Origin of the sequence: Burkholderia sp. MSMB1459WGS (genome assembly GCF_001534535.1) — a bacterium.
Taxonomy (GTDB): domain Bacteria; phylum Pseudomonadota; class Gammaproteobacteria; order Burkholderiales; family Burkholderiaceae; genus Burkholderia.
The window spans coordinates 57,672-172,603 of sequence record NZ_LPMU01000059.1; the positions used below are offsets into that span (position 1 = coordinate 57,672).

Here is a 114,932-nt window from a genome sequence, read left to right on the forward strand (position 1 = left end):
ACCGGATCGTCGAGCGGCCGATGATCCGCGACGGCGCGGTCGTCGCGCGCAAGATGATGAACCTGTCGTCGTCGTTCGATCATCGCGTCGTCGACGGCGCGGACGCGGCCGCATTCATCCAGGCGGTGCGCGCGGTGCTCGAACGCCCGGCACTGCTGTTCGTGGAGTGAGCCGATGAAGAACGAACACACCACACTGCTCGTCATCGGCGGCGGCCCGGGCGGTTACGTCGCCGCGATCCGCGCCGGCCAGCTCGGCATTCCGACCATGCTCGTCGAACGCGAGCGGCTCGGCGGCACCTGCCTGAACATCGGCTGCATTCCGTCGAAGGCATTGATCCACGTGGCCGACGCGTTCGAACAGGCGTGCGGTCATGCCGGCGAGGGCGCGCTGGGGATCCGCGTGCGCACGCCCGAGATCGACATCGCGAAAAGCGTCGCGTGGAAGGACGGCATCGTCGACCGGCTGACGCGCGGCGTCGGCGCGCTGCTCAAGAAGAACGGCGTGCGCGTGCTGCACGGCGAAGCGCGCGTGATCGACGGCAAGACCGTCGAAGTCGTCGGCGGCGGTCATGCAGTGCGGATCGGTTGCGAACACCTGCTGCTCGCGACCGGTTCGGAGCCGGTCGAACTGCCGTCGATGCCGTTCGGCGGGCATGTCGTGTCGTCCACCGAAGCGCTGTCGCCCGCGACGCTGCCGAAGCGGCTGGTCGTCGTCGGGGCCGGCTATATCGGGCTCGAACTCGGGATCGTCTATCGCAAGCTCGGCGTCGACGTCAGCGTCGTCGAGGCGGCCGAGCGCGTGCTGCCTGCGTACGATGCCGAACTCGTGCGGCCGGTCGCCGATTCGCTCGCGCGCCTCGGCGTGCGGCTGTGGCTCGGCCACACGGTGCTCGGGCTGGACGCGCACGGCGCGGTGCGCGTGCGGGCGGCCGACGGCGCCGAGCACACGCTGCCGGCCGATCGCGTGCTGGTCGCCGTCGGCCGCCGGCCGCGCGTCGACGGGTTCGGGCTCGAGTCGTTGCTGCTCGATCGCAACGGCCGCGCGCTGCGGATCGACGACGCATGCCGGACCTCGATGCGCAACGTGTGGGCGATCGGCGACGTCGCGGGCGAACCGATGCTCGCGCATCGCGCGATGGCGCAAGGCGAGATGGTGGCCGAGCTGATCGCCGGTCGGCGTCGTCGGTTCACGCCCGCGTCGATTCCGGCCGTGTGCTTCACCGACCCCGAGATCGTGACGGCCGGCTGGTCGCCGGACGACGCGCACGCGGCTGGCGCCGATTGTCTGAGCGCATCGTTCCCGTTCGCGGCGAACGGGCGCGCGATGACGTTGCAGGCGACCGACGGGTTCGTGCGCGTCGTCGCGCGCCGCGACGATCACGTGATCGTCGGCTGGCAGGCGGTCGGGCGCGGGGTGTCGGAGCTGGCCGCGGCGTTCTCGCAGTCGCTGGAGATGGGGGCACGGCTCGAAGACATCGGCGGCACGATTCACGCGCATCCGACGCTCGGCGAGGCGCTTCAGGAAGCGGCGCTGCGCGCGCTCGGGCACGCGCTGCACGTGTGACGCGTTCGCCGAACGCAGGCGCCCGAGCCGGAGCGCCGCGCGCGCCTCGGCGTGCATCGGGGCCTGCATCGGGCATGCGCGGCCGGCCGCCGTGTCGGAACCGCTCCGAAACGGCTGGCCGCGTATGCGCCGGGTGTCAGGCAAGCGCGCTCCGATCGGCGTGCCGCGTCGTCACGTCACGATAGAACGCGTCGATCGCTTCGATCATCTGCGACAGCCCCGGCTGCTCGAGCGGATAGTGACCGGCGTTCTCCAGCATCTCGACCTTGACCGGCACGTGGCGGACCCGCGCGAGGAACGGCTCGCTCAGATGCAGCGGCGTCCAGCGGTCCGCGGCCGGCTGCGTGAGCAGGATCGGGCACACGGAGAAATCCTCCGGCTCGACCACCGGCCGGTACGACATGTAGGAATCGAGGAACGCCATCGTCATCGCGTTGCCGGCCGAGGTCCGGTCGGACATCCATACCTTCAGCGCATCGTCGCGGTTCACGAGCGCGTGCATCTTGCTCGCGAGCGACATCGGGATGCGCATGGCGCGCAGCGGCGTCTTCGCGGCGAAGTGCGTCATCGGGCCGCCGACGCGGCTCATGAACAGATTGCGTGCGGTTTCGTCGCGCACCTGCTGCAGGCGCTGGTCGAGAAAGGTCATGCCGACGATGCCGTCGACTTTCCCGTTCAGCGCGGCGACGTGGTACGTCAGCATGCCGCCCGCGCTCAATCCGTACAGCACGATCGGCCGATCGTCCTTCGCGCGCTCCGCGTCGATCAGGTCGCTGCCGGCGCGCACCCAGTCGTCGTAGCGCACCAGCGCGCCGCGCGCCACTTCGGTCATCCCGTATTCGGGCATGTCGACCGCGATCGTCTCGTAGCCGCGGCGTGCCAGTTGCTCGCCGACGATCATCGACATTTGCCGTCCGTTCGTGCCGACGCCATGGAACAGGATCACCTTCACCTGCGCGCGGGGATTGCGATACGTATCGAGATGGAGGCGATGGCCCCGCCAGTGCCACCATTGCTCGTCGGGCTGGCGATCGGCCGCCCACTGGAAGTCGGGCGGCAGGAACGCCTGCATGGCGCGCCAGACGGGCTGATCTGCATAGGTTCTGGACATGGCATCGGACTCCGGTCGGTCGAGTGAAAGGGCGGTTGCGATGGCACCCATCATCGCGCGGCACGCGGCTCGCGCCCATGCTGGCGCGGGCCAACCGCTTTAGAATCTAGGCCAACCCACGTCACGAGGCGCCCGATGAACGTCTGGAACTTTGTCCGCAGCCCGGCTTCCGTCCTGCTGATGGTCGCGTTCGGGCGAGACCGCGGGATCGCGCCGGCGGCCCTGCTGAAGGGCTCGCAACTCACGCTGAAGCAGCTCGCCGATCCGGATTTCACGGTGCTGGCCGCGCAGGAGCGGGCCGTCGCGTCGAACCTGCTTGCACTGGCCGGCGACGAGCCGGGGGTGGGCTTGACGGTCGGCCTGTCGTACCAGCTTTCCGCCTACGGATTGCTCGGATACGGGCTGCTGAGCAGCGCGACCGGGATGGATGCGGTCGCGCTCGCGGGCCGCTATCTCGCCTTGACGTATACGTTCGTCGGGATGACGTACCGTCGCACCGGGCGGCACGGCACGATCGTGTTCGACGCGGCGCCGGAATTGTCCGCGCCGCTGCAGCGCTTCTTCGTCGAGCGCGCGATGGGCGCCGCGTGCCGCGTGCTGCGCGACGTGATCGGCAGCGCGTTCACCCTCGCGACGTTCGACCTCGCGTACGACGCCGAACCCGGTGGCCGGCACGTGCTCGGCACGCCGGTCCGCTACCGGCGGCCGGCCAATGCGATCACGTTCGAGCATGCGCACCTCGAACGGCCGTTGCCGCAGGCCAATGCCGCGACGGCCGCGATGTGCGAGCGCATGTGCGCGGAGCTGATCGCGCGCCGGCGCACGCGGGTCGACCTCGTGTCGTTCCTGAACGAATACCTGTCCACGCGGCCGTTCGACCGGCCGCCGCAACTGAAGGACATCGCGACGCTGCTGAACACGAGCGAGCGCACGCTCAAGCGCCGGCTGCGGGAGGAGGGCGCGAGTTTCCGCGACATCTCGAATGCGGTGCGCAAGGCGCGCGCGCAGGCGCTGATCGCCGAAGGGCGGCTGTCGATCAAGGAAATCGCGGACGAACTGGGGTTCAGCGACATCTCGTCGTTCTCGCAGGCGTACAAGCGCTGGACGGGCGTGGCGCCGAGCGTGTCGCGGCAGGCGGCGCCCGGTTCATAGCGGAGGCGAGGGCGGGGCGGCGGTCGCGGTTGACCGTCCCGCGCGAACCGTTCATCGTGTCGCTATCCCGCCTGATTGATTGGCCGCGCATCGGCGGGTTCGCCGCGGTGCGGCATGGCGAAACGCCGCGTGCACGCGGCTTTTTCTGCCGATTGGTGCACACGTGCGCCTCACGGAACGACCGGACATGAAACTGTTGCTCATCGGCGCGACCGGGCTCGTCGGGCGCCACGTCCTCGAAGTCGCGCTCGCCGACGCGCGGGTGGACCAGGTCGTCGTGCTCGCGCGCCGGCCGTTGTCGCCGCATCCGAAGATGCGCGCGTTGGAGGTCGACTTCGATCGACTGCCGGACGCGGCCGACTGGTGGCGGGCCGACGCGGTGATCTGCACGCTCGGCACCACGATGCGCGTCGCGGGCACGCAGGCCGCATTCCGCCGCGTCGATCACGACTATCCGCTCGCGGTCGCGCGTCTTGCGCACCGGCACGGCACGCCGACCTACGTGCTGAATTCCGCACTCGGCGCGGACGCTGCATCGCGCATCTTCTACAACCGCGTGAAGGGCGAGGTCGAACAGGCGCTCGCCGGCGTCGGGTTCGATTCGCTCACGTACGTGCGACCGGGCCTGATCGGCGGCAGCCGCGACGAGTTCAGGTTCGTCGAGCGGCTGTTCGTGTTCGCGTTGGGCGCCGTCGGGCCGGTGCTGCCGGCGAAGTGGCGCGTGAATCCCGCGTCGCGGATTGCGCGCGCGATGCTCGACGCGGCGATCGACGCACGGCCGGGTGTGCAGGTCATCCCATCGGATCGGCTCGTCTGATGCGGCGCGGGCGACGCGCCCGCCCGGCTATCCATCTGCGTTCGCATCGAGCGCGCCGAACTGCTCGGCGAGCGCCGCCGTGAACGCATCCAGCGCTTCACTGCCGTCGGAATTCCTCGGTGTCGCGAGCTGAAATTCGACCGCGTGGCTCAGCTTGCTCGCCAGCAGCCGGCGCATCTTCCCGGCGGCGACCCACGGCGCCGCGACGTGGTCGGGCAGGAAGCCGACATGCGCGCCCGACAGGATGAAGATCACGTCGGCGTCGACGTTTTCCGAAAACGCGGTCGGCTGCGTATTGCGCAGCGCTGCCCCCGACGTGTTCGTCTTGTAGAGCCGCGCGACGTTGCTCGCGCGGGCGATGTCGTTGATCGACACGGTTTTCTTCGCGAACAGCGGATGGCGGGCGCCGCAATGCAGCGACTGATGCTCGACGAACAGCGGCGAGTAGTGCAGGCCGGCCTGATGGCCGGAGAAATAGCCGATCGCGAGGTGCAGTTCGCCTTTCAGCAGTCGGCGTTCCAGCTCGTCGGGCGGCACCGCGATCATTTCGATCAGCACGTCCGGCGCGCGCTCGCGAAAGCGCCCGACGGCCGCCGCGATCGATTCGACGACGTCGGGCGAGAGCCGCTCGGACAGGCCGATGCGCAATTCGCCGAGCAACGTGCCCGATACGTGCTGCGTGTCGCGCGTGAACACGTCCATCGCGTGCAGGAGCCGGCGCGTCGACTGCAGCACGCGTTCGCCCTTCGGCGTCAGCCGGAAGCCGCTTTTGCCGCGATCGCAGAGCCGGAACCCGAGCCGCGTCTCGAGCTTGGCCATCTGCGTGCTGATCGTCGACGGCGCCATGCCGAGCGTACCCTGCGCGGCGCTGAAGCCGCCGCTTTCGACGATCGTCAGAAAGAGCCGCAGCAACTGCAAATCCATGTCTCTGAGTCGGGTCAGCATGGCGATACATCGTATTTTGTGAAGTCGGCTTATGTTAGTTCATATTTTTCGATGCATCCGGCGCAGGCAGAATCGGGCACGAGGTCGCCAACCGTGCGACCGAGCCCCCTTCAGACACGAATCCGACGATGAGCCAGAACGATTTCGCGTTCACGCGCGACAGCCTCTACGGCACCCAGGCCGAACCGAGTTTTGCGGGCGCGACGAGCTTCATGCGCCGGCGTTTCAGCCGCGATCTCGACGGCGTCGATCTCGCGATCACCGGCGTGCCGTTCGATTCCGCCGCCTCGCACCGTCCCGGCACGCGGTTCGGCCCGCGCGGGTTGCGGATCGCGTCGACGGGCATCGCGTGGGAGCGCCCGTGGCCGTGGTCGTTCGATCCGTTCGACGTGCTGGCCGCGGTCGATTACGGTGATTGCGCGTTCGATCTCGGGCAGCCCGAATCGGTGCCGGGCGCGATCGAGCGGCATGCCGAGGCGATTCTCGCGCGTGGCTGCGCGATGCTGACGCTCGGCGGCGATCACTTCATCACGTATCCGCTGCTCAAGGCGCATGCGAAGGTGCACGGGCCGCTGTCGCTCGTGCATTTCGACGAGCACACCGACACGTGGCCCGATCGCGGCGTGAAGCGCATCGATCACGGGACGATGTTCTATCACGCGGCGCGGGAAGGGTGGGTCGTGCCCGAACGGTCGGCCCAGATCGGCATCCGCACGACCAACGACGAACCGATGGGGTTCGACATCCAGGATGCGCGCCACGTGCATGGGTCGACGCCCGCCGCGGTCGCCGCACGCATTCGCGAGCGCGTCGGCGATCATCCGGTGTACCTGACGTTCGACATCGACTGTCTCGATCCGGCGTTCGCGCCGGGCACCGGGACGCCGGTCTCGGGCGGCCTGTCGAGCCATCAGGCGCTCGAGACCCTGCGTCACCTCGACGGCATCAACCTGGTCGGCATGGACGTGGTCGAAGTGTCGCCGCCGTATGATCATGCGGAAATCACGTCGCTGGCCGGTGCGACGATCGCGCTGGAGCTGATCTGCCTGTATGCGTCGCGCCGGCGGCAGAAAAAGGACGCGTCGATCGATGGATGACCTCACCTGGCGCAAGGCCGTTCCCGGCGACGCCGCCGAATGCATCGCGCTGCGGGCGCGCACCCGCGAGAACGCGTTCACTGAAGCGCAGTTGCGCGCGCTCGGCATCACCGTCGAAAGCTGGGACGACGGTATCCGCGACGGGCTGTTCTCGGGCCACGTGTGCTGCGCGCGCGGATGCATGGTCGGCTACTGCTTCGGCGACACGGTCTCGGGCGAGATCGTCGTGCTCGCGATGCTGCCCGAGTACGAAGGAGCGGGGATCGGCAAGCAGTTGCTGCGGCATGTGATCGACGATTTCGCGGCGAACGGCTTCACGTCGCTGTTTCTCGGCTGCTCGACCGATCCCGCGTCGCGCGCGTACGGGTTTTATCGCCACCTCGGCTGGACGCCGACCGGCGAGCTGGACGACGCGGGGGACGAGATCCTCACGTTTCAGGTCGGGCAACGCGGCTGATCGGACGCGTTGTTCGGATCTCGGCGTTTGCCCGGTTCGAACAACTGCTTGGTCAGACCGGGCAATCGGGTCATTGCCGCATGCGCGCGCCGACCGCGACGGCGTGGCGCTGCGCCGCCACGACGCCAACGCGTGGCGGCGCGCGACATCGACGCCGCACGACACCTGCCGAACCTCCTTCCGCCGCCGCCATGGCAGCCACGCCCGAGCGGCTACCCCCAATCGAGCTTTCATTTTCCCGACGCCCGGCTTGTGGCAAAACCTGCGCAGATATACCGCGATTGCTCGGACAATTTCGAAAGTCGATCGATACCGGGTAATCACCGATATCTCGCAAGTTGTATATACAAGATCATCCGCTGGCAATGTCGGCACACGTCGTGCCGCTTGCGCGCCAGCGTGCAGACCCTGCGCGCGTGGCGCATGCCGGCGATCCACGGCGCCCCGCATTCGCCGAGCCGAAAGGGCGGCTCGCAGCTTCCTGTCTCGTTCAAACCATGTGTGGTCCTGAGTATTTTGGAGATTGACCCGTGTCAACGAATTCCAGTGGAAAAGCCGGCGGCCTGATCGAGGTTCGCTCGATCGACTTCATTCCCGATGCCGAGCGCCACGGCGGCCTGCTGAGCCAGTTCACGCTGTGGCTGTCGGCCAACATGCAGATCACGGCCATCGTCACGGGCGCGCTCGCGGTCGTGCTCGGCGGCGACGTGTTCTGGTCGCTGGTCGCGCTGCTGCTCGGCCAGCTCGTCGGCGGCGCGGTGATGGCGCTGCACGGCGCGCAGGGGCCGCAGCTCGGCCTGCCGCAGATGATCTCGAGCCGCGTGCAGTTCGGCGTGTACGGCGCGATGATCCCGATCGTGCTCGTGTGCCTGATGTACATCGGCTTTTCCGCGAGCGGCTCGGTGCTGGCCGGGCAGGCCGTCGCGCAGCTGCTGCACGTCGACGACGCGGCCGGCATCCTGCTGTTCGCGGCCGTGATCGTGGTGCTGACCGTGTTCGGCTATCGTGCGATCCACTTCGTCGGCCGGATCGCGAGCGTGGTCGGCATCGTCGCGTTCGTCTACATGTTCGCCCAACTGTTCGCGAACCACGACATCGGCGCGCTGCTCGCGAACCGGCATTTCTCGCTGCCGAGCTTCCTGCTCGCGATGTCGCTGTCCGCGTCGTGGCAGATCGCGTTCGGCCCGTACGTCGCCGACTATTCGCGCTATCTGCCGCGCTCGACGTCGTCGGTCGCGACGTTTCTCGCGGTCGGCCTGGGCTCGGTGATCGGCGCACAGGCGGCGATGGTGTTCGGCGTGTTCGCAGCCGCGCTCGCCGGCAGCCAGTTCGCGCACCACGAAGTGTCGTACATCGTCGGCCTGGGCTCGACGGGCGCCGTGGCCGCGCTGCTGTATCTCAGCATCGCGTTCGGCAAGGTGACGGTCACGGCGCTCAACGCGTACGGCAGCTTCATGTCGATGGCCACGATCGTCAGCGGCTTTCGCGGCAAGCATGCGGTATCGTCGAAGAGCCGTCTCGTCTACATCTTCGGGATGATCTGCGTGTCGACGCTGATCGCGCTCGCGGGCCGTCATTCGTTCCTGAAGGAGTTCACCGCGTTCATCCTGTTCCTGCTCGCGTTCTTCACGCCGTGGAGCGCGATCAACCTCGTCGACTACTACTGCTTCACGCGGTCGCGCTACGACGTGCCGGCGCTGTCCGATCCCGATGGCCGCTACGGCCGCTGGAACGCGATGGCCATCACGATCTATGTGGTCGGCATCCTGGTGCAGTTGCCGTTCATGTCGACGCACATCTACACGGGGCCGCTCGTCGATGCGCTCGGCGGCACCGACATCTCGTGGATCCTCGGCCTCGTCGTGCCGGCCGTGCTGTATTACGTCGGCGCCCGCGCGTCGCGACGCAGCATTCCCGAACGCCTGATCCTGCCGCTCGAACGCGGCGAAGTTCCCCACTGACGACACGTCCCGTGCATCGGGCCGGCAAGCCGCCGGCCCGGGCGCGGAGCCAGGTGCGGCCAGCGCCGGGCGCTGTCGACGCAATCCCATATCCCGCGATGGCGGTGCGGCATTCACGCCGCGCCAAGCATCGTTTCAATCTCGATCCATTGAATAGTATGACTAAGTATATTGAAGCGCGCGGCATCGATTGCCGCGCGCGGCCGGTGCACGCCGGTGTTCGCGTCGCGGTGGCGATCGCCTGCGTCGCCGGTTCGGGCGCTGCGCTCGCGCAGGACGGCGTCACGCTGTACGGCGTGATCGACGAATTCGCGCAGTACGTGAATACGGGCAACGGCTATACGGCCGCGATCAATTCGGGCGGCCAGTGGGGCAGCCGATTCGGATTGAAGGGCGGTGAGGATATCGGCGGCGGCCAGAAGATCGAGTTCGCGCTGGAAAACGGCTTCAATCCGAACGACGGCTCGCTCGCGAGCGCCGGCAGCATGTTCAACCGGCAGGCATGGGTCGGCATCGCGGGACAGTGGGGCAAGGTGCGCGCGGGCCGGCAGAATTCGCCGCTATTCAACGACCAGGGCGGACAGGATGCGTTCGGCGGCGTCACGCAGGCATCCGGCATGGACAACCTGACCGTGTTCGCGTTCCGCACGAGCAACACGCTGTCGTACCAGAGCCCGCAGATCGCCGGTTTCCAGGGCGGGCTGTACTTCGGGTTCGGCGATGCGGGCGGCGTGCGCTCGGCCGGTTCCAGCCAGCAGTTCGATCTGACCTACGAACACGGCCCGTTCGGCGCATTCGTCGCGGGCCAGTGGTTGAAGAGCGCCGCGGCAACCACGACCGATCGCACGCTCATGGCCGGTGCGTCTTACGCGATCGGCAAGGCGACCGTGTACGGCGGTTTTTCCGCAGTGAAGTGGGCCGACCTCGGCATCGATTCGCGCGTGTACGGCGTGTCGGTCAAATACCAGTTCAATCCTGCCAACTACGTCGCGCTCGGTTACGCGTACCTGCACGATCAGTCGTCGCAAGGCAACAATGCGGATCAGCTCGGGCTGATGTACGAGTACGATCTGTCGAAGCGCACGAGCTTCTACGGTGCGCTGTCGTACCTGCGCAACCGCAATCAGGCCGGCTACACGCTCGCCGGTGCGGCGAACCCCGGCCTGCCGCTCGCGTACCCGGGCGCGAATGCGCGCGGCGTGCAACTCGGTATCGTGCATCGCTTCTGACGCATGACGTGACGCGCCGGGGCATGGGCGCCCGGCGCGTGCTCCGGGCGCATGCGCGCCGTCATTTCCCGAGCCGCTCCGCGAGCGAGTAGCGCTGCATGCAGCGCTCCATCGCGTCGAGAAACGCGTGCTCGGCCGCATTCATCTTGCGGTCGCGATGCCATAGCAGGAACACGTCGACATCGACGAGCCCGTCGTCGGGCGGTAGTCGCCACAGCCGTTGCTGCGCGATGTCGTCGCGCACGATGTGCTCGGGCAGGCAGCCGATCCCGTAGCCCGCGAAGATCAGCCGCCGCACTTCCTCGAGGCTCGGCGACGACGCGACGATGCGTCCCGTGAAGCCTCTCTGGTCGCGGAACACGGTGAGCGGCGACAGGCTGTCGCCGATCTGGTCGCTCGTGAACGACACGAAATTCTCCGCGAGCAGGTCGTCCATCCGCAACTGCGTCTGCCCGAACAGCCGGTGATGGCGGCCGCAGTAGATTGCATAACGCTGGCGCAGGAAGCAGCGCATCTCCAGCTTGTCGTGCGGCGTGCGGCACAGGCCGAGCCCGGCCGTGGCCGTTTTCTGCAGCAGCGACGACAGGATGTCCGACGAGCGCATCACTTCGATCTGCAGATCGATACGCGGATACGCGCGATGGAAATCCGCGAGGAACTCGTCGTAGACGGGCGATTCGATGCGGCTCACCGTCAGCAGCCGGATCGAGCCGGTCAGGTCGGCCGTGCTGTCGTCGATTTCGGTCTCGAGGCGCGAGATGCCGCCGTAGATGTCGCTCGCGATCCGGTACACGGCTTCGCCGGCCGGTGTCGGCGCGAAGTGCGCGCCGCGCCGCTCGATCAGCCGGCGCTCGAGCGTCTCCTCGAGCCGCCGCAGCGCCTGGCTGACGGCCGGCTGCGTGACGTGCAGGCGGGCGGCCGCGCGGCTCACGCTGCGCTCCTGCATGATCACCAGATAGGTGCGCAACAGGTTCCAGTCGAGGCGGTCGTTCAGGAACGGGGCGAGATCGGGGCGCATCGGGTCTCCGGAGGCGGGCATTAGTTCGATTTATATCGCGAATAATAACTTGAAATTTGACTAATGATTTGCGGTCGCCGATAAAGGAGGGGCGCCGCAGCGTGCGGCGCGAGGCCGCGACAGACGGCCGTCGTCACGATATTGCGCGTCGCCCCGCCGCGGCGTGCGTCAGGAGCCCGCATGACCCAGTCCCTTCCTTCCGCCCGCCAGCCGGGGCGCGCCGCGACGGCCGCGTTCATCGGCACGATGATCGAGTGGTACGACTTCTACATCTACGCGACCGCTGCCGCGCTCGTGTTCGGCGAACTCTATTTCCCGTCGCACGACCCGTTCGTCAGCACGATGGCGTCGTTCGCGACGTTCGCGGTCGGCTTCTTCGCGCGTCCGCTCGGCGGCGTGATCTTCGGCCATCTCGGCGACCGCATCGGCCGCAAGAAGGCGTTGATGACGACGCTGATGATGATGGGCATCGCGACCGTCTGCGTCGGGCTGCTGCCCGATTATTCGAAGGTCGGCATCCTTGCGCCGGTGCTGCTCGTCGCGCTGCGCATCGTGCAGGGGATCGCGGTCGGCGGCGAATGGGGCGGCGCGGTGCTGATGGCGGGCGAGCATGCGCCGCAGGGGCGTCGCACGTTCTTCGCGTCGTTCGCGCAGCTCGGCAGCCCGGCCGGGCTGATCCTGTCGCTGATCGCGTTCCGCGCGGTCACGTCGATGGACAAGGCCGATTTCCTCGCATGGGGCTGGCGCCTGCCGTTTCTCGCGAGTTCGGTGCTGCTCGTGGTCGGCATCCTGATCCGGCTCGGCGTGAACGAGTCGCCGGAATTCGCGCGGGTCAAGGAAGCCAACCGCACGGTGAAGCTACCGGTCGCGGAAGTGTTCCGCTCCGCGTCGGGGCTCGTGCTGCTCTGTATCGGCGCGAACACGATCGGTATCGCGGGCGTCTATTTCACGAACACGTTCATGATCGCGTACACGACCCAGTACGTCGGCGTATCGCGCTCGCTGATCCTCGACAGCCTGTTCGCGGTCGCGATCATCCAGTTCTTCGCGCAGCCGCTCGCCGCTTGGATCGCCGAGCGCATCGGCGGGGCGCGCTTCCTGAAACTCGCGGCGCTGCTCGCGATGCTGTCGCCTTATCCGATGTTCATGCTCGTGCAGGGCGGCACGTCCGCGTCGCTGATCGCGGGCATCGCGCTCGCCGTCGTCTGCATGGCCGGCTTCTACTCGGTGATCGCGGGCTTCGTCAGCGACGTGTTTCCCGCACACGTGCGTTATTCGGCGATCTCGCTCGCTTACCAGATTTGCGGCGCGATCGCGGGCGGCCTGACGCCGCTCGCCGGCACGTGGCTCGCGCATCGCTTCACGGGCCAGTGGTGGCCGCTCGCGGTGTTCTACACGTGTCTCGCCGGTATTTCGCTGCTCTGCATCGTCGCGCTCGATGCGCGCCGCGCCGCGCGGCCGGCCGCCGCCGAAGCGCTCGGCTCGCATTGAACTTCCACGAACGAATCGATCCGGAATGCATATGAACAACCTGCTGGAAATCGACGGCGCCCGCCTGTGGCGCAGCCTGGCCGACATGGCGCGCGTCGGCGCGACACCGCGCGGCGGCGTGCGGCGCCTCGCGCTCACGGATGACGACCGGCGCGGGCGCGACCTGTTCGCGCAATGGTGCCGCGACGCGGGGCTGACGGTGAGCGTCGATGCCGTTGGCAACCTGTTCGCCCGGCGCGACGGCGCCGATGCGCACGCCGCGCCGGTGCTGATCGGCAGCCATCTCGACACGCAGCCCGAAGGCGGCCGCTTCGACGGCGTCTACGGCGTGCTCGCCGCGCTCGAACTCGTGCGCACGCTGAACGACGCGGGCATCGCGACCGACAAGCCGCTCGAGATCGTGTCGTGGACCAACGAGGAAGGCGCGCGTTTCGCGCCGGCGATGCTTGGCTCGGCCGTGTTCACGGGCGCGTTGCCGCTCGACGACGCGCTCGCGAAGCAGGATGCCGACGGCGTCACGCTCGGCGCGGCGCTCGACGCGTGCGGTTATCGCGGCACGCGCGCAATGGGCGGCGCGGTCGACGCGTATTTCGAGGCGCACATCGAACAGGGGCCGGTGCTCGAGGCGAACGGCACGACGATCGGCGTCGTCACGGGCGGCCAGGCGATCCGCTGGCTCGACGTGACGGTGACGGGCGTGGCCGCGCATGCGGGCACGACGCCGATGCCGTATCGCAAGGATGCGTATTTCGCGAGCGCGCAGATCGCGCTCGAACTCGAACGGATCGTCGCCGCCTACGCGCCGCGCGGGCTCGCGACGATCGGGCAGGTCGGGATTCGCCACGCATCGCGCAACACGATTGCCGGCGACCTGACGTTCACGGTCGACCTGCGTCATCACGACGATGCCGAAGTCGATGCGATGGAGCGCGACCTGCGCGACGCATGCGCCCGCGTCGCCGCCGCGCGCGGCGTGCAGGTGGCGATCGATACCTGCTGGCGCAGCCCGGCGACGCCGTTCGACCGCAATTGCGTCGGGCTGGTCGCGCAGGCGGCTGCCGCATTCGGCTACACGCACGAGCGCATCGTGAGCGGCGCCGGCCACGACGCGATCCTGCTCGCACGCCGCTTCCCGACCGCGATGGTGTTCATTCCGTGCGTCGACGGCCTGTCGCACAACGAAGCCGAGGATGCGTTGCCCGACGACGTGACGCGCGGCACGAACGTGCTGCTCCATGCGGTGCTGGCGCGCGCGGGCATCGCGACGCGCGTCGAAGCGCCGGCCGCGACGCACGGCGCCTGATACGGCGAATCGACGAGGACCACCATGAAAACCTATTTCCATCCCGAACAACTGCTGCACCATCCGCGCAGCTACCTGTCGCGCGGCCAGATGCGCGAGCCGCAGGAAGTGCCCGAACGCGCGGCGCGGCTCGTTGCGGCCGTCCGGTCGCTCGACTTCGACGTGCGCGAGCCGGCCGACCGCGGCGCCGCGCCGATCGCGGCCGTGCACGACATGAACTACCTGCGCTTTCTCGAGGATGCGCACCGCGACTGGAAGCGGATGCCCGACGACTGGGGCGACGAAGTGATGTCGAACGTGTTCGTGCGCGATCCGAACCCGCTGCGCGGCGTGCTCGCGAAAGCCGCGCGCTATCTCGCCGACGGCAGTTGCCCGGTGGGCGCGAATACGTGGCGCTCGGCGTACTGGTCGGCGCAGGACGCGCTGGCCGCGGCCGCCGACGTCAACGACGGCGCACGCGAGGCCTACGCGCTGTGCCGGCCGCCCGGTCATCATGCGCGCCGCGACGCGGCCGGCGGCTTCTGCTACCTGAACAACGCGGCGATCGCTGCGCAGGCGCTGCTCGGCCGGCATCGCCGCGTCGCGATTCTCGATACCGACATGCATCACGGGCAGGGCGTGCAGGAGATTTTCTACGGTCGCGACGACGTGCTGTACGTGTCGATCCACGGCGACCCGACCAACTTCTACCCGCTCGTCGCGGGCTACGAGGAAGAGACGGGGGCGGGCGCCGGCGCCGGCTTCAACCTCAACCTGCCGATGCCGCACGGCGCGCCGGAGTCGGCGTTCTTCGAGCGGCTCGACGACGCGCTGCGCGCGCTCGCGCGGTTCGAGCCCGACGCGCTCGTGCTCGCGCTCGGCTTCGACATCTACAAGGACGACCCGCAATCGCAGGTCGCGGTCACGACCGACGGGTTCGGGCGGCTCGGCGGCGCGCTCGGCGCGCTCGGATTGCCGACGGTGATCGTGCAGGAGGGCGGCTATCACCTCGAGAGTCTCGATGCGAACGCGCGCGCGTTCTTCGGCGGGTTTGCCACGAGGCGCTGACCGGGCCGGCGGAATCGGACCGTACGCCGACAGTGAAAACGGCCGCATGTGAACTGCACCCCAAAGGTTGGACAACCCACCTTTGGGGTGTTTTTCATGATTGAACCGCTTGGATTTCCTGGACAGTGCCGAGCGTTAGTGTTCGGTCTTTCCGAACAGCCTGGACGTCAACCGTCCGGCTTCATGGGCCGGTTCAATGGCGCGGCCGTGAAAATGCGTGCGGACAGGGGGCAGGCGGGGCGCGCTCGCGCTCACGAATTCGCGGCGGCCGGCGTGCGGCGGCGCTGCGTGACCTGCAGCATGACGAGCGCGAGTCCGGCGGCGGCGATCAGCGCGCCGACGAGCGGCACTGCCGCGTAGCCGAACCCGGCCGAGATCGCCGCACCGCCAGCGGCGGCGCCCAGCGCGTTGCCGAGGTTGAACGCGCCGATGTTGACGGCCGACGCGAGGCCCGGCGCTTCGTGGGCCGCGCGCATCACGCGCATCTGCAGCGGCGGCACGACCGCGAACGTCGCGATTCCCCAGACCAGCAGCGTGACGCCGGCGCCCGCATGCGTGGCGGCGAGCAGCGGGAACGCCGCCATCGTCGCGATCAGCAGTACCAGGAAGCCGATCAGCGTGCCGTCGAGCGAGCGGTCGGCCAGCCGGCCGCCCGCGACGTTGCCGATCGAGAAGCCGACGCCGATCAGCACGAGCATCGCGGTCACGAAGCCGGGCGTTGCGCCCGTCAGGTGTTCGAGCGTCGGTGCGACGTACGTATAGAGCGTGAACATCGCGCCGGCGCCGAGCACGGTCGTCCCGAGCGCGCCGAGCACGACGGGCCGCGTCAGCACGGACAGTTCGGCGCGCAGGTCGGGCATCGTGCCGGCTTCGCCCTTCGGCAGCGCGGCGAACAGGCCGGCGATCGCGATCACGCCGAGGCCGGCCGTCGCCGCGAACGACATGCGCCAGCCGATGATGTGGCCGAGCCAGGTCGCGGCCGGCACGCCGCCGACGTTCGCGATCGTCAGGCCCATGAACATCGTCGCGACCGCGCTGGCCTGCTTGTCGCGCGGCACGAGGCTTGCCGCGACCACCGAGCCGAGCCCGAAGAACGCGCCGTGGTTGAGACTCGTCACGAGGCGCGCGAGCAGCAGCGTCGTGTAGTCGGGTGCGACCGCCGACAGCAGGTTGCCGATCGTGAAGATCGACATCAGCGCGATCAGCGCGGCGCGGCGCGACCAGCGCGCGAGCAGCAGCGTCATCAGCGGCGCGCCGACCATCACGCCGATCGCATACGCGCTGATCAGCATGCCGGCTTGCGGTATCGACACGTGCACGCCGTCGGCGATCACGGGCAGCAGACCCATCGGCGAGAACTCGGTCGTGCCGATGCCGAACGCGCCGGCGGCGAGTGCGAGCAGCGGCAGTGCGGCGCCGCCGCGGGACGGGGAGGAAGTCGTGGGGTTCACGCGGTGAGCTCCTGTAAGCGGGGAACGACGGCATGAGGCCGTTGAGGACAGCGTGAAGTGTGCCTGCATTACTTTTGCGGAAAAAGCCGCATTCGGGCGAAATTATCTTGATTTCATGTCAACAATGCAGCGTGCGGGCAACGTGCATGGCGTGGCCCGGCAGCCGTGCTTCGGCGGGAGAGGCGATCGCCGATGGCCGGCGTCGCGCAATGGCCGGAACGCCTTTCGCCGCCGGGCTCGACGGCAAAAAAGCCCCGACCACAGGGGGACCGTGGCCGGGGCGGAAACGCATCCTCTCTTTGGCACGAGGGGTGGGATGCGCGCGCAGTATATTTCGGGCCATGACGATTCGAATCGGCGTTAAACGACTGTTTTTGGTGTCAATTTGAAAATTGCGGTGTCGTGGCGTCGTCCGTCGGCGTTCCGAAAGATTTTTCGATGACGCGATGGTGTCGTTTAGTCCACAAAAACCGCTGAAACGCCGGGATCGCGGAAATGGGCATTCCGTCCGTCGGGGCGGCAACGTGCACCGTCCGACCGCGCGCCGATGCATCCGCATCCGCATTCGTTCAGCCCGATTCGCCGGCCGCCGCGCGGACCGCCGCCAGGAAACGCGCGACGACGGGCGACGGCGCCGCCGCCGCGCCGTCGAACACGAACTCGATGTCGAAGCGGCTCGCGAGTTCGTCGAGCGCGACGAGCCGGACCGTGCGCGGGCAGGTCGGCGACGCGCTTTCCGGCACGAACGCGCAGCCCATCCCGGCCGCGACGAGACCGATCAGCGTCGGGATGTCGCTGCCGACCTGCGCGATGCGCGGCGTGAAGCCGGCCTGCTGGCACTGGGTCATCAGGAACCGGTGGTGCGCGGCGGAGCGCTGCGCATCGAACCAGACGAACGGCTCGTTCGCGACGTCGGCCAGCGTGCGCGGCGCGACGAAGCGGCCGCCCGGCGGCGCGGGCATCGCCAGCACGAAGCGATCGCTCAACAGCCGTACGCCCGTCAGATGCGGCGCTTCGTCGCGACGCCACGCCATGATCCCGGCATCGAGCTGGCCGCGCATCAGCGCGTTCGCCTGCTCGGCCGACAGCATCGGCGCGATCGACAGTTTCACGTCCGGGCACGCATCGCGAAACGCCTTCAGGACGTTCGCGACGACCGGCAACGGCAGGCAGTTCGGCAGCGCGCCGAGCCGCAGTTCGCCGAGCTGGCCGGCCGCGCTGCGCAACGCGCGCTCGCGGCTGTCCTGCAGCATGGCGAGCAGGCCGGTCGCATCGTGCAGGAAGCTCGTGCCGGCCGCGGTGAGCGTGACGCCCGTCGCGCGACGGATCAGCAGCGGCGTGCCGATCGCGTCCTCGAGCTCGCGGATCTGCCGCGACAGCGCGGGCTGTACGATACCGGCCGCACGGGCGCCGGCCATCACGCTGCCGGCCTCGGCGACGGCGACGAAGTAGCGCAGGTGACGCAGCTCGATCTGGCGCATGCGGTGTCCGGTCGGTGAGTGGATATGCCTGTGAAGCATAGCAAACGCCATTCGATGGTATTGGAAAGCATGACGAGCGTGCCGTACGATGGCCGTCGTTGCCGCCTTCGCTCGTCGCGCGTCGCGTGCGTTTTCCTCCGTCCTCATTGCGTTCCGTCCCATGCCGCTTCATATCCCGACTCCCTATATCCGCTCGCCCATCGCGTCCCGTCGGCTCGGCAAGGCCATCCGGCTGAAGCTCGATGCGCTGCAGCCGTCAGGCTCGTTCAAGCTGCGCGGCATCGGCGCCGTCTGCGAAGCGCGCCATGCAGACGGGGCCCGGCGGTTCGTGTCGTCGTCGGGCGGCAACGCGGGCATCGCGGTCGCGTATTGCGGCCGCGAGCTTGGCGTGCCGGTGCGCGTCGTCGTGCCGGAAAGCACGTCGGCCCGGGCGCGCGAGCTGATCCGCGTCGAAGGCGCGGAACTCGTGGTGCACGGCGCGAGCTGGGCGGAGGCGAATGCGTTCGCGCAGTCGGCGCTCGGCGAGCACGACGCGTTCGTGCATCCGTTCGACGATCGCGTGCTGTGGCAGGGCCACGCGACGATGATCGACGAGATGGCGGCGGTTGGCCCGAAGCCCGACGCGATCGTGCTCGCGGTCGGCGGCGGCGGTTTGCTGTGCGGCGTGCTCGAAGGGCTGGCGCGCAACGGCTGGCACGACGTGCCGGTCGTCGCGGCCGAGACGGAAGGCGCCGACTGCTACGCGCGCTCGCTCGCGCAGGGGCATCCGGTCGAACTGGCGGCCATCGCGAGCATCGCGACGACGCTCGGCGCGAAGCGGCCGTGCGACGCCGCAGTCGAATGGGCGACACGCCACGCGATCCATCCGGTCGTCGTGTCCGATGCCGACGCGGTGGCCGCGTCGCTGCGGTTTCTCGACGAACACAGGATCGTCGTCGAGCCTGCGTGCGGCGCTGCGCTGGCCGCGCTGGAGCGGCCGGTGCCGGTGCTCGCGTCGGCAGCGGAGATCGCGGTGATCGTCTGCGGCGGCGTGACCACGACCGTCGAGCATTTGCAGACGCTGCGCGCGACGTTGCGGTAGGCGAGGGCGCCGGCAGACAGCGCAGTCGCGAGACGACGGGCCGCCTGCGATCGTCGTGTGTGGTGCACTGCGGGCTTGGACCGCGTGCAGCCAGCGGCGATGCGTCGGCGTTGTCCTTGTCATCCCTTCAATCCCGCGCGGCCATGCGCGGCCGGCATACGGCCGCATGGGCATGAACGGTTTCGGGGATGACGCGGAAGGGAGGCGTACCGTCGCGCTACGGTGCATCCGCGCGGGCGCGACGATACGGGAGCGCGATCAGTGCGCGGTTGGCGCGCTCGCGCCGGACGACGCGGACGATGCGACCGGATCGGCGGCAGCCGGCGCAGGCGATGCGCTCGACGGCGCCGATGCCGACGCGGGTGCCGATGCTGCCGACGAAGGCGCGGGCGCGGCCGACGACGGAGCGGCGGCGGTCGGCGCTGCCGGACGTGGAGCAGACGCGGGCGCGGAAGCCGGTGCGGCCGTCGAACCGGAAGTCGACGAAGGGGCCGGCGCGGTTGCCGGACCGGAAGCCGGCACAGGCGCCGACGCGGGAGCAGGCACCGACGCAGGCGCCGGACCGGCCGCCGAAGCGGGCGCAGGTGCGGACGCCGCTGCGGGCGCCGTTCCCGAAGCCGGCACCGACCCGGACGCCGCCGCCGGCGCGGCAGCGCGCGTTGCAGGCGCCGCGACGGCCGATGCCGCCGACGGCACGGCATTTGCGCCCGACCCCGGCGCGACGCCCGGCGCCGAAAGCGGCACGGGCGCCGCGGGCGGCGTCGGCACGACCGGCGTCGTCATCTTCATCGGCTCGCCTTGCGGTGTCGGCGCGGGCTCGGGCAGCGGCGCGACGGGCTCCTTCTCGGCGGCCTTCACGGTCGCGCGGTCGCGGCGCGCCGGGTCGATCTTCAGGAAATGGTCGACGAGATTGAAGAAGCGCTCGTAGAACACGCCGGCGGGAATCGTCTCGCTCGCGGTCTTGACGAGCGCATCGTCGCTCGACCCGATCGGCAGCGACAGCGAACCGAACACGCTGAGGCCGACGCTGGCCGACGTATTCGATTTCTTCAGCGTATAGCGGTCCTGCACCGCGTTCACGTACGCGATGCTCGACGAGCCGTCCGCATTCGCATCCGCGCACACGACGTGAAACTCGATCACGACGTGCATGTCGTTGCTCGGCTGGAAATTCTTGCTGCCGTCGACGGCGTCGTTGCGCGACGACGACACCACGTAGCCCTGGCTCAGCAGTGCGCGCCGCGCGGCCTCGCAGGCCGCGTCGGATTTCGAGTGGAACGTATGCGCATACGGGCTGCTGGTCGCGTCGAACTGTTCCTGCTGGTAGATCGGCTTGGGCGGCGACGAGCATGCCGCCAGCACGGTCGCGGCCGCGAGCGCGCACGAAACGGAAAACAGGCGAAATCGGTTGTGCATGGCGTCTTTCAGAAGGCTCGGCGAGAGGCGGCGCAAGGGTGGTGCCCGGATGGGCGTGCACACACGTCTCGTGTGGCCGGGGCGACATTATAGTTTCGTTTGATGTCGCGCTCGCTTCAGACGGCCGGCGCGCCGTGCGCCGCGGCCAGCAATCGCGACGTCAGCGGGTGATGTTCACCGCGCCGCGAGCGGATCGCGTGGATTTCCTCGGTCACGTCGCCCGCCCGGCCGAGCCGCCTGAGCCCGCGCAACAGCGACGCATCGTTCGCGCCGAGTTCGCTCAGCGGAAACACGCCGAGGCCGCGCGCCGCGAACACGGCCATCAGCGCGCTGTCCTCGAATTCCCCGGCCACCCGCGGCACGATCCGCTCGCTTTCCAGCCACAGGTCGAGACGCGCGCGCAATGCCGAATGCGCGGTCGGCAGCAGCATCGGCAGGCCGGTCAGGCACTGCGGAAAGCGCTGCCGGGCGGCCGGCGTGACGAGCACCGCAGGCCCGTACCAGTCGACCGGCGACGCGACGAGGCGCTCGCTCGTCACGCGCAGGTTCGACCCGGACGGCGCGCCTTGACCGGCCAGCACGAGATCCAGATGATGCAGCGCGAGTTCCGCGAGCAGCGCGTCGTGCTCGCCCTCGTGGCACAGCAGCCGCAGTGTGGGCGTGTCGAGCACCGGGGCCAGGATCGCGTGCGCGGCGAGCTTGGAGATGCCGTCCGCGAGGCCGACCGCGAGCCGCACGGTCGGCTGGCTGGCCGCCGCGCGCACGTCGTCGGGAATCAGCCGGCCCATCTCGAAGATGACCTCCGCGCGCGCGAAGGCGGCTTGCCCCGCGTCGGTCATCGCGACGCCGCGCCCGGCCGGCCGCAGCAACTGGTGCCCGAGCGATTTCTCCAGTTCGCGCACCTGCGCGCTGATCGTCTGCACGGCCATGTCCAGTCGGGCGGCCGCACGCGCGAAGCCGCCTTCCTTCACGACGACCCAGAAATAGTACAGATGTCGAAAATTCAGCATCGGAGCAGGATATATCGTAAAAACCGAACCTAAGATCAGATTCTCTCTGATTTTTACGAAGTGTGGGGCGGCATATCATCGGGTTTTCCACTTTCGTATCGGCCCATCCCATGGACTACCTGCTGACGCTTGCCACCGACCCCGCCGTCTGGGCCGCGCTCCTGACGCTCGTCGTGATGGAAGTCGTGCTCGGCATCGACAACCTGATCTTCATCTCGATCCTCAGCAACAAGCTGCCCGAGGCGCAGCGCGCGCGTACCCAGCGCCTCGGCATCGCGCTCGCGCTGGTGATGCGCCTCGCGTTGCTCGGCAGCGTCGCGTGGATCGCGAGCCTCACCGAACCCGTGTTCACGCTGTTCGACCATGCGTTCTCGTGGCGCGACATGATCCTGCTGTCGGGCGGCCTGTTCCTCGTGTGGAAGGCGACCACCGAGATCCATCACCACGTGTCGCACGACGGTAACGGCGCGGGCGGGGCCGTCGGTGCGGCCGGCCTGACGGTGTGGGCCGCGATCGGCCAGATCGTGATGCTCGACATCGTGTTCTCGATCGACAGCATCGTGACCGCGATCGGCATGACCGAGCACGTCCCGATCATGTTCGTCGCCGTGATCGTCGCCGTGACCGTGATGCTGTTCGCCGCGCAGCCGCTCGCCCGCTTCATCGACCGCAACCCGACGATCGTGATGCTCGCGCTGTCGTTCCTGGTCGTGATCGGCATGACGCTGATCGCCGAAGGATTCGGTTCGCACGTGCCGAAGGGGTACATCTATGCGGCGATGGCGTTCTCGGCGTTCGTCGAGGGCATGAACATGCTGGCGCGGCGCGCGAAGGCGAAGCGGGCGGCGCACGTGGCGCGCGACTGACGCGGCACGCGTGACGCCGGCCGCCGCGGCGGCCGGCTCGCGCACCTCATACGGAATCCGAATGAGATTCGAACGGAAAGGAGAAATGCGATGAAATGTCCTGTCTGCAAGACGCCCGACCTGCTGATGGCCGAGCGCCAGTCGATCGAGATCGACTACTGCCCGACTTGCCGCGGCGTGTGGCTCGATCGCGGCGAACTCGACAAGCTGATCGCCCGCGAAACCGGTGACGCGCCGGCTCGCCGCGACGCCGCGCCGGCGCAACGCGATGCGCACGCGCAGCACGGCCGCGACGACGGCTGGGGGCGCGACGGCCGCTCGCACGACGAGCGATACCGGCACGACGGCCGGCGTCGCAAGAAGTCCGTGTTCGACCTGTTCGATTTCGATTGAATCTGCCGTCCGCGCGCCTGAATGCGCGCGGCCCGATGCAATGAAGCCCCGCCCGGCATCGCGCCGGTGCGGGGCTTTTTCACGCGCGTCGCGTCAAGACACGCATCGACCTTTACGCATTGCCGGCCGTCACGTCGATGCGGCGCGGACGCGTTTCCTCGCGGCGCGGAATCGTCAGCGTCAGCACGCCGTCGCGCAGGTTCGCGTCGATCCGCGACGTGTCGAGATCGGCGCTCAGCACGAAGGATCGCGCATAGCGCGTCGCGCGCATTTCCGCGTGCCGTACGCGCAGGTCGGACGGCGCATCGATGTGCGTCGCGGCTTCGATCGTCAGCGTGTTGTCGTGCACCTTCACGTCGAGGTTCTCGCGCGGCACGCCGGGCAGGTCGGCCCGCAGCGTGACGCCGCGCGGATCCTCGGCGATGTCGACGGATGGGGCGATCGCGGGCCGGCGGGCGGCTTCGGCGGCGGCAGCGTGAACGGTGCCCGGGTGGCGTTCGGCCAGAGTCGGATTCGTATTCATGTCGGTATCCTGAAGGTTACTGAATGGTGATCGCACGCGGCTTCGATGCTTCGCGCCGGCCGACGCGAATCAGCAGGCAGCCGTTTTCGTAGCGGGCGCTGACCTGGTCGGGGTCCGCATCGCGCGGCAGTTCGACCACGCGGCGGAACGCGCCGTGAAAGCGCTCCTGCGCATACGTGCGCACGTCGTCGCCTTCGGTGCGCGGCGCCGGTTTGCGCTCGCCGCTGATCGTCAGCAGATCCTTGTCGATCGATACGTCGAAGTCGGCCGCGGCCATGCCGGGCGCGAATGCGACGATCTCGATCGCATCGTCGGTGGCGCCGACGTTGAGTGCGGGAAAGGCGCCGGGGCGCACCGCGCGGATGCCGGACGGGCGCTCGCCGAGCAGGCTCGCCATCTGCCGTTGCACACGGGCGAATTCGTCGAACAGGTCGTTGCCGAAATGGATACCGCTCATGTTGGTCCTCCTGAACAGGGAACGCGGGAGACGTGACGGCGCGACGCCTGCGGCGGGCGCGACGGGTGGCTCCACTGGATCGATACGGGGGCGGTGCGTTGCATGAGGCACTGCCCGACGACGCCTAATTAGTGGCCGCCGTCGCGCATTTCAAGAGGGATTGCGCGATCTGCGCCGACGCGTGCGCGCGGGATTCGATGCGACAATCGGCGCGGCATATCCGCAGACCAACCACACGGGACAACCATGGACATTCGACGTATCGCGATCGTCGGCGCCGGCGTGATCGGCGCGAGCTGGGCCGCTTTCTACCTGACGCAGGGTTTCGACGTCGTCGCGACCGACCCGGCCCCGCAGGCCGATGCGCGGCTGCGCGACGCGCTGGCCGCGTTTCTCGGCGAGCGGGCCGCCGAACTTGCCGCGCGGCTGTCGTTCGACGCGGATCTCGTGCGTGCGCTGGACGGCGTCGACTTCGTGCAGGAGAGCGGCCCCGAGCGACTCGACCTGAAGCGCGCGCTCTATCGTCAGATGGACGACGTGCTGCCCGCGCACGTGCCGATCGCGTCGAGCTCATCGGGCCTGAAGATGTCCGATATCCAGACCGCGTGCGCGAAGCACCCGGAACGCTGCCTGATCGCGCATCCGTTCAATCCGCCGCACCTGATCCCGCTCGTCGAGCTGGTCGGCGGCGATGCGACCGGCCAGGACGTGATCGCGCGCGTGAAGCATTTCTACGACGGGCTCGGCAAGCAGACGATCGTCCTGAACAAGGAGATGACCGGCCACGTCGCGAATCGGCTCGCGGCCGCGCTGTTTCGCGAGGTGTATCACCTCGTCGGCGAAGGCGTCGTGAGCGTCGCCGACGCGGACAAGGCTGTCGCGTGGGGCCCCGGCCTGCGCTGGGGGCTGATGGGGCAGTGCCTGACCTATCACCTCGGCGGCGGCGCGGGCGGGATCGCGCACTTTCTCGAACACCTGTCGGGGCCGATCGCGAGCTGGTGGGACGACCTCGGCACGCCTTCGTTCGATCCGGAAGTCGATCGCAAACTGAACGACGCGCTGCGCGCGATCCAGGGCGAGCGCTCGATGCAGGAGCTGGCGGCGGAGCGCGACCGGTTGCTCGTCGAGCTGATCGACGCGCGGCGCCGCAGCTTCCTGCCCTGATCCCGATTGAATTGCGCGCGGCGGCGGCGCCGGTCACTGCTGCGACGCCGCCTGAGGCGCGGGCGGCACATGGGCCAGCCACGCGGGGCTCGCGGCCTGCACGAGTTCGCGGTTGCGCGCGCGGGTCGCGGCGTCCGGCGGGTAGTTGCCGTCGTTCGTCGGCAGTTCGCCGTCGAGATAGGCCTGCTTGAGCTGGTCGACGACTTCCGCGCGCGTCAGGCCCGGAGCGGGAGCCGACGCGTCGGTCTGGGCAAAGGCGGGGGACAGCAGCGCGGCTGCGGCGGTCGCGACGGCGAATCGCAGGACGGTCTTCATGGCGGGCTCCGATCAAGGGGACGGGGTACCGGAGGCGCGCGGCGATGCGCGGTGCGCCTCCGATGGGTCCCATTGTCGCGAGCGGGTGCTGCGCGGACGATGACGCGTGCCGGGCAAAGCTGTCAGGTGCGGGCGCGACCGCGCACGGCGCCGTTACAGTTCGGCCGCCGCCGCGATCAGCGTGGCTTCCAGCGCGAGCGTCGAGCGCGACGCGGCCGCCGGGCGATCGATCACGTATTCGAGTTCGCCGAGTTCCGGCAGTCCCGCCTCGAGCCGCGCGAGCCCGGCCGGGATCACGTAGCCGGCGAACGCACTGACGCCGAGCCCCGCGCTCGCGGCCGCCCGCAACACCGCGATGCTGCTGCTCACGACGGCGATCCGGTACGGGCGCCCGACGGCTTCGAGCGATTCGAGCACGCGGCGGCGCGACACGCTCGGCTCCGGATGCATCGCGAGCGGCAGCACGGCTTCGTGGCCGGTGATCCGCGAATCGGGGCCGGTGCACCAGTACAGCGGTTCGCTGCGGATCACGCGGCCGCGCCGGCTGCCGGCGATGCGTTTCGCGAACACGAGATCGTGCCGGCCTTCGTCGAGCGCGTCGAACAGGTCGCCCGACAGCCCGGTCGAAATCGCGAGTTCGACGTCCGGGTTGCGCTGCACGAAGCTCGCGAGCGCGGCCGTCAGGTGCGCCGACGCGAAATCCTCCGACATCGCGAGCCGCACCTTGCCCGACAGCGGCGGCCCGCATACCGACGTGACGGCCTCGTCCATCAGTTCGAGGATGCGCACCGCGTAGCGGAACAGCGCGTCGCCGTGCTGCGACAGGTGCACGTTGCGCGTGTCGCGCTCGAACAGCGGCCGGTCGAGCAGCTCCTCGAGGCGGCGGATATGCTGGCTGACGGTCGACTGCGACAGGTTCACGCGCTCGGACGCGGCGGTGAAGCTGCCGGACTGGGCGACGGCGACGAAGCTGCGCAGCAACTCGGGCGGTAACGGACGCATTGCTAAATCCACTGAATCGGTTTCGACAACTTCATAAATGGCCGGATTTTGCGGCGCTAGTATCGGATCACGCGCCAGTGCGGCCTCTGCGAAGGGGGCACCGGACGCGTAGCCCGTGTCGCGCCGCCGGCTGCATCGGTCAGTCTAAGCCATCCGGCGTCCGGCCCGAACCCGCATCATCCCATCGACCCCGAGAACGCGCTCGCACGACGAGCCGCCGGGCCGCGGCGCCCCGCCGCAGGAGACAAACAGTCCGCCCGGGATCGGCGTGCGGGCCTGGCTCCCGCACGCGTCAGGCGCCCGTCACGAAGAGACTGGAGACGACTCATGATCATCTACGGAACCGCGCTGCTGGCGTTCTGCCACCTGGCCGGACTGTTTCTCGGCGACCTGCTCGGCGCAGCCATCGGCGTGAAGACCAACGTCGGCGGCGTCGGCATCGCGATGCTGCTGCTGATCTGCCTGCGCCTGTGGCTGCACCGGCGCGGCTGGCTGCCGAAGGAGACCGAGGCCGGCGTCGGTTTCTGGGGCGCGATGTACATCCCGGTCGTCGTCGCGATGGCCGCGAACCAGAACGTCGTCGCCGCGCTCAAGGGCGGCCCGGTCGCGCTGCTGGCCGCCGTCGGCGCGGTCGCGATCTGCGCATGCTGCATCGCGGTACTCGCGCGCATGGGGCGCGACGACACGGCCTTCGCGGGCGTGCCGCAATTCGAAGAACAGTAACGGAGGCCGCCATGCTGCAGATGCTCGAAAAAACCGTCGCCCACAACGGGCTCGTCGCGTCGTTCGCGCTGGTCGGCCTGATCATGTGGCTGTCGTCGATCGCGTCGCGCAAGCTCACGTTCGGCCGCGTGCACGGCTCGGCGATCGCGATCGTCATCGGTCTCGTGCTCGCGTACGTCGGCGGCGCATTCACCGGCGGCGAGAAGGGATTGGCCGACGTCAAGCTGTTCGCCGGCATCGGCCTGATGGGCGGCGCGATGCTGCGCGATTTCGCGATCGTCGCGACCGCGTTCGAAGTGCAGCCGGCCGAGGCGCGCAAGGCCGGGCTCGTCGGCGTCGTGTCGCTGCTGCTCGGCACCGTGCTGCCGTTCATCGTCGGCGCGTGCGTTGCGCGCGCGTTCGGCTATACCGATGCGGTCAGCATGACGACCATCGGCGCGGGCGCCGTCACCTACATCGTCGGGCCCGTCACGGGTGCGGCGATCGGCGCGAGCTCCGACGTGATCGCGCTCAGCATCGCGACGGGGCTCGTCAAGGCGATCATCGTGATGGTCGGCACGCCGGTTGCGGCCAACTTCATGGGCCTGAAGACGCCGCGCTCCGCGATGATCTTCGGCGGGCTGGCCGGCACCGTCAGCGGCGTGAGCGCGGGGCTCGCCGCGACCGACCGCCGGCTCGTTCCGTACGGCGCGCTGGTCGCGACGTTCCATACCGGCGTCGGCTGCCTGCTCGGGCCTTCGCTGCTGTTCTTCACGACGCGCGCGCTGGTCGGTGCCTAGGGCCTGTTCACGCTAATAACGGGCTTGCGCTGGCTCCCAGAAGGGCCGAGCGCAAGGATTGCGACGAAGCGAATACTCGACGTATTCGCGAGGAGCATGACGCGGCGCTCGGCCCTTCTGGGGGCCAGCCCCACGAACGAATTTTTTCCAAACAGGGGAACGTGCCTTTCCGCCCGCATGGCGGCGTCGTTCGTCGTTGCAATAGCTACGGCTATTGCGCCTCCTTTCTCCTTGCCCTGCGGGCGGAAAGGCACGTTCGCAAGCCCGTTATTAGCGTGAACAGGCCCTAGGGCGATGGATGCGACCCGCGCGCGGGCCGCATCCATCGCGGCGCCCTCTGAGTCGCATTCTGCATCATCATCAATCGGCGGCGGCGCCAGGCTTAGAATGCCGCTGAACCATCGAAGCGGAGAACTGTTCATGACGGGATGGAATCACGCGCGGCAGGCGCGCGATGCACGCCTCGCGGCCGGCGCGGCCTACGCGCAGGGCAAGCGGGTCGATGCGCGCGACACCGTCGCGTTGCTCGAAGCGGTGCTGCGGCCCGGCGACCGCGTCTGCCTCGAAGGCGACAACCAGAAGCAGGCCGATCTGCTCGCCACCGCGCTCGCTGACGTCGACAGCGCGAAGATCCACGACCTGCACATGGTGCAGTCGGGCGTCGTGCTGCCCGAGCATCTCGACGTGTTCGAGCGCGGGATCGCGAAGCGTCTCGACTTCGCGTATTCGGGCCCGCAGTCGCAGCGCATTGCGAAGCTGCTGTTCGGCGGCAAGATCGCGCTCGGCGCGGTGCATACGTATCTCGAACTGTTCGCCCGCTACTTCATCGACCTCACGCCGCAGGTCGCGCTGATCGCGGCCGTGAGCGCCGACGCCGACGGTAACCTGTACACCGGCCCGAACACGGAGGACACGCCGACCGTCGTCGAGGCCACCGCGTTCAAGGACGGCATCGTGATCGCGCAGGTCGACCGCATCGTCGACAAGGTGCCGCGCGTCGACATCCCGGGCGATCGCGTGCATTTCGTCGTCGAGGCCGGCCGGCCGTTCTACGTCGAGCCGCTGTTTACGCGCGATCCGGCCGCGATCACCGAAACGCAGATCCTGACCGCGATGCTCGCGATCAAGGGCATCTACGAGCCCTACGGCATTCGCCGCCTGAATCACGGGATCGGCTTCAACACGGCCGCGATCGAGCTGCTGCTGCCGACCTACGGCGAGAAGCTCGGGCTGAAGGGCAAGGTCTGCACGCACTGGGCGCTCAATCCGCACCCGACGCTGATTCCCGCGATCGAATCGGGTTGGGTCGAGCAGATCCACTGCTTCGGCTCCGAAGTCGGGATGGACGACTACATCCGTGCGCGCTCCGACGTGTGGTTCACGGGCCCCGACGGTTCGCTGCGCTCGAACCGCGCGTTCTGCCAGACGGCCGGCCTCTATGCATGCGACATGTTCATCGGCTCGACGTTGCAGATCGACCTGGCGGGCCATTCGTCGACGGTCACGGCCGAGCGGATCGCCGGCTTCGGCGGCGCGCCGAACATGGGCAGCGACGCGCGCGGCCGCCGCCATCCGAGCGAGCCGTGGCTGAAGGCCGGCGCGCAAGCCGACCCCGATACGCCGGCGGCGCTGCGGCGTGGCCGCAAGCTGGTCGTGCAGATCGGCGAGACGTTCGGCGACAAGAACGTGCCGATGTTCGTCGAGAAGCTCGACGCGCTGAAGCTCGCCGACAAGCTGCAGCTCGACCTCGCGCCGATCATGGTGTATGGCGACGACGTCACGCACATCGTCACCGAGGAAGGGATCGCGAACCTGCTGATGTGCCGCGACAAGGACGAACGCGAGCACGCGATCCGCGGCGTCGCCGGCTATACGGACGTGGGCCGCGGCCGCGACCGGAAGCTGGTCGAGCGGCTGCGCGAGCGCGGCGTGATCCGCCGCCCGGAAGATCTCGGCATCGATCCGCTCGACGCCGACCGCCGTTGGCTTGCCGCGCGTTCGATCAAGGATCTCGTGCACTGGTCGGGCGGGCTCTATGCGCCGCCGGCCCGGTTCCGCAACTGGTGAGGAAGAGGGCATGGAACAGTTGAACTATCGCTTCACCGCGCGCGAACGCGCGAAGGGCGAGCAGGCCGCGGCGCTCGTCGGCGTGGTCGCGTCCGGCAACCTCGAGGTGCTGGTCGAGCGCGTGCTGCCCGGCAACGAATGCGAGATCGACATCCGCACCGCGGCCGTCGGTTTCGGCGCGGTCTGGCAGGCGGTCGTGTCGGATTTCGTCGAACGGCGCACGCCGGGCGGCCTGAGGCTGTCGATCAACGACGGCGGCGCGCGCCCCGACATGGTGTCGCTGCGGCTCGCGCAGGCCGTGCGCGCGATCGAGGGAGACGCATGATGAGCGACGTGATTCACGACGCGCCGGCGTTCGTCGCGAACGCGGCGAGCTGGTACGAAGCGTCGGCGCGGCAGCGTATCGACGGGCTGCTCGACGCAGGCAGCTTCGGCGAATTCCTGGGGCCGGCCGAGCGCGTGACGAGCCCGCACCTGCCGCTGTTCGATCTGCCGCAGCAGTTCGACGACGGGATGGTGGTCGGCCACGGCCGGCTCGACGGCCGGCCGGTGTTGGTCGCCGCGCAGGAGGGCCGCTTCATGGGCGGTGCGTTCGGCGAAGTGCACGGCGCGAAGCTCGTCGGGTTGCTGCGCGCCGCGCGCGAAGTCGGCAAGCCGGTGCTGATCCTGTTCGATACGGGCGGCGTGCGGCTGCAGGAAGCGAACGCGGGCGAGCTCGCGATCGCCGAGATCATGCGCGCGCTCGTCGAAGCGCGTGCGGCCGGCGTGCCGGTGATCGGGCTGATCGGCGGGCGGGCGGGCTGCTACGGCGGCGGCGGGTTGCTCGCCGCGTGCTGTTCGGCGCTCGCGGTGTCCGAGCAGGGGCGCATCAGCGTGTCGGGCCCCGAAGTGATCGAGACCAATCGCGGCGTCGAGGAATTCGACTCGAAGGATCGCGCGCTGATCTGGCGCACGATGGGCGGCAAGCACCGGCGGCTGATCGGCGGCGCCGATCGTTACGTGGCCGATACGCCGGACGCGTTCCGCGCGGCCGCGCTCGAGCTGATCGACCGTGCGCCGGCGTTCGATGCGGCGATGCTGCGCGCGGAGCAGGCGCGCCTCGAAGCGCGGGTCGAGCGGTTCGGCGCCTGCCAGGATGCGCTCGACGTGTGGCGCATGCTCGGCGCGGATCGGCCGGAAGCGATTCCCGGCATGCCCGACGACGAATTCGCCACGCTCGCCGACCAGTTACAGGAGCAGAAATGAAACGACCCTCACGCTCACTTCGTTCGCTGCGCCCCGAGGGGGCGCCTGCCTCCGTTGGCGCGGTCCGGCGGGAGGCAGCATGACGCTCGATGAAATACTGAACGCGCTGTTTCCCGCGGGCCATGCGATTGCGCGCGACGGCGGCTTGCTGACGGGCCACGCGGAACTGGCCGGCGTGCGCGTCGACGTGATCGGCGTTGCCGAGCGCTTGCCGTTCGGCATCGACGAGGCGCTGACGCTCGCGTCGCACGTGCTCGATACGGTCGCGCGCGGCGGCGACACGCCGATTCTCGTGCTGGTCGACAGCGACAGCCAGCGGATGAGCAAGCGCGACGAATTGCTCGGCCTGAACGAAGGGCTGTCGCATCTCGCGAAGTGCCTGATGCACGCGGATCTCGCCGGGCACCGGACGATCGGCGTGCTGTACGGCCACACGGCCGCCGGCGCGTTCATCGCGACCGCGCTCGCGACGCGCACGCTGCTCGCCGTGCCGGGCGCCGAGCCGGAGGTGATGGATCTGCCGTCGATGTCGCGCGTGACCAAGCTGCCGATCGACGTGCTGAAGGAGATGGCGCGTTCGACACCGGTGTTCGCGCCGGGGCTCGACAATCTCGTGAAGATGGGCGCCGTCGACGCCGTGCTCGATCCGTCCCGCGCGCTCGACGCGCAGGTCGGCGAATGGCTCGGCAAGCCGGCCGAGCGCATCGACCGGCGCGCGGCGCGCGGCCGGCCGGTCGCGACCGACGTCGCCGCCCGCGTCGAGGCACTCGCGCGTGCCGCCCGCTGAGCTGCCGCTGCGCCGCCACACGCTGGTCACGCTGACGGCGGCCGGGTGGGGCGCGGCATTTGCCCGCGACCCCGCGCTCGCGGGCGACCCGCTCGTACGCGCATGGGCCGCACGCGGCTGGCCGCTGATCGTGCGTCGCGCGTCGCCGGATGAAGCCGATGCCGGCCGCGTGCCGCTCGGTCTGCCGCTGCCGCCGTCGGCGGGCAAGCGGCGCATCGCGCTGAACGTGGCCGCCGATGCGCTCGCGACGGTCGGTCCGCTGCCGACGTTGACGGACGTGCGCGCCGCCGCGCCCGCCGCATGGCAGGCGCCGTTGCGCGATCTCGATGCGCTCGGCGCGCGCTGCGGCGTGCAGGGCCGCGTGTTCGGCAGCCTCGCATGGCAGGCGCTGACGGGGGAGCCTTACCTGAGCGCCTCATCCGATCTCGACATCGTATTCCCGCTGCCCGATCCCGCATCGCTCGCGCCGTTGCTCGACGGTCTCGCGGCGATCGACGCGCGCGCGCCGATGCGCATCGACGGCGAACTGCTGCGCGACGACGGCGCGGGCGTCAACTGGCGCGAACTGCACGCGCGGTTGCCCGAAGTCGCGGTGAAGACCGCGCTGGCCGTCGAGCTGATGCGCGCCGATGCATTTGCCGGAGGTACGCGATGAGCGCACGGGGTGCCTGCCGCCTGGCGGCGCCGTCCGATGCCGAGCGCATCGCCGCGCTGGCCGAGCGCAGCCTCGTGCTCGAGATCGAGACCTATCCGAAGCCGGGCCTCGTCAGTCACGTCGACACCGGCAGTCACGCGGACATGGACGCGGCGACGTTCGCGCGCAGCGCGGCCGTGCTGCGGCCGTATTTCGCGGAACTCGCCGACGCGGGCGCGCGCGACGCGGACATCGCCGTGCTGCGCAAGATCGGCCTGCGTGCCGAACACGCGATGCTCGCCGTGACCGGCGGCGTCAACACGCATCGCGGCGCGATCTTCGGGCTCGGGCTGCTGTGCGCGGCCGCCGGCCGGCGTGCGCGGCCGGACGCGATGCCGGATGGCACCACGCTCGGTGCGTTCGTGGCCGGTCGCTGGGGCGCCGAGATCCTCGGCGGCCCGCGTTTGCCGGACAGCCATGGCGAGCGCGCCAGCCGCCGCTACGGTGTCGGCGGAGCGCGTCGCGAGGCGGCCGAGGGCTTCCCGTCCGTGTACGCGGTCGGGCTGCCCGCGCTGCGCCGCGCACGGCGCGACCTGCCGGACGATCCGGAAGCCGCGCGGGTCGCCGCGTGCTTCGCGCTGATCGCCGTGCTCGACGACACGAATCTTCTGCATCGGGGCGGGCAGGGCGGCCTCGATTTCGCCCGCGCGACCGCCCGCGCGTTCGTCGCGCGCGGCGGTGTGCGGGCGTGCGACTGGCGGCTGCGCGCGGCGGCCGCGCATCGTGCGTTCGTCGCGCGCCGGCTGAGCCCGGGCGGCGCGGCCGACCTGCTCGCGATGAGCGTATTCGTCGATGCGCTCGAAGCCGAAGGGGACGCGCGATGACGCTGGCCATCCTGTGCTCGGGGCAGGGCGCGCAACGCGCCGACATGTTCGACCTGACCGGTTCGGCGCCGCAGGCCGACGCACTGTTCGTGCATGCGGGCCGCCTGCTCGGCGACGATCCACGTGCGTGGGTCCGGCACGCCGGGCCCGACGCGCTGTCGGAAAACCGCGCTGCTCAGATTCTCTGCACGGTCCAGGCGCTCGCGGCGGCGGCGCTGCTCGATGCGGTGTGGCCGCGCCGGCGCTGCGTCGCGGGCTACAGCGTCGGCGAGGTCGGCTCGTGGAGCGTCGCGGGGATGATCGACCCGCGCGATGCGCTCGATCTGGCCGCCGCGCGGGCCCGCGAGATGGATGCCGCGAGCGGCGGCGACGAGCGGATGGTGTTCGTGCGCGGTCTGACGCGCCCGCAACTCGCGCAGCTATGCGACGGTCGCGACGCGGCCATCGCGATCGCGAATCCCGGCGATGCGTTCGTGGTCGCGGGGCGACGCGCCGACGTCGATGCCGTGGCCGACGACGCGACGCGCGCCGGCGCGCTACGCGTCGCGCCCGTCTGCGTGCGGATCGCGTCGCACACACGCCGGCTCGCGGCGGCCGTACCCGCATTCCGCGCGACGCTGGCCGCGACGCCCGTGCGCCGGCCGGTGCCCGGCACGCGGCTGTTTTCGGGGATCGACGGCGCGTCGGTGCTCGATGTCGACACGGGCCTCGACAAGCTCGCGCGGCAGATCGCCGAGCCGGTCGAGTGGGCGGCCTGTCTCGCCGCGTGCGTGGAGGCCGGCGCAACCGCGTTTCTCGAACTCGGCCCCGGACGCGCGCTGGCCGAGATGGCCGCCGGCGCGTATCCCGCGCTGCCGGCACGCAGCCTCGCGGATTTCCGTTCCGTCGAAGGCGTGACGAGCTGGCTCGCGCGCGTCGCGGCCGGCTGATCGGCGGGTTGAAACCCGGCTGAAACCCGCCGCCGGGCACCTGTTTCGCACCGTGTGTTGCGCCGGCGCAGCAGCGTCGCAGCCGCCCCTTGCCACGCGAATTGGCGTCGCTACAATGGCGCCCGCCATGAGACCAGCCGCCTTCTTTCTCGCCGCGTTCTGCTGCGCGACGAGCGTCCACGCCAGCCACATTCCGTCCGACGCCGCATCGGTCGGCACGTACTTTTCGTATGACAGCGCGGCGGCCGACGCGACCGTCGATCTGATCGAACAGGCGCAGCGCCGCGTGCTGCTGGCCGGCTATACGCAGGTGCCGCCGGCTGTCGCGAGCGCGCTGCGCTCGGCCCGCGCGCGCGGGATCGAAGTGCGCGTCGTGCTGGTGCGCCCGCCGCGTGCAGGCCGGTACAGCGGCGCCGGCTATCTGAAATTCGCGGGCATCGACGTCGCGATCGATTCCCGGCACGGCGGCCCCGCGTCGCGCTTCGCGATCGTCGACGACAGCGTCGCGTTGACGACCCTGTCCGACGGTGCGGCCGAGCACGCCGACACGGTGAACGTGTTCCGGCGCGCGCCAGAGCTCGCACAGTCCTACGCGCAGTCGTTCTGGCGGCTGTACCGGCAGGCCGGCGGCCTCTGACCCTTTCCGCGGCGCATCGCGCGCCGGTATGACCCTGCTTGCATCGGCGCGAGCGATGAACCATCCTCGTTGACAGGCGCCGGCGCGGGTTGTGCGCACCCGGCGCAACGGCAGGGAGTCGATCGTGACCGAAAGCAGTTTTGCCGATCGCGCCGATGCCGGCCGCCAACTGGCGGACGCGTTGCGCGAATACGCGGGGCGAAGCGATGTGGTCGTGCTCGCGTTACCGCGCGGCGGCGTGCCCGTCGCGTATCCGGTCGCGTGCGCGCTGCACGCGCCGCTCGACGTGCTGGTCGTGCGCAAGCTCGGCGTGCCGTCCGACCCCGAGTTCGCGATGGGCGCGATCGCGACGGGCGGCGCGACCCATCTGCAACGTTCGGTGATCCGCGCGATGGACGTATCCGATACGCAACTCGCCGACGTGATCGCGCGCGAGACGGCCGAACTGCAGCGCCGCGAAGCGCTGTATCGCGGCGCGGTGCCGCCGCAGGCGGTGGACGGACGCATCGCGATCGTCGTCGACGACGGCGTCGCGACCGGCGCGTCGATGCGCGTCGCGCTGCAGGCGCTGCGCGAGCGCCACCCGGCGCGCATCGTCGCGGCGGTGCCGGTCGCGCCGGCGGGTGCGGCGCACGCGTTCGACGGCCTGGCCGACGCGTTCGTCACGGTGTCGCAGCCGCTGCGGTTCTTCGGGATCAGCCAGTTCTACGTGCGCTTCGAGCAGACGAGCGACGACGAGGTGCGCGCGCTGCTCGACGCGGCGCGCCCCTGACGCGGCGTCATGTCCGACGGCTCCGGCGCGGGCGCGCTCGGCCGGCTTCCGCCAGCGCGAACACGCGCTGCAGCGCCGGATGGACGTTGCCGTGCCAGCGTGGCCCCGTAAACAGCCCGTAGTGATCGCAATCGTCGATGTCGACGCGATGACGCTCGTCGGCCGACAGGCCGCTGCACAGGCCGAGCGCCGCATGCGTCTGCCCGGCGCCCGTGACCGCGTCGCGGGCGCCTTCGACGGTCAGCAGCACGACGTCGCGCAGCGCGGCGGGTTCGACGCGCCGGCCGCGCACGCGCCACGCGCCGGTCGCGAGCAGCATGCGCTGGAACACGACGTCGATCGTGTCGAGAAAATAGTCGGCCGGCATGTCGAGCAGCGCCGTGTATTCGTGCAGCGCCCGCCGGGCGTCGGCAAGCCCGTTCATGTCGAAACGCGACGCCGCCAGCGCGTAGGCTTCGATCAGCGTCAGAAAGCGTTGCGGATACAGGAGCGCGATCTCGCCCTGTTGCAGATAGGTCGGGAACACGGCGCGGCCGTGCCCCGCGAAGCCGGGCGGCACGATGTCGATCAGGTGGCGCCGGCACCAGTCGAGCGAATGGGCGGCGGCTGCGGCGCCAAGCGCACTGGGGTTCAGCCGCGCGTCGAGCGGGCCGCCGATCAGCGTGATACTGGCGGGCGCCGCGAGGCCGCGCGCGGCACGCAGCGCGAGTGCGCCGAGCGCCGGGACGGTCGCCTGGCACACGGCGACGACGTGCAGCGGCCGATCGTCGCGCTGGAGAGTGCCGACGAAGCCGTCGAGCATCGCGACGTACTCGTCGAGCCCGAAACGGCCTGCCGCGAGCGGCACGTCGCGCGCATTGCGCCAGTCGGTCACGCAGACGTCGCCATCGGCGAGCAGCGTTTCGGCGGTTTCCCGCATCATCACGGCCGCGTGCCCGACGAGCGGCGCGCACAGCAATACCGTGCGGCGCGCATCGGCGTGCGCGAAGCGCCGCAAATCGCAAAACGGCGTGTGCGCGACGACTTGCTCGCCGACGTCCGGCCACGCGAGGTCGAAGCCCGGCGGCGCGGCCTGCGGCCCGAGCAGCGGTTCGAACAGGTCGTCGTAGCACGACGACGCGGCATGCGGCAGCGACGCCGCGGGCCACGCATCGAACGCGTATCGCGTCGCCGCGCGCCATGCGCGCATCCATTCCCGCTGCTGCTCGACGACGGCATACCACATGGCGGACCCTGGGGCGGAAGGAGCGTGAACCTGCATTATGGTCACTGTGGACGGGCAGTGCGAGCCCGATGCGCGGCCGGCCGATGCGTATCGAGCGAACGGCACGCTAGGCACTGCCGCGCGACGCTGCTACAGTCGTCGGTCCCATTTCCTCGAAGCGGAGCGTTTGCGATGAAGCTGATCGGCATGCTGGATTCCCCGTTCGTGCGCCGTGTCGCCATATCGGCGAAGCTGCTCGACCTGCCGTTCGAACACGAGTCGATCTCGGTGTTTCGTCATGTCGAGCAATTCAGGACGATCAACCCGGTCGTCAAGGCGCCGACGCTCGTGACCGACGGCGGCGCGACGCTGATCGATTCGTCGCTGATCGTCGACTATCTCGACCACCTGGCCGCGCCGGAGCGGCGCCTGCTGCCCGACGCCGTCGATGCCCGGCTGCGCGCGCTGGTGCCGATCGGGTTCGCGCTGGCCGCCGCCGAGAAAACCGTGCAGGTCGTCTACGAGCAGGCGCTGCGGCCGTCGGACAAGCAGCACGAACCGTGGGTCGAGCGCGTGCTGAGCCAGCTCGAAGCCGCATACGGCGCACTGGAGCCGCTGGTCGCGGCCACCAACGGCTGGTTCGGCGGCGCGCGGCTGCTGCAGTCCGACGTGACGGTCGCGGTGGCGTGGCGTTTCACGCAATTCATGGCCGCCGATTACCCGGTGCTCGCGCGGATCGATCCGGCCCGTTATCCGGCGCTCGCCGAGCATTCCGCGCGGGCGGAAGCGCTGCCGGCCTTCGTCGAAACGCCGCTCGTCTAGGATTCGCGCGCCGGGCCGTCGCATAACGACGTTGAACGCCGCCGGCCCTTGTCCGGCCAGTCGCGGCCGATTGTTCTCGGCGGCTGACAAGTGACTTCGCATTCGCGCTGTTTATCCGGAGGCGACCGATCCCTAGAATCCACTCCATCGAATTACGCGTTGCCAGATGGAGCCGATGATGAAAGCCCTGATCGAATCGAGTCTGTACCACCCGTCCGTCGTGTTGCCGCTTGCCGCGCTGGCGCAACTGATGGTCGAGCGCGATTTCAATCTTGGCCAGGTCGGGCTGATCGTCGCGGCGCGCGGCGCGCAGGCGGCCGTGTCGCGCTCGCGCGCGCTGATCTTCTGCCGTCACTGCGAAGCGCACGCATGAGCACGTTCGCGGCGCGCGAATGAAAAAAGCCCGGCCGGCGCAAGCCGGTCGGGCGGATCGGGTTCGATCGGGCCCCGGCTTCGGCCGGGGCTTTTTCATTGGGTGACGCTCATGCGCGTGCGGGCGTCGCGATGCCGTAGATGTCCGCCTCGTCGTTCTCCTCGCGCAACTGGCGCGCGAGCTGGTGCGCTTCGTGGCGCGTCGCGACGGCCGGCGGCGAGCCCTTCAGCGGCTGGCGCGCGGTTTCGGCGAGCGCGACGACCGACACGACGCCGATCAGCGCGGCGCCCATCAGGTAGTACGCGGGCATCATCAGGTTGTGCGTCACGTCGACGAGCCACGCAGTGACGAGCGGCGTCGTGCCGCCGAACAGCGACACCGACACGTTGAAGCCGATCGCGAGCGCGCCGTAACGGATCTCGGTCGGGAACAGCGCGGGCAGCGCCGACGGCATCACGCCGGTGAAGCACGACAGCAGCACGCCGAGGATCAGCAGGCCGCCGAACACCGACGCCGTGGTGCCCGCATGGATCAGCATCAGCGACGGGATCGACAGCACCAGCAGGCCGACGCAGCCGGCGAGCATCACCGGCTTGCGGCCGATCTTGTCCGACAGGCGGCCGGCGTACAGCGTCATCGGCATCATCAGCACCATCACGATCAGCACCAGCACGAGGCTGTGCGATTCGTCCAAATGCAGCGTCGACGACATGAAGCTCGGCAAGTACGACAGCACCATGTAGTCGGTCACGTTGAAGATCAGCACGAGGCCGACGCACAGCAGCAGCGCACGCCAGTTGCGCAGCAGCGTTTCGCGAAAGCGCGCCTTCGGCACGGCCTTGTCCTGCGCTTCGCGCTCTTCGGCCTGGCGCTTGAACGCGGGCGTTTCCTCGAGCTTCATCCGGATGTAGAGACCGATCAGGCCGAGCGGGCCGGCGATCAGGAACGGCACGCGCCAGCCCCACGACAGCAGCGCCTCCTGCGACAGCGACGCGGTGAGCAGCGCGACGACGCCGGCGCCCAGCACATAGCCGATCAGCGTGCCGAATTCGAGGAAGCTGCCCATGAAGCCGCGGCGCTTGTCGGTCGAGAACTCGGCGATGAAGGTGGCGGCGCCGCCGTACTCGCCGCCGGTCGAGAAGCCTTGCACCAGGCGGGCGACGAGCAGCAGCACGGGCGCCATGATGCCGATGGACGCATAGCTCGGGATCAGGCCGATCGCGAAGGTGCCCACGGCCATCATGATCATCGTGGCGGCGAGCACGCGCTGGCGGCCGATGCGGTCGCCGAGCGGGCCGAAGACCATGCCGCCGAGCGGGCGCACGAGGAACGCGGCCGCGAACGTGCCGAAGGTGGCGAGCAACTGCGCGGACGGGCTGCTGGACGGGAAGAACACCTTGCCGAGCGTGACGGCGATATAGCTGTAGACGCCGAAGTCGAACCATTCCATCGCATTGCCGATGGCCATCGCGCTGACGGCGCGCTTGAGCAGGCTCTGGTCGACGACGGTGATGTCGTCCACGGCGAGCGGGGCTTCGGCGGACGACGAAGCGGGGGAAGAGACAGCGGTCGGGCTGACGTGTGTTGCGGTCAAGGTCATGCACTCCTTTGACAGCGCCGGAACGGGCAGGCCGTCCGACACGGTTTGCCGGCGAGCGCGGGGTCGTGTGCTGCGCGTCGGGGCAGACCATCAAGCACTGACTGCGCAAGGCGCAGCAAAGGGCCAAGGGGCTGCTTCGACGCGGGCCCGATGGGCCGTCGCGACAGTGCGCTCATGAAGAAAGGGCCGCGTGATGCAGGCGGCAGATGCCGGTGCGGACGATGGTCCGGCGTTCCGGCAACGCCCCGGAGGGGCAGCGAAACGAGAAAAGCGGGCCTGTCGGGCGGGCTTTCCTGTGGATGCAATTTCGATCGAGGCACCGGCCCGCAGCGGGCGGACGGACTTCTCTCAAAATCGAAAAGACAGAGATTGAATGTTGAAACAGGCAACATGATAGCACGATGACGGACGATCGTGCAAATTGACCGGAGTCGCCCGTCTGGCGGGGGATCCGGCGCGGCCCGCTCGGGTATGATCGGCGGCGCGCGGCGCGGCCGCGCCGCCCGTCGCGACGGGGCTGAATTCGCGAGGAACCGGATGACCGAACTGATGAGGATCGCGGCGCTGTTCGCCGCTACTGCGCTGGCCGAAATCGTCGGCTGCTATCTGCCGTGGCTCGTGCTGAAGGCCGGGCGCCCGGCGTGGCTGCTGGTGCCGGCCGCCCTGTCGCTCGCGCTGTTCGCGTGGCTGCTGACGCTGCACCCGAGCGCGGCGGGGCGCACTTATGCCGCGTACGGCGGCGTGTATATCGCGGTGGCGCTGATCTGGCTGCGGGTGGTCGACGGCGTCGCGCTGACCCGCTGGGACGTGGCCGGCGCGGTGCTCGCGCTCGGCGGGATGGCGGTGATCGCGCTGCAGCCGCGCGCGTAGGCGCGGCCGCACGCGCGGCGGGGTGGGTGCCGCGTCAGGCGGCCTGGGCGGCGTCCGCTGCTTCCGTGTCGGCGGACTGGCGCCACACGCAGGCGCCCTTGACCGACTTGTCGAGTTCGTCGAGCTGCGTCTGGTGCGCGGCCAACTCGTCGTCGCTTGCCGCGATGACCGGCAGGTCGAGCGCGGCGAGCGACACGCGCTGGCCGTTCGCGGTGCCGCCGTCGGTGCCCGTGTCGTCGAGCATGTCGATCACGAGGCTGTCCTGGCCGCGCGTCATCGCGAGATACACCTCGGCGAGCAGCTCCGAGTCGAGCAGTGCGCCGTGCAGCGTGCGGTGCGCGTTGCTGATGCCGAAGCGGTCGCACAGCGCGTCGAGCGAATTGCGCTTGCCGGGGAACATCTGCTTGGCCTGCACCAGCGTGTCGATCACGCCGCCGCAATGCTCGGTGAACGGCGGCAGGCCGAGCCGCGCGAATTCGGCGTCGAGGAAGCCAAGGTCGAACGGCGCGTTGTGGATGATCAGCTCGGCGCCCTTCACGAAGTCGCGGATCTGGTCGACGACTTCCGCGAACTTCGGCTTGTCGCTGAGGAACTCGGTCGTGAGGCCGTGCACGGCCAGTGCGCCCGGATCGCTGTCGCGCTCGGGGTTCACATAGATGTGGAGATTGTTGCCGGTGAGCCGTCGGTTCAGCAGCTCGACGCAGCCGATTTCGATCAGGCGGTCGCCCGTGCGGGCGTTCAGGCCGGTGGTTTCGGTATCGAGAATGATCTGGCGCATGTCGGATAAATCGGCGGATAAATCGGGAAAGAGAGGGGGTGGCCCGGATTCAGGCCGCGAGCGATTCGACGCCGCGATTCGCGAGCGCGTCGGCGCGTTCGTTTTCGGGGTGGCCCGCGTGGCCCTTCACCCAACGCCATTCGACGTCGTGCTGCACGACGAGCGCGTCGAGCCGCTTCCACAGGTCGGCGTTCTTCACGGGCGTCTTCGCCGCGGTCACCCAGCCTTTCTTCTTCCACCCGTGGATCCACTCGCTGATGCCTTTCTGCACGTATTGCGAGTCGGTATGCACGATCACCCGGCACGGCCGCTTGAGCGCCTCGAGCGCGGCGATCACGCCCATCAGCTCCATGCGGTTGTTGGTCGTGTTCGGCTCGCCGCCGAACAGTTCCTTTTCTTGGGCGCCGTAGCGCAGCAGCGCGCCCCAGCCGCCGGGGCCGGGGTTGCCCTTGCAGGCGCCGTCGGTATAGATGTCGATGGTGTCGGTTGTCATGAACGTTCTTGATGGGTGGTCGGGGAGGCCGCCGGCGTCAGGCCCGGTGCGAGCACGGGCTTCTTCATCCTGATCGGGCCGACGAGACGCATGCCACGCACGCGCTTGACGGCCGTCACCATGTAGACGGCGCCGAAGATCGGCCACCAGCGGTCGCCGGCGGCCTCCATGAAGCCGTAGCGGGCCAGCCACTGGTCGGTGGCGAGCGGCGGCCGGTAGCAGCCGAAGCGGCCGCGTTCGAGGTCGAAGCCGAGCAGCTTGATCCAGTCCTTGAGCCGGATGAACGCGATCTGGTCGCGCGTGGCCGGCACGAACGGGCGGTTCGCCATGCGCCCGAACGACTGCCGCATGCCCCACAGGCTGAGCGAGTTGAAGCCGGTGATCACGAGCTGGCCTTCCGGCATCAGCACACGCTCGGCCTCGCGCAGCAGGCGGTGCGGATCGGACGTGAATTCGAGCGTGTGCGGCATCACGATCAGGTCGACGCTCTGCGACTCGAACGGCAGGTCGAGCAGGTCGCACCAGATCGTGCTGCGATCGGCAGGTGCGTGGGCCGCCGTGTGCGCTTCGCGCGCCCGCGGATACTGATACGGCGCGCTCGCGCCGCTCGCCGGGTCGAGCACCAGGCCGCGACACGGCATGCGGTTCTCGCGCAGCGCGTCGAGCTGCGGCAAGCCGAGCTGCAGCGCGTGGAAGCCGAAGACGTCGGACACGATCCGGTCGAGCTGCGCCTGTTCCCAGCCCAGCACGTAGCGGCCGGGCGGCGAGTCGGTCCAGGCGGGCCAGTCTATAATTTGACGGTCAGACATAACGATGATTGCGCGCCCATGAACGAGCTGGAATACGTGCCGGTTCCGGCATTCGAAGACAACTATATCTGGCTCGTCTCGGACGGCCGCGATGCGATCGCCGTCGACCCGGGTGAAGCCGCGCCCGTACGCCGGGTTCTTGCCGAACGAGGCTGGCGGTTGTCCGCTATTTTACTCACGCACCACCACGCCGACCACGTCGGCGGTGTCGAGGCGCTGCGCAACAGCCAACCGGCCGATGCTCCGCTCGCCGTTTACGGCCCCGCGGCCGAGGCGATCGACGTGGTCACGCGGCCGCTCTCGGGCGGCGATCGCGTGACGCTCGACGCACCGGCCGTCGCATTCGACGTGCTCGACGTGCCGGGTCATACGCGCGGCCATATTGCGTATTTCCAGCGGGCCGGGCAGGGCAATGCGGTGCCGCACGTGTTTTGCGGCGACACGCTGTTCTCGTGCGGCTGCGGCCGCCTGTTCGAAGGCACGCCCGCGCAGATGCTCGCGTCGCTCGACGCGCTTGCGGCACTACCGGGCGACACCCGCGTGCATTGTGCACACGAATACACGCTGTCGAACATCCGCTTCGCGCTCGCGTGCGAGCCCGGCAATGCGGCACTCGCCGCGTGGCGCGACGACGCGCAGGCGCTGCGTGCGCGCGGCGTGCCCACGCTGCCCACTACGATCGCTCACGAGCGTGCCGTTAACCCGTTCATGCGGGCGGACAGCGCGGCGATCCGTGCGACGCTCGAGGCCGAGCTGCACGAAACGGTGACGGATCGTCTGGCGGCGTTCACGCTGATGCGCGAATGGAAAAACCGGTTTCGATGACGTTTTCCGGAGGACTCCAAAGCTCAAGCGGTGTCTGTAAAAATTGCTCCAAATGTAGGATTTCGCTGAGTTTTCGGTGTTTTTATTGACGTGAAGCACGCACTTCCGTAGTATCGCCTGCAATTTCCAGCCGTCGGAAGCCGAGATTTTCATGCGACTTATATTGAGTGCGATGGTGGTGCTACTACTCGCCGCGTGTGCGAGCCAGCCCCCTGTCGCCAACAACGCCGCCGATTCGCAGGCGACGTCCAACTACCTCCGTAAATCAGCCACCGCCAAAGAAACTGTCGACGTCGACAAGCAATCCGTCGGCGACTTGACCAGTGCAGACTCCGATCTCTGGGCGCGCATCCGCCGCGGCTTCCAGATGCCCGACCTGCAGAGCGATCTCGTCGACATGCAGACGACCTGGTACACGCAGCGGCCCGATTACGTGCAACGCATGACCGAGCGCTCGCAGAAGTACCTGTATCACATCGTCGAGGAGCTCGAGGCGCGTCACATGCCGACCGAGCTCGCGCTGCTGCCGTTCATCGAGTCCGCGTACAACCCGCAGGCGCTGTCGGTCGCGAAAGCGGCCGGCATGTGGCAGTTCATGCCCGGCACCGGCCGCACGTACAACCTGAAGCGCAACATGTGGCAGGACGAGCGCCGTGACGTGCTCGCCTCGACGAGCGCCGCGCTCGACTACCTGTCCCGCCTGCACGACATGTTCGGCGACTGGTATCTGGCGCTGGCCGCGTACAACTGGGGCGAAGGCAACGTGCAGCGCGCGATCGCTCGCAACCAGGCGGCCGGCCTGCCGACCGACTACCAGAGCCTGCGGATGCCGAACGAGACGCGTAACTACGTGCCGAAGCTGCAGGCGGTGAAGAACATCATCGCGAGCCCGCAGCAGTACGGCCTGACGCTGCCCGACATCCCGAACCACCCGTATTTCGTGACGGTCACGACGTCGCGCGACATCGACGTGGCGGTGGCCGCGAAGCTCGCGAACCTGCCGCTCGACGAGTTCCGCTCGCTGAACCCGTCGTTCTCGAAGCCGGTGATCCTCGGCGCGACCGAGCCGCAGATCCTGCTGCCGTTCGACAACGCGTCCGCGTTCGAGAAGAGCCTGAAGGCCTACAGCGGCCAGCTGTCGTCGTGGACCACCTACACGGTCAGCGAGCGTGCACGCCCGGCCGCGATCGCCGAGAAGATCGGCGTCGACGCCGATACGCTGATGTCGGTCAACAAGATTCCAGCCGGCATGCGCCTGAAGCCGGGCTCGACGATCGTCGTGCCGCGCGGCGACGACGACGACGAGGACATCAGCGCCGACGTCGCCGAAAACGGCGCGCTCGCAATGGAGCCGGACGTACCCGATACGCGCAAGATGCTGATCCGCGTGCGCCGCAAGCAGTCGATGGCGGCGATCGCCGGCCGCTACGGCGTGTCGGTCGGTCAGTTGAAGGCGTGGAACCGTACGCACCGCGATCTCGCGATGCCGGGCCAGACGCTCGTGCTGCACGTGCCGGTCGGCCGTGCGGTGCCGGCGGAACCCGGCCCGGAGCGGATCGCGACGTCGACGGGTGGTGCGCACATCGAGCGCGCGAGCTTGGCGGTGGGCGGCAAGTCGCACGGCAAGCGCGGCGGCGCCAAGTCGTCGGCGAAGCCGGCGAAGGCCGCTCCCGCGAAAGCCGCTGCCGCGAAAGCCGCGCCGGCCAAGACCACCGCGCACAAGGGCAAGAAGAAGTAAGCGCGGCGGGTGCGCGCAGCGTGGCGGCCGGTAAGGCCCGCACGATTGCGTTATCATCCGACGAATTCGACGAAACGCCGTCACCGAGGTGACGGCGTTTTCGTTTGTGCGCGGCGCGGCAGCGTGGCGTCGTGCGTCTTCATATGACAAGGGGAAGCGATGTCGTCGGTGCAGGTGAGGGTGCTCGCGCTGTTTTCGGTCGGGTATTTCGTGTCGTACGTGTTTCGCGGCGTCAACCTGGGCTTCGCGCCGTTCGTCACGCATGAGCTCGGGCTGTCGGCCGCCGATCTCGGCCTGCTCACCAGCCTCTATTTCCTCGGCTTCGCCGGCGCGCAGATCCCGGCCGGCGTGATGCTCGATCACTTCGGCCCGCGCCGCGTGACGGCCGGCATGCTGCTGTTCGCGGCGGCCGGCGCGGCCGTGTTCGGCGCGGCGCACGGCATCGGCACGATGATGGTCGGCCGCCTGCTGATCGGCGTCGGCGTATCGGTGTGTCTCGGCGCGGCGTTCAAGGCGCTCGCGCAGCATTTTCCGGTCGGCCGGCTGCCGCTCGTCAACGGCCTCGTGATGGCCGTGGGCGGCCTCGGCGGCGTAATGGTCGGCTCGCCGCTGACCTGGCTGCTCGGCTGGACGAGCTGGCGCACGATCTGTTTCGGCCTCGCGGCGCTGACGGTGGTCGTGGCGGCGTCTATCGGCTTCGGCGCGCCCGACGCGCAGCAAGCACGCCATCAGGGCGGGCTCGTCAGCCAGTTCAAGGGCACGTGGCACATCCTGAGCAGCCGCGCGTTCTGGAAGATCGCGTCGTTTTCCGTCGTCACGCAGGGCGTGTTCTATGCGATGCAATCGCTGTGGGTCGGCCCGTATCTGCGCGATGTCGGCGGGTTCGATGCGCCGCATGCCGCGCGCCTCGTGTCGGTGCTCGGCTTCGCGATGATGGCCGGCTGCGTCGGCTTCGGCGCGGCGGCGCGCGTGCTCGAGCGGCGCGGCGTGTCGGTCTACGCCACTTGCGGTATCGGCATGGCGCTGTTCGTCGCGACGCAACTCGCGATCGTCGCGCGCGTGCCGTTGCCGCCGGCCGGGCTGTGGGCCGCCTATGGCATGTTCGGCGGCGTGGGCATCCTGACCTACGCGGTGATGGCCGGCCATTTCCCCGCTCATCTGATCGGCCGCGCGAACACGACGCTCACGCTCGTGATCTTCCTGCTGATCTTCGCATTCCAGATCGGCGTCGGCGCCGTGCTGTCGCACTGGCCGGCGGTCGACGGCCGTTATCCGGCGGCTGCGCACTTCACCGCCTGGGGCGTGCTGCTCGCGCTGCAGCTCGCGAGTGCGGTCTGGTACGCGTGGCCCGCGCGCGGCACTGGCCAAGCGCACTGATCCGGCGGTACGCTGGCGGGTAGGGCAGCAGCCCCGGAAACGGGGCCGCAGCACGTCGCGCGGCGCCGCGGGGCGCGGCGCAACCTCGATCGGACGGCCATATCAATTGAAGATAGGCCCATTTTCAGGCTATAATTTGAAAGTTTGTGCTGATCAACCTCGCACCCTAGCGCCTACCTCATACATCCCGTTCATCCGCCGCACGCCGCCTGTCGGGCGATGCCGCGAAGCCTCGTGCGCCATGCGCCGGGTTCGCGTCTCGACAACGCAGGCCGCGTTCAGCTAGCGACCGCGCGCGCCCACGCAGCGCGGCGCTCGCGCGGCAGGGTAAACAGGTCGGCAGCAGGGTGTTCCCCAAGGAGCCTCCCGTGTTGCCGTCTTTTTCTCCCGCCTTGCTTGCACTCGCCGACGGCACGGTCTTTCGTGGTTATTCGATCGGGGCCGAAGGCCATACGATCGGCGAAGTCGTGTTCAATACCGCGATCACCGGCTATCAGGAAATCCTGACTGATCCGAGCTACTCGCGCCAGATCGTCACGCTCACCTATCCGCATATCGGCAACGTCGGCGTGAACGCCGAAGACGTCGAAGCCACGAAAGTCCATGCCGCCGGCCTGATCATCCGCGATCTGCCGACGCTCGCATCGAACTTCCGCATGGACCGCACGCTCGGCGACTACCTGCGTGACGAAGGCGTCGTCGCGATCGCCGGCATCGACACCCGCAAGCTGACCCGCATTCTGCGCGACAAGGGCGCGCAGAGCGGCTGCATCCTGACGGGTTCCGACGACGCAGCGAAGGCGATCGAGCTCGCGCGCTCGTTCGAGGGCCTCGCCGGCATGGATCTCGCGAAGGTCGTGTCGACCGCGAAGCCGTTCGAGTGGAAGCAGACGGAGTGGCGTCTCGAAGGCGGCTACGGCATGCAGGAAGCGCCGAAGTATCGCGTCGTCGCGTACGACTTCGGCGTCAAGTACAACATTCTGCGCATGCTCGCGGAGCGCGGCTGCCACGTGACGGTGCTGCCGGCCCAGGCGAGCGCGGCCGATGCGCTCGCGCTGAATCCGGACGGTGTGTTCCTGTCGAACGGCCCCGGCGATCCGGAGCCGTGCGATTACGCGATCGCGGCCACGAAGGAATTCATCGAGCGCGGCGTGCCGACCTTCGGCATCTGCCTCGGCCACCAGATCATGGGTCTCGCGGTGGGCGCGAAGACGCTCAAGATGAAAACGGGCCACCACGGCGCGAACCATCCGGTGAAGGATCTCGGCGACGGCCGTGTCGTGATCACGTCGCAGAACCACGGCTTCGCGGTCGACGCCGATTCGCTGCCGGCCAACGCGCGCGTGACGCACGTATCGCTGTTCGACGGCACGCTGCAGGGCTTCGAGCTGACCGACAAGCCGGCGTTCTGCTTCCAGGGCCACCCGGAAGCGTCGCCCGGCCCGCACGACATCGGCTACCTGTTCGACCGTTTCACCGCGCTGATGGACGCGGCGAAGCAGCGCAACGCCTAACGTCATCGACGCAACCGAAGGACGGGAGATTCGCATCATGTTCGGCCACGCACTCGGCATCACGGATATCTGGACCTACGTGTTCGGCGTGATCTTCATCATCCTGCTGCCGGGACCGAACTCGATGTACGTGCTGTCGCTCGCCGCGCAGCGCGGCGTGAAGGCCGGCTATCGCGCGGCCTGCGGCGTGTTCGTCGGCGATACCGTGCTGATGGTGCTGTCCGCCGCGGGCGTCGCGTCGCTGCTGAAGGCGAACCCGCTGCTGTTCTCTGTCGTCAAGTACGGCGGCGCCGCGTACCTGCTGTACATCGGCACCGGGATGCTGCGCAGCGCATGGAGCAAGCTGCGCGCGCGCGGCGACGCGCCGGTCGAGGCGCCGCAGGCGAACGACGGCGAGCGGTCTTTCGACAGGCCGTTGCGCAAGGCGCTGATCGTGAGCCTGCTGAATCCGAAGGCGATCCTGTTCTTCATCTCGTTCTTCATCCAGTTCGTCGACCCGGCATTCCCGCATCCCGCGCTGTCGTTCGTCGTGCTCGGGGCGATCGCGCAATGCGCGAGCTTCCTGTACCTGAGCACGCTGATCTTCGCGGGGGCGCGGCTCGCCGAGCACTTCCGTCGCCGCCGCAAGCTCGCGGCAGGCGCGGCGAGCAGCGTGGGCGGCCTGTTCATCGGTTTCTCGGTGAAGCTTGCGCTCGCGACCATGAGCTGAGCGCCGCCGGCCGACCCACGACAACGATTACTTATTGAATTCACAAGCCATGCCAAAACGCACAGACATCAAGAGCATCCTCATCATCGGCGCCGGCCCGATCATCATCGGCCAGGCGTGCGAGTTCGACTATTCGGGCGCGCAGGCGTGCAAGGCGTTGCGTGAGGAGGGCTACAAGGTCGTTCTCGTCAACAGCAACCCGGCGACGATCATGACCGACCCGAACACGGCCGACGTGACCTACATCGAGCCGATCACGTGGGAAGTCGTCGCGCGCATCATCGAGAAGGAGCGCCCGGACGCGATCCTGCCGACGATGGGCGGCCAGACCGCGTTGAACTGCGCGCTCGACCTGCACCACCACGGCGTGCTCGAGAAGTTCGGCGTCGAGTTGATCGGCGCGTCGCCGGAAGCGATCGACAAGGCGGAAGACCGCCAGAAGTTCAAGGAAGCGATGACCAAGATCGGTCTCGGCTCCGCGAAGTCGGGTATCGCGCATTCGATGGAAGAAGCGTCCAAGGTGCACGCCGAGATCATGGCGGAGACGGGCGGCAGCGGCTACCCGGTCGTGATCCGCCCGTCGTTCACGCTCGGCGGCTCGGGCGGCGGCATCGCGTACAACCGCGAAGAGTTCGAAGAGATCTGCAAGCGCGGTCTCGACCTGTCGCCCACGCGCGAGCTGCTGATCGAAGAGTCGCTGCTCGGCTGGAAGGAATACGAGATGGAAGTCGTGCGCGACCGCGCCGACAACTGCATCATCGTCTGCTCGATCGAAAACCTCGACCCGATGGGCGTGCACACCGGCGACTCGATCACGGTCGCGCCCGCGCAGACGCTCACCGACAAGGAGTACCAGATCCTGCGTAACGCATCGCTCGCGGTGCTGCGCGAGATCGGCGTCGACACGGGCGGCTCGAACGTGCAGTTCTCGATCAACCCGAGGGACGGCCGCATGGTCGTCATCGAGATGAACCCGCGCGTGTCGCGTTCGTCGGCGCTCGCGTCGAAGGCCACCGGCTTCCCGATCGCGAAGGTCGCCGCGAAGCTGGCGGTCGGCTACACGCTCGACGAGCTGAAGAACGAAATCACCGGCGGCCAGACGCCGGCGTCGTTCGAGCCGACGATCGACTACGTCGTCACGAAGATTCCGCGTTTCGCGTTCGAGAAGTTCCGCGAAGCCGATTCGCGCCTGACCACGCAGATGAAGTCGGTCGGCGAAGTGATGGCGATCGGCCGCACGTTCCAGGAATCGTTCCAGAAGGCGCTGCGCGGCCTCGAAGTCGGGGTCGACGGCCTCGACGAGAAGTCGACCAACCGCGACGAGATCGCGATCGAGATCCACGAGCCGGGCCCGGATCGCATCTGGTACGTCGGCGATGCGTTCCGCATCGGCATGACGGCCGAGGAAATCTTCGCGGAAACCGCGATCGACCCGTGGTTCCTCGAGCAGATCGAGCAGATCATCCTGAAGGAAAAGGCGCTCGGGGGCCGCACGCTCGCGTCGCTGACGTTCGACGAGCTGCGCTACCTGAAGCAGAGCGGCTTCTCCGACCGCCGCCTCGCGAAGTTGCTTGGCGCGACGCCGGAAGACGTCCGCAAGCGCCGCGTGGAACTGAACGTGCGCCCGGTCTACAAGCGCGTCGACACGTGCGCGGCCGAGTTCGCGACGAAGACGGCCTACATGTACTCGACCTACGAGGAAGAGTGCGAGGCGCAGCCGACCACGAACAAGAAGATCATGGTGCTGGGCGGCGGCCCGAACCGGATCGGCCAGGGCATCGAGTTCGACTACTGCTGCGTGCACGCGGCGCTCGCGATGCGCGAGGACGGCTATGAAACGATCATGGTCAACTGCAACCCGGAAACGGTGTCGACCGACTACGACACGTCCGATCGCCTGTACTTCGAGCCGCTGACGCTCGAGGACGTGCTCGAGATCGTCGACAAGGAAAAGCCGGTCGGCGTGATCGTCCAGTACGGCGGCCAGACGCCGCTGAAGCTCGCGCTCGACCTCGAGGCGCACGGCGTGCCGATCGTCGGCACGTCGCCGGACATGATCGACGCGGCCGAAGACCGCGAACGCTTCCAGAAGCTGCTGCAGGACCTCGGCCTGCGCCAGCCGCCGAACCGCACCGCCCGCGCCGAAGACGAAGCGCTCGCGCTGGCCGACGAAATCGGCTATCCGCTGGTCGTGCGTCCGTCGTACGTGCTCGGCGGCCGCGCGATGGAAATCGTCCACGAGCCGCGCGATCTCGAGCGCTACATGCGCGAGGCCGTGAAGGTGTCGAACGATTCGCCGGTGCTGCTCGACCGCTTCCTGAACGACGCGATCGAGTGCGACGTCGACTGCATCTGCGACGGCGACGCCGTGTTCATCGGCGGCGTGATGGAGCACATCGAGCAGGCGGGCGTTCACTCGGGCGACTCGGCGTGCTCGCTGCCGCCGTATTCGCTGTCGAAGGAGACCGTGGCCGAGCTGAAGCGCCAGACGGGCGCGATGGCGAAGGCGCTGAACGTGGTCGGCCTGATGAACGTGCAGTTCGCGATCCAGCAGGTGCCGCAGGCGGATGGTTCGAAGCAGGACATCATCTACGTGCTGGAAGTGAACCCGCGCGCGTCGCGCACGGTGCCGTACGTGTCGAAGGCGACCAGCCTGCCGCTCGCGAAGATCGCGGCGCGCGCGATGGTCGGCCAGAAGCTCGCGCAGCAGGGCGTGACGAAGGAAGTCGAGCCGCCGTACTTCAGCGTGAAGGAAGCGGTGTTCCCGTTCGTCAAGTTCCCGACCGTCGATCCGGTCCTCGGGCCCGAAATGCGTTCGACCGGCGAAGTGATGGGCGTCGGCCGGACGTTCGGCGAAGCGCTGTTCAAGTCGCAGCTCGCGGCCGGTTCGCGCCTGCCGGAGTCGGGCACGGTGCTGCTGACCGTGATGGATGCCGACAAGCCGAAGGCCGTCGAAGTCGCGCGCATGCTGCACGACCTCGGCTACCCGATCGTCGCGACCAAGGGCACGGCTGCCGCGATCGAAGCGGCCGGCGTGCCGGTGAAGGTCGTGAACAAGGTGAAGGACGGCCGTCCGCACATCGTCGACATGATCAAGAACGGCGAGATCGCACTCGTGTTCACGACGGTCGACGAGACGCGCCAGGCGATCGCCGATTCGCGTTCGATCCGCATGAGCGCGCAGGCGCACAAGGTCACGTACTACACGACGATGTCGGGCGCGCGCGCGGCCGTCGAGGGCTTGCGCTACCTGAAGGATCTGGAAGTCTATGATTTACAAGGTCTTCACGCTCGCCTAAACTAAGCGGTCAGTTACCTGTCGAAGCAACACGTGCCGCGATTAGGCGGTGTTTCCAGTGCATCGGAAGCGCGCTTAATCGCGGTGATTTTTTTTATAGCCGTTTTTAGCGATTGAGCCGTTTATGAGCACCATTCCGTTGACAAAGCGTGGCGCGGAGCAACTGCGCGATGAATTGCAGCGCCTCAAGTCCGTCGAGCGGCCGGCCGTGATCAACGCGATCGCGGAGGCCCGCGCACAGGGCGACCTGTCCGAAAACGCCGAATACGATGCCGCGAAGGAAAAACAGGGCTTCATCGAGGGGCGCATCGCCGAACTCGAATCGAAGCTGTCCGCCGCGCAGGTCATCGATCCCACGGTGCTCGACGCCGATGGCCGCGTGGTGTTCGCCGCGACGGTCGAGCTCGAGGATCTCGAGTCGGGCGATACCGTCAAGTACCAGATCGTCGGCGACGACGAAGCCGATATCGATCACGGCCTGATCTCGGTCAGCTCGCCGATCGCGCGCGCGCTGATCGGCAAGTCCGAAGGCGACGTCGCCGCCGTGCAGGCGCCGAGCGGCGTGCGCGAGTACGAAATCATCTCGGTCAGCTACATCTGAAGCGGGGCGACGTGATGCCGCATCGCGTGTTCCGTCTGCTGTCGGCCGTGTGGGTCGGCAGCCTGCTGACGATCGGGTATGCGGTCGCGCCCGTGTTGTTCAAGACGCTGGAGCGGATGACGGCCGGTTCGGTCGCCGCCCAGCTGTTCCGCATCGAGGCGATCCTCGGCGTCGTGTGCGGCGTGCTGCTGCTCGCGTTGTCGAACCAGCAGGTGCGGCGCGGCAGCAGCGAATATCGCCGCGTGCGCTGGATCGTCGCCGCGATGGTCGTGTGCGTGCTGGTCGGGTATTTCGCGTTGCAGCCGTTCATGAACGCGCTGCGGGTGGCCGCGATGGACGCGGGCACCGATATCGCGAATTCGCCGTATGCGAGCCGCTTCGGGATGCTGCACGGCGTCTCGAGCGTGTTCTATCTCGTCGAGAGCGTGCTGGGGCTGATGCTGATCTGGCGTCTGCCGGCGCGCGACGCCTGAGCGGCGCGCCGGGGCAGGGCGGCACGGGAATCCGTGCCGCACCGGCGTGTTACTTGTCCTGGAACGGCCGCTTGGTGCTGGCCTGGCGCTTTTTCGCACGCTTCACGGTGCCGCCTGCGGTCACGCGTTCGTTGCCGCGCACGGTGACCTTGACCGGGCGCGGACGGCGCACGGGGCTCGCGTTCGGCGACACCTTGACGACCTTGACGGTGCGCGGCGCACGCCCCTTGCGGTCGTCGGCGGCTTCGGCCGCGCTCGGCAGCGCGCCGGCACGGCGGCCGCGGGTCGGGGCCGCAACCGCCGCCTCGGGCTTCCAGATCACCAGCAGCTTGCCGATGTGCTGGATCGGCGCCGCGTTCAGGCGGTCGCAGATCTCGTCGTAGATCGAGACGCGCGTGTCGCGTTCGTCGCCGAACACGCGGATCTTGATCAGTTGGTGCGCGTCGAGGTGCACCTTGATTTCCTTCAGTACGGCGTCGGTCAGCCCTTCGGCGCCGATCAGCACGACGGGCTTGAGCGCATGGGCCTGGGAGCGCAGCGCGGAGCGCTCGGCGGGAGAAAGCGAAAGGGCGGGCATGGAAATGTCGAAATCTTAATAAGGGCGCGCCGACTGGATAGCGATCGCGGAACGTTACCGCGTCAGCCGTGCGCCGAAACCACGTAAAATCGCGGCTTGGGCCTGAAAAGGGGCCGCAGCCGCGCGAAGAAGACGCGTATTATCCGCTAAAAGCGCGGCTTCACGAAGCAATTGGCAGCAATCTCTCTCTCGAATGGCAAAAAACCGCTTCAACCAGCACTGGCTGCACGACCACATCAACGACCCGTACGTCAAAATGGCGCAGCGGGAGGGCTATCGCGCGCGCGCCGCGTACAAGCTGAAGGAAATCGACGAGCAGGACAAGCTGATCCGTCCGGGCCAGGTGATCGTCGATCTCGGCGCCACGCCGGGCAGCTGGAGCCAGTATGCCCGCAACAAGCTCGCGCAGGGCAAGAAGCGTGACGCGGAGCGCGAAGGCGGCATCGACGGCACGATCGTTGCGCTCGACATCCTGCCGATGGAGCCGATCGCCGACGTCCACTTCCTGCAGGGCGACTTCCGCGAGGACGATGTCCTCCATCAGCTCGAGGAGGTGCTCGAAGGCCGCGCGGTGGACCTTGTTATTTCCGACATGGCCCCCAACCTGTCCGGGGTGGCCTCGGCGGACGCGGCGCGCATCGAGCATCTCTGCGATCTGGCGCTCGAATTCGCGCAGAATCATCTGAAGCCGGACGGTGCGCTGCTCGTGAAGTGTTTTCACGGCAGCGGCTACAGCCAGATCGTCGAGAAGTTCAAACAGCAGTTTAAGGTCGTCGCGCCGCGCAAGCCCAAGGCATCCCGCGACAAATCGTCCGAAACGTTCATTTTGGGTCGGCAACTGAAGCACCCGCGCTGATGCGCAAACGGGCTCCGGCCCTTGCCAGACAAGCGAAGCGCTATCGCGGCGGTTGTCAATGCTTATGGCAGGGGTGGTCGGACTGGATTAGAATGACCGAGGGGCGCCGCAAGGAAAATGTAGGCGCTCGTCTACGAGTGAAGGAGTGGTGCTTTGAACAACAATATGTTTTCGAAGGCAGCGGTGTGGCTGGTGATCGCACTGGTGCTGTTTACGGTGTTCAAGCAGTTCGACAAGCCCCGCGTCCAGGAAGGCGTGTCCTATTCGCAGTTCATGGACGACGCCAAGAACGGCAAGGTCAAGAACGTCATCGTTCAGGGGCGCAACCTCACCGTCACTCCGGCTGATGGCCAGAAATACCAGATCGTGTCGCCCGGCGACATCTGGATGGTCGGCGATCTGATGAAGTACGGCGTGCAGGTCAGCGGCAAGGCCGACGACGAGCCGAACGCGCTGATGTCCGCGCTGTACTACCTCGGGCCGACGATCCTGATCATCGTGTTCTGGTTCTACATGATGAGGCAGATGCAGGGGGGCGGCAAAGGCGGCGCATTCTCGTTCGGGAAATCGCGTGCGCGGCTGATCGACGAGAACAACAACGCGGTGAACTTCTCCGACGTCGCGGGCTGCGACGAAGCGAAGGAGGAAGTGTCCGAGCTCGTCGATTTCCTGCGCGATCCGCAGAAATTCCAGAAACTGGGCGGCCGCATTCCGCGCGGCGTGCTGCTGGTCGGGCCCCCGGGTACCGGCAAGACGCTGCTCGCTCGCGCGATCGCGGGTGAAGCGAAGGTGCCGTTCTTCAGCATCTCGGGTTCGGACTTCGTCGAAATGTTCGTCGGCGTCGGCGCGGCCCGTGTGCGCGACATGTTCGAGCAGGCGAAGAAGCATGCGCCGTGCATCGTGTTCATCGACGAAATCGACGCGGTCGGCCGTCATCGCGGCGCCGGCATGGGCGGCGGCAACGACGAACGCGAGCAGACGCTGAACCAGATGCTCGTCGAGATGGACGGCTTCGAGGCGAACTCGGGCGTGATCGTGATCGCCGCGACCAACCGTTCCGACGTGCTCGACAAGGCGCTGCTGCGTCCGGGCCGTTTCGACCGTCAGGTGTATGTGGGCCTGCCGGACATCCGCGGCCGCGAGCAGATCATGCGCGTGCACCTGCGCAAGGTGCCGATCGCGAACGACGTCGACGCGGCGGTGATCGCGCGCGGCACGCCGGGCTTCTCGGGCGCCGATCTCGCGAACCTCGTGAACGAGGCGGCGTTGTTCGCCGCACGTCGCGGCAAGCGCATCGTCGAGATGCAGGATTTCGAGGACGCGAAGGACAAGATCTTCATGGGTCCGGAGCGCAAGTCGGCCGTGATCCGCGAGGAAGCGAAGCGCGCAACCGCGTATCACGAGTCGGGCCACGCGGTGATCGCGAAGCTGCTGCCGAAGGCCGACCCGGTGCACAAGGTCACGATCATTCCGCGCGGTCGCGCGCTGGGCGTCACCTGGCAGTTGCCGGAGCATGACAACGAGACGTATTCGAAGGATTACCTGCTGGACCGCCTCGCGATCCTGTTCGGTGGGCGGGTGGCCGAAGAGTTGTTCATGAACCTGGTCAGCACCGGCGCTTCGGACGACTTCAACAAGGCCACGCAGACGGCGCGTGCGATGGTTGCGCGTTTCGGCATGACCGACGCACTCGGGCCGATGGTCTACGTCGACGACGAGAACGATGCGTCGCCGTTCGGCCGCGGCTTCACGCGCACGATTTCGGAAGCGACGCAGCAGAAGGTCGACTCGGAAATCCGCCGCGTGCTCGACGAGCAGTACAACCTTGCGCGCCGCCTGCTCGAAGAGAACCGCGACAAGGTCGAGGCGATGACGGCCGCGCTGATGGAGTGGGAGACGATCGACGCCGATCAGATCAACGACATCATGGAAGGCCGTCCGCCGCGCTCGCCGAAGAGCTCGCCGGCTGTCGGCGGCGATTCGTCGGGCGGCGGCAGCGCCGAGGTCAAGCCCGGCAGCGCGCCGGCGCCGGCTACGCCGGCGGCATAATCTCCGCTTTAGCACCGTTCACGGGCTGGTGTGGCTTCACACCGGCCCGTTTTGCATTCATCCACGCCCGTTGCTCGTGTCCGATTCCGCAGTGTCCCCGTTCATTCCCGCGCCGCTCCGGTGCGGCCGCTTCGAACTGACGTTCGAACGTCCGCTCGTGATGGGCATCCTCAACGCCACACCCGATTCGTTTTCCGACGGCGGCCGCTTCTTTGCGCGCGACGATGCGCTGCGCCAGGCCGAGCGGATGATCGCCGACGGCGCGGATCTGCTCGACATCGGCGGAGAATCGACGCGCCCCGGCGCGCCCCCCGTGCCGCTCGACGACGAGCTCGCGCGCGTGATTCCGCTCGTCGAGGCGCTGCGGCCGCTGAATGTGCCGCTGTCGATCGATACCTACAAGCCGGCCGTGATGCGCGCGGCGCTGGCCGCCGGCGCGGACCTGATCAACGACATCTGGGGGTTCCGCCAGCCGGGCGCGATCGACGCGGTGCGCGACGGCAATAGCGGCCTGTGCGCGATGCACATGCTCGGCGAGCCGCAGACGATGCAGGTCGGCGAACCCGACTACGGCGACGTCGTGACCGACGTGCGCGATTTTCTCGCGGCCCGCGCCCAGGCGCTGCGCGACGCGGGGGTGGCGGCGGAGCGCATTTGCGTCGATCCCGGCTTCGGGTTCGGCAAGGCGGTCGTCGACGACAACTATGCGCTGCTGGCCGCATTGCCGGACACGGCGCCTGCGCGACCCGACGGGCGCGCTTATCCGATTCTCGCGGGCATGTCGCGCAAATCGATGCTCGGCGCTGTGATCGGCGGCAAGCCGCCGATGGAGCGCGTCGCGGCGAGCGTGGCGGCCGCGGTGTGCGCGGTCGAGCGCGGCGCCGCGATCGTGCGCGTGCACGACGTCGCGGCGACGGTCGATGCGCTGAAAGTATGGAATGCCGTGCGCGCAGCCGCGCGGCAACGATAAGCAAGTCAGAAAGACGAAGGAGGAAGGATCCCATGGGACGTCGATATTTCGGCACGGACGGCATTCGCGGCACGGTGGGCGACTCGCCCATCACGCCGGATTTCGTATTGCGTCTCGGCTATGCGGCCGGCAAGGTACTGGCCAGCTCGGCCGACGTCGCGGCAGGCTCGCGTCCGACCGTGCTGATCGGCAAGGACACGCGCGTGTCGGGTTACATGCTCGAAGCCGCGCTCGAGGCCGGGTTCTCGGCGGCCGGCGTCGACGTGATGCTGGCCGGCCCGATGCCGACGCCCGGCGTCGCGTACCTGACGCGTGCGCTGCGTCTGTCGGCCGGTGTCGTGATCAGCGCGTCGCACAACCCGTATCACGACAACGGGATCAAGTTTTTCTCGGCTGACGGCAACAAGCTGCCCGACGACACCGAAGCCGAGATCGAAGCATGGCTCGACAAGCCGCTCGAATGCGCGCCGTCGGACGGGCTCGGCAAGGCGCGCCGCCTCGACGACGCAGGCGGCCGCTACATCGAATTCTGCAAGAGCACGTTCCCGGCCGCGTTCGACCTGCGCGGGCTGAAGCTCGTGATCGATTGCGCGCACGGCGCCGCGTACCAGGTTGCGCCGCACGTATTCCACGAACTCGGCGCGGACGTCATTCCGATCGGCGTCGCGCCGAACGGCTTCAACATCAACGACGGCGTCGGCGCGACCGCGCCGGACGCGCTGGTGCGCGCGGTGCGGGCGAACCACGCCGATCTCGGCATCGCGCTCGACGGCGACGCCGATCGCCTGCAGGTCGTGGACGCGACCGGCCGCCTGTACAACGGCGACGAGCTGCTCTACGTGCTCGTGAAGGACCGGATCGCGACCGACGGCAAGGTCGATGGCGCGGTCGGCACGCTGATGACGAACCTCGCCGTCGAAGTCGCGCTGCAGCGCGAGGGCGTGAAATTCGTGCGGGCGGCGGTCGGCGATCGCTACGTGCTCGAGCAGTTGCGCGAGCACGGCTGGCAGCTCGGCGCGGAAGGGTCGGGCCACATCCTGTCGCTCGACCGGCACTCGACCGGCGACGGCATCGTGTCGGCGCTGCTCGTGCTGGCCGCGCTGAAGCGCAGCGGCCGCACCCTCGCGCAGATGCTCGACGGCGTCACGCTGTTCCCGCAGAAGCTGATCAACGTGCGGATGAAGCCGGGCGCCGACTGGAAGGGCAGCGCGTCGATTCGCGCCGCGATCGATGCAGCCGAAGCCGCGCTCGCCGGCAGCGGCCGCGTGCTGATCCGCGCATCGGGCACGGAGCCCGTGCTGCGCGTGATGGTCGAAGCGCAGCAGGCGGCCGATGCGGTGCGCCATGCGGAGACGATCGCCGACGCGGTGCGCGCGGCGACGACCTGACCGGGGGCTGGGGCGCGCGGCGATCCGACCGGCCCGCGCGCCGGCTGCCGGTGAATATGCGTGCGGCGCCCTCGGGTGCCGTCGTTTCGTCTGACGCAAAGGTTTGCCATTGCCTGATGAGGCAACATTCGACAAACGCGCTTTTCGGATCGAATCAGGTATCCGACCCCACAATCAAACCTGCTGCCGGCCCGGGCTTCCCGTCCGGCCGATGCTGCGCTACGATGCGCCCGCACGCCCTAGGAAAAGGGCGGTCCATCTTCCCTTCCGAGTCAGGCAATTCTTGCCGCCAGCGCCGTTCCCGCGCCTCGCCGCGCCACCCCGATACTCCCTTTCAACCAGTCATGTTACTGTCACGCCAGTTTCATCGATTGTCACATTACCGTCATGAGGAGCCCCTAACCTTCGCGGTGCCGTAGTCATCCGCTCACACACTGGAGGTCTCATGAAATTGATGCAAACCGCGATTGCCGGCCTGGCTGGCGCGCTTTTCGCCGTCGCCGCCCACGCTGCCGACATCACGGGCGCAGGTAGCACGTTCGCGATGCCGATCTATACGAAATGGGCTGCGGACTATCAGCAGTCCGGCGGTTCGAAGGTCAACTACCAGGGCATCGGCTCGTCGGGCGGCCTGAAGCAGATCGTCGCGAAGACGGTCGATTTTGCCGGTTCGGACGCGCCGCTGAAGGACGAAGAGCTCGCGAAGGAAGGCCTGTTCCAGTTCCCGACGGTGGTCGGCGGCGTGGTGCCGGTCGTCAACGTGCCGGGCGTGAAGGCCGGCGAACTGACGCTGTCGGGCCCGGTGCTCGGCGACATCTACCTCGGCAAGATCAAGAAGTGGAACGACCCGGCGATCGTCGCGCTGAACCCGAAGGTCAAGCTGCCGGATACGGACATCGCCGTGGTCCGCCGCGCTGACGGTTCGGGTACGAGCTTCATCTGGACGAACTACCTGTCGAAGGTCAACGACGAGTGGAAGTCGAAGATCGGCGAAGGCACGACGGTCAACTGGCCGACGGGTACGGGCGGCAAGGGCAACGACGGCGTCGCGGCCTTCGTGCAGCGCCTGCCGGGCGCGATCGGCTACGTCGAGTGGGCGTACGCGAAGAAGAACAACATGACCTACACGGCCCTGAAGAATTCGACGGGCACGGTGGTCGAGCCGAAGACGGAAACGTTCAAGGCCGCAGCAGCAGGCGCGAACTGGTCGAAGTCGTTCTACCAGATCCTGACGAACCAGCCGGGCAAGGAAGCGTGGCCGGTCGTCGGCGCGACGTTCGTGCTGCTGCACGCGAAGCAGGACAAGCCGGAGCAGGGCGCGGAAACGCTGAAGTTCTTCAGCTGGGCGTTCAAGAACGGCGAGAAGGCTGCCGACAGCCTCGACTACATCTCGCTGCCGGCGTCGGTCGAGACGGAAATCCGCAAGCAGTGGAAGACGAAGGTGACGGACGCTTCGGGCAAGCCGGTCGCCGCCGAGTAAGCCATCCAGCGGTTCGCTGCCCGGCCGTGCCGGTCGGGCAGTGTGTGCGGTAAAGCCGGGCGTTACGGCGCCCGGCGATCAAAAGCAGGCACCCATGTCTGATATTTCATACACGTCCTCCCGATCGCCCGACAGTGCACAGCGCGCGCCGAGCCGTCTCGGGGATGTCCTGTTCGGCGGCCTTGCGCGGCTCGCCGCGATCGTGACCCTGCTGTTGCTGGGCGGGATCATCGTTTCCCTGATCTTTGCGTCGATGCCGACCATCCAGAAGTTCGGCCTCGGCTTTCTGTGGCAATCCGAGTGGGATCCCAACTCGGACATCTACGGCGCACTCGTGCCGATCTACGGCACCATCGTGACGTCGATCATTGCGCTCGTCATTGCAGTGCCGGTCAGTTTCGGCATCGCGTTGTTCCTCACCGAGCTCGCACCCGTGTGGCTGCGCCGTCCGCTCGGCATCGCGATCGAGCTGCTCGCCGCGATTCCGTCGATCGTGTACGGCATGTGGGGGCTGCTCGTGTTCGCGCCGATCTTCGCCGAATACTTCCAGAAACCGATCGGCCGCCTGTTCAAGGACGTGTGGGTGCTCGGCCCGCTGACGTCCGGCGCGCCGATCGGCATCGGCATCCTCGCGGCCGGCGTGATCCTCGCGATCATGATCATCCCGTACATCGCATCGGTGATGCGCGACGTGTTCGAGGTCACGCCGGTGCTGCTGAAGGAATCGGCATACGGAATCGGTTGCACGACCTGGGAAGTGATGTGGAAGGTGGTGCTGCCCTATACGAAGACCGGTGTGATCGGCGGCGTGATGCTCGGCCTCGGCCGCGCACTCGGCGAAACGATGGCCGTGACCTTCGTGATCGGCAACACCAACCTGCTCGACAGCGTGTCGCTGTTCGCGCCGGGCAACAGCATCACGTCGGCGCTCGCGAACGAATTCGCGGAAGCGCAGCCGGGCCTGCATACGTCGGCGCTGATGGAACTGGGCCTGATCCTGTTCGTGATCACGTTCATCGTGCTGTCCATCTCCAAACTGCTGCTGCTTCGTCTCGAGAAGGGAGAGGGCAAGAAATGAGCGAGCCCATCATGAATTTCCCGGGGCCGGACGGCGCCGCGCTCGACGCGATGCGCAACCGCCTGCAGCGCAAGCGCAAGGCCGTCAACGCAATCGCGCTCGCCGCGTCGCTCGGCGCGATGGCCTTCGGCCTGGTGTGGCTCGTGTGGATTCTCTACACGACGGTGCACCTCGGCGTCGGCGGCCTGTCGCTGCAACTGTTCACCGAATCGACGCCGGCACCGAACACGGAAGGCGGCGGTCTCGCGAACGCGATCGTCGGCAGCCTGCTGCTCTGCGGCTTCGGCACGCTGGTCGGCACGCCGATCGGCATCCTCGCGGGCGTCTATCTCGCCGAATACGGCCAGAAGAACCTGCTGGCGAGCACGATCCGCTTCATCAACGACATCCTGCTCTCGGCGCCGTCGATCGTCATCGGCCTGTTCGTGTACGCGATCGTCGTCGCGAAGTCGGGGCGCTTCTCGGGCTGGGCCGGCGTGATCGCGCTCGCGCTGCTGCAGATCCCGATCGTGATCCGCACGACCGAGAACATGCTGAAGCTCGTGCCGAATGCGCTGCGCGAAGCGGCCGTCGCGCTCGGCACGCCGAAGTGGCGCATGGTGCTGAAGATCACGCTGCGCGCGTCGGTCGGCGGGATCGTGACGGGCGTACTGCTCGCGGTCGCGCGGATCGCCGGCGAAACGGCGCCGCTGCTGTTCACCGCACTGTCGAACCAGTTCTTCTCGTGGGACATGAGCCAGCCGATGGCGAACCTGCCGGTCACGATCTACAAGTTCGCGATGAGCCCGTTCGCGGAATGGCAGTCGCTCGCATGGGCGGGCGTGTTCCTGATTACGCTCGGGGTGCTCGGACTGAACGTCCTGGCGCGCTCGATCTTCTCGAAAAAGTAACGGCGGAGCAATCCGATGAATATGGCAGAAAGCCACCTGAATCCCGTCGAGCGCAACGCTGCGCCTACCGGCACGCAAGATGCGGCGAACGGCCGTCCGCTCGCGCCGTTGAACGCGAAGATCGAGGTCAACAACCTCAACTTCTTCTACAACAAGTTCCACGCGCTGAAGAACATCAACCTGCGCATTCCCGAAGGGAAGGTGACGGCGTTCATCGGCCCGTCGGGCTGCGGCAAGTCGACGCTCTTGCGCACGTTCAACAAGATGTTCGCGCTCTATCCGGAGCAGCGCGCCGAAGGCGAAATCCTGATGGACGGCGAAAACCTGCTGACGACGAAGCGCGACATCTCGCTGCTGCGCGCGCGGATCGGCATGGTGTTCCAGAAGCCGACCCCGTTCCCGATGTCGATCTACGACAACATCGCGTTCGGCGTGAAGATGTTCGAAAAGCTCACGCGTTCGGAAATGGACGACCGCGTCGAGTGGGCGCTCACGAAGGCCGCGCTGTGGAACGAAGTGAAGGACAAGCTGAGCCAGAGCGGCTACGGGCTGTCGGGCGGCCAGCAGCAGCGTCTGTGCATCGCGCGCGGCATTGCGATCCGTCCGGAAGTGTTGCTGCTCGACGAACCGTGCTCGGCGCTCGACCCGATCTCGACGGGCCGCATCGAAGAGCTGATCGCGGAGCTGAAGAGCGACTACACGGTCGTGATCGTCACGCACAACATGCAGCAGGCCGCACGCTGCTCGGATTACACGGCCTACATGTACCTGGGCGAGCTGATCGAGTTCGGCGAGACCGAAAAGATCTTCATCAAGCCGGTGCGCAAGGAAACGGAAGACTACATCACCGGCCGCTTCGGTTGATGACGGAGAACAACAGTCATGTCGGATAAACATCTGTCGAGCCAGTTCGATGCGGACCTGAATGCCGTATCGTCGAAAGTGCTGGAAATGGGCGGCCTCGTGGAGTCGCAGATCGTCGGCGCGATGCACGCGCTGAACGAATTCGATCGCGGTGCGGCCGAGAAGGTGATCGCGGCCGAGGAAACGCTGAACGCGATGGAAGTGGACATCGACCAGGAGTGCGGCAACATCATCGCGCGGAGGCAGCCCGCAGCGCGCGACCTGCGTCTTTTGATGTCGATTTCGAAAACGATTACGAACCTCGAACGCGCCGGCGACGAGGCCGAGAAGATCGCGAAGCGCGTGCGCCGCCTGGTCGACGAGCCGGCCGCGCGCACGGTCAACATCGCCGAGATCAAGGTGTCGGGCGAGATGGCCGTGACGATCCTGCGCCGCGCGCTCGACGCGTTCGCGCGTCTCGATACGGTGGCCGCCGCGCAGATCGTCAAGGACGACAAGGAGATCGACATGGAGTTTCGCGCGTTCGTGCGCAAGCTCGTGTCGTACATGCAGGAAGATCCGCGCACGATCTCGGTCGGCCTCGATTACCTGTTCATCGCGAAAGCGATCGAACGGATCGGCGACCACGCGAAGAACATCGCCGAATTCATCATCTACATCGTGAAGGGCACCGACGTACGGCACCAGCCGCGCGACACGCTCGATCGCGAAGCCAACAGTTAATCGACTCCGTATAGGAAGAACAGAGGTGCCGATGCCCAGCAACATTCTCGTCGTTGAAGATGAGCCCGCGATTTCCGAACTGATCTCGGTGAATCTCCAGCACGCCGGTCACTGCCCGATCCGTGCGTACAACGCCGAACAGGCGCAGAACCTGATCAGCGACGTGCTGCCCGATCTCGTGCTGCTCGACTGGATGCTGCCGGGCAAGTCCGGTATCGCGTTCGCGCGCGACCTGCGCAACAACGAACGGACCAAGCACATCCCGATCATCATGCTCACCGCCCGCGGCGACGAGCAGGACAAGGTGCTCGGCCTCGAGATCGGCGCGGACGACTACGTGACGAAGCCGTTCTCGCCGAAGGAACTGATGGCGCGCATCAAGGCCGTGCTGCGCCGCCGCGCGCCGCAGCTGACCGAGGACGTCGTGTCGATCAACGGGCTGCGCCTCGATCCGGCCACGCATCGCGTCGCCGCACACGGCGACGGCAGCGAGATCAAGCTCGATCTCGGCCCGACCGAGTTCCGCCTGCTGCATTTCTTCATGACGCATCCGGAGCGCGTGCACAGCCGCACGCAACTGCTCGATCAGGTGTGGGGCGACCATGTGTTCGTCGAGGAGCGTACCGTCGACGTGCACATCAAACGATTGCGCGCGGCCTTGAAACCGGCCGGCTGCGATGCGATGATCGAAACCGTGCGCGGCAGCGGCTACCGCCTCGCCAAGCACGCGTAACGTATTCGGGCATGCCGTGTGCCGCGGCATGCCGTTCATTCTTTCGGACGCTGAATCATGAACATCATCTGGGCGCGCTTTCTGGTGTCGCTCGTGCTGCTCGTGCTGATCGGCGTATTGGTCGGCGTCTTCGCCGGCCCGACCGCGGGCCTTGCGTTCGTGATCGTGATGCTGGTCGCGCAGGGCTTTTTCAGCACTTTCCATACGCAACGTTTGTGGCGCCTGCTCGATGCGCCGGTCTACGGCGAAGTGCCGAGCGCGCCGGGCATCTGGGGTGAAATCTATTATCGGCTGCACAAGCTCGCGAAGCAGTGGCATGCTCAGGTGCGACAGGTCGAACAGCAGCACTCGCGCTTCATCCAGGCGATCCAGGCATCGCCGAACGGCGTCGCGATGCTCGACGACCACGACCAGATCGAGTGGTGCAACGCGATCGCCGAAGTCCATTTCGGGCTCGATGCGAAGCGCGACCTGCGCCAGCACATCACGAACCTGGTGCGCCATCCCGATTTCGTCCGCTACCTGAATGCGCAGCATTACGACGAGACGCTCGTGATGCGCGGCATGGGCGATTCGCGGCAGAACGTGCTGGCCGTGCAGGTGTTTCCGTACGGCGAGAACCGCAAGCTGCTGCTCACGCAGGACATCACCGAGCTCGAGCGCACCGACGCGATGCGGCGCGACTTCGTCGCGAACGTGTCGCACGAATTGAAGACGCCGCTCACCGTGCTGTCGGGCTTTCTCGAGACGATGCGCGAGCTGCCGCTGAACGAGGAGGATCGCGCGCGCTATCTCGACATGATGGAGCAGCAGGCATCGCGGATGCGGCACATCGTGACCGACCTGCTGGTGCTCGCGAAGCTGGAAGGCGAGAGCAAGCCGCCGGTCGATCACGCGATCGACATGCGTGCGGTGTTCGATCATCTGAAGGAGGATGCGCACACGCTGTCGAACGGGCATCACGACATCGCGTTCTCGATCGACGAGACGCTCGGCGTCACGGGCGCGCAGACGGAACTGTTCAGCGCGTTCGCGAATCTCGTCACGAACGCGATCCGCTATACGCCGGACGGCGGCAAGATCGTCGTGTCGTGGCGGCGCGAAGGCGCGCAGGGCGTGTTTTCCGTCACGGACAGCGGCTTCGGGATTCCGGCCGCGGACCTGCCGCGGCTCACCGAGCGCTTCTACCGCGTCGATCGCAGCCGTTCGCGCGATACGGGCGGCACGGGCCTCGGGCTCGCGATCGTCAAGCACGTGCTGCAGCGGCACGATGCGCATCTGTACGTGCAGAGCGAGGAAGGGCGCGGCAGTACGTTCACCGCACGGTTCCCGGGCTCGCGCATCATCGCGATCCGACCGGCCGCTTACGAGGCATGATCGCGTAGCGGCCGGCGTAAAAAAAGCAGCCCGCGGGCTGCTTTTTTTTGGCGAAGCGGCGCTCGACCCGCATCGCGCCGAGGGCTCACGAGCAGAATTTCGCGAGTAACCCGAGCTGCGCGTTGCGGATCGTCTTGCCGGTGCGACGGCGGCGATAGTGGCCGTCGCTGTGCATCTGCCATGCCGACTGATTGTCGCCGAGGCACACCGACAGCCCTTCGGCGATCACGCGCCGCTTGAGCTTGCGCTCGCGGATCGGGAACGCGACTTCGACGCGGCGGAACAGGTTGCGGTCCATCCAGTCGGCACTCGACAGATAGACGTCCTCGGCGCCGCCCGCGTGGAAATAGTAGATGCGGTGGTGTTCGAGGAAGCGGCCGACGATCGAGCGCACCGTGATGTTTTCCGACAGCCCCGGCACGCCGGGCTTCAGCGCGCAGACGCCGCGCACGATCAGGTCGACCTTGACGCCGGCCTGCGACGCTTCGTACAGCGCGGCGATCACCGACGGCTCCAGCAGCGCGTTCATTTTCGCGACGATGCGCGCGCGCTTGCCGGCCTGCGCATTGACGATCTCCGCGCGGATCGAATCGATGATGCGCGGATGCAGCGTGAACGGCGACTGCCACAGCTCGTGCAGCGTCAGTTCGCCGCCGATCCCGGTCAGTTGCTGGAATACGTGATGAACGTCCTCGCAGATCTTCTGGTCGGCCGTCATCAACCCGAAGTCGGTGTAGAGGCGCGCGGTGCGAGGATGGTAGTTGCCGGTGCCGAGATGCACGTAGCGGCGCAGCGACGCCTTGCCGGCCTGCACCACGCGTCGCACGATCAGCATCATCTTCGCGTGGCACTTGTGGCCGACCACGCCGTACACGACATGCGCCCCGACGGCTTCGAGCTGCGACGCCCAGTTGATGTTGGTTTCCTCGTCGAAGCGCGCGAGCAGCTCGACGACGACGGTCACTTCCTTGCCGTTGCGCGCGGCTTCCATCAGCGCGTCCATCAGCGGCGAGTCGGTGCCGGTGCGGTAGATCGTCTGCTTGATCGCGACGACGCTCGGGTCTCTCGCGGCCTGCTGCAGCAGTTCGAGCACCGGCTGGAAACTCTCGTACGGGTGGTGCAGCAGGATGTCGCCGGCGTCGATCGCGTCGAACATCGTCGGCGCGTTGGTGATGGCGGCAGGCGTCGATGCGGTAAACGGCGTGAACTTCAGGTCGGGTCGGTCGACGAGATCGGGAATCTGCATCAGGCGCACGAGGTTCACGGACCCGGCCACGCGATAGCAGTCCTTGTCGCCGAGTTCGCTTTCCTCGAGCAGGCGTCGCACGATGTGCAGCGGCGTGTCGGCCGACACTTCGAGGCGTACCGCGTTGCCGAGGTGGCGCGCGGGCAGTTCGCCCTGCAGCGCGACACGCAGGTTCGTGATTTCGTCTTCGTCGACGAACAGCTCGCTGTTGCGCGTGATGCGGAACTGGTTGCAGCTCTTCACGACGAGTTGCGGGAAGAGTTCGCCGACGAAGCGCTGCATGAACGAGCTCAACAGCACGAAGCCGTGCTCGAAACCCGACAGCGCATGCGGCATGCGCACCACGCGCGGCAGCGCGCGCGGCGCCTGCACGATGCCCATCACGGCCTGGCGACCGAACGCGTCGCGGCCTTCGAGCTCGACGACGAAGTTCAGGCTCTTGTTCAGCACGCGCGGGAACGGATGGGCGGGATCGAGGCCGATCGGCGTCAGCACGGGCAGCAGCTCGTCGAGGAAGTAGTGGCGCGCCCATTCGAGCTGCTCGTCGTTCCACGAGTCGCTCGCATGGAAGTAGATGCCTTCCTGTTCGAGCGCCGGCAGCACGGTTTCGTGCAGCATCGTGTACTGTCGATGAACGAGCCGCTGCGCGCGTTCGACGACGAGATCGTAAGCGTGCTGTAACGACATGCCGTCGGGCGTCAGCGCGCCGGGGTTGTCGCGGATTTGTTCCTGCAGGCCGGCCATCCGGACTTCGAAGAATTCGTCGAGGTTGCTGCTGGTGATGCAGATGAAGCGCAGGCGCTCGAGCAACGGCACTTGCGGATCGGCCGCCTGGGCCAGCACGCGCTCGTTGAAACCGAGGATGCCGAGTTCACGATTGAGAAGCGGGTAACGGACGGACATCGGCAGAGTAGGGGGGAATTCAGGCGATGAATCGAAAGGACGCTCGGAAACTCTCACGGTACGATGACGTGCTGATGACAACAATGGTTTTATATCGGGAAATTCTACGCCGTAACCGTTTCGTCGCATAAATGTTTCGGCTATATGGAATCGAGCCGTATGCATGCCCGTGAAGCGTGGCAACGGCAAGCGTTCCACGCTTAAAATGTCGCCTTTGATTGATCGCCCGCGGTTGCCGGAACGGCTGCCGCGGAAGAACGCGCACGGAGCCCCCTTCTGATGGTTACAACTCCCCACTTGCTGGCTGCCGTGGATCTCGGCTCGAACAGCTTCCGGCTGATCGTCGGGCGCGTCGAGGAAACGCCGGCGGGCAGCCAGATCTATCCCGTCGACGCGCTGCGCGAGCCGGTCCGGCTGGCCGCCGGCCTGTCGAGCGACAAGATGCTCGATCGCGCGTCGCAGGAGCGTGGCTGGGAGGCGCTCAAGCGGTTCGGCGAGCGCCTGCGCGATTTCCATCCCGATCATGTGCGCGCGGTGGCGACCAACACGCTGCGCGTCGCGAAGAACGCCGCCGAATTCCTCGGCGAGGCCGAGGCGGCGCTCGGGTTCCCGATCGAAGTGATCGCGGGCCGCGAAGAGGCGCGCCTCATCTATGCGGGCGCCGCGCACTCGGTGCCGGCGAGCGCCGGCAAGCGGCTCGTCGTCGACATCGGCGGCGGCTCGACCGAATTCATCATCGGTTCGCACTACACGCCGATCGTGATGGAGAGCCTATATATCGGCTGCGTGAGCCATAGCCGCGCCTTCTTTCCGGCCGGCAACGTCGACGAATACACGATGCGGCAGGCCGAACTCGCGGCCAAGCGCGAGATCCAGATCATTTCGAGCGAATACAAGAAGGCCGGCTGGGACCAGGCGATCGGGTCGTCCGGCACCGCGCGCGCGCTCGCGGAACTCGTCGAGGCGAACGGCTTCAACGATCCGGGCATCACGCACGGCATTTCGCGCGGCGGCCTCGAGCGGCTCAAGCGTGCGCTGATCAAGGCGGAGAACGTCAACCGGCTGAAGCTGATCGCGCTGAAGCCCGACCGCGTGCCGGTGCTCGCGGGCGGTCTGGCGATCATGCTCGCGGTGTTCGAGGAGCTGGGCGTCGACTACGTCGATACGACCGACGGCGCGCTGCGCCTCGGCGTGCTGTACGACCTGCTCGGCCGGACGCAGCACGAGGACATGCGTGCGGTGACCGTCGAGGGTTTCATGCGCCGCTACGGCGTCGATCGTGCGCAGGCCGAGCGGATCGGCGCGCTCGCGGGGCGTTTCTACGACGAGCTCGAGGAAGACGACGAGGAAGCGCGCGAGGAAGGGCGGATGTTCCTCGGCTGGGCGGCCGCGTTGCACGAGATCGGCCTGTCGATCTCGCACAGCGCGTATCACAAGCATTCGGCCTATATCGCGAGCAACGCGGACATGCCGGGTTTTTCGCGCACCGACCAGGCGCGGCTCGCCGCGCTCGTGCTCGGCCATGCAGGCAAGCTCGGGAAATTGTCGCAGGCGCGCGAGGTCGAGTGGCCGCTGCTGTTCTGCTTGCGGCTCGCGGCGCTGCTGTGCCGGCGCCGGACCGACGCGGGGCTGCCCGACATTTCCGTTTCGCAGATGAAGAAGGGCGGCTATGAGGTGCGTCTGCCGAACGCCTGGGTCGAGCAGAACCCGTTGACCGACTACAGCCTCAGCCAGGAGGCGGCGGAGTGGGAGAAGGTCGGTATCCCGTATCGCGTGGTGTATACCGGCGCGTGACGGGGCGATAGCGGGCCGGAAGGCGCGTGGGCTCCGGGTGGAGCGATGCCGGCGGCGCGCACCCGTCAGGCGCGGCCGCACCAGCGTGCCGGCGGTCCGCTCAGTCCGACGAGCAGACGATCGCGGTCAGGAACGGGAACGCCTGCTTGACGGTTGCGTCGCTGCCGGCCTTGCGCACGGCTTCCTCGACCGAGCTCTTGGTGCCGCGCACGACGACGCCGTAAGCCCAGTCGCCGATCGGCGTGCCGTCGCCAGGACGGAAGATCGGGTCATTCGCCTGGTAGCCGAGCACGACATAGACGCCGAAGCCGTAGGCCGTCAGCGGGCGGTTCGTGCGGAACGCATTGACCGAGTTGGATTCGACGTGCATCGGCTCCGACTGGATGTCGCCGGCGGCGAGCAGCGGCGCGACGAACTTGTGGCCGGTCGAATGGCAGTCGAGCGCGTCGTCGAGCGCTTTCGCCGACGCAGAGCCGGCGGTGGCGAGCACGAGCAGCGACGCGCAGAGGGCTGGCTTGAGAACGTTGTTTTTCATGCGCGGTTGCGGGTTGTTCATTCGTATTATCGCGTGTTCCAGCAAGTTTCGTGCGCGGGCTTGGCGGTGTATGCGCGGGTGCGTCGATGCGGTGGTTGATCCGTGCCCGGACCGCGCGCCGCGCGTGCCGAAAAACGGGTGAGCATCCAAGATGCCGGCAAAAATCGCCCGTAAACGGAAAAAGGGATTACGGTGTTCAACCGTAATCCCTTGATTCCTTTGGTCGGAGCGAAAGGATTCGAACCTTCGACCCTCTGATCCCAAATCAGATGCGCTACCAGGCTGCGCTACGCTCCGACGAGCCAAAGATAATAACGTCGAATGACCGATTCGGTCAATCACGATATGCGGGTAAATGCCCCGACCGCGAACCGGCCGCGATTTGCGACAATTCTCGTGAGATCGGCCGCCCCGCGCGCCGAAGCAAGGAGAACATCATGATGAACCTGATCCTGTGGCGCCACGCCGAGGCCGAAGATTACGCGACGAGCGATCTCGCGCGCCAGTTGACCGTGCGCGGCCGCAAGGATGCGCAGGCAATGGCCAAATGGCTGCGCGGCCGTCTCGAGACGAATACCGTGATCCTCGCGAGCCCGGCGGCGCGCACCGTACAGACCGTCGAGGCACTGACCGACCAGTACCGTACCGTCGACGCGCTTGCCCCAGGCGGCGGCGTCGACGACGTGCTGGCAGCGGCCGGCTGGCCGGAAGGCATCGCCCCGACGGTCGTGATCGTCGGCCATCAGCCGACGCTCGGCAGCGTCGCCGCGCAATTGATCGCCGGCGGCGACGACAGCTGGAGCATCAAGAAGGGCGGAATCGTGTGGCTGGCGAGCCGCACGCGCGACGGCAGCCGGCAGGCCGTGCTGCGGGCGGTCCTGACGCCCGAATTGGTGTAAGGCCCGTCTGAATTGGTTTGAAGGGATTGATCATACCGTTTCGCGAGCTTTCTGCTAAAGTCAAATCGGCGACACGTCATTGAAAGGACACGGTCGTGCCACATAACGGTCACGGCCGATTACTACATTGGCGGGCATGTCGTCCTATTCCTTACGACCAGGAAAGCCTAATGCGAGAACTGCCGACGCCTACGCTCCCTTTTGCCTCGCTGCCCCTCGACACGTCGCGGCGTCACCTGCCGCGCGCCAGTGAAACCGTCACATCGGAGTATCGCCTGCGCGCCGCATGGGCGCGTACGGAAGACGAATTGCGCGAAGCCCAGCGCCTGCGCTACAGCGTGTTCGCCGAAGAGATGGGCGCGCAGGTCAGCGGCCCTTCCGGGCTCGACGTCGATCCGTTCGACGCGTATTGCGACCACCTCCTGGTCCGCGATCTCGACACGTTGAAAGTCGTCGGCACGTACCGCGTGCTGCCGCCGCACCAGGCGGCGCGTGTCGGCCGCCTGTACGCCGAAGGCGAATTCGACCTGTCGCGGCTCACGCACCTGCGCGGCAAGATGGTCGAGGTCGGCCGCTCGTGCGTGCACAGCGACTACCGCAGCGGCGCCGTCATCATGGCGCTGTGGGGCGGCCTCGGCGCGTACATGATGCAGAACGGCTACGAAACGATGCTCGGCTGCGCGAGCGTGTCGATGGCCGATGGCGGTCACTATGCGGCGAACCTGTACCAGTCGCTGTCGGCAGGCTCGCTGACGGCGCCCGAGTATCGCGCGTTCCCGCACACGGCGCTGCCGGTCGACGAACTGCAGACGGGCACCGTGGTCGCGCCGCCGCCGCTGATCAAGGGTTACCTGCGTCTCGGTGCGAAGATTTGCGGCGCACCGGCCTGGGATCCCGACTTCAACTGCGCGGATTTCCTGACGCTGTTCCGCCTGTCGGACATCAACGCGCGCTACGCCCGCCACTTCCTAGGCTGAGCGGGTCGAATCGCGTCGCACCTTCCGAGGTGCGGCGCGCGCAAGCGAACGCCGTCGCGTGGCCTGTGCCGCGCGACGGCGTTCGTGTATGCGGTTCACGTGTGCGTACCTGGCCCCTGATAATTTTCAGCGATACGCAGCGATCACCGTGCCGCGGGGCGGCACGTTCGCGGTGGCCCCGAGGAGGGCCGTACGGCAGCGGCGCGCGCTCAGTGCTTGCGCCGCCAGTCGAGCAGGTGGTGTTCCGCCATCCAGTGGTGGATCATCCCTTCGCCTTCGTGGCTGCGCTTGTATTCGCGCGACTCGAAGTACGACAGCGCGACCAGCACCATCACACCGATGAACAGGCCGATCAGGCCCGCAATTTCCTCAGACGACATGGCAGCCTCCTTTCAACGGCACAGCGCCATGCGTACATAGTAGGACATGCACGGCGCAACCCCGAAACCGGATTTCCGCTAGACTCGGCGCGGTCCCGGCGTGCGATGGGCGCGCTGTTTTCTGGAGCCCTACCTGATGAGCCGTATCATGCTGGCCGTGCTGGTCGCATCCCTTCTTGCCGCCTGCAGCAGCGATCCCCGCCAGGCGCGCCGCGGTCACCCGCCCGAGGATCCGGCCGACTATCGCGGCGTGCCGACCGACATGACGCCGCCGTCGATGCTCGACGCGCCGTCGCCGAAACCCGTGCAGTAACGGTCGCTCGGCCCCGCTGTCACGCGCGGGCCGCGGATGCGGCCTGCGGGTCCGCGCCAATGCGCTGCAACAGCGCCGGCAAGTAGCGCGCGAGCGTCGCGCCGCGCGCCGCCATGAACAGCAGTAGCGCGAACCAGAGACCGTGATTGCCGAACGTGTCGACGGCGGCGAGCGTGGCCGCGATGAAGATCGACAACGACACGACCATCGCGCGCATCAGCGACTGCGTCTGCGTCGCGCCGATGAACACGCCGTCGAGAAGGAAGCCCCAGACCGACACGATCGGCGAGATCGCGGCCCACGGCAGGTAGCGCAGCGCGACGGCGCGGATCTCGGCCTGATCGGTCAGACGCGCGACGATCCAGCCGCCCGCGGCCCAGTAAACGAGCGCGAACAGCAGCGCACCGAGCGCCGACCAGAACAGCGTGACGCGCACGGCTTGCCGGAATGCGTGGCGATCGCGCGCGCCGGCCGCCGCGCCGACGAGCGCCTCGGCCGCATGCGCGAAGCCGTCGAGGCCGTACGCCATGAAGGTCTGAAAATTCAGCAGCAGCGCATTCGCGGCGAGTGTCGCGTCGCCTTGTTTTGCGCCGAGATGCGCGAACCACCCGAATGCGCCGAGCAGGCACAGGGTGCGCAGGAAGATGTCGCGATTGAGCACGATCAGCCGCTTGAGCGCGACCCGATCGGCAAGCGCGCGTACCGCGAGCGGTGCAAGGCCGCGCGGCCGCAGCCGCCACAGCATCCACGCGCCGAGCGCGAAGCCGCACGCGTCCGCGGTGGCGGTCGCGGCGCCGATGCCGGCGATGCCCCAACCGAAACCGTACACGTAGAGCAGCACGGCGCCGATGTTCACCGCATTGATGAACACCTGTGCGACGAGTGCGAGCCGAACGCGCTGCACGCCGAGCAGGTAACCGAGCACCACGTAGTTCGCGAGCGCGAACGGCGCGCTCCAGATCCGTGCGTGGCTGTATGCGAGCGCCGTCGTGTGGACGGCGTCGCTGCCGCCGAGCGCGGACAGCGCGAACGACAGCAGCGGCGCCTGCAGCGCGAGCACCGCGGCGCCGAGCGCGAACGCGACGATCAGCGCGCGCAGCAGATTCAGGCGGATCCCGGCGGCGTTGCCGGCGCCATGCGCCTGCGCGACGAGGCCGGTGGTTCCCATCCGCAGGAAGCCGAAGCCCCAGAACACGAAATTGAAGAACAGCCCGCCGAGCGCGACGCCGCCGAGATATTGCGCCCCGTCGAGGTGGCCGGCGACGGCCGTGTCGACGGCGCCGAGGATCGGCTGGGTCAGGTTCGCGACGACGATCGGGAACGCGAGCGCGAGGACGCGCCGATGCGTGACGGCGGCCGCAGCGCCGCCGGCCCCGTGAGGTAAGGCGGATTCGGACATGGCGGACGCGTCAGGCGCGTTCCTGTACGCAGACCCACGGCGAGACGACGACCGCCCACAGTTCCGGATTGCGCGCCGCGTAGTCGGCTGCGGTCTCGGCCGGCATGCGCGCGACGAGGCCGGACGACAGCCAGCGCGTGACCTGTTCGGTATCGTCGCTGGCGACCGCTTCCGCGACGCTGACGAGATCGAGGTCGCGCGCAACCGACAGCAGCTTGCCCTGCGCGAAGAAGCGCTCGAGATCGCACCAGTCGATCTTGGCGGTCTCGCCGAGGAGTTTGGCGTAGAGCGGGCTGTGCGGCGCGCCCGTGGCGGAGTGTTGATCAGAGGACATCGGTTTCTTGGAAAAACTGCGTGGCGCCACTATAAACCATCCGGCCGGGCGGGCCGAGCGAGCGGGCCGCTCACGCGTCGCGCAGCGCGCGGCGCACGATCTTGCCGGTGGCGGTCATCGGCAGGCTGTCGACGAACGCGATCGCGCGCGGATACTCGTGCGCGGCGAGTCGCGTGCGCACGTGTTCCTGCAGCGCGCTCACGAGCGCAGCGTCGCCGGCGTGGCCGGGGTTCAGCACGACGAACGCCTTGACGATTTCGGTGCGCGTCGCGTCGGGCACGCCGACGACGGCCGCCATTCGCACCGCCGGATGCGTGAGCAGGCAATCCTCGATCGGGCCCGGGCCGATCCGGTAACCGGCGCTCGTGATTACGTCGTCGTCGCGGCCGACGAAGCGCACGAAACCGTCGGCATCGATCGTGCCCGTATCGCCGGTGAGCAGGTAGTCGCCCGCGAACTTGTCGCGCGTCGCGCCGGGGTTGCGCCAGTATTCGAGAAACATCACCGGATCGGGGCGGCGCACCGCGATGCGGCCTTCGACGCCGGGCGGCAGTGGCGCGCCCTCAGCGTCGACGATCGCGACCGCATGGCCGGGCACCGCCTTGCCGATCGCGCCGGGCTGCGCATCGAACAGCGCCGCGCACGACGACAGCACCATGTTGCACTCGGTCTGCCCGTAGAACTCGTTGATCGTCACGCCGAGCGCGTCGCGGCCCCACGCCGTCAATTCGGTGCCGAGCGATTCGCCGCCGCTTGCGACCGATTTCAGCGACAACGCGTAGCGTTCGCGCGGCGCCGCGACGGCGCGCATCAGCTTCAGCGCGGTGGGCGGCAGAAACGCGTGGGTGACGCCGTGCCGCGCCATCAGCGCGAACGCCGCGTCGCCGTCGAATTTCTCGAAGCGGCGCGCGAGTACCGGCACGCCGTGATGCCATGACGGCAGCAGCACGTCGAGCAGCCCGCCGATCCATGCCCAGTCGGCGGGCGTCCAGAACAGGCGTGCGTCGCGCGGGAAGCACTGCTGCGACATCTCGACGCCCGGCAGGTGGCCGAGCAGCACGCGATGCGCGTGTAGCGCGCCTTTCGGCTTGCCCGTCGTGCCGGACGTATAGATGATCACGGCCGGATCGTCGGCGGCCGTGTCGGCCGGCACGAAGTCCGGCGATTCGGCGGCGAGCGCCGCGTCATAGCGAAGCACGCCCGGCGCATCGGGCGCATCGTCGCCGATGCAGTAGACGGTTTGCAGTGCCGGCAGCCGTGCGCGCAGCGGCGCGATCTTCGCGTAGCCGGCCGCGTCGGTGACGAGCGTGGAGGCTTCGCTGTTCGCGAGCCGGTACTCGAGCGCATCGACGCCGAACAGCGTGAAGAGCGGCACGGCGATCGCGCCGAACTTGTACGCGGCGAGATGGGCGATCGCCGTTTCGGGGCCCTGCCCGAGAAAGATGCCGATCCGGTCGCCGCGCCGCAGGCCGGCGCGCGCAAAGCTGTTCGCGAGCCGGTTAGAAGCATTCTTCAGGTCGTCGAACGTGATGCGGGAGACGTCGCCTTGCGCCGTTTCGTGGATCAGCGCGAGGCGTCCGCTGCCGTCGGCCCATTTGTCGCACACGTCCACGCCGATGTTGTAATGCGTCGGAATGTCCCAGTGGAAGCGGGAGATGAGGTGGTCGTAGCGGTCGGCGGCGGGCAGCATCGCATGGTCTCCCGGATGTCGGCGTGGCGTCGGGTGAACGGCTTACATCAGGATTTCACGCAGACGAATTCACAATGGTGTTCGCTGATAGGGAATGTTCTGACTCGTCCAACAGTTACGGCTCAGTGCACGATTCCACAATGACGCATAAGATCAAGACAAAACAGTGGTGTGACCATGGATTTGCTTCTGATAGCTGCGGGGTTCAGCCTGATCGGAATCGGTGTGCTGGTGGCGTTCGCTCGTCATGTCGATCCGTTGTCCGGCCGTTTCACCGGACGTCTGCGCAAGCGCTGACTCGATTTTTTCCGTTTTCGCCGTGACGGCACGCGATGCGCGCCGGCGTCGCGTGTCGTCCATCGCGCGCTCAGCGCGCCGGCAGGTAGCGTGACGGATCGATCGAGCGGCCGCCATAGCGCAACTCGAAATGCAGCGCGACGCGATCGCTGTCGCTGTTGCCCATCTCGGCAATCGATTGCCCTTGCGTGACCGACTGGCCTTCCTTCACCAGCAACGCGCGGTTGTGCGCGTAGGCCGTCAGGTAATCGGCGTTGTGCTTCAGGATGATCAGGTTGCCGTAGCCGCGCAACCCGTTACCGGCATAGACCACGACACCCGGTGCGGCCGCGACCACGGGCGTGCCCGGCGAATTCGCGATGTCGATGCCCTTCGATTTCGAACCGTCGAACGTGCGCACCACGTTGCCGGCCGCCGGCCAGATCAGCGCAATGCTCGTGGCCGGTTTCACGGCCGATTCGACTGGCGCGGAAGGGGCCGGCCGCGCGCGGCCCGCGCTGCCGGTGCCGGTGGTCGATGGCGTCGATGCGGTGGTCGTGCCGGGCGGCGGTGCGACGCGCAGCACCTGGCCGACTTCGATCGCATCGGGGTTCGTCATCTGGTTCCAGCGCACGATGCTCTGTACCGACGTGCGGTTTTCACGCGCGATCTTGTAGAGCGTGTCGCCACGCTCGACGCGATAGAACCCGGGGCCGACGGGCGCGGAGCCGCACGCGACGAGCAGGGCGGCGCAGGCGGCTGCGAAGAGTCGCTTCGTTGTTGTTCCGAACATTGAACCTCGCAAAACCCTGCCGCGCGTGACGCGGCAGGCAACACAAAACGTCCGATTTTAACGGGTTCGACCCGCGCACCGCAGTTTCGGTCGCAGGCGGGCCGCCGCGCCCCGGTTCGATGCGTGCCGAATCAGCCGGCGAGCGGGGCGACGCGGATCCGCAGCGTGGCCGTTTCGGTCGCGCCCGGTGCGAGCATGCGCAGCCCGAGGCCGTTGTGGATCGCATCGGGCAGGCCGAGCCACGGCTCGACGCAATAGAAGTCCGAATCCGGCTTTTCGGTCCACGTCGTGACCGCATACCACGGGATCGAGCCCGGCACGTCCAGCGCGATCTCGATCGTGCGACGGCGGCCCGGCATCACGATGCGCACCGGCGCGGACGGCTCGCCGTCGAGACAGTGGAAACGATCGAGGATGTCCGGATTGTCAAGGCGGTAACGGGCTTCGCCTTGTTCGAGCGGGCTGATCGAGCCGTCCGCGCGCTGTTGGCAACGGCGGGTCGGCGGCAGCTCGAGGAGGGTGTCGGCCCGCTCGTCGTGCGGCAGCGCGAAGTAGAAATGGTGGCCGGCGTAATAGGGTAGTGGCGTGTCGCCGCGATTGGCGGTCGTCAGCGCGACTTCCAGCGTATGCGCGTCGGCCAGCCGGTAGGTCGTTTCGAACCGGAAATCGAACGGGTAGCTCGCGTGCAGCGCGTCGTTCGCGTCGAGCGTCATCGTTAGCGCGGCGCCGTCGGTCGACGGCTGCGCGTCGAACGGCAGGTCGCGCGCAAAACCGTGCATCGGCAGATCGCGAACCACGCCGGCGGCGTCGCGCCAGCGACCGATTTCACCGTCGACGCGGTGGCGGCCGAGGAACGGAAACAGCAGCGGATTGCCGCCGCGCACGCGGGCGAGGTTGTTCCAATCGGCGGTTTCCGGCCAGAAGATCACCGGTTCGCCATCGACGTGCCAGGACAGCAGACGGCCGCCGAATTGCGGAGCGACCCGGGCGAGCGACGGGCCGGCGTGAAGTTCGTGAATGTCGTGTTGCTGGAAGGTGGGCATGGCGAATCGGGTTGGAAGTGACTGGAGCAACGTGCGTTCCATTATCGGGCCGCGGGCGGTCGGGGAAAACCCTTCTCGGGAAATTGCGAGTTTTTAACGCCGTCGACGGTCTGGATAATGCCTCTAAACCGGTGATGTTGCCGGGTCATGACACTTCGCGGAGGGGGCCATGGATCTGGCAATGGCAATGGGAATCGCACTGTTCGGCATGTTTACCGGCAGCACGGTATTATTTTTCTATCAGCTCGGCCGCTGACGGCAATTTCTGCCGAAGCCTACAAGCCCGCCATGCAAATGGCGGGCTTTGTGCTTTCTGAGCGCTTACAAATTGCAAGCGTTTGTGTGCATTGCCGCAATATCCTGCCAAATGCCTTGGCGCAGTAATCCTGCCTCGGCATAATCGGGGCGCGTTTTTCAGGACGCGCATCGCGTCGTCCGCCTTCCTTCCCGCTTAATCTTCACTAAAAGGACCGACGCGTGAGCCTCTGGTTTCTGGTATTCCTGAGCGTCCTGCAGGGCGTTACCGAACTCTTCCCCGTCAGCAGTCTTGGCCATACGCTGCTCGTGCCGGCGCTGTTCGGCATGCACATCGACAAGCACGCGCCGCAACTGCTGCCCTTTCTCGTCGCGCTCCACCTCGGCACCGCGCTGGCGCTGCTGTGGTACTTCCGCGCGCGCTGGATCGCGCTGATCGGCGGCTTCTTCGCGCAGCTCGGCGGCCGCAAGAACGACGACGGGCACCTGATGTGGGCGCTGATCATCGGCACGATTCCGACCGGCATCGTCGGGCTGCTGCTCGAGAAGCGCATCGAACGCGTGTTTCACGATCTGCGGATTGTCGCGATCGCGCTGATCGTCAATGGCGTGTTGCTGTGGCTCGGCGATCGTATTCAGCGCAGCCGCGCACATCGGCCGCCCGAGAAGATGACGTTCAAGCAGGCGTTCTTCGTGGGCCTCGCGCAGATCGGCGCACTGATTCCGGGCTTCTCGCGCAGCGGGTTGACGATGATCGCCGGCAACGCGGCCGGGCTGACGGCGGAGAAGGCGGCGGAATTCTCGTTCCTGCTCGGCACGCCGATCATCTTCGCCGCGGGCGTGCTCGAATTGCCGAAGCTGTTCCATGCGCGCGATCAGCTCGCCGATGCGCTGCTCGGCGGCGTGCTGACGGCGATCGCCGCGTACCTAAGCGTGCGGTTCCTGATGCGCTATTTCGAAGGGCGCGGCCGGCTCGCGTCGTTCGGCGTGTATTGTGTGATCGCCGGCGTGTTCTGCCTCGGCTGGTTCATGCTGCATCCGCAGCCGGTTTGACGCCGCGGGCGCCGGTCTCGCGTGATCCGGCGCAATGATCGGGTATAATTTCGGGCTCGGCTTCGTGTCGGGCCCGTTTTGTTTCGGGGGTTTGAGTGGTTGTGGTTGTGGTTGCGGGCGGTATTGCCGCTGCTCGTCGCTCAAAAGCCCGATGCTCCAATGCGGTCCGCGTCAGGCCGTGTCTTTTCTCCCTCGACCGCCCTTAGCTCAGTTGGATAGAGCAACGGCCTTCTAAGCCGTAGGTCACACGTTCGAATCGTGTAGGGCGGGCCAGTCAAATCAAGTGCTTGCGTGCCTGTTCGCCAGTCCTCATCTCGCCCAAAATTCTTTGTGTAACCGCTGTGTAACCAGATTGCGTCTACGTCAACCGAGGCAAATCTCATGCTGACGCCACTCGCGAGCGATGCAGGCGAGCCTGCGATTGCCTTTGTGGTAAGCGGGTGTCTCGGCTAGGTGTGCAATATGGCTCTTGCGATGAGCTGTCTGTAAACGGCTGGCTTGTGCCGAGGCAGAGGTCGAGTGCTATCAGAATCTGAGAAATCGACCCAACGTTAGCTTGAGGTTGCATTCGTTCATAACCGTGCGCGACGCCCGGTTAGAATCGCTGCGTCTACCCATGAGCACGGTACCGATTGAAAGATCGGCGTGACCATCTGAAACGCGTATGGCCATGGAACCCGAGGATCTTCTACCGCATTTTGAGCGTGAGTTGGGTCTGCTGCGCCGCTCGACGCGTGCGTTCGCCGAGCTTTACCCCAAAATCGCGGCTCGTCTTGCGATGTCCGGTGAGCACTCGGATGACCCACACGTCGAACGGCTGCTGCAATCGTTCGCGTTGATGTGCGCTCGGCACGACATCCGACTCGAAGATGAGGTGCCAGAGTTTACTCACGCGTTGATTGCCGCAATCCACGGACCGTTGCTGCGGCCGTTTCCATCTTGTGCGATGGCCCAATTTCGCGTGAATCGAGACAGCAAGCAGACCGAGCCGCGAATAGTTCCACGCGGCACCCAATTGGTGGCGCCGAATAGCCGCCTGGTGTTCCGCACTGCCGCCGACGTCACGTTGGTGCCGGTGACCGTTTCCGCTGTACGTTACGCGACGTCGACCGTCGCGCCGATGCAAACGACACTGCCTTCCGACGCGACGGGGATTTTGTCTTTCACCCTTGAGCTCTCGGCACCGTCAGCCCAGTTCTCCATCGCTCCAGATATGCTGCGGTTGCACTTGGCGGGGGAGAGGGAGGTGGTGGCTGCGCTCGCCGACGGCGTGCTGATCCATGCCACGCGTGCCTTCGTTGAACTGGACGGCAACGGGCGCTGGCGTCGGGTGGAAATGCCGCTGGCGGCCGCAGGTTTCGACGATGCCGACGCGCTGCTTCCGCCGCCTCGCGACAACGCGATTGCTCCGTTTCATCTGTTGATGGAGTACGGCGCGTTTCCCGCTCGATTTGACAACCTCGATCTGGATTTTGCGCGGTTGAAACGGTTGGCGGGCGGTGCGCGCCGGATCACGTTGCATTTGGCCCTTGCCGGCGTCCACCCCGACTCACGTCGCGCTCAACGGCTGAGCGCAGCGTCGGCCGACAATCTCCGGCTGTTTTGCACACCAGTCGTCAACTTGTTCTCGAGCAATGCGGAGCCAATCGAAACGAAGGCTGGGCAAGCGTACTATGCGCTGAAACCGTTTTCGCTGAAGGCCGCAGCCACGACCGAGATCTGGTCAGTTGATCAGGTCCGTATAACGACCGCCCAGGGTGCCGCGCTTCTGCCGCCATTCGAATCCTTGCAGCACGCGCTTGGCGCAGCGCCAGGCCCGTATTGGGTTGTTTTGCGCGACGAAGCCCGGCGTGCGCCGAAGCCGCCTTCCGAGCCCGGCAAGACGGGACAGGAAGCGCTGCGCGGACAGGCAACTGGAGCGCGCGCAGACGGATTGCGTGGCTTGGAGCTCGCGCTTGTGAACGCTCGCGGCGAGCCCGTCGATCCGGCTGCGCAACGCCAACTCGACATCGTGCTGTCTTGCACAAATGGCAACTTGGCGGACATGCGCGAGCGCCAGTTAGCCGTGCGCGATGGGGACTCTGGTGACGAGATCGAGATGTTGGCTCAGCCCAGTGCAAGTCCCGCGCCGATTCTCCGCCGCGGCGACCTGTGGGAACTGCTGTCGTGGCTGGTTCCGCAGGCAGCACGGCTGAACGCCGAAGGCCTCAATGAGTTCAAGCGCTTGTGCACCCGCTTCGGCATGTCCGCGCCCGACGCCGGCCGGAGATTCGACGCGCTCGTGTCGCTCTCGACTGAATGGGTGCGGCGCTGGATGCCAGGCAAGCCGGCTTCAGCGTTCGTCCAAGGATTGGAGGTCAGGCTCGTGATCGACGAGCAGCGTTTCGTCCAATTCAGTCTCGCCGGATTGGGGCGCGTGATGGATCGACTATTTTCCCCGTACGTTCCAGTCACCAGCTTCGTGCAAATCGTATTGGTCTCGGCAGAGACCGGTGCGGTACTGCGACGCGGTGAACCGTGCGGCGGTTCCCAACCGCTAATTTGATTGGCGGGTGGAAAGGGTATCAGTAGGGAAATTGCAAAGGAATTTCAGGTATCTTTCGTTGGCAAACGTTTTGTCCTACAGTAGCGGGGCCTCAAGCTGGTGAGCCAATTGAGGACAGAACCTGAGACGAAAATAAAGGGAATTCAAATGAGTTTCGCCCCGAATGGCGGTATTCCGGCCAGTTCCGGCGGGAATCTGTTGGGCTCGCTGAGCGCGCTTGGCGGCCTTGCCGGGCCGGTCGCATCCACGGTGGCAGGCCAGATTGGCCCGCTCGCCGGCGTCGCGAGTCATATCGACACCGTGCAACGCGCGGTTCAACTTGCGCAGACCGGCTTCTCGCTAATGAACAAAACGCCGGCAGCGATTGCGGACGCGCTCAACAATGCGGCTGGCGGCGTTGCTCGACTGACTCAGCTAAATCGATACGTGACCATTGACTCGCCGCTTGGTCCGGACGTGCTGCTGGTCAGCACCGCGGTCATTGATGAACACGTCAATCGATTGCCGGAAATCCACCTCGATTTGCTGTCGCACCAACATGATCTGGTGCCCGATCAGCTGATCGGGCAACCGATCAAGATTCGATTCGACCAAAGCGCCCGGCAATCCACGCTCGAGCGCATCGTCTCGTCAGGCGGGGCCGACAGCATTCGCTACTTCGACGGATACGTCACATCGTTCGACCGGGCGGGCAACCCGGGCAAGGTGACGCAATATCAAATGACGGTGGCGCCGTGGTTCTGGTTTCTGACGCGTTCGACGGACTGCCGGATTTTCCAGAACAAGACCGCTCAGGACATCCTCACCGAGATTTTCCAGGATCACGGGTTCACCGATTTCGAGTTCGACATCCGGACCGCGCAGAAGCCGCTCGAATACATCGTGATGTACCAAGAGTCCTATTACAACTTCTGTGCGCGTCTGATGGAGCAGGAAGGCCTGATCTGGACGCACCGCTACGAGAAGGAAAAGCACTTCCTCGTCATCGGCGATACGAATTTCGTTTTTCGCCCGATCGACGGGCTGGCCAACTTGCCTTATGCCGCCAGCGCGGCGAGTGAAGACAACGGTATCGACCAGTTGCATGAAGGCCGGCGTTTCGGTGTCGGCAAGATCGCTTTTCGCGACTTCAATCACCAGAACCCCTCGTCGCCGCTGATGCTGGCGCAGGCCGAGCCGGAGAATCTCCGCCATGCGGGTCTCGAGACGACGGAGCGGTTCGAACACCAGTCGTTGTTCGACCACGGCGATGACGGCGACCGTTACGCCCGCATCGCGATGCAGGCCGAAGAGGCGAGTGCACATCGCTATACGGGTAGCGGCTACGCGTGGCGGATGACAACTGCGGGCAGCGTGACGGTGACGAACCATCCGGTCATGGCCAACAATCAGGAATACGCCATCCTGCACGTTCGTCACGAGGCCGTGAACGACTACACGGAACACAACGCAAAACTTCCGTACCGCAACACATTTTCTCTGCTCCCGAAGAAGTTTCCGTATCGTTCGGCCAGGAATACCCCAAAGCCCGTCATTCACGGCACGCAGTCGGCTATTGTGGTCGGCCCAAAGGGCGAAGAAATTCACACGAACGGCAGTGCCGTGAAGGTGCACTTCCTGTGGGACCGTCGCGGCAAGTTGGACGGATCGGATTCGATGTGGATCCGTGTGTCCCAACCTTGGGCGGGCGACGGGTGGGGGGCGGCCGCCATCCCACGGATCAATCAGGAAGTCTTGGTCGCGTTTAATCAAGGGGACCCCGACAATCCGGTCATCGTGGGCCGCGTCTACAACGGCGAGCAGGGCAACCCTTATCACGGGGCTGCCGGGCAGACGATGGGGATCAAGAGCCAGACGCACAAGGGCACCGGCTCTAACGAACTGCGGTTCTCCGACGTGAACGGCGCGCAAGAGGTCTTTCTGCACGCGCAGAAGGACATGAACACGGTCATCAAGGATTCGGAGACGCATACGGTCGAAGCCGGCGGACGCACGGTGTCGCTGCTCAAGGGCAGCGAGACGAAGCAGATCGCGCAGGGTGGATTGAAGGAAACCATTGCGCTGACTCGCGACACGACGGCGAACGTGATCAATACCAAGGCCATCGCGAGCAAGGCCGGGCCCGGAATGCAAAGCCATCAGGCGAGCGACGGCATCGAGCATCGTGTTGGCGATGGCGTCGTGACGATGACGCCGGACAGCATCAAGCTGACCTTCGGTCCGTCAACGATCGTCATCAACGCGAACGGCATCTATCTCGACGGGCCGGTCATCCATCTGAATCGCGGCAGTGCGCAGTCCGCGGAACAGGCGCTCGCGCTCGAGTGGGCGGCGGAGCAGGCGACGATCGCGAAGGGGCTGGCGAGCCCCGATCCGGCGACGCGCGCGGCGGCGGCCAAGCTGGCGAGTTCGCTGAAGGCGCAGCAACTCGCGAAACTCGCGGATCACGTGTATCACCCGAACGATCCGCCGCCGACCGGGTGGAAGATGGCGACCAACGATCCGGAAGCGTTGAAGGCTTTCGGGCTCAAGCCGAGCGACTTCGAGAAAAGCGGTAGTAACTTCGGATCGCAGATGTACATCCCGGATCCGAATGTCTTCGGCGACAGCATGAAGCCGACGGTCGCGTTCAAGGGGACACAGCAGCTCTTCGGCGAAGACATGAGCAACAATATGGCGCAGGGGCTCGGCGCCGATGCGCCGTATTACCGCAATGCGGTCACGATCGGCAAGAACATCGAGACCACGGGCGCGTCGGCCGGCGTCGATTTCACCGGGCATTCGCTCGGCGGTGGCCTGGCGTCCGCTGCAGCCGAGGCCAGCGGCGGTTCGGCTGTGACCTTCAATGCGGCTGGCCTCAATCCGGAGACCGTCGCGCAATACGGCGGGACCGCTCAGCCGGCCAACATCACGGCCTACCGCGTCGACGGCGATATCCTGACCGGCCTGCAGGAAGGCCGGCTCGGGCCGATCAGCGACGGTACGGCGGCGCTGATGCCCAAGGCGGTTGGCAGCCCCGTCACGCTCGACGGTGAGAGTGTGACCACGGTCGGCCGTCACCTGATGGGTGACGTGACGAACGGGATCAACCAGCAGGTCGCGAAAGATCAACTCGACCTGGTCTCCCAACTGAATTCATCTCACTGATGCGATATAAAAAAGCGATAACCGCCGGCGCGATTGCTGCACTCGTTGGAGTGTCCTCGCCGCTCTGGTGGCCCACTCAAGCCCAAGGGACGAACATGACTGGCTTCAAGCGATACGCACCTGAAGATTTCTTTTCGGGGCAGCAACTCACGTTGGCGCAGGCCATTCATGACGGCGATCTCAGCCGCGTCCAGCAGCTCGCGCCGAAGACAGATCTGAATGCGCCGGGCGCGAAGAATACGACGCTGCTGTCGTATGCCGTGCAGGAAATCGTTCCGGTCAAGAATGACGCGTCCAATCCGCGCTACCAGATCATCTCGGTGCTCGTGAAGAACGGCGCGGACCCCAAGGCGCCGGTCGGTGCCAGCGGCGGATCGGTGGTCGACGTCGCATTGCGGGCCGATACGCCCAACCTTCTGCGCGTGTTGTTGAACAGCGGGCTCGATCCCAACTGGCAGTACAACGGCGACACACCGATGATCTTCGCGGTTGCAGAGAACCGGCTGCTGCCTCAGCTGAAGCTGCTGATCGAGCACAAGGCGAACGTGAATGCTCGCGATTCGCTCGGAAAGACGGCACTCTTCGAGGCGACGATGATTCAGCAGTGGGATGTCGTCGACTACTTGCTCTCGCACGGCGCGGATCCGAAGATTGCCAGCCAGCTCGGCGTGTCGTACGGCTGGGTGCTGCAGAACGAGTTGAAGAATCATACGACCTCGGATTCGCCGGCGCGTGCGCGCATCGAAGAGATTCGCCGCAAGATCGTAACGGCCGGCGCGCCGTGGCCGCCGCTCGATCCGAAGGCGCAACGCGCAGCGATGCGCGCTCGCGGCGAGAAGGTTGTGACACCGGCCGGCCAGACGGATTGAACGCACGCGTGATGGCTGTAGCGACGTCCAATGGATTCGGGAAATGTTGAACGCTTTTGATTCGACGCCGCGTATCAGGCGAGAGACGGTTCTCGGCGTATCCGGGGCGCTGTACCTCCTCTCGCTGACTTTGCCTGCGATGCATTTCGAAAAGGAAGCGTCGCTCAGTGGGCTGTCGGTTCTGGCCCAGGGCTGGTGGGGACTGTTCATGCTCAATCCAGCATGGCTGGCCAATCCGCTCTACGTTGCCGCGGCCGTCCAGCTCGCTCGGAGCCGATATACCCGCGCGAGCCAGCTTTCTGCCGCTGCGCTCGCGTGTGCGCTCTGTTCACTGCTCACGACGAAGTGGTACTTCAACGAAGCAGATGCGACGCCGATATCCGGCTACGGCGTTGCGTTTTACGCGTGGCTCGTCGCACATGTCGTATTGCTAGCGGGCAGCTTGCACTTGCGCCGGGAAAGCGCGGTCGCGCTGCAAGGAAAATGAGTGGTGGCGCGAGTGGGCGCTTATTTCCACTCATTCCAACAACTACACATCACGAGAGAACCAGCATGACGGATTCCGAAAACCGTATCCGGATTCACGAAGGCAGCATCGTTCTGCCGAACGGTTTCGAGGATCGCACGACCAACCTGTTCGTGCCGGCCGATACAGCCGCACAGCCGAACCTCAGTGTCGCACGCGACTGGCTGAAGGACGGAGAGACCCTTGCGCCGTATATCGATCGGCAGATCGCGCTGCTCAAATCGAGGTTGCAGGGACATCGGGTGCTTTCGCGCCAGGCTGAACGGCTTGGGCCTGAAACTGATGGAATGCCTGGGGAGCGTATCGACGCCGCCTATAGGAACGGTCCGAAGACCGTTTTTCAACGGCAAGGCGCATTCATCGTTGCCCCAGGACGCGTGCTGATCTTTACCGCGTCGAGCGCGAAGAGCTTCGGCGAAACGCTCGATGCATTGTGGCGCAACTGGCTCGACGGCTACCGTCCTGCAGAACAAGAGTCGGCATAACAACAGCAAAGGACAATCATCGTGTACGAAGCCGCACGAGTCACCGATCCAATCGATCACACCAGCGCGCTGGCGGGCTTTCTGGTCGGCGCCGTGCTGGGCATTGCCCTGATCGCCGCAGTCGCCTTCGCCACTTTCACATGTGGATTCGGCGTGGCGTTGCTGGCCGGCATGATGGCCGGTATCGGAGCGCAGGCTCTCCTATCAATAGGGGAGTCGATTGGGAAGATGTTCAGCTCGCAATCCGGGAACATCATTACAGGTTCGCCGGACGTCTACGTCAACTCCCTCTCGGCGGCCTATGCGACGTTGAGCGGCGTGGCATGCAGCAAGCACAATCCCATTCCGCTTGTCGCGCAAGGATCGACGAATATCTTCATCAACGGGCGGCCCGCGGCGCGCAAGGACGACAAGATTACCTGCGGCGCGACGATCGGCGACGGTTCTCACGACACGTTCTTTCACGGCGGCACCCAGACATACCTGCCGGTCGACGACGAGGTGCCGCCGTGGCTGCGAACGGCGACGGAATGGGCGTTCGTGTTGGCGGGGCTGGTCGGCGGGCTAGGCGGGTTGTTGAAGCAGGCGGGCGGGCTATCGCGTGCGGTCCTGCCGTGCGCTGCGAAGTTCATCGGCGGGTACGTGCTCGGTGAGGCGTTCGGGCGGTACGTTGCCGGGCCAGCGATTAACAAGGCGCTCGGCGGGATGTTCGGCAACCCGGTCGACGTCACGACCGGAAGAAAGATCCTGTTGGCCGAATCGGAAACGGACTTCGTGATCCCGAGCCCGATGCCGGTCGCGATCAAGCGTTTCTATTCGAGCAGTATCGACTATGCAGGGACGCTTGGCCGCGGCTGGGTGGCGCCGTGGGAGCTTCGTCTGCATGCCCGCGACGGGCACCTCTGGTACATCGACGCGCAAGGGCGCGAGAGCGGATTTCCGTTGCTGCGTGCCGGGCAAGCCGCATTCAGCGAGGCGGAGCAACGGTATCTTACCTGTACGCCCGACGGGCGCTACATCCTGCATGACATTGGCGAGACGTATTACGACTTCGGCCGATACGAGCCGGACTCCGGCCGCATCGCTTGGGTGCGCCGCATCGAGGATCAGGCTGGGCAGTGGTGCCAGTTTGAGCGCGATAGCCGCGGCCGCGTCACCGAGATTCTGACGTGCGGCGGATTGAATGCCGTTCTCGATTACGAGCAGGAGCACGGGCGGCTTGGCGCGGTCACGCTCGTTCATGGCGATGAGCGCCGACTGGCCGTCGCCTACGGATACGATGAGAACGGCCAACTGGCGTCGGTGACGGATGCAAATGGGGCCGTCGTGCGCCAGTTCATGTATACCAGTGGCCTGATGACCAGCCATACGAACGCATTGGGCTTTACGTCGAGCTACGCATGGTCGGTGATCGAAGGGCAGCCGCGCGTGGTTGCGACGCGCACCAGCGAAGGCGAGGATTGGTCGTTCGAATACGACATCGGCGGGCGGCAGACGTGTGTTCGGAACGCCGATGGCCGCACCGCACATTGGCGCTTCGACGCACAGTTTCAGATTGTCGAGTACACCGACTTCGACGGAGGACTCTACCGGATCAAGTACAACGACGCAGGCATGCCGGTGATGCTGATGCTGCCGGGTGAGCGCACGGTCGAGTTCGAGTACGACGACGCAGGCCGGATCGTCGCCGAGACTGATCCGCTGGGCCGTACGACTCGGACTCGTTACGACGGCAACAGCATGCGGCCCGTGGAAGTCGTCGGGGCCGACGGCGGCGCTTGGCGGGCGGAATACGATCCGCAAGGCCGGTTGCTGTCGACCAAGGATCCGCTTGGCCACGAGAATCGCTACGAGTATCCGAAGGGATTGACTGCGTTGCCGATCGCACATATCGACGCGCGTGGCGGACGCAAGACGCTCGAGTGGAATCGTCTCGGAGAGTTGGTTGCCTATACGGACTGCTCTGGTAAAACCACGCGCAGCAGTTTCGACGCGTTCGGACTGCCGCTTGCACGGGAGAATGCCCTGGGGCAGCGCGTCGTATATGACATACGTCCGACCGGCGAGCCACGTCGCATCACGTATCCCGATGGCAGCACGGAGACTTTCGAATACGACGCGGCTGGGCTCGTCGTGCGGCATGTCGGCCTCGGAGGCCGGATGCAACAGTCACTGCGCAATGCCCGCGGTCAACTTGTCGAAGCGATCGATCCTGCCGGACGACGGACCCGCTATCACTATGATGTAGCGGGGCGCCTGCGCGAACTCCAGCAGGGCCACGCACGCTACGTGTTCACGTACAGCGCCGGCGGCCGTCTGTTGACCGAAACGAGGCCCGACGGTGTCCAGCGGCGATTCGAGTATGGCGAAGGCGGTGAATTGCTGGGGCTGGACATCGTGGGCTCGCCGGACGGTCATGCGACGGCGGATCGCCCGATCCGTACGATCCGATTCGAACGCGACCGGATGGGTAACCTGAAGGTCCAGCATACGCCGACCGACGTTACACGTTACGAGCGTAACAAGAATGACCAACTGGTGAGAGTCGAACGTACACCGACGGCCGCCGGTGCAGCACTCGGCATCACGGTGGACGTGGTGCGTTTCGAGTACGACAAGGTTGGTCGTCTTGTCGCCGAGCACGGTGCGAATGGCGACGTCGAATACAACCTTGATGAACTGGGCAACGTGATATCGCTCGAGCTACCGAACGACCAGACGCTACAGATGCTGCGCTATGGCTCCGGTCACGTTCACCAGATCCGCTGTGGTGATCAGGTGGTGAGCGACTTCGAGCGTGACGACTTGCATCGTGAGATCGCGAGAACGCAGGGAAGGCTGACTCAGCGTTTTGCCTACGATCCGCTTGGCCGAAGAGTCTGGCAGTCCGCCGGCTTCCAACCGGACGCACTCGGCCGAGGACGCGGCCAGTTGTGGCGTAACTACGGGTACGACGCGACGGGCGAACTGATCGAGACCAGCGACAGCCTGCGTGGCAGCACGCAGTACAGCTATGATCCGGTCGGACAGCTGACACGTCGTGTGAACACCATGGATCGTGAACTCGAGGAATTTGCCTGGGATGCCGCGGGCAATATGCTCGACGGCGCACAGGGCAAGAGTCGCGGATACGTCGAAGGCAACCGTCTGCGAATGTGGCAGGACCTGCGCTTCGAATACGATCCGTTCGGCAATCTGGCGACGAAGTTACGCGGAGCCAACCAGCAGCAGCGCTTCACTTACGATGGGCAGGATCGACTGATCGCGGTGCGTACGCAAGACGCGCGTGGCGTGGTCGAAACGCGCTTCCAGTACGATTCGCTGGGTCGGCGTATTTCGAAGACCGATACCACTTTCGACCTGCGTGGCGTGAAACTGCGCAGCGAGACGAAACGGTTCGTATGGGAAGGCTTGCGCCTCGCGCAGGAAGTGCGCGAGACAGGCGTGAGCAGCTATGTGTACAGCCCTGATGATGCGTACTCACCGGCTGCCCGCGTCGATGCGGTGATCGCGGAGGCCCTGGCCGCGGCCGCGATCGATACGGCGAAGCGCGCGTCGCGGATCTACCACTTCCATACGGATCTGGCAGGGGCGCCGCAAGAGGTCACCGACGAGGCTGGCGAGCTCGCCTGGGCGGGGCAATACACGGCGTGGGGCAAAGTCGAGCCGAGCAAGCGGCAACTCGCGACCGCGCGGACAGATCAGCCGTTGCGCTATGCCGGTCAGTATGCCGACGAAAGTACGGGGCTACACTACAACACGTTCCGGTTCTATGATCCGGACGTGGGACGGTTCATCAATCAGGATCCGATTGGGTTGGTGGGCGGCGACAATTTGTACGCGTACGCATCAAACCCATTGACCCGAATCGATCCGATGGGGTGGTGTTCCACAAAGCTCGGGGAAAATATGGGGGCTCGCCCGCATGATGGTATGGCGAACCACCATCTGATTCCTGAAGAACTCATGAAGCACCCTGACTTTGCGGCTATGTTCAGCCGGTTGCGCGGGATGGGATTCGATGGCGATGGTGCGTCTAATGGCATATTCCTGCCCGGTAGCTCCAAGCTTGCCCAAACGCTGGAGCTCCCTGGGCATTGGTCGAACCACGGGCAATACACTGCGGCCATTGAAACTGAGCTAACGAAACTTAACCAACAATTCCTGGCGGGCCGTCTCAGTGATACGCAACTTGTGCTCGGTGTCGGGCGCATTCAAAATATGGCGAGAGAAGGATTGGAGTCCGGTAAATATTTGGTTGATGCAATAACGGGAAGGTTACTTTGATGAATGCACGTTTCTTTGTTGTTAAATACCGCGCTGGAGACCCAGGCTGCCCTCCATACCTATCGGGAGAATTGAACCGTGATGAATGGGAGTGGCCGATGTATGTGGCTGATCCGTTTGGCGTCGATGTAAAGCATGAATATATTTTCACGCTATCAGATCCATCGATTTCGATTGATTTCGATTTCTATGGAGCGCAAACGAATTACGTGTCAAAAGAGTTTTTGGCTGCGTGTGAAAAATTGGGGGTTAGATATAGGGCGGTCCCCATTGGCATCGTTGCGGGTGGAAAGCCAGCGGGTAATAAGGCGTATTCAATTTTCTTGCCGGCAGATCATGAGTCTCTGCTTGATCGACAAAAGTCGGACTATTCCGAGGACCGGGATCTGGAAACAAAAGAGGTCGCCGAGAATAAGTTGTTTCCAGGGACTCCAATGTATAGTTGGATCAAAACCTTCATTCCGCGCGACGACTGTGCTGGCAATCTTTTTAGATGTACCGAAACAATGGAGCTGGTATGTAGTCAGGGGTTTAAGTCGGAAGTGGAGCGATGCGCATTGAAAGGTATTGATTTTTCGCCGATCGATGAAAGCTATTCCTATGACCCTTGGGGTGAGGCACCGTAGGCCGCTATTTATCTGGGCGCTATGATTTGGATGTGAGGCAATGCGTGAGTGACGTTTACGGTTTGAGGCAGGATGAAGCATTTCAGCCTCTCGTTCAAGTCGATGATGACTGTGAAATCGCATATGACAAGAGCGTAGCTATACGAGCAACCACGCTATGTGGGCGAGGGTTTGGCCGCGACTACGACCCCGTTAAGCTTACGTGGGGCACTTCGCGCAGAAAAAAGACTGGCGACGTTCATACGATGCTATCTCCGTTTCTCGTGTTTAGTGAGAGGGCGCTGGATGTATTGGCGCCGGTACTTCGTGACAGCGGGGAGATATTGCAGGTCGATGCCCCGATAAAAGACATGTCCGGATTTCATGTAACCCGGGTGATAGAGAATGCTGTCGATATGGCTGCATCAAAATTCAAAGTCTATCCTCGGGCAACGGTTTTTAATAAAATATTTCTTCTGAAGAGTCAAATTGAAGGGGTTGATATATTTCGCCTAAAAGAAAGTCCTGCTACAGTATTCGTATCCGAGCGTTTTAGAGAGCTTGTAGAGCAAAATAGGCTAAAGGGGTTCGATTTCAGCGGGATTATTTCTCAGTCTGATAAATAGGGTTTGGCAACTCTGTGTGACTGGTCCGAGCCTGGTGCAGGCGGCTTCGATCTCACGAGAGTAAGTTGCGAGAATCATACGTTGGGGGTGGTCAGCTTCTTGGCCTCTATGCGCGGGTAGGCCAACGAAAAGAATTTAGCGGAGCAGCAACGTTGTCACTCGATCAGTTGAAGCGAATGCGAGAGGCAAACCGCCCATCACTCCACCGTCACCGATTTCGCCAGATTCCTCGGCTTGTCGATATCCGCACCCCGCAAGCACGCCGCGTGATACGCGAGCAGTTGCAACGGCACGACGTGCAGAATCGGCGACAGCAACCCATAGTAGTCCGGCATCCGCAGCACCGACACGCCTTCGCCGTTGTCGATCCGCGTATCGGCGTCCGCGAACACATAAAGCTGTCCGCCACGCGCACGCACTTCCTGCATGTTCGACTTGAGCTTTTCGAGCAGCGCGTCATTCGGCGCGATCGTGGCGACGGGCATCGTATGCGTGACGAGCGCGAGCGGCCCGTGTTTCAGCTCGCCGGCCGGATACGCTTCCGCATGGATATACGAGATTTCCTTCAGCTTCAGCGCACCTTCGAGCGCGATCGGGTAGTGCAGCCCGCGCCCGAGAAACAGCGCGTTTTCATGTCGCGAGAATTCCGCGGCCCAGCGTGCGACCTGCGGCTCCAGCCCCAGCACGTCTTCGAGCGCGCCAGGCAGGCGCCGCAACTGCATCGTGTAGCGCGCGAGCTGCGCGTCGTCGACGTAGCCGCGCAGCCGCCCGAGCGTGACGGCGAGAATGAACAGCGCGACGAGCTGCGTCGTGAACGCTTTGGTCGACGCGACGCCGATTTCCGGGCCGGCACGTGTCAGGAAGCGCAAGCCGGTCTGGCGCATCATCGCGCTGGTCGGCACGTTGCAGATCGCCAGCGTGTCGATGTGGCCGAGCGCCTGCGCATACTTGAGCGCGGCGAGCGTGTCGGCGGTCTCGCCGGATTGCGACACGCTGACCACCAGCGTATTCGGCATCGCGAGCGCGTCGCTGTAGCGGTATTCGCTCGCAATCTCGACCTGCGCGGGGATGCGCGCGATCGTTTCGAGCCAGCGGCGCGCAGTCAGGCCGGAATAGTGGCTCGTGCCGCACGCGAGGATCAGCACGTTGTCGATCTGCTCGAACGCGCGCGCGGCGTCCGGGCCGAATACTGCGGGATCGAACAGCCCGGCATCGGGGATGGTCGCGGCCACGGCCTGTGGCTGCTCGAAGATTTCCTTCTGCATGAAGTGCCGGTATGGCCCGAGTTCGACCACGCCTTGCGCGGACGAAACGGTCTGTATCGCGCGTTCGACCGGCGCGCCGGCGCGATCGAGCACCCGTACGCCACCCGGCGTCAGTTCGACGATGTCGCCTTCCTCGAGAAAGATGAAGCGGTCGGTGATGCCGGCGAGCGCAAGCGCGTCGGACGCGAGAAAGCATTCGCCGTCCTTCACGCCGACGACGAGCGGCGAGCCGGCTCGCGCGCCGATCAGCCGCTGCGGCTCGTGCTTGCTGAACACCGCGATCGCATAGGCGCCGTGCAGTTGCGAGGTCGCATCGCGTACGGCGGCGAGGAGGTCGCCGCGATACTTGCTGTGGATCAGATGCGCGACCACTTCGGTGTCGGTCTGACCGTCGAACTCGTAGTGTGCGTCGGAAAGTTGCTTGCGCAACGTTTCGTGGTTCTCGATGATGCCGTTGTGAACCAGCGCGATTTCGTCGCGCGAGAAGATCGGATGCGCATTGCAGGTGGCGGGTGCGCCGTGGGTTGCCCAGCGCGTGTGGGCGATGCCGGTGCTGCCGGTCAGGCCGGCGCTGCGTACGTGGGCGTCGAGATCGGCGACGCGCGACATGCTGCGCTCGCGGCGTGCCTGGCCGTCGACGACCGTCGCCACCCCGCATGAATCGTAGCCGCGATATTCGAGGCGGCGCAGACCCTCGATCAGAATCGGGACGATATCCCGTTGCGCGACCGCGCCGACGATGCCACACATGACTCGTCTCCTTTCCTGTAGATGTCCCTGGACCGTGCGCGCGCGTGGATCAGCGCGACGCGGTCGCCGTCGTCGCCGCCGTCGTGAAGCCGCATTGAGCGGGCGCGATCGGGTCGGCCATCCGGCTTTCGAATGCCAGGTAAAGCGCCTCCTCCAGTACGTTCCAGTGCGCGCCGTGCCGGTACGGGCCCGATCGCGCATGCCAGCACGCGACCGTGCTCCTGTCGTTCATCTTGAATGCGACCAGTGCGATCAAGCCCCACGGATAATCGGATCCGGCGAGTTGAAGCCAGGTCTTGCCGTACTTCTGCATCCACTGCGCGTAGATCGTCTCGTTCGATTGTTCGGGAACCTGAATAGCCGACAGGAGCGGAAAGATTTGTGCGACTTTCGCTGGATAGAACGTCGTGTCGCTGATGCGCTGCGTGCTCGCGCGAAAACCAGTCTGCATGCCGCGCCAGAACACCTTCAGGATCGCGGACGCGAGCCGGTCGGCGCGCTGGCTCCACGGGCCGGCGCGTGCGTAATCGGCATGCCGGACGTAATACGCCGCGAGCGCCCGGAACGCGCTGTGCACCTCGACGTTGTCCATCAGCAGCGCGACGTGCAGCGTCGACGAGATCTGGTAAACGCCGGTGGGCTTGCCGAGCAGCGTGTCGAGATGCGCACCTGCGCGATTGAGGCTGAGTTCCCATGCGGCAGGCAGGCCGTCGGGCGGCGCGAAGCGGGCGAGGAGTTCGATCCAGGTCGCCATCATCGCGTCGTCGGCGTCGGCTTCGGCACAGGCGCTGTACTGGCCGTTCTTCACGCAGTAGCGATCGAAACCGCCGTCCGGACGCTGGCGCGGCAACAGCCACGCGATCCATGCGAGCGCGGCCTGATGGGCGTCGAGCCCGGCATCGGCGGCGCCGAGCAGCGCCTTCGCCGCGAAATAAGGATCGATGCCGGAACCGTTCAGGCGTACGGTGATCGCGCCGTCGGGGCGCTGGTAGAGTCCGTTGAGCTGGAGTTCGGCAGCGTTCGCATGCAGCGCGACGCCGCATGCGGCGACACAGCAGGCGACGCACCACCGGCGGCATAGCCGGGCGGTGGCCGCCGCGCGTGTGCGTGCGGCCGGGAAAAGCGCGGGCCGGTTCATGATCTGGGGGCTCCTGCGCGGTGGTCCTGCGCAAATCCCGCCGGGTGCGGCGTTGGCCGCGTCGCGCGCCGGCGGGTGTGTCGATGTCGCGGCTCAGTGCACCTTGGCGCTGGTGAACGTGAGACTGGTGCCGCCGTTCGCGGTTACGAGCCAGTAGGTCGCGTCGGTGATGACGACGCTGCCGCTGCCTTGCGTGATCGACGGCAGTGCGAAGCCCTTCTTCGGCAGCAGCCACGTCATGTTCGCGAGGCTGGTCGGGTGGCTGGCGGCGAACGTCCAGCCGCTGCCCGTGTCGGTGGCCGACCATGTGACGTTCAGGCGCGCGCGGTCGAAGATCGTGATGTCGCTCATCGTGTACCACTTGAACTGACCCATCAGTTTCAGCGTATTGGCTTGCGAGAAGATCGCGGACAACGTCGACGTGTAGGACGACGCACCGAGCGGGTGCGCGTAGATCAGCCGGCTCGTGCGGTTCGCGACGACGAAGTTCATCAAGGATGCGTACCAGTTGTTCACGTCGCTCGTCGGCACCGCGTACTGCTGGAACTCCTCGAACGTCGCGTACTTGCCGAACGGCATCACCGGGTATGCCCACAGGCCCGGGTTCAGCAGTGCGCCGTTGCGGTATGCGCGGGTCGGCGGCGAGCCGGTGTGGCCGGTGAAGTAGTAGCCGTTGAAGCCGTTGCTTTCGAGCCAGTTGACCGACCAGGTCGGCGTGTTGCCTTCCGGCGCCGCATACTCGACATCGGGCAAGCCCGTCGCGGCCTGAACGGCCTGGTGGTTCATCACCAGGTACTGCGTGAACGTGCTCGCGTTCGTTTCGCTCGCATTCGCCCCCCAGTAATCGTGGATCCAGCCGCCGTGGCTGCCGACGTGCTGGCCCTTGGTCACGAAATACTTGACGAGATTCTGCGCGGTGGGGTTGTTGGCGAGGTTGATGCCGTTGCCGTCGCCGAATGTCGCTTCATCGGGGCCGGCCGTGATGACGAGTGAGAACGGCCCGTTGTTCCAGACGCCGAGGCTCTTCAGGTAAAGCGCCGGCTGGATCTGGTCGCCCGCGCAGAAGTGCCAGTTGAATACGAGACCCGGCATTGCCTTCGGCAGCGGCGACAGCGACGCCAGGTTCAGCATCTGCGTGCCGAAATAATGCAGGTAGCCGTGAATCAGCATGCCGTCGGTCTGGCCGTCGAGGTAGGCGAGCGGCAGGTTGACGAACAGCACGCCGCCGTTGCCGTACGTGTTGTAGCCGGACACCAGCCCGAAGGTCGGTGAAGTCAGGATCGTCGTGCCGGTATACGTCCCCTGCGTGACGAAACTCGGATAGGTGAGAAAGCCGTATACGTAACCGGAGATGCCTTCGAGCGTGTCGGTGCTGGTGGCCAGCGTCGACGCGAGCGTGTTGGCCTTCTTGCCGGTCGACGTGCTCAGGAGCGAGCTGGCGGTATACGTCGTGGTCTTCTTCAGCTTGCCGGTCACGGTGCCGGTAAGCTTCGGAAGCGATTGGCTCAACACGCCGCTGCCCGTGGGCGGCGTCGTGTACTGGAACCATGCCCCGTGGTTGTAATTGACGAGGCCACCCGGATTCGACGGACTGGCGGCCAGAAACAGGGCGCTGCCCGACGTCGACGTCGAACTCGTCGACGTGCCCGCGGTGCTCGTCGATGCGAGCGCGGTCGCCGTCGTGGGGGACGACGAAGCCGTGGTCCATGCCATCGACTTGCCGGGGGGCACCTGGAGCGTGCGCAGCCAGCTGCTCATGCCGGTCACGTTGCCGAGGCCGATCATGTTGCCGCCGTATTGGTCGTACAGCACATAGTCCACACCGACCATGCTGCTGAAGCGCGATTTCGGGCTGACGTAGAAGCCGGCCGCGTTCAGGACGCCGAAATCGTAGACGAGCATCACCTTGCCGCCGTTCAGCGCATAGTTCTGGATCGCCGTCACGAGCGTGTCGTCGGCCGTCGTATGCACCTGGTCGGGCAGGATCAGGCCCGGATACTGCGACAGCGACGCGCCGGCCGCCATGAACTGGCTGTCGGTCATCACCTTGATCTGCAACCCTTCCTCCTGGGCACTGTCGAGCCATGCCGACACGCGCGAATCGGGCAGCGTCAGCGTGTCGGGCACCAACAGGAGAAGCTGGTTGCTGGCTGCCCGAGCGCCGCCTGGACTGAATGCGAACGCGAGCGCGAACAGCGCGAACAGGATCCGCAAGAACTTGCCTGACTTTGCCAACATGGTGTGCTCCTCGCTCAAGGAATGGGGGCGTGCGGCAGCCGGGATGCGGTGTCGCCAGGTCGACCAATCCAGCCCCGTAGGTGTGTGCGGCTGTCCGGTTCGTCGGGTATCGAGCGGTGCGTGTAGACGCCGGCCGGATTGCGCCAATGCGCCGGTCTGCCGCGCAGCCTTCGCCGGTGAGAGGACTCGATGCGACGTTTTGGAAGAAGCGAACAACGTGCCATTGGCGCAGGAAGCCCGGTCCTGCTGGCTTCCTGCGATGCGGGTCGCGCGGCGCGTTCGGAAACACGGCGGAATCGTTTCATCGCTGATACGGTGCGTTTGGACGCGCTATCAGCAGACGGAATCGCGATCGTGCGTCAGCGCGCCGGGCCAGCTTGCACAGTAGGTATAGAGCGTCACCAGCAGGCCGATCAGCAGCGGGCCGCCGAGCAGGAAATAGCAGAACGGCAGGAACAGCAGCGAGCCGTGATGGATGATCGTCGCGTGCAGCAGCATCACGAATGGCAGCGCGAACACGAAGTAGCCGAGCACCAGCAGCGATGCGACGGCTTTTTGCGGCAGCGAGAAATCGAGCGGGTAGTACAGCGCGGCCATGACCAGCGGAACCAGCGCGATCGCTGCGCCGTGCAGCACGAACATGTCGCGCAGATGCAGTTGCGGGACATACGGGAACGTGCCGGGCGCGAGCCAGAAGTACGCGCAAATCAGCAGTTGGGTAAAGCTCGCGATACGTAACAGATATGCAACGGGCAACCAGTTCGTCCGCCGGATGAAAGATGCGGCGAAGCCGGTCGCACAGAGCGCGGCGGTGGCGGCGAGCAGGATGCCGCCCGGCCAGCGGGCGGCGACGTCGATCGACAGCAGCGGCACGCGCGGCGCATCGGGCGGATAGCCGATCACGATCACATGAAGTGCCGGATCGATCTGCTGCGCGCCCCACGCCATGACCGCGCGCCAGTAGCGCCACGCGAGCGGCAATCCGAACCACAGCGACGCGTACAGCGCGGGCGTCAGCAGCGCGATCGACAAGAGCCAGCGTTGCGGGTGCGCGTGGGTGCGCAGCGAACGATCGACGGGAGGACGGACGGGATGCGTGTGCATGGCGCCCGCCCGGTTACCAGCGATAGAAGACGCTGAGTTCGCCGCCGATTCGTGAGTAGTACGGGTTGTGGTAATAGACGAATTCGAGTTGCGTCCCCCACTTGCGCGTGAACCAGTAGCGCCATTTCGCGGTGATCTCGTGGCTGCGGAAATCGGCGATCTGCGTGCCTGAACCGGTGACCTGGTACGCTTCGCGGCCGACGCCGCCGCGCAGCACGATCACGCTCTTGCCGACTTCGCCGTAGGTGACGGCGCCGTAGTAGGCGGGCGCCTTCACCGATCCGGGCGAATCGACCGTATAGTTCGCGCCCGCCTCGAAAATCCACTTCGGCAATGCATACCAGATCACGCCGGCGTGATAGAGCTGATCGCGGTGGCCGCTGCGGTTCCATGCGTAGCCGGCGCCGAGCGACACGACCAGCGAACGATCGGACAATAGCTTGCGATTGATCGACACGTCGACGCGGGCACTCGGCAGGATCGTGCCCGACGTGGTGCCGGAAAAGCCGATTCCGCCGAACCAGTCGGGGCCGAGGTCCTGCACGTAGGTCAGCGCACCGAGCTGCGTGTTCTCGCCGAAGCGGTGCAATTGCGCCAGTTCGCCGAGCACGGTGCGCCCGCCATCCTGATAGACGCCGCGCAGGTGCACGCCGTACCAGTCGCCGTAGCCGTGCGTCAGGTGTGCGCTCGAATAGCCGAGCGACAATTCGGTGTGGGACGCCTGCGGCGCCTGCACATGTGTGACGACTGCATCGGGCAGCGGCGGCCGGTTCGTATCCTCGGGCGTGAACTCGGCGAGCGGCACACCGTCCGGCAGGCCTTCGGCGTCCACGCGCACGAACATCGATTCGTCGCGCTGCCGTGGCGTGATGACGGTCGTGGGGGGCGGAGGTTGCACGGTCGGCATGGCGACCTCATCGTCCGGCTGCGCCGCCAGCGCCGCGGGCGCGCCGAAGGCGACGCCGCACAGCATCGCGAGGGTGGCAACCGGCACGCGCGGGCCGCGATGGCTGGGGCGATCGGACATGAGGCGCTCCTTAACGGGATGTGTGGAACCAACCGCTGCGCCATGCAACGAGATCGCCATGCACGCAGGCATGATTGACGACCGAGACGTCGCGCGCACACGCACTGACCGGATGACCGGCGACGCCGATGCGCGCACCCGTCAGCCGAAGCAGGCCGCCGGCCGATACGACGCCGTCGATGCAGCTCGCGTTGGCGAGCAACACGTCGTCGCGCGCGAATACCGCGCCATGCAGCAACGCGTGACGTTCGAGTTCGACGCGATGCGCCTTGACGCTGCCGCGCAGCACGCAGCCTTCGCCGAGTACGAGCGTCCCTTCGACGATCAGGTTGCCTTGCACGACCGTGTGCGCGGGCAGGCGAACGTCGCACGGCAGCAGGTAACGACCGTGCAGGAAGCGATGCGGCAGCGATGCGAAGTGGCGGGTGAGCGAGACCGCGCGGCGCGGGGCGGGCGGTGTGTCCGCGGGTCGCGCGCGGGGCGCCGCGCCGAAGACGATCGGCTCGCCATACAGGCACGCGAAGCCGCCGGCGCCGCGCAGGCGCAATGTGTCGCCGACCACGACGCCACGGAGCACCGCGTCGTCGACGTCGATCAGCGGCGCATGCGCGAGCGTGCCGATCGTCGCGCCGGCGCGGATGTCGATGTGCTCGTCGGCGAACGCGTATGCCGCGCGTGCGCCATCGTCGAGCGTGATCGCGCGGCTGGCGTAGAGCACGTCGTCGCGATGCGCGTCGCGTGCGACATGGATCGTCTCGTCATGCTCGACAGTCAGCCCGAGCGCTTGCCACGGCGGCGCGACGGACGCATCCGCCGGCGGCGTGCCGGCCACGTGCGCGCGCAGCGCGTCGTGCCAGCGCGCGGCGAGCAGCGCCTGATCGACGAACGGCCCGTCGCCGATCGGCAGCGCCGCGACGTCGCTGCGCCGGATCAGTTCATGCAGCATCGGCAGGAACGGCAGGGTGAGCACGCCGGCCACCGGCACCATCACATTGAAGGTCGTCATCGCTCATCGCTCCGGTTTCAACTGCCGGCGAAAACGCTCGGTCTTGTCCCATTTCAGTTCGCGGCGGAACGCGGCGTCGAGCGCGAGTCCCCAGAGTGCGGAGACGACCGCCGCAATCGTCACGCAAAAGCCGACGACGTTGACCGGCACGAGCCGCAGGCGCGTCGAGCGGCCGTCGAGCCGTGCGGCGACGACGATCTCGAAGAACACGCCGAAGTTGCCGAAGGTGCTGAACGAGAACAGCGCGAACAGCGACAGGAGCAGGCCGAGGGCGGTCGAGTTGACGCCGTTGAACAGGTAGAGCGCGAGTGCGGCGCTCCATGCGAGCGCGAGCAGCGCCGGCATCGCGAACACGCCGAGCAGCAGCGCCCCGTCGAGCCGGCAGCGCCGCGAGATCAGCGGATTGCGCAGCACCGGGACCAGATGGCGCAGCATCGTCTGGTTGTGGCCCTTCGCCCAGCGCGTCAGTTGCCGGGCGCGGACGGCCCAGCGCTCCGGCACTTCCTCGTAACATTCGGCGTGGTTCAGATAGACCGTGCGCCAGTCGCTCAGCAGCAGGCGGTAGGTCATGTCGGTATCTTCGGCGAGCGTGTCGTCGCACCAGCCGCCCACGGCGTCGAGCGCGCCCTTGCGAATGCCGCCGACCGTGCCGCCGTACTGCGGCACCAGGTTGAGATTGTTGCGGGCTTGCTGATTGACCTGGTAGCCGCCGGCGCGCTCGAGATCGAGCAGCCGCGCGAGCAGGTTGCTGTCGGCGTTCTGCGGCACGACGCGGCCCATCACCGCGCCGACTTCCGGATCGAAGAACGGCGCGACCAGTTCCTTCAGCAGCCCCGGACGCGGCAGGTAGTCGGCGTCGAATACCACCATGATGTCGCCGCGGATGAAGCGCAGCGCGTCCTTCAGCGCGGCTGCCTTGCCCGGCTTGCCGGTATCGCGGTGAAACGGCCGGATCAGCTCGGGCGCGAGTGCCCGAACTTCGTCGATCAATGCGCGCGTGTTGTCGGTCGAGCGGTCGTTGACCGGGACGATCGTCAGCCGGTCGCGCGGATAGGTCGTGGCCAGCAGCGCCATCAGGCAATCGACGATGACGGTTTCCTCGTTGTGGGCGGCGACGAAGACCGTGAGCCGCGGCCAATCGCCGTGCGTCATCGTCCGGTAGGGCGCGCGCTGCGGCTTGAACAGGCGGTCGAGGCTGAATACGTAATGCCGTGCGGCATACCCGCACGTCAACAGCGTGAACAGCCACAGATACGCGACGCACGGCATCAGCAGCAGTTCGGGATCGAACGCGAGGTCTGGCGTGGCGGCGGGCGGCGGCGCGCGCGACGCATCGGGATCGGGCGACGCCGGTGCGGCGAACGGGAGCGTCGCGCTGCCGAGCGCGGTGCGCTCCATCGCGATCCGGGCGGGCGCGGCGTTGGTGGCGGTCGCGGCGGGCAAGTCGAGCCGGGCCGGTTCGGCGATCGCCCGCGATGCGGTGTCGCGCACGATCAGCGAGCAGGCAAGCACGATCAGCAGCAGGATGCCTTGCTCGCAGAGTGACGCCATCCGCGTTTGCTTCATGTTCTGGTCCCCGTGCCCGCAACGACGACCGATGAGAGCTGAAGGCGCTCCGTGGATCGCGCGGATGTCAATGGGAAGCGGTCGCGCATTCGTCGCACTGGGGCGGTGATCGGTTGCCCCCGGACGGACGCGTGGCGTCGCCTCCCGGCTTCGTTGCTGTGGCGTCCCCATCTGTCTGCTGCCATGCGAGTGTTTCGGGACCCACCCGTCTGACGTTAAGCAAGGCGTGAGCCATCTGCCGCGATGCCCCGCGCAGCAAGGGGCCACGCACGGGGAACGGATGCGGCAGACGTGCAGTCGACGCGTTTTGATTCATCGACGAATCAGCGTGCGCGCGTCGCGTTCGCCCCCGACGGCCGATCGCATGCAGCGAGCAGGGCGCGCGGCGACCGGGTCGTCCGGCCTGTCGATGTTGCCGTGCCGGGTGCGGCTTGGCGTGATTGATCGCCGTGCGTCGTGCATCGTGTGCGGGTCGGTCGAGCGGTCGAAACGGGAACCGCCGTCACGTGAGCCGAATGGACCGGACTCCGATGTATTTGCCGGTTTCGGCTCGGCGTTACAGATTCGCAACATTTCCCACAACCGCGATTCGTGTGACGCAAGCCCCGTCGGGTGGCAGGAAATCCTGTGCGTGCAACGGTAGTCGACGCTCGGGTGCGTGCCGCGCACTGCACAGACGAAAGTGGCGAATCGAGGCGACGCAAAGCGCGTCGAAAGGTATACGCGATTCGCTTCGTCACGGGTACTCGACATGCACGTGCGATTCATCGGACGACGTCGTCAGACGGATCGTGCGAGCGTCCGGCCGTTCGTCGTCGTCGCGTCGAACCGGCGATGCGAGGGTCCGTAGCAGTTGTGAAACATTCCGCATCGCGCCGTCCGCACGCGATGGCCGTGGAACGAAGCAGGCCGGGATGCGGGCCGGCTGGTTTGAATATTGCTGTATTGGGGGGACTTGACGCTCGACACAGCGAGGAACGGCTCATGACGTGATCGCTTCGATACGACGGGACGCCGGTAGCACGACGATTCACGCGGCCCGGACCGCGCGGACGAGGCAGCGCGCTCGCCCCGCAGCACCGCCGCGTGTCGACCGCATGCGAGTACGGGATGCGCCGCCCGAATACATGCTTCGCGCCGTGTGCAGGATCGCCGGGCACGAAGCGGCTAAAACGAGGATAACGATGAAGAAGATCTTGCTTGTGTTCGGGACCCGGCCGGAGGCCATCAAGATGGCACCGCTGGTGCGCGCGCTGAAGGCGCAGACGGATGTCGACGCCCGGGTATGCGTGACCGCGCAGCATCGGGAAATGCTCGACCAGGTGCTGACGCTGTTCGACATCAAGCCCGACTACGATCTCAACCTGATGCGGCAAGGCCAGACGCTGACCGACGTGACGACCGGCATTCTTCAGGCGATCGGCATGGTCTTCGACGAATTTCGGCCGGACGTCGTATTGGTACACGGCGATACGACGACCACGCTCGCGGTGAGCCTGGCGGCGTTCTATCGTTATCTGCCGGTCGGTCACGTGGAGGCCGGCTTGCGCAGCGGCGACATCTGGTCGCCGTGGCCGGAGGAGCTGAATCGCCGCGTGACCGATGCGGTGTCGTCATGGCATTTCGCGCCGACCGGGCTGGCGCGCGACAACCTGTTGAGCGAGGGCGTGCCGGGCGGCGCGGTGTCGCTGACCGGCAATACCGTGATCGATGCGTTGCACGAGGTCAAGCGCATGCTGGATCGCACCGCCGCGCTGTCGGACAGGATCGCCGCGTACTTCCCGTTTCTCGAACCGTCGCGGCGCGTCGTGCTGATCACCGGCCACCGCCGGGAAAGTTTCGGCGAACCGTTCCGGCATTTCTGCGATGCGCTGTGCACGCTGGCGAACCGCTATCGCGATGCGCAGTTCGTCTATCCGCTGCACCTGAACCCGAACGTGCGGGAGCCGGCGCGCGCACGGCTCGGCGATATTCCCAATATTTACCTGATCGAGCCGCAGGAATATCTTTCGTTCGTATTCCTGATGTCGCGTGCTTATTTCATCATCACGGATTCGGGCGGCATTCAGGAAGAAGGGCCGGCGCTCGGCAAGCCGGTGCTCGTCACGCGCGAGACAACGGAGCGGCCCGAGGCGATTCAGGCCGGCACCGCGCGGCTCGTCGGCACCGATCGGGACAGGATCGTCTGGGAGGCGTCGCGGCTGTTCGACAGCGAGAGCGCGTACGAGGAAATGTCGCGTGCGAGCAATCCATACGGCGACGGCCATGCGAGCGAGCGGATCGTTCATGCGCTGATGCGTACGCCCGGGGCGCCCACGAAGACGACGAGTTTCTCGATGGGCGCCACGGAGATGCCGTTCAACGCGCTCACGCTCGGGTTGCAGGCGTTGCGGTCGCCGTGACACGGAGCGCGCGGTAGCCTGCTCGGGCGCCTTCGGTGTGGACGTCGCGCATCCGGTCCGGCCGTTAGGTCGGGCCGATGCTCGCACGTGACGACCCGAAGCGAATTTCCCCGACGCATTCAAAGTCACGCCACCGACACGTCCCGTTCCGGCGCGTGCTTTCTCCCCGTTTGCCTGAAAAGCCCGAATCGCGCCGATCCGACGCCGAATCCGAAATGGTTCGATAATGCGGACGGCGATCCATGCGGACGAACGGCTGGCCGGAGTGAGATTGAAAGGTTGCGCAGGCAACCGGCCGGCAGCGGCGTTCGCGGCATCTGCCCGACCGTGCCTGCACGCGACACGGTCGACGAAACGGCGCCACGCCTGCCTGATCGTTCGGAACGTGAGCCGCGCCGTTCGAATCCCCACCCGATGCCTGCCCGGCGGGCATCGCAACCAGGAGGTGAACGATGATCACGCTGACCGTCAACGGTAGCGAGCAGCACTTCGACGGCAATCCCGACATGCCGTTGCTCTGGTATCTGCGCGATGTTCTCGGCCACACCGGCACCAAGTTCGGCTGCGGCATGGCCCTGTGCGGTGCGTGCACCGTGCATCTCGACGGCGTGGCGATCCGGTCGTGCATCACGCCGGTCGCGGCGGCGTCGGGCAAGCGCGTGACGACGATCGAGGGGCTGTCGACGGACCTCACGCATCCGCTGCAGCAGGCGTGGCAGGAGTTGAACGTCGCGCAATGCGGCTACTGCCAGTCCGGGCAGATCATGCAGGCCGCGTCGCTGCTGAAGACGAATCCTCATCCGACCGACGCCGATATCGACGACGCGATGTCCGGCAACATCTGCCGCTGCGGCACCTATACGCGCATTCGCGCGGCGATCAAGCTTGCCGTGCGCCGCGGAGGTGACGCATGAGCGCGCCCGAACTCTCCGTCCGCAACGAAAGCCGTCGTGCGCTGCTGCTCGGTTTCGCGTCCGGCGGGCTGTTGCTCGCATTCGGCGTGCCGTCGCTGGCGCACGCGGCTGCCCCGGTGCAGCCGCCCGTCAGCGCGAATCCGCAATATGGCGGCGCGGGGATGCCGCACGGATTGCGCGACGATCCGAACCTGTTCGTTGCGATCGCAGCGGACGGCACCGTCACGGTGACCTGCATCCGCTCCGAGATGGGGCAGGGCGTGCGCACGAGCGTCGCACTCGTGGTGGCCGACGAGCTGGGCGCGGACTGGGCGCGCGTGAAGGTCGCGCAAGCGGTCGGCGACGAGCCGCGCTACGGCAACCAGAACACCGATGGATCGCGCAGCCTGCGCCAGAGCTTCGCCGCGCTGCGCCGCGCGGGCGCGGCCGCACGCACGATGCTCGCGCAGGCGGCGGCTGCCGTGTGGGGCGTCGACGTGGGTCAGGTGAAGGTGACGGTGCACGAGGTCGTCGATACCAGGAGCGGGCGCAAGCTCGGCTTCGGCGAGCTGGCGGCGAAAGCGGCCGCGCTGCCGGTGCCGGATACGAAGACGCTCGCGCTGAAGGCGCCGGCCGAATTCCGCTATATCGGCAAGGGCAAGACGGCGTTGATAGACGGACGCGACATCGTCGGCGGCCGTGCGCAGTACGGGATCGATACGCGGCTCGACGGCATGCTGTATGCGGTCGTCGCACGGCCGCCGGCCTACGGCGACACGGTGGCGTCGTTCGATGCATCGACCGCCGAGAAGCTGCCGGGCGTCGTCAAGGTCGTGCAGTTGGCGTCGGCGCCGCTGCCGTCCGGCTTCCAGCCGCTCGGCGGGGTGGCCGTCATTGCGCGCGATACGTGGACGGCCATCCAGGCACGCGCGCAGTTGAAGATCGACTGGAAGCGCGGGCAGCATGCGGACTACGACTCGGCTGCGTATCGCAAGACGCTCGAAGCGGCCGCCGCGCAGCCGGGCGACGTGATCCGCAACGACGGCGACGCGGCCGCCGCGCTCGCCGGCGCCGCGAAACGCGTGCGTGCGACGTACTACATTCCGCATCTCGCCCATGCGACGATGGAGCCGCCCGCGGCCGTCGCGCGGGTGGCCGACGGTCGCTGCGAAGTGTGGACCTGCACGCAGGCCCCGCAGACCACGCGCGACGAGATCGCGAAGGCGCTCGCGTTGCCGACCGAGCGCGTGACGGTCAACGTGACGCTGCTCGGCGGCGGCTTCGGCCGCAAATCGAAGCCCGATTACGTGGTGGAAGCCGCGCTGCTGTCGAAGGCAGTCGGCGCGCCCGTGAAGCTGACGTTCACGCGCGAGGACGACATCGCGCACGACTACTTTCACGCGGTGTCGCTCGAAGCGTTCGACGGCGGGATCGATGCGTCGGGCAAGGTGGTCGCGTGGCAGCATCGCACGGTCGCGCCGTCTATACAGTCGACGTTCCGGGCCGGCGTCGTGCACGAGCAGCCGGGCGAGCTCGCGCAAGGCATCGCGGATCTGCCGTTCGCGATTCCGAACGTGCGGATCGAGAATCCGGCTGCGGAAGCGCACACGCGGATCGGCTGGTTCCGCTCGGTGTACAACATCCCGCATGCGTTCGGCATCCAGAGTTTCGTATCGGAACTCGCGCATGCCGCCGGTCGCGATCCGAAGGATTTCCTGCTCGAACTGATCGGGCCTGCGCGGCGTTTCGAGCCGCACATCACGGTGAAGAACGTGAACTACGGCGAGGATCCCGCGCTGTATCCGGTCGACACCGGGCGCCTGCGGCGCGTGATCGAGACGGTCGCGCGCGAAGCCGGGTGGGGGCGCAAGCTCCCGAAGGGGCACGGGCTCGGAATCGCCGCGCATCGCAGCTTCGTGTCGTACACGGCCGCGGTGTGCGAGGTGCAGGTCGGTGCGGACGGCAGGATTTCGGTGCCGCGCGTCGACATCGCGATCGATTGCGGGCCGCAGGTCAATCCGGAGCGGGTGCGCTCGCAGCTCGAGGGCGCGGTGGTGATGGGGCTCGGCATCGCGCTGCACGGCGAGATCACGTTCAAGGACGGCCATCCGGAGCAGAGCAACTTCAACGGCTTCCAGGTGCTGAGAATGAACGAGGCGCCGCGCGAAATCCGCGTGCATCTCGTCGCGCCGGACGATTTCGCGACGCCGCTCGGCGGGGTCGGCGAGCCGGGTCTGCCGCCCGTTGCGCCGGCGCTGACCAACGCGATCTTCGCGGCGACCGGCACGCGCATCCGCAGCCTGCCGATTGCCGATCAACTGGCGAAACCGCAGGCGGGTTGACGCGGTATCTGTCCCGCGCCGGGCCGCATCGTGCGGCCCGGCCCCCTCTCGAAGCCTCGAACACCGGGACCCATGATTGGCGTGAACCGGCCCCGATGCTCGGCGTTGTCGTTTGCGAACGACCGTGCTAAATTCCTGCCAGCACTTGCAGTCACGCAACCCTACATTCGGCTGACATGGCCGGCACCCCGGGAGGCAGCACGATGAGCCTGTTGATGTCGCGACGCGATCTCGCGTTCCTGCTGTATGACTGGCTCGACGCCGAGGCGCTCGCCGCGCTGCCGCGCTACGCGGAGCACGGTCGCGAGACGTTCGATGCGGTGCTCGACACCAGCGAGCGGATTGCCGAAGACCTGTTCGCGCCGCACGCGGCGCGCGGCGACCGCGAGGAGCCGCGGTTCGACGGCGAACGCGTGACGCTGATTCCGGAGGTCGAACCGGCCGTGCGCGCGTTCGCGGACGCCGGGCTCATCGCCGCGGGTCACGACGAAGCGCTCGGCGGCATGCGCTTGCCGAAGCTGGTCGAAGCCGCGTCGTTCCTGTTCTTCCAGGCCGCGAACATCGCGACGGCCGCGTACCCGTTCCTGACCGTCGCCAATGCGAACCTGCTCGTCGCGCACGGCAGCGCCGCGCAGATCGACGCGTTCGCCCGCCCGGAGCTGGAAGGGCGTTTCCTCGGCACGATGTGTCTATCCGAACCGCAAGCCGGTTCGTCGCTGTCCGACATCGCGACGCGCGCCGATTTCGAACGCGATTCGCCGCTCGGCGCACGCTACCGGCTGACCGGCAACAAGATGTGGATTTCCGGCGGCGAGCACGAGCTGGCGGAGAACATCGTCCACCTCGTGCTCGCGAAGATTCCCGACGAACACGGCCGGCTGCCGCCCGGCACGCGCGGCATCTCGCTGTTCATCGTGCCGAAGTTCCTGACCGGCGCCGATGCCGGCGCGAACGGCGAGCGCAACGACGTCGTGCTCGCCGGGCTGAACCACAAGATGGGCTATCGCGGCACGACCAATTGCCTGCTGAATTTCGGCGAAGGGACGCGTTATCGGCCGCAAGGGCGTGCGGGCGCGATCGGCTACCTGGTCGGCCAGCCGAATCAAGGGCTGGCGTACATGTTCCACATGATGAACGAAGCGCGCATCGGGGTCGGCGCGGGCGCGGTGGCGCTCGGCTATACCGGTTATCTGCACGCGCTCGACTATGCGCGCAACCGTCCGCAAGGGCGCCCGCTCGGGCCGGGCGGCAAGGATGCGGCCGCGCCGCAGACGCCGATCGTCGGCCATCCGGACGTGCGGCGCATGCTGCTCGCGCAGAAGGCTTATGTCGAAGGCGGTCTCGCGCTGATCCTGTATTGCGCGAGGCAGGTCGACGAAGCGCGCGCGCACGACGATGCGGCGGTGCGCGCCGATGCCGCGCGCCTGCTCGACATCCTGACGCCGATCGCGAAGAGCTGGCCGTCGCAGTGGTGTCTTGCCGCGAACGATCTCGCGATCCAGGTGCACGGCGGTTATGGCTACACGCGCGACTATGCGGTCGAACGGCTCTATCGCGACAATCGCCTGAATCCGATTCACGAAGGCACGCACGGGATCCAGGCGCTCGACCTGCTGGGCCGCAAGGTGAGTCAGGACGACGGCGCGTCGCTGCGCGCGCTCGATGTGCGGATCGGCGCGACCGTCGAGCGCGCGCGAGCGCTGGATGCCGGCACGCGCGAGCAGGCCGATGCATTGGCCCGGCGTTGGACGAGGCTGTGCGACGTGACGCGCCAGTTGAGCGCGATCGGCGATCCGCAGACGCGGCTGGCGAACGCGAGCGTGTATCTCGAAGCGTTCGGCCATCTCGTCGTCGCATGGCTGTGGCTCGACGTGACGCTCGCCGCGCACGGGCACGACGGCGATTTCCACGACGGCAAACGTGCGGCGGCCCGGTACTTTTTCCGCTGGGAACTGCCGAAGGTGGATGCGCAGCTCGACCTGCTGTCGAGCGTCGACACGACGACGCTCGACATGCGCGACGCGTGGTTCTGAACGTGGTTTCGACGATATTCCGGAATGCAGACGATCTTGCCGATGCCGATGGCCATCGCATGCGCGTCGTGAACCGGCCGCGCGGGGGGATCCCGCCCACCGCACCGATGCGCGGCCACGCCGCGCAAGGAGACAGAAGCGCATGAAAGCCCTGTTGTGTACCGCATTCGGCCCGATCGATCGCTTGCGCATCGAGGACGTCGCGATTCCCGAACCGGCTGCCGGGCAGGTCCGGATCCAGGTGAAGGCGGCATCGCTCAATTTTCCCGACGCGCTGATCGTCCAGGGGCTGTATCAGGTGAAACCGGCGCTGCCGTTTTCGCCAGGCGCCGAGTTTGCCGGCGTGATCGACGCGGTCGGCGAGGGTGTCACCGCGTGGCGACCCGGCGATTCGGTGATGGCGTTTACCGGACACGGCGGGTTCGCGGAGCAGTGCGTGGCCGATGCGCACCAGCTCGCCGCCCTGCCGCCGGGAATGACGTTCGAGCAGGGCGCGGCGCTCGTGCTCGCCTACGGCACGTCGCTGCACGCATTGCAGCAGCGCGCGCACCTGCAGGCGGGCGAGACGCTGCTCGTGCTGGGCGCGGCCGGCGGCGTCGGGATCGCCGCGATCGAGATCGCGAAAGCGCTCGGCGCACGCGTGATCGCGGCCGCGTCGAGCGCGGACAAACTCGCGCTGTGTCGCGAAGCGGGCGCCGACGAGACGATCGACTATGCGACCGAAGACCTGCGCCGCCGCGTCGACGAACTGACCGGCGGACGCGGCGCCGACGTCGTCTACGATCCGGTGGGCGGCGCCAGCAGCGAAGCGGCGCTGCGTGCGACCGCGTGGCGTGGCCGGTTCCTCGTGGTCGGCTTCGCGGCCGGCGAGATCCCGAAGATCGCGCTGAACCTCGCGCTGCTGAAGGAGCGCGACATTCTCGGCGTGTTCTGGGGCGATGCGGTGCGGCGCGATCCGGCGCAGCATGCCGCGAACATGCGGCTGCTCGCCGAATGGTTCGCGGCCGGCAAGGTGCGGCCCGCGATCACCGAGCGCGTGCCGTTGGCCGGCGCGGCCGACGCGATCGCGCGGATGGCGAACCGGCAGGTGAAGGGGAAGGTGGTGATTTTTCCGGACGCGTGATCCGGTTTCGCCGCGCGGCGATTCGAAGCAGGCCGCGCGGCGGGTTCTTCATGAAAGCGGGCACGGTGCGACCTGCTGTAAAGAGCCGCGACCCGGTTTCCGTTCCGTCCAACCTCGATGCTGGAGACTCAGATGACACACGCCCCGCTGCATCTTCATCCCGCTGTCGCGAAATCGCTCGAGACATGGCATGCGATGGTCGAGCGCAAGGATTTCGGCGCGCTGGAATCGATCGTCCATCCGGACGCCGTGTTCCGTTCGCCGATGGCGTTCAAGCCGTACGGGCCGGCGCCCGCGCTACTGATGGCGCTGCGCACGGTGATCACGATTCTCGAGAATTTCACGTATCACCGCCGGTTCGTGTCCGACGACGGCAAGAGCGTCGTGCTGGAGTTCGGTGCGACCGTCGGCGACAAGGCGTTGAAGGGAATCGACATGATCCGCTTCGACGACGACGGCCGGATCGTCGAGTTCGAGGTCATGATCCGGCCGTTCAATGCGCTGCAGGCGCTCGGCGCGGAAATGGGCGCGCGGCTCGGGCAGCAGTTGCCGGCGTTCAAGACTGGCGGTTGAACAGGGTGGGGCTATGGCGTAGCCGGCTCGCGGCTGCGCTGCGGAACCTGCGCGCGAGGCCGTGCGAAGCGTCGACGAGCCGCGCAGCAAGCGCGCGTTCGGGGTGCGCAACCGGCCGCGAAGGGGGCGACAAGCCGGCCGCCGCGCTGGCCGGCGCGATCCTGCTCGTGTGGGCCGATGTCGCCGCGCGCACGCTCGCGGCGCCGGAGGACCTGCCGATCGGCATCGTGACCGCACTGTTCGGCAGCCTGTTCTTCGTCGTGCGGCTGCGTCGGTGCTGAGCGCGCGCGCCGTCAGGCGAGGGCGGACCGAATCCCGTGGCCTGTCTTCATCGAAACGGGATGACCGTGTCCGTGCCGCTGCGGCGGCGCATATCGGCGTGCGGGGTCGCAACGTCCTGCGCGACGTCGAAGAGGCTGTCCGGCAGCGCACGTACGGGCAGCGTGATCACGAAGCGCGCGCCGCCGAGCGCCGAATCCTCGAGCCGCACGTCGCCGCCGTGCACCTGTGCGACGCGCCGCACGATTGCAAGCCCGAGCCCGAAGCCGCCGGTTTGCCGGTCGCGGCTCGAGTCGAGCCGCTGGAACGGCTCGAACACGCGGGCGCGCTCGGCGGCCGGGATGCCCGGCCCGTCGTCGTCGACGCTCAGCACGAGCGCCCCGGACCGATCTCGCGTGGCGGCCAGCACGACCTTGCGCGACGCATAGCGGGCGCCGTTACGGATCAGGTTCAGCAGTGCGCGGGCGACGAGCTTCGGATCGCATACGTGGGCCGCGGGCGCGTCGAGCGTCGACACGTCGAGCGCGATGCCGCGATCGGCGATGTCGTCCGCGACGTTGCCGGCGACGCTGTCGAGCAGCGCGTCGACGACGACCTCCATCGGCGCGAGCTCGCTCGCACCCTGTTCGAGCCGGCCGATCGTCAGCAGCTCGGTGACGAGCTCGTCGAGTTCGCGCACGTCGCGCCGCAGCGCGTCGCGGCGCTCGCGCATCCGGCCCGTTTCGTCGGAATCGGCGAGCAGCGCGAGCCCGAATTCGAGCCGGGCGAGCGGCGTTTTCAGTTCATGGGAGATGCCGTGCATCATTTCGCGCTGCTGCTTGATCGACGCCTCGATGCGCGCGGCCATGTCGTTGAACTGCTGCGACAGCTCGTAGATGTTCGACTTGCCCGACAGCTTCACGCGCGTCGACAGCATCCCGGCGCCGAATGCGCGCGCGGCGTCCTGCAGCCGGCGAATGTCGCGCCAGTGATGGTGAATCCAGAGCACCACCGCGAACAGCGTCGCGAGCGCGAGCAGCATGTACGCATAGATGCGGATGTCGAGATCCGGCGCCTCGATCGGCCGCGCATGCAGCACCGAGCCGTCCGCGAGCGGCATGTAGTAATCCTTGCCGTCGTAGCTGATCGCGATTCGGCCGGCATCGAGATCGCGCAGCGGCGCGCCGCTCAGTTGCGCACGCGCGTCGGCCATCGACATGAACCCGAACCCTTCGCGGCCGTGCAACGCCAATTCGCGCAAGGCGAGCTCGCGCTGCGCGCCCGGATGGCGCTCGAGGTAATCGTTCAGCACGAACGCGTAGGTCGTCAGCGAGTCGCGCTGCGCCTGCGCGACGCGCTCGTAGAAGATCCGGTCGAACGACAGCTGGATGAAGACGATCGATGCGCCGACGCACAGGATCACGACGAGGTACAACCGGAGCAACGGGCGCAGCATTTACTCGTCCCACGCAGAAGGGCTGAACAGGTAGCCGCGGCCCCAGATCGTCTTGATCTTGTGCGGCTCCGATGACGCGTCCTCGAAGCGGCGGCGCAGCTTCGAGATGCCGGAATCGACCGAGCGGTCGAGCCCGTCGAATTCGATCCCGCGCAATTGCTTGAGGATGTCGTCGCGGCTCAGCACGGTGCCGGCCGCGCGCGCGAGGATCAGCAGCAGGTTGAATTCGGCGGTCTTCAGCTCGACAGGCTCGCCGCGCCACGTGACGGTGCGGTTCGGCGGCGAGATCGTCAGTTCGCCGAATACGAGCGCGTCGGGCGCGACGGCGCTCGCTTCCGCCGCGGCCGGCTGCGCGCGGCGCAACAGCGCACGGGCGCGCGCGACGAGCACGCGCGGCTCGATCGGTTTCGTCACGTAGTCGTCGGCGCCGGTTTCGAGCCCGGCGACCTGGTCGTACACGTCCGCGCGCGCGGTCAGGATCAGCACGGGGACGTTGGTG

102 protein-coding genes, 2 tRNA genes and 1 pseudogene (2 of these 105 cut by a window edge) are annotated in these 114,932 nt (G+C 66.8%); 69 read left to right on the forward strand and 36 right to left on the reverse strand.

What is annotated here, in order from left to right; genetic code table 11:
* Both WT97_RS21620 and lpdA read left to right on the forward strand, forming a co-directional pair.
* Positions 1–170, forward strand: partial view of a dihydrolipoamide acetyltransferase family protein gene (locus WT97_RS21620; RefSeq protein ID WP_059501894.1) — the final stretch only. Its footprint begins 1,144 nt before the window's first position; only the last 170 of its 1,314 coding nucleotides appear in the window; its start codon lies off the left edge, out of view; its stop codon occupies positions 168–170.
* Positions 171–174: 4 nt separating this feature from the next.
* Positions 175–1,566, forward strand: a complete 1,392-nt coding sequence (gene lpdA, locus WT97_RS21625) for a dihydrolipoyl dehydrogenase (RefSeq protein ID WP_060354388.1) — start codon at positions 175–177, stop codon at positions 1,564–1,566.
* Between the two features lie 136 nt (positions 1,567–1,702).
* Here lpdA and WT97_RS21630 read toward each other — a convergent pair whose 3' ends face one another.
* Positions 1,703–2,677 carry an alpha/beta hydrolase gene (locus WT97_RS21630; RefSeq protein WP_060354389.1) on the reverse strand — a complete coding sequence of 325 codons (975 nt, stop codon included), beginning with the start codon at positions 2,675–2,677 and terminating at the stop codon, positions 1,703–1,705.
* A gap of 135 nt (positions 2,678–2,812) precedes the next feature.
* On the opposite strand from WT97_RS21630, the gene WT97_RS21635 reads away from it, so the two are divergent.
* Positions 2,813–3,829 carry an AraC family transcriptional regulator gene (locus WT97_RS21635; RefSeq protein WP_060354390.1) on the forward strand — a complete coding sequence of 339 codons (1,017 nt, stop codon included), beginning with the start codon at positions 2,813–2,815 and terminating at the stop codon, positions 3,827–3,829.
* Between the two features lie 187 nt (positions 3,830–4,016).
* Complete coding sequence (locus WT97_RS21640; protein ID WP_060354391.1) at positions 4,017–4,646, forward strand: NAD(P)H-binding protein; 630 nt, start codon at positions 4,017–4,019, stop codon at positions 4,644–4,646.
* Positions 4,647–4,673: 27 nt separating this feature from the next.
* On the opposite strand, the gene WT97_RS21645 is transcribed toward WT97_RS21640, so the two are convergent.
* Positions 4,674–5,591 carry a LysR family transcriptional regulator gene (locus WT97_RS21645; RefSeq protein ID WP_060354392.1) on the reverse strand — a complete coding sequence of 306 codons (918 nt, stop codon included), beginning with the start codon at positions 5,589–5,591 and terminating at the stop codon, positions 4,674–4,676.
* Between the two features lie 128 nt (positions 5,592–5,719).
* On the opposite strand from WT97_RS21645, the gene speB reads away from it, so the two are divergent.
* The 4 genes from speB (at position 5,720) to WT97_RS21665 (ending at position 10,335) form a co-directional block, all read left to right on the forward strand.
* Positions 5,720–6,688: an agmatinase gene (gene speB, locus WT97_RS21650; protein WP_060354393.1), complete on the forward strand. Its 969-nt coding sequence runs from the start codon at positions 5,720–5,722 to the stop codon at positions 6,686–6,688.
* Positions 6,681–7,145: a GNAT family N-acetyltransferase gene (locus tag WT97_RS21655; protein ID WP_060354394.1), complete on the forward strand. Its 465-nt coding sequence runs from the start codon at positions 6,681–6,683 to the stop codon at positions 7,143–7,145. The genes speB and WT97_RS21655 overlap by 8 nt, the downstream gene beginning before the upstream one ends.
* A 530-nt stretch (positions 7,146–7,675) precedes the next feature.
* A complete protein-coding gene (locus tag WT97_RS21660; RefSeq protein WP_059501903.1) occupies positions 7,676–9,106 on the forward strand; it encodes a cytosine permease in 1,431 nt (476 codons plus the stop codon).
* A 158-nt stretch (positions 9,107–9,264) separates the two neighbouring features.
* Entirely contained in the window at positions 9,265–10,335 is a 1,071-nt protein-coding gene (locus tag WT97_RS21665; RefSeq protein WP_060354395.1) for a porin, read from the forward strand.
* Between the two features lie 61 nt (positions 10,336–10,396).
* Here WT97_RS21665 and WT97_RS21670 read toward each other — a convergent pair whose 3' ends face one another.
* Positions 10,397–11,353, reverse strand: coding sequence for a LysR family transcriptional regulator (locus tag WT97_RS21670; protein ID WP_034206911.1), 957 nt, complete (start codon positions 11,351–11,353; stop codon positions 10,397–10,399).
* Positions 11,354–11,533: 180 nt separating this feature from the next.
* Here WT97_RS21670 and WT97_RS21675 point away from each other — a divergent pair, with 180 nt between their 5' ends.
* Genes WT97_RS21675 through WT97_RS21685 form a run of 3 tightly spaced genes read left to right on the forward strand, consistent with a single transcriptional unit; the run spans position 11,534 to position 15,194 of the window.
* Positions 11,534–12,844: an MFS transporter gene (locus WT97_RS21675; RefSeq protein WP_060354396.1), complete on the forward strand. Its 1,311-nt coding sequence runs from the start codon at positions 11,534–11,536 to the stop codon at positions 12,842–12,844.
* A 31-nt stretch (positions 12,845–12,875) separates the two neighbouring features.
* Positions 12,876–14,147: a Zn-dependent hydrolase gene (locus tag WT97_RS21680; RefSeq protein ID WP_060354397.1), complete on the forward strand. Its 1,272-nt coding sequence runs from the start codon at positions 12,876–12,878 to the stop codon at positions 14,145–14,147.
* A 24-nt stretch (positions 14,148–14,171) separates the two neighbouring features.
* Positions 14,172–15,194, forward strand: coding sequence for a histone deacetylase family protein (locus WT97_RS21685; RefSeq protein ID WP_060354398.1), 1,023 nt, complete (start codon positions 14,172–14,174; stop codon positions 15,192–15,194).
* A gap of 251 nt (positions 15,195–15,445) precedes the next feature.
* Here WT97_RS21685 and WT97_RS21690 read toward each other — a convergent pair whose 3' ends face one another.
* On the reverse strand, positions 15,446–16,645 hold the full coding sequence (locus tag WT97_RS21690; protein ID WP_060036352.1) for an MFS transporter: 1,200 nt from the start codon (positions 16,643–16,645) through the stop codon (positions 15,446–15,448).
* A gap of 569 nt (positions 16,646–17,214) precedes the next feature.
* Positions 17,215–18,126, reverse strand: coding sequence for a LysR family transcriptional regulator (locus WT97_RS21695; protein ID WP_059792369.1), 912 nt, complete (start codon positions 18,124–18,126; stop codon positions 17,215–17,217).
* A gap of 160 nt (positions 18,127–18,286) precedes the next feature.
* Here WT97_RS21695 and WT97_RS21700 point away from each other — a divergent pair, with 160 nt between their 5' ends.
* Positions 18,287–19,207, forward strand: a complete 921-nt coding sequence (locus WT97_RS21700; RefSeq protein ID WP_060354457.1) for a pyridoxal-phosphate dependent enzyme — start codon at positions 18,287–18,289, stop codon at positions 19,205–19,207.
* Positions 19,208–19,465: 258 nt separating this feature from the next.
* Here WT97_RS21700 and WT97_RS21705 read toward each other — a convergent pair whose 3' ends face one another.
* Together WT97_RS21705 and WT97_RS21710 are read right to left on the reverse strand one after the other, a co-directional pair.
* The gene (locus WT97_RS21705; protein WP_060354399.1) at positions 19,466–20,623 is read right to left on the reverse strand and encodes a DUF2242 domain-containing protein; all 1,158 of its coding nucleotides are present in this window, start codon (positions 20,621–20,623) and stop codon (positions 19,466–19,468) included.
* A gap of 116 nt (positions 20,624–20,739) precedes the next feature.
* Positions 20,740–21,633, reverse strand: a complete 894-nt coding sequence (locus WT97_RS21710; protein ID WP_060354400.1) for a LysR family transcriptional regulator — start codon at positions 21,631–21,633, stop codon at positions 20,740–20,742.
* 110 nt (positions 21,634–21,743) lie between these two features.
* On the opposite strand from WT97_RS21710, the gene WT97_RS21715 reads away from it, so the two are divergent.
* Positions 21,744–22,499 carry a TerC family protein gene (locus WT97_RS21715; protein WP_060354401.1) on the forward strand — a complete coding sequence of 252 codons (756 nt, stop codon included), beginning with the start codon at positions 21,744–21,746 and terminating at the stop codon, positions 22,497–22,499.
* Positions 22,500–22,589: 90 nt separating this feature from the next.
* Positions 22,590–22,892 carry a zf-TFIIB domain-containing protein gene (locus WT97_RS21720; protein ID WP_059501925.1) on the forward strand — a complete coding sequence of 101 codons (303 nt, stop codon included), beginning with the start codon at positions 22,590–22,592 and terminating at the stop codon, positions 22,890–22,892.
* Positions 22,893–23,004: 112 nt separating this feature from the next.
* Here the strand turns inward: WT97_RS21720 and WT97_RS21725 are convergent, their stop codons facing one another.
* Together WT97_RS21725 and WT97_RS21730 are read right to left on the reverse strand one after the other, a co-directional pair.
* Entirely contained in the window at positions 23,005–23,415 is a 411-nt protein-coding gene (locus WT97_RS21725) for an Hsp20/alpha crystallin family protein (protein WP_059792377.1), read from the reverse strand.
* 16 nt (positions 23,416–23,431) lie between these two features.
* Positions 23,432–23,872, reverse strand: a complete 441-nt coding sequence (locus tag WT97_RS21730; RefSeq protein ID WP_034206926.1) for an Hsp20/alpha crystallin family protein — start codon at positions 23,870–23,872, stop codon at positions 23,432–23,434.
* Positions 23,873–24,118: 246 nt separating this feature from the next.
* Between WT97_RS21730 and WT97_RS21735 the strand changes: the two genes are divergently transcribed.
* Positions 24,119–25,036, forward strand: coding sequence for a 3-hydroxyacyl-CoA dehydrogenase NAD-binding domain-containing protein (locus WT97_RS21735; protein ID WP_059501929.1), 918 nt, complete (start codon positions 24,119–24,121; stop codon positions 25,034–25,036).
* A gap of 33 nt (positions 25,037–25,069) precedes the next feature.
* On the opposite strand, the gene WT97_RS21740 is transcribed toward WT97_RS21735, so the two are convergent.
* Both WT97_RS21740 and WT97_RS21745 read right to left on the reverse strand, forming a co-directional pair.
* Positions 25,070–25,351, reverse strand: a complete 282-nt coding sequence (locus WT97_RS21740) for a DUF4148 domain-containing protein (RefSeq protein ID WP_059501931.1) — start codon at positions 25,349–25,351, stop codon at positions 25,070–25,072.
* A 153-nt stretch (positions 25,352–25,504) separates the two neighbouring features.
* Positions 25,505–26,353, reverse strand: a complete 849-nt coding sequence (locus WT97_RS21745; protein WP_059501933.1) for a LysR substrate-binding domain-containing protein — start codon at positions 26,351–26,353, stop codon at positions 25,505–25,507.
* A 327-nt stretch (positions 26,354–26,680) separates the two neighbouring features.
* On the opposite strand from WT97_RS21745, the gene madL reads away from it, so the two are divergent.
* Positions 26,681–27,076 (forward strand): malonate transporter subunit MadL, encoded by a 396-nt coding sequence (madL, locus tag WT97_RS21750; protein WP_059501935.1) that lies wholly within the window; start codon positions 26,681–26,683, stop codon positions 27,074–27,076.
* An 11-nt stretch (positions 27,077–27,087) separates the two neighbouring features.
* Complete coding sequence (gene madM / locus WT97_RS21755) at positions 27,088–27,855, forward strand: malonate transporter subunit MadM (RefSeq protein WP_059501937.1); 768 nt, start codon at positions 27,088–27,090, stop codon at positions 27,853–27,855.
* Here the strand turns inward: madM and WT97_RS34255 are convergent.
* Entirely contained in the window at positions 27,852–28,277 is a 426-nt protein-coding gene (locus WT97_RS34255; protein ID WP_156440307.1) for a hypothetical protein, read from the reverse strand. The two genes, madM and WT97_RS34255, sit on opposite strands and share 4 nt — an antisense overlap.
* On the opposite strand from WT97_RS34255, the gene mdcA reads away from it, so the two are divergent.
* The 9 genes from mdcA (at position 28,276) to WT97_RS21800 (ending at position 35,810) form a co-directional block, all read left to right on the forward strand.
* Positions 28,276–29,922: a malonate decarboxylase subunit alpha gene (gene mdcA / locus WT97_RS21760; RefSeq protein ID WP_059792609.1), complete on the forward strand. Its 1,647-nt coding sequence runs from the start codon at positions 28,276–28,278 to the stop codon at positions 29,920–29,922. The two genes, WT97_RS34255 and mdcA, sit on opposite strands and share 2 nt — an antisense overlap.
* Before the next feature lie 10 nt (positions 29,923–29,932).
* On the forward strand, positions 29,933–30,247 hold the full coding sequence (gene mdcC / locus WT97_RS21765; protein WP_059501938.1) for a malonate decarboxylase acyl carrier protein: 315 nt from the start codon (positions 29,933–29,935) through the stop codon (positions 30,245–30,247).
* On the forward strand, positions 30,244–31,167 hold the full coding sequence (locus tag WT97_RS21770) for a biotin-independent malonate decarboxylase subunit beta (RefSeq protein ID WP_059501940.1): 924 nt from the start codon (positions 30,244–30,246) through the stop codon (positions 31,165–31,167). Before mdcC ends, WT97_RS21770 begins: the two co-directional genes overlap by 4 nt.
* A 79-nt stretch (positions 31,168–31,246) precedes the next feature.
* Positions 31,247–31,954, forward strand: coding sequence for a biotin-independent malonate decarboxylase subunit gamma (gene mdcE, locus WT97_RS21775; RefSeq protein ID WP_060354402.1), 708 nt, complete (start codon positions 31,247–31,249; stop codon positions 31,952–31,954).
* Positions 31,941–32,609, forward strand: coding sequence for a malonate decarboxylase holo-[acyl-carrier-protein] synthase (gene mdcG, locus WT97_RS21780; RefSeq protein WP_060036358.1), 669 nt, complete (start codon positions 31,941–31,943; stop codon positions 32,607–32,609). Before mdcE ends, mdcG begins: the two co-directional genes overlap by 14 nt.
* On the forward strand, positions 32,606–33,472 hold the full coding sequence (mdcB, locus tag WT97_RS21785; RefSeq protein WP_060036359.1) for a triphosphoribosyl-dephospho-CoA synthase MdcB: 867 nt from the start codon (positions 32,606–32,608) through the stop codon (positions 33,470–33,472). The genes mdcG and mdcB overlap by 4 nt, the downstream gene beginning before the upstream one ends.
* Entirely contained in the window at positions 33,469–34,401 is a 933-nt protein-coding gene (locus WT97_RS21790; RefSeq protein ID WP_060354403.1) for an acyltransferase domain-containing protein, read from the forward strand. Before mdcB ends, WT97_RS21790 begins: the two co-directional genes overlap by 4 nt.
* A 115-nt stretch (positions 34,402–34,516) precedes the next feature.
* The gene (locus tag WT97_RS21795; RefSeq protein WP_060354404.1) at positions 34,517–35,038 is read left to right on the forward strand and encodes a hypothetical protein; all 522 of its coding nucleotides are present in this window, start codon (positions 34,517–34,519) and stop codon (positions 35,036–35,038) included.
* 124 nt (positions 35,039–35,162) lie between these two features.
* Complete coding sequence (locus tag WT97_RS21800) at positions 35,163–35,810, forward strand: phosphoribosyltransferase (RefSeq protein WP_060036417.1); 648 nt, start codon at positions 35,163–35,165, stop codon at positions 35,808–35,810.
* 7 nt (positions 35,811–35,817) lie between these two features.
* Here WT97_RS21800 and WT97_RS21805 read toward each other — a convergent pair whose 3' ends face one another.
* Positions 35,818–37,035 (reverse strand): polyhydroxyalkanoate depolymerase, encoded by a 1,218-nt coding sequence (locus WT97_RS21805; RefSeq protein ID WP_060354405.1) that lies wholly within the window; start codon positions 37,033–37,035, stop codon positions 35,818–35,820.
* Between the two features lie 171 nt (positions 37,036–37,206).
* Here WT97_RS21805 and WT97_RS21810 point away from each other — a divergent pair, with 171 nt between their 5' ends.
* Positions 37,207–37,836, forward strand: a complete 630-nt coding sequence (locus WT97_RS21810; RefSeq protein WP_059792394.1) for a glutathione S-transferase family protein — start codon at positions 37,207–37,209, stop codon at positions 37,834–37,836.
* 175 nt (positions 37,837–38,011) lie between these two features.
* Positions 38,012–38,209: a hypothetical protein gene (locus WT97_RS21815; protein WP_034207872.1), complete on the forward strand. Its 198-nt coding sequence runs from the start codon at positions 38,012–38,014 to the stop codon at positions 38,207–38,209.
* Between the two features lie 109 nt (positions 38,210–38,318).
* On the opposite strand, the gene proP is transcribed toward WT97_RS21815, so the two are convergent.
* On the reverse strand, positions 38,319–39,809 hold the full coding sequence (gene proP / locus WT97_RS21820; protein ID WP_060354406.1) for a glycine betaine/L-proline transporter ProP: 1,491 nt from the start codon (positions 39,807–39,809) through the stop codon (positions 38,319–38,321).
* 537 nt (positions 39,810–40,346) lie between these two features.
* On the opposite strand from proP, the gene WT97_RS21825 reads away from it, so the two are divergent.
* Complete coding sequence (locus WT97_RS21825) at positions 40,347–40,679, forward strand: YnfA family protein (RefSeq protein ID WP_011545077.1); 333 nt, start codon at positions 40,347–40,349, stop codon at positions 40,677–40,679.
* A gap of 34 nt (positions 40,680–40,713) precedes the next feature.
* Here the strand turns inward: WT97_RS21825 and dnaQ are convergent, their stop codons facing one another.
* Genes dnaQ through WT97_RS21840 form a run of 3 tightly spaced genes read right to left on the reverse strand, consistent with a single transcriptional unit; the run spans position 40,714 to position 42,759 of the window.
* Positions 40,714–41,457: a DNA polymerase III subunit epsilon gene (gene dnaQ, locus WT97_RS21830; RefSeq protein WP_059501961.1), complete on the reverse strand. Its 744-nt coding sequence runs from the start codon at positions 41,455–41,457 to the stop codon at positions 40,714–40,716.
* Positions 41,458–41,506: 49 nt separating this feature from the next.
* Positions 41,507–41,950, reverse strand: a complete 444-nt coding sequence (rnhA, locus tag WT97_RS21835; protein ID WP_059501963.1) for a ribonuclease HI — start codon at positions 41,948–41,950, stop codon at positions 41,507–41,509.
* Positions 41,947–42,759, reverse strand: a complete 813-nt coding sequence (locus WT97_RS21840; protein ID WP_059501965.1) for a class I SAM-dependent methyltransferase — start codon at positions 42,757–42,759, stop codon at positions 41,947–41,949. The genes rnhA and WT97_RS21840 overlap by 4 nt, the downstream gene beginning before the upstream one ends.
* An 18-nt stretch (positions 42,760–42,777) precedes the next feature.
* Between WT97_RS21840 and gloB the strand changes: the two genes are divergently transcribed.
* The 8 genes from gloB to WT97_RS21880 all read left to right on the forward strand — a co-directional run bounded on the left by gloB (position 42,778) and on the right by WT97_RS21880 (position 53,294).
* The gene (gene gloB, locus WT97_RS21845; protein ID WP_059501967.1) at positions 42,778–43,584 is read left to right on the forward strand and encodes a hydroxyacylglutathione hydrolase; all 807 of its coding nucleotides are present in this window, start codon (positions 42,778–42,780) and stop codon (positions 43,582–43,584) included.
* A 151-nt stretch (positions 43,585–43,735) separates the two neighbouring features.
* Entirely contained in the window at positions 43,736–45,322 is a 1,587-nt protein-coding gene (locus tag WT97_RS21850) for a transglycosylase SLT domain-containing protein (protein ID WP_059501969.1), read from the forward strand.
* Positions 45,323–45,481: 159 nt separating this feature from the next.
* Complete coding sequence (locus WT97_RS21855) at positions 45,482–46,699, forward strand: nitrate/nitrite transporter (RefSeq protein ID WP_082751468.1); 1,218 nt, start codon at positions 45,482–45,484, stop codon at positions 46,697–46,699.
* Positions 46,700–47,067: 368 nt separating this feature from the next.
* A complete protein-coding gene (carA, locus tag WT97_RS21860; protein ID WP_059501972.1) occupies positions 47,068–48,213 on the forward strand; it encodes a glutamine-hydrolyzing carbamoyl-phosphate synthase small subunit in 1,146 nt (381 codons plus the stop codon).
* 37 nt (positions 48,214–48,250) lie between these two features.
* On the forward strand, positions 48,251–48,922 hold the full coding sequence (gene leuE / locus WT97_RS21865) for a leucine efflux protein LeuE (RefSeq protein ID WP_060354407.1): 672 nt from the start codon (positions 48,251–48,253) through the stop codon (positions 48,920–48,922).
* 49 nt (positions 48,923–48,971) lie between these two features.
* Positions 48,972–52,226 (forward strand): carbamoyl-phosphate synthase large subunit, encoded by a 3,255-nt coding sequence (gene carB, locus WT97_RS21870; RefSeq protein ID WP_060354408.1) that lies wholly within the window; start codon positions 48,972–48,974, stop codon positions 52,224–52,226.
* A 118-nt stretch (positions 52,227–52,344) separates the two neighbouring features.
* Positions 52,345–52,821, forward strand: coding sequence for a transcription elongation factor GreA (gene greA / locus WT97_RS21875; RefSeq protein WP_034206950.1), 477 nt, complete (start codon positions 52,345–52,347; stop codon positions 52,819–52,821).
* A gap of 14 nt (positions 52,822–52,835) precedes the next feature.
* Complete coding sequence (locus WT97_RS21880) at positions 52,836–53,294, forward strand: DUF4149 domain-containing protein (RefSeq protein ID WP_006497614.1); 459 nt, start codon at positions 52,836–52,838, stop codon at positions 53,292–53,294.
* A 49-nt stretch (positions 53,295–53,343) separates the two neighbouring features.
* On the opposite strand, the gene WT97_RS21885 is transcribed toward WT97_RS21880, so the two are convergent.
* A complete protein-coding gene (locus tag WT97_RS21885) occupies positions 53,344–53,871 on the reverse strand; it encodes a YhbY family RNA-binding protein (RefSeq protein ID WP_059501978.1) in 528 nt (175 codons plus the stop codon).
* A gap of 193 nt (positions 53,872–54,064) precedes the next feature.
* On the opposite strand from WT97_RS21885, the gene WT97_RS21890 reads away from it, so the two are divergent.
* The 11 genes from WT97_RS21890 (at position 54,065) to phoR (ending at position 66,279) form a co-directional block, all read left to right on the forward strand.
* Positions 54,065–54,727: an RlmE family RNA methyltransferase gene (locus tag WT97_RS21890; RefSeq protein ID WP_006476343.1), complete on the forward strand. Its 663-nt coding sequence runs from the start codon at positions 54,065–54,067 to the stop codon at positions 54,725–54,727.
* Between the two features lie 153 nt (positions 54,728–54,880).
* Positions 54,881–56,776 carry an ATP-dependent zinc metalloprotease FtsH gene (gene ftsH / locus WT97_RS21895; protein WP_034206953.1) on the forward strand — a complete coding sequence of 632 codons (1,896 nt, stop codon included), beginning with the start codon at positions 54,881–54,883 and terminating at the stop codon, positions 56,774–56,776.
* A gap of 28 nt (positions 56,777–56,804) precedes the next feature.
* On the forward strand, positions 56,805–57,746 hold the full coding sequence (gene folP / locus WT97_RS21900) for a dihydropteroate synthase (RefSeq protein ID WP_060036370.1): 942 nt from the start codon (positions 56,805–56,807) through the stop codon (positions 57,744–57,746).
* Positions 57,747–57,778: 32 nt separating this feature from the next.
* A complete protein-coding gene (gene glmM, locus WT97_RS21905; RefSeq protein ID WP_060354409.1) occupies positions 57,779–59,134 on the forward strand; it encodes a phosphoglucosamine mutase in 1,356 nt (451 codons plus the stop codon).
* Positions 59,135–59,579: 445 nt separating this feature from the next.
* Positions 59,580–60,614 carry a phosphate ABC transporter substrate-binding protein PstS gene (pstS, locus tag WT97_RS21910; protein WP_034206955.1) on the forward strand — a complete coding sequence of 345 codons (1,035 nt, stop codon included), beginning with the start codon at positions 59,580–59,582 and terminating at the stop codon, positions 60,612–60,614.
* A 94-nt stretch (positions 60,615–60,708) separates the two neighbouring features.
* Positions 60,709–61,692 carry a phosphate ABC transporter permease PstC gene (gene pstC / locus WT97_RS21915; RefSeq protein WP_059501984.1) on the forward strand — a complete coding sequence of 328 codons (984 nt, stop codon included), beginning with the start codon at positions 60,709–60,711 and terminating at the stop codon, positions 61,690–61,692.
* Entirely contained in the window at positions 61,689–62,582 is an 894-nt protein-coding gene (gene pstA / locus WT97_RS21920) for a phosphate ABC transporter permease PstA (RefSeq protein WP_059501986.1), read from the forward strand. The genes pstC and pstA overlap by 4 nt, the downstream gene beginning before the upstream one ends.
* Before the next feature lie 15 nt (positions 62,583–62,597).
* Entirely contained in the window at positions 62,598–63,446 is an 849-nt protein-coding gene (gene pstB, locus WT97_RS21925; RefSeq protein WP_059501988.1) for a phosphate ABC transporter ATP-binding protein PstB, read from the forward strand.
* 18 nt (positions 63,447–63,464) lie between these two features.
* Entirely contained in the window at positions 63,465–64,169 is a 705-nt protein-coding gene (phoU, locus tag WT97_RS21930) for a phosphate signaling complex protein PhoU (RefSeq protein WP_060354410.1), read from the forward strand.
* A 31-nt stretch (positions 64,170–64,200) separates the two neighbouring features.
* Positions 64,201–64,902: a phosphate regulon transcriptional regulator PhoB gene (phoB, locus tag WT97_RS21935; RefSeq protein WP_006750313.1), complete on the forward strand. Its 702-nt coding sequence runs from the start codon at positions 64,201–64,203 to the stop codon at positions 64,900–64,902.
* Between the two features lie 57 nt (positions 64,903–64,959).
* Positions 64,960–66,279 (forward strand): phosphate regulon sensor histidine kinase PhoR, encoded by a 1,320-nt coding sequence (gene phoR, locus WT97_RS21940; RefSeq protein ID WP_060354411.1) that lies wholly within the window; start codon positions 64,960–64,962, stop codon positions 66,277–66,279.
* Positions 66,280–66,364: 85 nt separating this feature from the next.
* Here the strand turns inward: phoR and ppk1 are convergent, their stop codons facing one another.
* Positions 66,365–68,428, reverse strand: coding sequence for a polyphosphate kinase 1 (ppk1, locus tag WT97_RS21945; RefSeq protein WP_059501994.1), 2,064 nt, complete (start codon positions 68,426–68,428; stop codon positions 66,365–66,367).
* Positions 68,429–68,707: 279 nt separating this feature from the next.
* Here ppk1 and ppx point away from each other — a divergent pair, with 279 nt between their 5' ends.
* A complete protein-coding gene (gene ppx, locus WT97_RS21950; protein ID WP_059501996.1) occupies positions 68,708–70,222 on the forward strand; it encodes an exopolyphosphatase in 1,515 nt (504 codons plus the stop codon).
* Positions 70,223–70,322: 100 nt separating this feature from the next.
* Here ppx and WT97_RS21955 read toward each other — a convergent pair whose 3' ends face one another.
* Both WT97_RS21955 and WT97_RS21960 read right to left on the reverse strand, forming a co-directional pair.
* Positions 70,323–70,757, reverse strand: coding sequence for a hypothetical protein (locus WT97_RS21955; protein ID WP_059502123.1), 435 nt, complete (start codon positions 70,755–70,757; stop codon positions 70,323–70,325).
* A gap of 220 nt (positions 70,758–70,977) precedes the next feature.
* Positions 70,978–71,054 (reverse strand) — tRNA-Pro (locus tag WT97_RS21960).
* 140 nt (positions 71,055–71,194) lie between these two features.
* Between WT97_RS21960 and sixA the strand changes: the two genes are divergently transcribed.
* Both sixA and WT97_RS21970 read left to right on the forward strand, forming a co-directional pair.
* On the forward strand, positions 71,195–71,656 hold the full coding sequence (gene sixA, locus WT97_RS21965) for a phosphohistidine phosphatase SixA (RefSeq protein WP_059501998.1): 462 nt from the start codon (positions 71,195–71,197) through the stop codon (positions 71,654–71,656).
* A 170-nt stretch (positions 71,657–71,826) separates the two neighbouring features.
* Complete coding sequence (locus WT97_RS21970) at positions 71,827–72,633, forward strand: GNAT family N-acetyltransferase (protein WP_034206968.1); 807 nt, start codon at positions 71,827–71,829, stop codon at positions 72,631–72,633.
* A gap of 209 nt (positions 72,634–72,842) precedes the next feature.
* On the opposite strand, the gene WT97_RS34650 is transcribed toward WT97_RS21970, so the two are convergent.
* The gene (locus WT97_RS34650) at positions 72,843–73,013 is read right to left on the reverse strand and encodes a hypothetical protein (protein ID WP_175888554.1); all 171 of its coding nucleotides are present in this window, start codon (positions 73,011–73,013) and stop codon (positions 72,843–72,845) included.
* Between the two features lie 136 nt (positions 73,014–73,149).
* On the opposite strand from WT97_RS34650, the gene WT97_RS34655 reads away from it, so the two are divergent.
* Entirely contained in the window at positions 73,150–73,326 is a 177-nt protein-coding gene (locus tag WT97_RS34655; RefSeq protein WP_095211771.1) for a hypothetical protein, read from the forward strand.
* Between the two features lie 19 nt (positions 73,327–73,345).
* Here WT97_RS34655 and WT97_RS21975 read toward each other — a convergent pair whose 3' ends face one another.
* The 5 genes from WT97_RS21975 to WT97_RS21995 form a co-directional block, all read right to left on the reverse strand.
* Positions 73,346–74,725, reverse strand: a complete 1,380-nt coding sequence (locus WT97_RS21975) for an MATE family efflux transporter (RefSeq protein ID WP_060354412.1) — start codon at positions 74,723–74,725, stop codon at positions 73,346–73,348.
* Positions 74,726–74,735: 10 nt separating this feature from the next.
* Positions 74,736–75,059, reverse strand: coding sequence for a DUF2288 domain-containing protein (locus WT97_RS21980; protein ID WP_059792427.1), 324 nt, complete (start codon positions 75,057–75,059; stop codon positions 74,736–74,738).
* Positions 75,060–75,129: 70 nt separating this feature from the next.
* A complete protein-coding gene (locus WT97_RS21985; protein ID WP_060354413.1) occupies positions 75,130–76,749 on the reverse strand; it encodes an acyl-CoA synthetase in 1,620 nt (539 codons plus the stop codon).
* A 367-nt stretch (positions 76,750–77,116) separates the two neighbouring features.
* Complete coding sequence (locus tag WT97_RS21990) at positions 77,117–77,818, reverse strand: peptidoglycan DD-metalloendopeptidase family protein (protein WP_012328258.1); 702 nt, start codon at positions 77,816–77,818, stop codon at positions 77,117–77,119.
* 131 nt (positions 77,819–77,949) lie between these two features.
* On the reverse strand, positions 77,950–78,861 hold the full coding sequence (locus WT97_RS21995) for an aldose epimerase (RefSeq protein WP_060354414.1): 912 nt from the start codon (positions 78,859–78,861) through the stop codon (positions 77,950–77,952).
* Positions 78,862–79,338: 477 nt separating this feature from the next.
* On the opposite strand from WT97_RS21995, the gene WT97_RS22000 reads away from it, so the two are divergent.
* The 10 genes from WT97_RS22000 to WT97_RS33320 all read left to right on the forward strand — a co-directional run bounded on the left by WT97_RS22000 (position 79,339) and on the right by WT97_RS33320 (position 93,259).
* Positions 79,339–80,169, forward strand: a complete 831-nt coding sequence (locus WT97_RS22000) for an undecaprenyl-diphosphate phosphatase (RefSeq protein ID WP_034206973.1) — start codon at positions 79,339–79,341, stop codon at positions 80,167–80,169.
* Between the two features lie 196 nt (positions 80,170–80,365).
* Positions 80,366–80,442, forward strand: a tRNA-Arg gene (locus WT97_RS22005).
* Between the two features lie 397 nt (positions 80,443–80,839).
* Positions 80,840–82,714 (forward strand): type VI secretion system baseplate subunit TssF, encoded by a 1,875-nt coding sequence (gene tssF / locus WT97_RS22010; protein WP_257128547.1) that lies wholly within the window; start codon positions 80,840–80,842, stop codon positions 82,712–82,714.
* 147 nt (positions 82,715–82,861) lie between these two features.
* Positions 82,862–85,861 carry a type VI secretion system Vgr family protein gene (locus tag WT97_RS22015; RefSeq protein ID WP_060354416.1) on the forward strand — a complete coding sequence of 1,000 codons (3,000 nt, stop codon included), beginning with the start codon at positions 82,862–82,864 and terminating at the stop codon, positions 85,859–85,861.
* On the forward strand, positions 85,861–86,730 hold the full coding sequence (locus WT97_RS22020; RefSeq protein WP_059498775.1) for an ankyrin repeat domain-containing protein: 870 nt from the start codon (positions 85,861–85,863) through the stop codon (positions 86,728–86,730). The genes WT97_RS22015 and WT97_RS22020 overlap by 1 nt, the downstream gene beginning before the upstream one ends.
* A gap of 43 nt (positions 86,731–86,773) precedes the next feature.
* The gene (locus tag WT97_RS22025) at positions 86,774–87,217 is read left to right on the forward strand and encodes a hypothetical protein (RefSeq protein WP_060354417.1); all 444 of its coding nucleotides are present in this window, start codon (positions 86,774–86,776) and stop codon (positions 87,215–87,217) included.
* Positions 87,218–87,282: 65 nt separating this feature from the next.
* Positions 87,283–87,741, forward strand: coding sequence for a DUF1795 domain-containing protein (locus WT97_RS22030; protein WP_006482386.1), 459 nt, complete (start codon positions 87,283–87,285; stop codon positions 87,739–87,741).
* A gap of 21 nt (positions 87,742–87,762) precedes the next feature.
* Entirely contained in the window at positions 87,763–92,028 is a 4,266-nt protein-coding gene (locus WT97_RS22035) for an RHS repeat-associated core domain-containing protein (protein ID WP_060354418.1), read from the forward strand.
* Positions 92,028–92,654: a hypothetical protein gene (locus WT97_RS34265; RefSeq protein ID WP_156440308.1), complete on the forward strand. Its 627-nt coding sequence runs from the start codon at positions 92,028–92,030 to the stop codon at positions 92,652–92,654. Before WT97_RS22035 ends, WT97_RS34265 begins: the two co-directional genes overlap by 1 nt.
* A 44-nt stretch (positions 92,655–92,698) precedes the next feature.
* On the forward strand, positions 92,699–93,259 hold the full coding sequence (locus WT97_RS33320; RefSeq protein WP_082751471.1) for an imm11 family protein: 561 nt from the start codon (positions 92,699–92,701) through the stop codon (positions 93,257–93,259).
* A 197-nt stretch (positions 93,260–93,456) separates the two neighbouring features.
* Here WT97_RS33320 and glmS read toward each other — a convergent pair whose 3' ends face one another.
* The 7 genes from glmS to WT97_RS22070 form a co-directional block, all read right to left on the reverse strand.
* Positions 93,457–95,274: a glutamine--fructose-6-phosphate transaminase (isomerizing) gene (glmS, locus tag WT97_RS22040; RefSeq protein WP_059502013.1), complete on the reverse strand. Its 1,818-nt coding sequence runs from the start codon at positions 95,272–95,274 to the stop codon at positions 93,457–93,459.
* A 49-nt stretch (positions 95,275–95,323) separates the two neighbouring features.
* The gene (locus WT97_RS22045; protein ID WP_060354419.1) at positions 95,324–96,412 is read right to left on the reverse strand and encodes a hypothetical protein; all 1,089 of its coding nucleotides are present in this window, start codon (positions 96,410–96,412) and stop codon (positions 95,324–95,326) included.
* A gap of 93 nt (positions 96,413–96,505) precedes the next feature.
* Entirely contained in the window at positions 96,506–98,650 is a 2,145-nt protein-coding gene (locus WT97_RS22050) for a hypothetical protein (RefSeq protein WP_060354420.1), read from the reverse strand.
* Between the two features lie 333 nt (positions 98,651–98,983).
* Positions 98,984–99,754 (reverse strand): hypothetical protein, encoded by a 771-nt coding sequence (locus WT97_RS22055; protein ID WP_059502020.1) that lies wholly within the window; start codon positions 99,752–99,754, stop codon positions 98,984–98,986.
* A gap of 13 nt (positions 99,755–99,767) precedes the next feature.
* The gene (locus WT97_RS22060) at positions 99,768–100,781 is read right to left on the reverse strand and encodes a YaiO family outer membrane beta-barrel protein (protein WP_059792450.1); all 1,014 of its coding nucleotides are present in this window, start codon (positions 100,779–100,781) and stop codon (positions 99,768–99,770) included.
* A gap of 10 nt (positions 100,782–100,791) precedes the next feature.
* Positions 100,792–101,787 (reverse strand): polymer-forming cytoskeletal protein, encoded by a 996-nt coding sequence (locus tag WT97_RS22065; RefSeq protein WP_060354421.1) that lies wholly within the window; start codon positions 101,785–101,787, stop codon positions 100,792–100,794.
* Positions 101,788–101,790: 3 nt separating this feature from the next.
* Positions 101,791–103,353 (reverse strand): glycosyltransferase family 2 protein, encoded by a 1,563-nt coding sequence (locus tag WT97_RS22070; RefSeq protein ID WP_059792453.1) that lies wholly within the window; start codon positions 103,351–103,353, stop codon positions 101,791–101,793.
* Between the two features lie 1,184 nt (positions 103,354–104,537).
* Between WT97_RS22070 and wecB the strand changes: the two genes are divergently transcribed.
* The 7 genes and pseudogenes from wecB to WT97_RS33330 all read left to right on the forward strand — a co-directional run.
* Entirely contained in the window at positions 104,538–105,755 is a 1,218-nt protein-coding gene (gene wecB, locus WT97_RS22075) for a non-hydrolyzing UDP-N-acetylglucosamine 2-epimerase (protein ID WP_060354422.1), read from the forward strand.
* Between the two features lie 452 nt (positions 105,756–106,207).
* The gene (locus tag WT97_RS22080; RefSeq protein WP_060036381.1) at positions 106,208–106,669 is read left to right on the forward strand and encodes a (2Fe-2S)-binding protein; all 462 of its coding nucleotides are present in this window, start codon (positions 106,208–106,210) and stop codon (positions 106,667–106,669) included.
* Positions 106,666–108,990, forward strand: coding sequence for a xanthine dehydrogenase family protein molybdopterin-binding subunit (locus WT97_RS22085; protein WP_059502032.1), 2,325 nt, complete (start codon positions 106,666–106,668; stop codon positions 108,988–108,990). The genes WT97_RS22080 and WT97_RS22085 overlap by 4 nt, the downstream gene beginning before the upstream one ends.
* Positions 108,991–109,193: 203 nt before the next feature.
* Positions 109,194–111,023 carry an acyl-CoA dehydrogenase gene (locus WT97_RS22090; protein ID WP_060036383.1) on the forward strand — a complete coding sequence of 610 codons (1,830 nt, stop codon included), beginning with the start codon at positions 109,194–109,196 and terminating at the stop codon, positions 111,021–111,023.
* 142 nt (positions 111,024–111,165) lie between these two features.
* Positions 111,166–112,146, forward strand: a complete 981-nt coding sequence (locus WT97_RS22095) for an NADPH:quinone oxidoreductase family protein (protein WP_060354423.1) — start codon at positions 111,166–111,168, stop codon at positions 112,144–112,146.
* A 132-nt stretch (positions 112,147–112,278) separates the two neighbouring features.
* Positions 112,279–112,719: a nuclear transport factor 2 family protein gene (locus WT97_RS22100; RefSeq protein ID WP_060354424.1), complete on the forward strand. Its 441-nt coding sequence runs from the start codon at positions 112,279–112,281 to the stop codon at positions 112,717–112,719.
* Positions 112,720–112,853: 134 nt separating this feature from the next.
* Positions 112,854–113,000, forward strand: a pseudogene (locus WT97_RS33330) (iron chelate uptake ABC transporter family permease subunit); the annotation flags it as partial.
* A 47-nt stretch (positions 113,001–113,047) separates the two neighbouring features.
* Here the strand turns inward: WT97_RS33330 and WT97_RS22110 are convergent.
* Together WT97_RS22110 and WT97_RS22115 are read right to left on the reverse strand one after the other, a co-directional pair.
* On the reverse strand, positions 113,048–114,433 hold the full coding sequence (locus tag WT97_RS22110; protein WP_060354426.1) for an ATP-binding protein: 1,386 nt from the start codon (positions 114,431–114,433) through the stop codon (positions 113,048–113,050).
* Positions 114,434–114,932, reverse strand: the 3' portion of a protein-coding gene (locus WT97_RS22115; protein ID WP_060354427.1) for a response regulator. 227 nt of this gene lie beyond the right edge of the window; 499 of the gene's 726 nt are visible here — the last part of the coding sequence; its start codon lies off the right edge, out of view — the gene reads right to left on this strand; the stop codon is at positions 114,434–114,436.

Coding starts and splice junctions, on each gene's coding strand:
- lpdA (WP_060354388.1), top strand. CDS start 175: ATGAAGAACGAACACACCACACTGCTCGTCATCGGCGGCGGCCCGGGC.
- WT97_RS21630 (WP_060354389.1), bottom strand. CDS start 2,677: ATGTCCAGAACCTATGCAGATCAGCCCGTCTGGCGCGCCATGCAGGCG.
- WT97_RS21635 (WP_060354390.1), top strand. CDS start 2,813: ATGAACGTCTGGAACTTTGTCCGCAGCCCGGCTTCCGTCCTGCTGATG.
- WT97_RS21640 (WP_060354391.1), top strand. CDS start 4,017: ATGAAACTGTTGCTCATCGGCGCGACCGGGCTCGTCGGGCGCCACGTC.
- WT97_RS21645 (WP_060354392.1), bottom strand. CDS start 5,591: ATGCTGACCCGACTCAGAGACATGGATTTGCAGTTGCTGCGGCTCTTT.
- speB (WP_060354393.1), top strand. CDS start 5,720: ATGAGCCAGAACGATTTCGCGTTCACGCGCGACAGCCTCTACGGCACC.
- WT97_RS21655 (WP_060354394.1), top strand. CDS start 6,681: ATGGATGACCTCACCTGGCGCAAGGCCGTTCCCGGCGACGCCGCCGAA.
- WT97_RS21665 (WP_060354395.1), top strand. CDS start 9,265: ATGACTAAGTATATTGAAGCGCGCGGCATCGATTGCCGCGCGCGGCCG.
- WT97_RS21670 (WP_034206911.1), bottom strand. CDS start 11,353: ATGCGCCCCGATCTCGCCCCGTTCCTGAACGACCGCCTCGACTGGAAC.
- WT97_RS21675 (WP_060354396.1), top strand. CDS start 11,534: ATGACCCAGTCCCTTCCTTCCGCCCGCCAGCCGGGGCGCGCCGCGACG.
- WT97_RS21680 (WP_060354397.1), top strand. CDS start 12,876: ATGAACAACCTGCTGGAAATCGACGGCGCCCGCCTGTGGCGCAGCCTG.
- WT97_RS21685 (WP_060354398.1), top strand. CDS start 14,172: ATGAAAACCTATTTCCATCCCGAACAACTGCTGCACCATCCGCGCAGC.
- WT97_RS21695 (WP_059792369.1), bottom strand. CDS start 18,126: ATGCGCCAGATCGAGCTGCGTCACCTGCGCTACTTCGTCGCCGTCGCC.
- WT97_RS21700 (WP_060354457.1), top strand. CDS start 18,287: ATGCCGCTTCATATCCCGACTCCCTATATCCGCTCGCCCATCGCGTCC.
- WT97_RS21705 (WP_060354399.1), bottom strand. CDS start 20,623: ATGCACAACCGATTTCGCCTGTTTTCCGTTTCGTGCGCGCTCGCGGCC.
- WT97_RS21710 (WP_060354400.1), bottom strand. CDS start 21,633: ATGCTGAATTTTCGACATCTGTACTATTTCTGGGTCGTCGTGAAGGAA.
- WT97_RS21715 (WP_060354401.1), top strand. CDS start 21,744: ATGGACTACCTGCTGACGCTTGCCACCGACCCCGCCGTCTGGGCCGCG.
- WT97_RS21720 (WP_059501925.1), top strand. CDS start 22,590: ATGAAATGTCCTGTCTGCAAGACGCCCGACCTGCTGATGGCCGAGCGC.
- WT97_RS21725 (WP_059792377.1), bottom strand. CDS start 23,415: ATGAATACGAATCCGACTCTGGCCGAACGCCACCCGGGCACCGTTCAC.
- WT97_RS21730 (WP_034206926.1), bottom strand. CDS start 23,872: ATGAGCGGTATCCATTTCGGCAACGACCTGTTCGACGAATTCGCCCGT.
- WT97_RS21735 (WP_059501929.1), top strand. CDS start 24,119: ATGGACATTCGACGTATCGCGATCGTCGGCGCCGGCGTGATCGGCGCG.
- WT97_RS21740 (WP_059501931.1), bottom strand. CDS start 25,351: ATGAAGACCGTCCTGCGATTCGCCGTCGCGACCGCCGCAGCCGCGCTG.
- WT97_RS21745 (WP_059501933.1), bottom strand. CDS start 26,353: ATGCGTCCGTTACCGCCCGAGTTGCTGCGCAGCTTCGTCGCCGTCGCC.
- madL (WP_059501935.1), top strand. CDS start 26,681: ATGATCATCTACGGAACCGCGCTGCTGGCGTTCTGCCACCTGGCCGGA.
- madM (WP_059501937.1), top strand. CDS start 27,088: ATGCTGCAGATGCTCGAAAAAACCGTCGCCCACAACGGGCTCGTCGCG.
- mdcA (WP_059792609.1), top strand. CDS start 28,276: ATGACGGGATGGAATCACGCGCGGCAGGCGCGCGATGCACGCCTCGCG.
- WT97_RS34255 (WP_156440307.1), bottom strand. CDS start 28,277: ATGAACAGTTCTCCGCTTCGATGGTTCAGCGGCATTCTAAGCCTGGCG.
- mdcC (WP_059501938.1), top strand. CDS start 29,933: ATGGAACAGTTGAACTATCGCTTCACCGCGCGCGAACGCGCGAAGGGC.
- WT97_RS21770 (WP_059501940.1), top strand. CDS start 30,244: ATGATGAGCGACGTGATTCACGACGCGCCGGCGTTCGTCGCGAACGCG.
- mdcE (WP_060354402.1), top strand. CDS start 31,247: ATGACGCTCGATGAAATACTGAACGCGCTGTTTCCCGCGGGCCATGCG.
- mdcB (WP_060036359.1), top strand. CDS start 32,606: ATGAGCGCACGGGGTGCCTGCCGCCTGGCGGCGCCGTCCGATGCCGAG.
- WT97_RS21790 (WP_060354403.1), top strand. CDS start 33,469: ATGACGCTGGCCATCCTGTGCTCGGGGCAGGGCGCGCAACGCGCCGAC.
- WT97_RS21795 (WP_060354404.1), top strand. CDS start 34,517: ATGGCGCCCGCCATGAGACCAGCCGCCTTCTTTCTCGCCGCGTTCTGC.
- WT97_RS21805 (WP_060354405.1), bottom strand. CDS start 37,035: ATGTGGTATGCCGTCGTCGAGCAGCAGCGGGAATGGATGCGCGCATGG.
- WT97_RS21810 (WP_059792394.1), top strand. CDS start 37,207: ATGAAGCTGATCGGCATGCTGGATTCCCCGTTCGTGCGCCGTGTCGCC.
- WT97_RS21815 (WP_034207872.1), top strand. CDS start 38,012: ATGATGAAAGCCCTGATCGAATCGAGTCTGTACCACCCGTCCGTCGTG.
- proP (WP_060354406.1), bottom strand. CDS start 39,809: ATGACCTTGACCGCAACACACGTCAGCCCGACCGCTGTCTCTTCCCCC.
- WT97_RS21825 (WP_011545077.1), top strand. CDS start 40,347: ATGACCGAACTGATGAGGATCGCGGCGCTGTTCGCCGCTACTGCGCTG.
- dnaQ (WP_059501961.1), bottom strand. CDS start 41,457: ATGCGCCAGATCATTCTCGATACCGAAACCACCGGCCTGAACGCCCGC.
- rnhA (WP_059501963.1), bottom strand. CDS start 41,950: ATGACAACCGACACCATCGACATCTATACCGACGGCGCCTGCAAGGGC.
- WT97_RS21840 (WP_059501965.1), bottom strand. CDS start 42,759: ATGTCTGACCGTCAAATTATAGACTGGCCCGCCTGGACCGACTCGCCG.
- gloB (WP_059501967.1), top strand. CDS start 42,778: ATGAACGAGCTGGAATACGTGCCGGTTCCGGCATTCGAAGACAACTAT.
- WT97_RS21850 (WP_059501969.1), top strand. CDS start 43,736: ATGCGACTTATATTGAGTGCGATGGTGGTGCTACTACTCGCCGCGTGT.
- WT97_RS21855 (WP_082751468.1), top strand. CDS start 45,482: ATGTCGTCGGTGCAGGTGAGGGTGCTCGCGCTGTTTTCGGTCGGGTAT.
- leuE (WP_060354407.1), top strand. CDS start 48,251: ATGTTCGGCCACGCACTCGGCATCACGGATATCTGGACCTACGTGTTC.
- carB (WP_060354408.1), top strand. CDS start 48,972: ATGCCAAAACGCACAGACATCAAGAGCATCCTCATCATCGGCGCCGGC.
- greA (WP_034206950.1), top strand. CDS start 52,345: ATGAGCACCATTCCGTTGACAAAGCGTGGCGCGGAGCAACTGCGCGAT.
- WT97_RS21880 (WP_006497614.1), top strand. CDS start 52,836: ATGCCGCATCGCGTGTTCCGTCTGCTGTCGGCCGTGTGGGTCGGCAGC.
- WT97_RS21885 (WP_059501978.1), bottom strand. CDS start 53,871: ATGCCCGCCCTTTCGCTTTCTCCCGCCGAGCGCTCCGCGCTGCGCTCC.
- WT97_RS21890 (WP_006476343.1), top strand. CDS start 54,065: ATGGCAAAAAACCGCTTCAACCAGCACTGGCTGCACGACCACATCAAC.
- glmM (WP_060354409.1), top strand. CDS start 57,779: ATGGGACGTCGATATTTCGGCACGGACGGCATTCGCGGCACGGTGGGC.
- pstS (WP_034206955.1), top strand. CDS start 59,580: ATGAAATTGATGCAAACCGCGATTGCCGGCCTGGCTGGCGCGCTTTTC.
- pstC (WP_059501984.1), top strand. CDS start 60,709: ATGTCTGATATTTCATACACGTCCTCCCGATCGCCCGACAGTGCACAG.
- pstA (WP_059501986.1), top strand. CDS start 61,689: ATGAGCGAGCCCATCATGAATTTCCCGGGGCCGGACGGCGCCGCGCTC.
- pstB (WP_059501988.1), top strand. CDS start 62,598: ATGAATATGGCAGAAAGCCACCTGAATCCCGTCGAGCGCAACGCTGCG.
- phoU (WP_060354410.1), top strand. CDS start 63,465: ATGTCGGATAAACATCTGTCGAGCCAGTTCGATGCGGACCTGAATGCC.
- phoB (WP_006750313.1), top strand. CDS start 64,201: ATGCCCAGCAACATTCTCGTCGTTGAAGATGAGCCCGCGATTTCCGAA.
- phoR (WP_060354411.1), top strand. CDS start 64,960: ATGAACATCATCTGGGCGCGCTTTCTGGTGTCGCTCGTGCTGCTCGTG.
- ppk1 (WP_059501994.1), bottom strand. CDS start 68,428: ATGTCCGTCCGTTACCCGCTTCTCAATCGTGAACTCGGCATCCTCGGT.
- ppx (WP_059501996.1), top strand. CDS start 68,708: ATGGTTACAACTCCCCACTTGCTGGCTGCCGTGGATCTCGGCTCGAAC.
- WT97_RS21955 (WP_059502123.1), bottom strand. CDS start 70,757: ATGAAAAACAACGTTCTCAAGCCAGCCCTCTGCGCGTCGCTGCTCGTG.
- sixA (WP_059501998.1), top strand. CDS start 71,195: ATGATGAACCTGATCCTGTGGCGCCACGCCGAGGCCGAAGATTACGCG.
- WT97_RS21970 (WP_034206968.1), top strand. CDS start 71,827: ATGCGAGAACTGCCGACGCCTACGCTCCCTTTTGCCTCGCTGCCCCTC.
- WT97_RS34650 (WP_175888554.1), bottom strand. CDS start 73,013: ATGTCGTCTGAGGAAATTGCGGGCCTGATCGGCCTGTTCATCGGTGTG.
- WT97_RS34655 (WP_095211771.1), top strand. CDS start 73,150: ATGAGCCGTATCATGCTGGCCGTGCTGGTCGCATCCCTTCTTGCCGCC.
- WT97_RS21975 (WP_060354412.1), bottom strand. CDS start 74,725: ATGTCCGAATCCGCCTTACCTCACGGGGCCGGCGGCGCTGCGGCCGCC.
- WT97_RS21980 (WP_059792427.1), bottom strand. CDS start 75,059: ATGTCCTCTGATCAACACTCCGCCACGGGCGCGCCGCACAGCCCGCTC.
- WT97_RS21985 (WP_060354413.1), bottom strand. CDS start 76,749: ATGCTGCCCGCCGCCGACCGCTACGACCACCTCATCTCCCGCTTCCAC.
- WT97_RS21990 (WP_012328258.1), bottom strand. CDS start 77,818: ATGTTCGGAACAACAACGAAGCGACTCTTCGCAGCCGCCTGCGCCGCC.
- WT97_RS21995 (WP_060354414.1), bottom strand. CDS start 78,861: ATGCCCACCTTCCAGCAACACGACATTCACGAACTTCACGCCGGCCCG.
- tssF (WP_257128547.1), top strand. CDS start 80,840: ATGGAACCCGAGGATCTTCTACCGCATTTTGAGCGTGAGTTGGGTCTG.
- WT97_RS22015 (WP_060354416.1), top strand. CDS start 82,862: ATGAGTTTCGCCCCGAATGGCGGTATTCCGGCCAGTTCCGGCGGGAAT.
- WT97_RS22020 (WP_059498775.1), top strand. CDS start 85,861: ATGCGATATAAAAAAGCGATAACCGCCGGCGCGATTGCTGCACTCGTT.
- WT97_RS22025 (WP_060354417.1), top strand. CDS start 86,774: ATGTTGAACGCTTTTGATTCGACGCCGCGTATCAGGCGAGAGACGGTT.
- WT97_RS22030 (WP_006482386.1), top strand. CDS start 87,283: ATGACGGATTCCGAAAACCGTATCCGGATTCACGAAGGCAGCATCGTT.
- WT97_RS34265 (WP_156440308.1), top strand. CDS start 92,028: ATGAATGCACGTTTCTTTGTTGTTAAATACCGCGCTGGAGACCCAGGC.
- glmS (WP_059502013.1), bottom strand. CDS start 95,274: ATGTGTGGCATCGTCGGCGCGGTCGCGCAACGGGATATCGTCCCGATT.
- WT97_RS22045 (WP_060354419.1), bottom strand. CDS start 96,412: ATGAACCGGCCCGCGCTTTTCCCGGCCGCACGCACACGCGCGGCGGCC.
- WT97_RS22050 (WP_060354420.1), bottom strand. CDS start 98,650: ATGTTGGCAAAGTCAGGCAAGTTCTTGCGGATCCTGTTCGCGCTGTTC.
- WT97_RS22055 (WP_059502020.1), bottom strand. CDS start 99,754: ATGCACACGCATCCCGTCCGTCCTCCCGTCGATCGTTCGCTGCGCACC.
- WT97_RS22060 (WP_059792450.1), bottom strand. CDS start 100,781: ATGTCCGATCGCCCCAGCCATCGCGGCCCGCGCGTGCCGGTTGCCACC.
- WT97_RS22065 (WP_060354421.1), bottom strand. CDS start 101,787: ATGACGACCTTCAATGTGATGGTGCCGGTGGCCGGCGTGCTCACCCTG.
- WT97_RS22070 (WP_059792453.1), bottom strand. CDS start 103,353: ATGAAGCAAACGCGGATGGCGTCACTCTGCGAGCAAGGCATCCTGCTG.
- wecB (WP_060354422.1), top strand. CDS start 104,538: ATGAAGAAGATCTTGCTTGTGTTCGGGACCCGGCCGGAGGCCATCAAG.
- WT97_RS22080 (WP_060036381.1), top strand. CDS start 106,208: ATGATCACGCTGACCGTCAACGGTAGCGAGCAGCACTTCGACGGCAAT.
- WT97_RS22085 (WP_059502032.1), top strand. CDS start 106,666: ATGAGCGCGCCCGAACTCTCCGTCCGCAACGAAAGCCGTCGTGCGCTG.
- WT97_RS22090 (WP_060036383.1), top strand. CDS start 109,194: ATGAGCCTGTTGATGTCGCGACGCGATCTCGCGTTCCTGCTGTATGAC.
- WT97_RS22095 (WP_060354423.1), top strand. CDS start 111,166: ATGAAAGCCCTGTTGTGTACCGCATTCGGCCCGATCGATCGCTTGCGC.
- WT97_RS22100 (WP_060354424.1), top strand. CDS start 112,279: ATGACACACGCCCCGCTGCATCTTCATCCCGCTGTCGCGAAATCGCTC.
- WT97_RS22110 (WP_060354426.1), bottom strand. CDS start 114,433: ATGCTGCGCCCGTTGCTCCGGTTGTACCTCGTCGTGATCCTGTGCGTC.